The organism is Alkalicoccobacillus plakortidis (assembly GCF_023703085.1).
Taxonomy (GTDB): Bacteria; Bacillota; Bacilli; order Bacillales; family Bacillaceae_D; genus Alkalicoccobacillus; species Alkalicoccobacillus plakortidis.
Map to the genome: position 1 here is coordinate 2,133,603 of NZ_JAMQJY010000001.1, position 115,343 is coordinate 2,248,945.

116 protein-coding genes and 7 pseudogenes (2 of these 123 cut by a window edge) are annotated in these 115,343 nt (G+C 39.7%); 37 read left to right on the plus strand and 86 right to left on the minus strand.

Translation table 11 applies throughout. The features are described from left to right. The 3 genes in view from NDM98_RS11285 to NDM98_RS11295 are tightly spaced (at most 18 nt apart) and all read right to left on the minus strand, a layout consistent with a single transcriptional unit that may run on beyond the window. On the minus strand, positions 1–622 hold the 5' portion of the coding sequence (locus tag NDM98_RS11285; RefSeq protein ID WP_251607575.1) for an ATP-binding cassette domain-containing protein. The gene continues 239 nt to the left of window position 1, outside the view; the window shows 622 of its 861 coding nt (coding positions 1–622); the start codon lies at positions 620–622; its stop codon lies beyond the left edge, outside the window. 9 nt (positions 623–631) lie between these two features. Beyond that, positions 632–1,009, minus strand: a complete 378-nt coding sequence (locus NDM98_RS11290; protein ID WP_251607576.1) for a GntR family transcriptional regulator — start codon at positions 1,007–1,009, stop codon at positions 632–634. A gap of 18 nt (positions 1,010–1,027) precedes the next feature. Beyond that, positions 1,028–1,744 carry a hypothetical protein gene (locus tag NDM98_RS11295; RefSeq protein WP_251607578.1) on the minus strand — a complete coding sequence of 239 codons (717 nt, stop codon included), beginning with the start codon at positions 1,742–1,744 and terminating at the stop codon, positions 1,028–1,030. Positions 1,745–1,908: 164 nt separating this feature from the next. Between NDM98_RS11295 and NDM98_RS11300 the strand changes: the two genes are divergently transcribed. The 3 genes and pseudogenes from NDM98_RS11300 to NDM98_RS24660 all read left to right on the plus strand — a co-directional run. Then, positions 1,909–2,340, plus strand: coding sequence for a cell wall hydrolase (locus NDM98_RS11300; protein WP_251607580.1), 432 nt, complete (start codon positions 1,909–1,911; stop codon positions 2,338–2,340). Positions 2,341–2,361: 21 nt separating this feature from the next. Beyond that, positions 2,362–2,691, plus strand: coding sequence for a spore coat protein GerQ (locus NDM98_RS11305; RefSeq protein ID WP_373370375.1), 330 nt, complete (start codon positions 2,362–2,364; stop codon positions 2,689–2,691). Beyond that, positions 2,672–2,728, plus strand: a pseudogene (locus NDM98_RS24660) (hypothetical protein); the annotation flags it as partial. The gene NDM98_RS11305 and the pseudogene NDM98_RS24660, both read left to right, overlap by 20 nt. A gap of 822 nt (positions 2,729–3,550) precedes the next feature. Here the strand turns inward: NDM98_RS24660 and NDM98_RS11310 are convergent. After that, positions 3,551–3,925 (minus strand): DUF423 domain-containing protein, encoded by a 375-nt coding sequence (locus NDM98_RS11310; protein ID WP_251607582.1) that lies wholly within the window; start codon positions 3,923–3,925, stop codon positions 3,551–3,553. 140 nt (positions 3,926–4,065) lie between these two features. Between NDM98_RS11310 and NDM98_RS11315 the strand changes: the two genes are divergently transcribed. Next, entirely contained in the window at positions 4,066–4,677 is a 612-nt protein-coding gene (locus NDM98_RS11315) for a GNAT family N-acetyltransferase (protein ID WP_251607584.1), read from the plus strand. Here NDM98_RS11315 and NDM98_RS11320 read toward each other — a convergent pair whose 3' ends face one another. The 9 genes from NDM98_RS11320 to NDM98_RS11360 form a co-directional block, all read right to left on the minus strand. Further along, on the minus strand, positions 4,678–5,898 hold the full coding sequence (locus tag NDM98_RS11320) for a PucR family transcriptional regulator (protein ID WP_251607587.1): 1,221 nt from the start codon (positions 5,896–5,898) through the stop codon (positions 4,678–4,680). It abuts the gene before it with no gap. 111 nt (positions 5,899–6,009) lie between these two features. After that, positions 6,010–7,488, minus strand: a complete 1,479-nt coding sequence (gene putP, locus NDM98_RS11325; protein ID WP_308807710.1) for a sodium/proline symporter PutP — start codon at positions 7,486–7,488, stop codon at positions 6,010–6,012. Positions 7,489–7,571: 83 nt separating this feature from the next. After that, positions 7,572–9,122 (minus strand): L-glutamate gamma-semialdehyde dehydrogenase, encoded by a 1,551-nt coding sequence (gene pruA / locus NDM98_RS11330; protein ID WP_251607591.1) that lies wholly within the window; start codon positions 9,120–9,122, stop codon positions 7,572–7,574. 17 nt (positions 9,123–9,139) lie between these two features. Further along, the gene (locus NDM98_RS11335) at positions 9,140–10,057 is read right to left on the minus strand and encodes a proline dehydrogenase family protein (RefSeq protein WP_251607593.1); all 918 of its coding nucleotides are present in this window, start codon (positions 10,055–10,057) and stop codon (positions 9,140–9,142) included. 353 nt (positions 10,058–10,410) lie between these two features. Beyond that, positions 10,411–10,674 (minus strand): DUF5327 family protein, encoded by a 264-nt coding sequence (locus tag NDM98_RS11340; RefSeq protein ID WP_251607595.1) that lies wholly within the window; start codon positions 10,672–10,674, stop codon positions 10,411–10,413. 70 nt (positions 10,675–10,744) lie between these two features. Next, entirely contained in the window at positions 10,745–10,990 is a 246-nt protein-coding gene (locus tag NDM98_RS11345; RefSeq protein WP_308807711.1) for a MerR family transcriptional regulator, read from the minus strand. 47 nt (positions 10,991–11,037) lie between these two features. Next, positions 11,038–11,769, minus strand: coding sequence for a 3'-5' exonuclease (locus NDM98_RS11350; RefSeq protein ID WP_251607597.1), 732 nt, complete (start codon positions 11,767–11,769; stop codon positions 11,038–11,040). A 6-nt stretch (positions 11,770–11,775) separates the two neighbouring features. After that, a complete protein-coding gene (locus tag NDM98_RS11355) occupies positions 11,776–12,786 on the minus strand; it encodes a DUF294 nucleotidyltransferase-like domain-containing protein (protein WP_251607598.1) in 1,011 nt (336 codons plus the stop codon). Positions 12,787–12,796: 10 nt separating this feature from the next. Beyond that, positions 12,797–14,059 carry an ammonium transporter gene (locus tag NDM98_RS11360; protein WP_251609104.1) on the minus strand — a complete coding sequence of 421 codons (1,263 nt, stop codon included), beginning with the start codon at positions 14,057–14,059 and terminating at the stop codon, positions 12,797–12,799. Between the two features lie 299 nt (positions 14,060–14,358). Here NDM98_RS11360 and NDM98_RS11365 point away from each other — a divergent pair, with 299 nt between their 5' ends. Further along, on the plus strand, positions 14,359–15,009 hold the full coding sequence (locus NDM98_RS11365) for a spore coat protein (protein WP_251607600.1): 651 nt from the start codon (positions 14,359–14,361) through the stop codon (positions 15,007–15,009). 669 nt (positions 15,010–15,678) lie between these two features. On the opposite strand, the gene NDM98_RS11370 is transcribed toward NDM98_RS11365, so the two are convergent. From NDM98_RS11370 to NDM98_RS11390, 5 genes are all read right to left on the minus strand, one after another. Further along, positions 15,679–16,728: an AbrB family protein gene (locus tag NDM98_RS11370; RefSeq protein ID WP_251607602.1), complete on the minus strand. Its 1,050-nt coding sequence runs from the start codon at positions 16,726–16,728 to the stop codon at positions 15,679–15,681. Positions 16,729–16,761: 33 nt separating this feature from the next. Beyond that, positions 16,762–17,427 (minus strand): uracil-DNA glycosylase, encoded by a 666-nt coding sequence (locus NDM98_RS11375; protein WP_251607604.1) that lies wholly within the window; start codon positions 17,425–17,427, stop codon positions 16,762–16,764. 112 nt (positions 17,428–17,539) lie between these two features. Further along, on the minus strand, positions 17,540–18,901 hold the full coding sequence (locus tag NDM98_RS11380; RefSeq protein ID WP_251607607.1) for a YjiH family protein: 1,362 nt from the start codon (positions 18,899–18,901) through the stop codon (positions 17,540–17,542). A 130-nt stretch (positions 18,902–19,031) separates the two neighbouring features. Next, complete coding sequence (locus tag NDM98_RS11385) at positions 19,032–20,714, minus strand: methyl-accepting chemotaxis protein (RefSeq protein WP_251607609.1); 1,683 nt, start codon at positions 20,712–20,714, stop codon at positions 19,032–19,034. Positions 20,715–20,864: 150 nt separating this feature from the next. Continuing rightward, entirely contained in the window at positions 20,865–22,733 is a 1,869-nt protein-coding gene (locus tag NDM98_RS11390) for a methyl-accepting chemotaxis protein (protein ID WP_251607610.1), read from the minus strand. 180 nt (positions 22,734–22,913) lie between these two features. On the opposite strand from NDM98_RS11390, the gene pdxK reads away from it, so the two are divergent. Further along, positions 22,914–23,726, plus strand: a complete 813-nt coding sequence (gene pdxK / locus NDM98_RS11395) for a pyridoxine/pyridoxal/pyridoxamine kinase (RefSeq protein ID WP_251607612.1) — start codon at positions 22,914–22,916, stop codon at positions 23,724–23,726. Between the two features lie 86 nt (positions 23,727–23,812). Here pdxK and hxlB read toward each other — a convergent pair whose 3' ends face one another. From hxlB to NDM98_RS11445, 10 genes and pseudogenes are all read right to left on the minus strand, one after another. Then, on the minus strand, positions 23,813–24,370 hold the full coding sequence (gene hxlB / locus NDM98_RS11400) for a 6-phospho-3-hexuloisomerase (RefSeq protein WP_251607614.1): 558 nt from the start codon (positions 24,368–24,370) through the stop codon (positions 23,813–23,815). 3 nt (positions 24,371–24,373) lie between these two features. After that, on the minus strand, positions 24,374–25,006 hold the full coding sequence (hxlA, locus tag NDM98_RS11405) for a 3-hexulose-6-phosphate synthase (RefSeq protein ID WP_251607615.1): 633 nt from the start codon (positions 25,004–25,006) through the stop codon (positions 24,374–24,376). A gap of 224 nt (positions 25,007–25,230) precedes the next feature. After that, on the minus strand, positions 25,231–27,645 hold the full coding sequence (locus tag NDM98_RS11410; RefSeq protein ID WP_251607617.1) for a heavy metal translocating P-type ATPase: 2,415 nt from the start codon (positions 27,643–27,645) through the stop codon (positions 25,231–25,233). A 53-nt stretch (positions 27,646–27,698) separates the two neighbouring features. Continuing rightward, on the minus strand, positions 27,699–27,908 hold the full coding sequence (gene copZ, locus NDM98_RS11415) for a copper chaperone CopZ (protein WP_251607619.1): 210 nt from the start codon (positions 27,906–27,908) through the stop codon (positions 27,699–27,701). A gap of 303 nt (positions 27,909–28,211) precedes the next feature. Continuing rightward, a complete protein-coding gene (glnA, locus tag NDM98_RS11420; RefSeq protein WP_373370376.1) occupies positions 28,212–29,576 on the minus strand; it encodes a type I glutamate--ammonia ligase in 1,365 nt (454 codons plus the stop codon). Between the two features lie 228 nt (positions 29,577–29,804). Continuing rightward, positions 29,805–30,239: a DUF4064 domain-containing protein gene (locus NDM98_RS11425; RefSeq protein ID WP_251607625.1), complete on the minus strand. Its 435-nt coding sequence runs from the start codon at positions 30,237–30,239 to the stop codon at positions 29,805–29,807. Positions 30,240–30,252: 13 nt separating this feature from the next. Further along, positions 30,253–30,699, minus strand: a complete 447-nt coding sequence (locus NDM98_RS11430) for a DUF4064 domain-containing protein (RefSeq protein ID WP_251607628.1) — start codon at positions 30,697–30,699, stop codon at positions 30,253–30,255. A 126-nt stretch (positions 30,700–30,825) separates the two neighbouring features. Next, the gene (gene cshA, locus NDM98_RS11435) at positions 30,826–32,364 is read right to left on the minus strand and encodes a degradosome RNA helicase CshA (RefSeq protein WP_251607631.1); all 1,539 of its coding nucleotides are present in this window, start codon (positions 32,362–32,364) and stop codon (positions 30,826–30,828) included. A gap of 1,049 nt (positions 32,365–33,413) precedes the next feature. Then, positions 33,414–33,893: a thioredoxin family protein gene (locus NDM98_RS11440; RefSeq protein ID WP_251607634.1), complete on the minus strand. Its 480-nt coding sequence runs from the start codon at positions 33,891–33,893 to the stop codon at positions 33,414–33,416. 4 nt (positions 33,894–33,897) lie between these two features. Next, a pseudogene (locus NDM98_RS11445) lies at positions 33,898–34,316 on the minus strand (disulfide oxidoreductase). 180 nt (positions 34,317–34,496) lie between these two features. Between NDM98_RS11445 and NDM98_RS24035 the strand changes: the two are divergent. The 6 genes from NDM98_RS24035 to floT all read left to right on the plus strand — a co-directional run bounded on the left by NDM98_RS24035 (position 34,497) and on the right by floT (position 38,630). After that, positions 34,497–35,411 carry an NAD(P)/FAD-dependent oxidoreductase gene (locus NDM98_RS24035; RefSeq protein WP_307728793.1) on the plus strand — a complete coding sequence of 305 codons (915 nt, stop codon included), beginning with the start codon at positions 34,497–34,499 and terminating at the stop codon, positions 35,409–35,411. Further along, positions 35,380–36,039, plus strand: a complete 660-nt coding sequence (locus tag NDM98_RS24040) for a Rieske 2Fe-2S domain-containing protein (RefSeq protein WP_308807712.1) — start codon at positions 35,380–35,382, stop codon at positions 36,037–36,039. Before NDM98_RS24035 ends, NDM98_RS24040 begins: the two co-directional genes overlap by 32 nt. A 104-nt stretch (positions 36,040–36,143) precedes the next feature. Continuing rightward, positions 36,144–36,338, plus strand: a complete 195-nt coding sequence (locus tag NDM98_RS11455) for a YwbE family protein (protein WP_251607637.1) — start codon at positions 36,144–36,146, stop codon at positions 36,336–36,338. A gap of 163 nt (positions 36,339–36,501) precedes the next feature. Further along, positions 36,502–36,702: an NfeD family membrane protein gene (locus NDM98_RS24045; RefSeq protein WP_307728794.1), complete on the plus strand. Its 201-nt coding sequence runs from the start codon at positions 36,502–36,504 to the stop codon at positions 36,700–36,702. A 16-nt stretch (positions 36,703–36,718) separates the two neighbouring features. Beyond that, positions 36,719–37,030 (plus strand): NfeD C-terminal domain-containing protein, encoded by a 312-nt coding sequence (locus NDM98_RS24905; RefSeq protein ID WP_506324402.1) that lies wholly within the window; start codon positions 36,719–36,721, stop codon positions 37,028–37,030. A 34-nt stretch (positions 37,031–37,064) separates the two neighbouring features. After that, positions 37,065–38,630, plus strand: a complete 1,566-nt coding sequence (gene floT / locus NDM98_RS11465; protein WP_251609106.1) for a flotillin lipid rafts scaffold protein FloT — start codon at positions 37,065–37,067, stop codon at positions 38,628–38,630. A gap of 226 nt (positions 38,631–38,856) precedes the next feature. Here the strand turns inward: floT and NDM98_RS11470 are convergent, their stop codons facing one another. The 3 genes from NDM98_RS11470 to aldA form a co-directional block, all read right to left on the minus strand. Beyond that, complete coding sequence (locus NDM98_RS11470) at positions 38,857–40,056, minus strand: class I SAM-dependent rRNA methyltransferase (RefSeq protein WP_251607640.1); 1,200 nt, start codon at positions 40,054–40,056, stop codon at positions 38,857–38,859. A 61-nt stretch (positions 40,057–40,117) separates the two neighbouring features. Beyond that, positions 40,118–40,591, minus strand: a complete 474-nt coding sequence (locus tag NDM98_RS11475; protein WP_251607642.1) for a GNAT family N-acetyltransferase — start codon at positions 40,589–40,591, stop codon at positions 40,118–40,120. 141 nt (positions 40,592–40,732) lie between these two features. Next, positions 40,733–42,175, minus strand: a complete 1,443-nt coding sequence (gene aldA / locus NDM98_RS11480; protein WP_251607645.1) for an aldehyde dehydrogenase — start codon at positions 42,173–42,175, stop codon at positions 40,733–40,735. 244 nt (positions 42,176–42,419) lie between these two features. Here aldA and NDM98_RS11485 point away from each other — a divergent pair, with 244 nt between their 5' ends. The 3 genes and pseudogenes from NDM98_RS11485 to NDM98_RS11495 all read left to right on the plus strand — a co-directional run bounded on the left by NDM98_RS11485 (position 42,420) and on the right by NDM98_RS11495 (position 45,014). Beyond that, entirely contained in the window at positions 42,420–42,719 is a 300-nt protein-coding gene (locus tag NDM98_RS11485; RefSeq protein WP_251607648.1) for a DUF3817 domain-containing protein, read from the plus strand. Between the two features lie 116 nt (positions 42,720–42,835). Beyond that, positions 42,836–43,180 carry a YflT domain-containing protein gene (locus NDM98_RS11490; RefSeq protein WP_251607651.1) on the plus strand — a complete coding sequence of 115 codons (345 nt, stop codon included), beginning with the start codon at positions 42,836–42,838 and terminating at the stop codon, positions 43,178–43,180. A gap of 179 nt (positions 43,181–43,359) precedes the next feature. Continuing rightward, positions 43,360–45,014 (plus strand): annotated as a pseudogene (locus tag NDM98_RS11495) (IS1182 family transposase). 25 nt (positions 45,015–45,039) lie between these two features. Here the strand turns inward: NDM98_RS11495 and NDM98_RS11500 are convergent. The 3 genes from NDM98_RS11500 to yxzF all read right to left on the minus strand — a co-directional run bounded on the left by NDM98_RS11500 (position 45,040) and on the right by yxzF (position 46,944). Next, positions 45,040–45,372 (minus strand): EAL domain-containing protein, encoded by a 333-nt coding sequence (locus NDM98_RS11500; RefSeq protein WP_308807740.1) that lies wholly within the window; start codon positions 45,370–45,372, stop codon positions 45,040–45,042. Continuing rightward, entirely contained in the window at positions 45,308–46,705 is a 1,398-nt protein-coding gene (locus NDM98_RS11505) for a GGDEF domain-containing phosphodiesterase (protein ID WP_251607654.1), read from the minus strand. Before NDM98_RS11505 ends, NDM98_RS11500 begins: the two co-directional genes overlap by 65 nt. Positions 46,706–46,827: 122 nt before the next feature. Then, positions 46,828–46,944, minus strand: coding sequence for a small protein YxzF (gene yxzF, locus NDM98_RS24910; RefSeq protein ID WP_506324397.1), 117 nt, complete (start codon positions 46,942–46,944; stop codon positions 46,828–46,830). Between the two features lie 132 nt (positions 46,945–47,076). On the opposite strand from yxzF, the gene NDM98_RS24455 reads away from it, so the two are divergent. Beyond that, positions 47,077–47,622, plus strand: a complete 546-nt coding sequence (locus NDM98_RS24455; protein WP_251607657.1) for a YpiB family protein — start codon at positions 47,077–47,079, stop codon at positions 47,620–47,622. Positions 47,623–47,631: 9 nt separating this feature from the next. Here the strand turns inward: NDM98_RS24455 and NDM98_RS11515 are convergent, their stop codons facing one another. Both NDM98_RS11515 and NDM98_RS11520 read right to left on the minus strand, forming a co-directional pair. Continuing rightward, on the minus strand, positions 47,632–47,976 hold the full coding sequence (locus tag NDM98_RS11515; protein WP_251607660.1) for a hypothetical protein: 345 nt from the start codon (positions 47,974–47,976) through the stop codon (positions 47,632–47,634). Positions 47,977–48,218: 242 nt separating this feature from the next. After that, a complete protein-coding gene (locus NDM98_RS11520) occupies positions 48,219–49,304 on the minus strand; it encodes a M20/M25/M40 family metallo-hydrolase (protein ID WP_251607663.1) in 1,086 nt (361 codons plus the stop codon). A gap of 323 nt (positions 49,305–49,627) precedes the next feature. On the opposite strand from NDM98_RS11520, the gene NDM98_RS11525 reads away from it, so the two are divergent. From NDM98_RS11525 to NDM98_RS11540, 4 genes and pseudogenes are all read left to right on the plus strand, one after another. Continuing rightward, positions 49,628–50,557: a metal ABC transporter solute-binding protein, Zn/Mn family gene (locus tag NDM98_RS11525; RefSeq protein WP_251607666.1), complete on the plus strand. Its 930-nt coding sequence runs from the start codon at positions 49,628–49,630 to the stop codon at positions 50,555–50,557. 3 nt (positions 50,558–50,560) lie between these two features. After that, positions 50,561–51,320, plus strand: a pseudogene (locus NDM98_RS11530) (metal ABC transporter ATP-binding protein). Next, a complete protein-coding gene (locus NDM98_RS11535; protein ID WP_251607669.1) occupies positions 51,298–52,194 on the plus strand; it encodes a metal ABC transporter permease in 897 nt (298 codons plus the stop codon). Before NDM98_RS11530 ends, NDM98_RS11535 begins: the two are co-directional and overlap by 23 nt. Next, entirely contained in the window at positions 52,191–53,066 is an 876-nt protein-coding gene (locus NDM98_RS11540) for a metal ABC transporter permease (protein ID WP_251607672.1), read from the plus strand. The genes NDM98_RS11535 and NDM98_RS11540 overlap by 4 nt, the downstream gene beginning before the upstream one ends. Positions 53,067–53,104: 38 nt before the next feature. Here NDM98_RS11540 and NDM98_RS11545 read toward each other — a convergent pair whose 3' ends face one another. The 13 genes from NDM98_RS11545 to NDM98_RS11605 all read right to left on the minus strand — a co-directional run bounded on the left by NDM98_RS11545 (position 53,105) and on the right by NDM98_RS11605 (position 65,251). Beyond that, the gene (locus NDM98_RS11545) at positions 53,105–53,590 is read right to left on the minus strand and encodes a GNAT family N-acetyltransferase (RefSeq protein ID WP_251607675.1); all 486 of its coding nucleotides are present in this window, start codon (positions 53,588–53,590) and stop codon (positions 53,105–53,107) included. Positions 53,591–53,614: 24 nt separating this feature from the next. Next, positions 53,615–54,370 carry a Cof-type HAD-IIB family hydrolase gene (locus NDM98_RS11550; protein WP_251607679.1) on the minus strand — a complete coding sequence of 252 codons (756 nt, stop codon included), beginning with the start codon at positions 54,368–54,370 and terminating at the stop codon, positions 53,615–53,617. Between the two features lie 22 nt (positions 54,371–54,392). Beyond that, complete coding sequence (locus tag NDM98_RS11555; protein ID WP_251607682.1) at positions 54,393–55,763, minus strand: dipeptidase; 1,371 nt, start codon at positions 55,761–55,763, stop codon at positions 54,393–54,395. Between the two features lie 134 nt (positions 55,764–55,897). Then, positions 55,898–57,577, minus strand: a complete 1,680-nt coding sequence (locus NDM98_RS11560; RefSeq protein ID WP_251607685.1) for an SLC13 family permease — start codon at positions 57,575–57,577, stop codon at positions 55,898–55,900. Positions 57,578–57,692: 115 nt separating this feature from the next. Continuing rightward, a complete protein-coding gene (locus tag NDM98_RS11565) occupies positions 57,693–58,412 on the minus strand; it encodes a response regulator (protein WP_251607688.1) in 720 nt (239 codons plus the stop codon). Then, positions 58,390–59,049 carry an ATP-binding protein gene (locus NDM98_RS11570; RefSeq protein WP_251607691.1) on the minus strand — a complete coding sequence of 220 codons (660 nt, stop codon included), beginning with the start codon at positions 59,047–59,049 and terminating at the stop codon, positions 58,390–58,392. Before NDM98_RS11570 ends, NDM98_RS11565 begins: the two co-directional genes overlap by 23 nt. Positions 59,050–59,057: 8 nt before the next feature. Then, positions 59,058–60,029, minus strand: a complete 972-nt coding sequence (locus tag NDM98_RS11575; protein ID WP_251607694.1) for a PAS domain-containing protein — start codon at positions 60,027–60,029, stop codon at positions 59,058–59,060. 149 nt (positions 60,030–60,178) lie between these two features. Beyond that, entirely contained in the window at positions 60,179–61,717 is a 1,539-nt protein-coding gene (locus NDM98_RS11580) for a methyl-accepting chemotaxis protein (RefSeq protein WP_251609109.1), read from the minus strand. Next, on the minus strand, positions 61,623–62,180 hold the full coding sequence (locus NDM98_RS24460; RefSeq protein WP_251607697.1) for a cache domain-containing protein: 558 nt from the start codon (positions 62,178–62,180) through the stop codon (positions 61,623–61,625). The genes NDM98_RS11580 and NDM98_RS24460 overlap by 95 nt, the downstream gene beginning before the upstream one ends. A gap of 196 nt (positions 62,181–62,376) precedes the next feature. Then, on the minus strand, positions 62,377–62,997 hold the full coding sequence (gene nadD, locus NDM98_RS11590) for a nicotinate (nicotinamide) nucleotide adenylyltransferase (protein ID WP_251607700.1): 621 nt from the start codon (positions 62,995–62,997) through the stop codon (positions 62,377–62,379). Then, the gene (locus NDM98_RS11595) at positions 62,998–63,453 is read right to left on the minus strand and encodes a beta/alpha barrel domain-containing protein (protein WP_251607703.1); all 456 of its coding nucleotides are present in this window, start codon (positions 63,451–63,453) and stop codon (positions 62,998–63,000) included. Continuing rightward, positions 63,428–64,684, minus strand: coding sequence for a nicotinate phosphoribosyltransferase (locus NDM98_RS11600; RefSeq protein WP_251607706.1), 1,257 nt, complete (start codon positions 64,682–64,684; stop codon positions 63,428–63,430). Before NDM98_RS11600 ends, NDM98_RS11595 begins: the two co-directional genes overlap by 26 nt. 21 nt (positions 64,685–64,705) lie before the next feature. Next, positions 64,706–65,251 carry a cysteine hydrolase family protein gene (locus NDM98_RS11605; RefSeq protein WP_251607709.1) on the minus strand — a complete coding sequence of 182 codons (546 nt, stop codon included), beginning with the start codon at positions 65,249–65,251 and terminating at the stop codon, positions 64,706–64,708. 220 nt (positions 65,252–65,471) lie between these two features. Here NDM98_RS11605 and NDM98_RS11610 point away from each other — a divergent pair, with 220 nt between their 5' ends. Further along, complete coding sequence (locus NDM98_RS11610; RefSeq protein WP_251607712.1) at positions 65,472–65,669, plus strand: anti-repressor SinI family protein; 198 nt, start codon at positions 65,472–65,474, stop codon at positions 65,667–65,669. A 216-nt stretch (positions 65,670–65,885) separates the two neighbouring features. Continuing rightward, positions 65,886–66,221 (plus strand): helix-turn-helix domain-containing protein, encoded by a 336-nt coding sequence (locus NDM98_RS11615; protein WP_251607715.1) that lies wholly within the window; start codon positions 65,886–65,888, stop codon positions 66,219–66,221. Positions 66,222–66,233: 12 nt separating this feature from the next. Here the strand turns inward: NDM98_RS11615 and NDM98_RS11620 are convergent, their stop codons facing one another. Together NDM98_RS11620 and NDM98_RS11625 are read right to left on the minus strand one after the other, a co-directional pair. Next, complete coding sequence (locus NDM98_RS11620) at positions 66,234–66,440, minus strand: helix-turn-helix domain-containing protein (protein ID WP_251607718.1); 207 nt, start codon at positions 66,438–66,440, stop codon at positions 66,234–66,236. 135 nt (positions 66,441–66,575) lie between these two features. Next, a complete protein-coding gene (locus tag NDM98_RS11625; RefSeq protein ID WP_308807715.1) occupies positions 66,576–67,808 on the minus strand; it encodes an ornithine--oxo-acid transaminase in 1,233 nt (410 codons plus the stop codon). Between the two features lie 125 nt (positions 67,809–67,933). Here NDM98_RS11625 and NDM98_RS11630 point away from each other — a divergent pair, with 125 nt between their 5' ends. Beyond that, on the plus strand, positions 67,934–69,109 hold the full coding sequence (locus tag NDM98_RS11630; protein WP_251607721.1) for an MFS transporter: 1,176 nt from the start codon (positions 67,934–67,936) through the stop codon (positions 69,107–69,109). Between the two features lie 54 nt (positions 69,110–69,163). Here the strand turns inward: NDM98_RS11630 and NDM98_RS11635 are convergent. The 3 genes and pseudogenes from NDM98_RS11635 to NDM98_RS11650 form a co-directional block, all read right to left on the minus strand. Next, positions 69,164–70,581 (minus strand): annotated as a pseudogene (locus NDM98_RS11635) (anion permease). A gap of 191 nt (positions 70,582–70,772) precedes the next feature. Next, positions 70,773–71,417 (minus strand): dihydroxyacetone kinase subunit DhaL, encoded by a 645-nt coding sequence (dhaL, locus tag NDM98_RS11645; protein ID WP_251607726.1) that lies wholly within the window; start codon positions 71,415–71,417, stop codon positions 70,773–70,775. Between the two features lie 120 nt (positions 71,418–71,537). Continuing rightward, on the minus strand, positions 71,538–73,937 hold the full coding sequence (locus tag NDM98_RS11650; RefSeq protein ID WP_251607729.1) for an EAL domain-containing protein: 2,400 nt from the start codon (positions 73,935–73,937) through the stop codon (positions 71,538–71,540). Positions 73,938–74,186: 249 nt separating this feature from the next. Between NDM98_RS11650 and NDM98_RS11655 the strand changes: the two genes are divergently transcribed. Both NDM98_RS11655 and NDM98_RS11660 read left to right on the plus strand, forming a co-directional pair. Continuing rightward, the gene (locus NDM98_RS11655; RefSeq protein ID WP_251607732.1) at positions 74,187–74,339 is read left to right on the plus strand and encodes a hypothetical protein; all 153 of its coding nucleotides are present in this window, start codon (positions 74,187–74,189) and stop codon (positions 74,337–74,339) included. Further along, positions 74,302–75,213 (plus strand): acyltransferase family protein, encoded by a 912-nt coding sequence (locus NDM98_RS11660; protein WP_251609115.1) that lies wholly within the window; start codon positions 74,302–74,304, stop codon positions 75,211–75,213. Before NDM98_RS11655 ends, NDM98_RS11660 begins: the two co-directional genes overlap by 38 nt. 65 nt (positions 75,214–75,278) lie before the next feature. Here NDM98_RS11660 and ltaS read toward each other — a convergent pair whose 3' ends face one another. The 5 genes from ltaS to NDM98_RS11685 form a co-directional block, all read right to left on the minus strand. Further along, positions 75,279–77,198 carry a lipoteichoic acid synthase gene (gene ltaS, locus NDM98_RS11665; protein ID WP_251609117.1) on the minus strand — a complete coding sequence of 640 codons (1,920 nt, stop codon included), beginning with the start codon at positions 77,196–77,198 and terminating at the stop codon, positions 75,279–75,281. A gap of 200 nt (positions 77,199–77,398) precedes the next feature. Continuing rightward, a complete protein-coding gene (locus tag NDM98_RS11670; RefSeq protein WP_251607735.1) occupies positions 77,399–78,022 on the minus strand; it encodes a flavin reductase family protein in 624 nt (207 codons plus the stop codon). A gap of 51 nt (positions 78,023–78,073) precedes the next feature. Further along, positions 78,074–78,421, minus strand: a complete 348-nt coding sequence (locus NDM98_RS11675) for a hypothetical protein (protein WP_251607738.1) — start codon at positions 78,419–78,421, stop codon at positions 78,074–78,076. Next, entirely contained in the window at positions 78,372–78,692 is a 321-nt protein-coding gene (locus NDM98_RS11680) for a hypothetical protein (RefSeq protein WP_251607740.1), read from the minus strand. The genes NDM98_RS11675 and NDM98_RS11680 overlap by 50 nt, the downstream gene beginning before the upstream one ends. Positions 78,693–78,844: 152 nt before the next feature. After that, positions 78,845–79,630 (minus strand): SDR family oxidoreductase, encoded by a 786-nt coding sequence (locus NDM98_RS11685; protein WP_251607743.1) that lies wholly within the window; start codon positions 79,628–79,630, stop codon positions 78,845–78,847. 189 nt (positions 79,631–79,819) lie between these two features. Between NDM98_RS11685 and NDM98_RS24665 the strand changes: the two are divergent. The 4 genes and pseudogenes from NDM98_RS24665 to NDM98_RS11705 all read left to right on the plus strand — a co-directional run. Continuing rightward, positions 79,820–80,155 (plus strand): annotated as a pseudogene (locus NDM98_RS24665) (PAS domain-containing protein); the annotation flags it as partial. Between the two features lie 45 nt (positions 80,156–80,200). Further along, a complete protein-coding gene (locus tag NDM98_RS24670) occupies positions 80,201–80,692 on the plus strand; it encodes a methyl-accepting chemotaxis protein (RefSeq protein WP_251609119.1) in 492 nt (163 codons plus the stop codon). 106 nt (positions 80,693–80,798) lie between these two features. Continuing rightward, positions 80,799–81,920 (plus strand): 5-methyltetrahydropteroyltriglutamate--homocysteine S-methyltransferase, encoded by a 1,122-nt coding sequence (locus NDM98_RS11700; protein ID WP_251607745.1) that lies wholly within the window; start codon positions 80,799–80,801, stop codon positions 81,918–81,920. A gap of 62 nt (positions 81,921–81,982) precedes the next feature. After that, the gene (locus tag NDM98_RS11705; protein WP_251607749.1) at positions 81,983–82,459 is read left to right on the plus strand and encodes a DMP19 family protein; all 477 of its coding nucleotides are present in this window, start codon (positions 81,983–81,985) and stop codon (positions 82,457–82,459) included. Between the two features lie 174 nt (positions 82,460–82,633). On the opposite strand, the gene NDM98_RS11710 is transcribed toward NDM98_RS11705, so the two are convergent. From NDM98_RS11710 to NDM98_RS11720, 3 genes are all read right to left on the minus strand, one after another. After that, positions 82,634–83,128, minus strand: coding sequence for a hypothetical protein (locus NDM98_RS11710; RefSeq protein WP_251607752.1), 495 nt, complete (start codon positions 83,126–83,128; stop codon positions 82,634–82,636). Between the two features lie 22 nt (positions 83,129–83,150). Beyond that, positions 83,151–83,519, minus strand: coding sequence for a MazG nucleotide pyrophosphohydrolase domain-containing protein (locus NDM98_RS11715; protein WP_251607755.1), 369 nt, complete (start codon positions 83,517–83,519; stop codon positions 83,151–83,153). Positions 83,520–83,709: 190 nt separating this feature from the next. Next, positions 83,710–83,955 carry a hypothetical protein gene (locus NDM98_RS11720; protein ID WP_251607758.1) on the minus strand — a complete coding sequence of 82 codons (246 nt, stop codon included), beginning with the start codon at positions 83,953–83,955 and terminating at the stop codon, positions 83,710–83,712. Between the two features lie 95 nt (positions 83,956–84,050). Between NDM98_RS11720 and NDM98_RS11725 the strand changes: the two genes are divergently transcribed. After that, entirely contained in the window at positions 84,051–84,746 is a 696-nt protein-coding gene (locus tag NDM98_RS11725; RefSeq protein ID WP_251607760.1) for a DsbA family oxidoreductase, read from the plus strand. A gap of 45 nt (positions 84,747–84,791) precedes the next feature. Here NDM98_RS11725 and NDM98_RS11730 read toward each other — a convergent pair whose 3' ends face one another. Next, positions 84,792–86,336, minus strand: a complete 1,545-nt coding sequence (locus tag NDM98_RS11730) for a PTS sugar transporter (protein WP_251607763.1) — start codon at positions 86,334–86,336, stop codon at positions 84,792–84,794. A 196-nt stretch (positions 86,337–86,532) separates the two neighbouring features. On the opposite strand from NDM98_RS11730, the gene NDM98_RS11735 reads away from it, so the two are divergent. The 3 genes from NDM98_RS11735 (at position 86,533) to NDM98_RS11745 (ending at position 88,617) form a co-directional block, all read left to right on the plus strand. Then, complete coding sequence (locus tag NDM98_RS11735; protein WP_251607766.1) at positions 86,533–86,709, plus strand: hypothetical protein; 177 nt, start codon at positions 86,533–86,535, stop codon at positions 86,707–86,709. Positions 86,710–86,755: 46 nt separating this feature from the next. Continuing rightward, positions 86,756–87,571, plus strand: a complete 816-nt coding sequence (locus NDM98_RS11740; protein ID WP_251607769.1) for an alpha/beta fold hydrolase — start codon at positions 86,756–86,758, stop codon at positions 87,569–87,571. 104 nt (positions 87,572–87,675) lie between these two features. Beyond that, complete coding sequence (locus NDM98_RS11745; protein ID WP_251607774.1) at positions 87,676–88,617, plus strand: metal ABC transporter solute-binding protein, Zn/Mn family; 942 nt, start codon at positions 87,676–87,678, stop codon at positions 88,615–88,617. A gap of 38 nt (positions 88,618–88,655) precedes the next feature. Here the strand turns inward: NDM98_RS11745 and NDM98_RS11750 are convergent, their stop codons facing one another. From NDM98_RS11750 to NDM98_RS11800, 11 genes are all read right to left on the minus strand, one after another. Next, complete coding sequence (locus tag NDM98_RS11750) at positions 88,656–88,892, minus strand: hypothetical protein (protein ID WP_251607780.1); 237 nt, start codon at positions 88,890–88,892, stop codon at positions 88,656–88,658. A gap of 23 nt (positions 88,893–88,915) precedes the next feature. Then, entirely contained in the window at positions 88,916–89,176 is a 261-nt protein-coding gene (locus tag NDM98_RS11755) for a hypothetical protein (RefSeq protein WP_251607785.1), read from the minus strand. A gap of 82 nt (positions 89,177–89,258) precedes the next feature. Beyond that, positions 89,259–89,540: a hypothetical protein gene (locus tag NDM98_RS11760; RefSeq protein WP_251607787.1), complete on the minus strand. Its 282-nt coding sequence runs from the start codon at positions 89,538–89,540 to the stop codon at positions 89,259–89,261. Continuing rightward, a complete protein-coding gene (locus tag NDM98_RS11765) occupies positions 89,537–90,118 on the minus strand; it encodes a flavin reductase family protein (protein ID WP_251607789.1) in 582 nt (193 codons plus the stop codon). The genes NDM98_RS11760 and NDM98_RS11765 overlap by 4 nt, the downstream gene beginning before the upstream one ends. Positions 90,119–90,260: 142 nt before the next feature. After that, entirely contained in the window at positions 90,261–91,421 is a 1,161-nt protein-coding gene (locus NDM98_RS11770) for a metallophosphoesterase (protein WP_251607793.1), read from the minus strand. 101 nt (positions 91,422–91,522) lie between these two features. After that, positions 91,523–93,019: a UxaA family hydrolase gene (locus tag NDM98_RS11775; RefSeq protein ID WP_251607796.1), complete on the minus strand. Its 1,497-nt coding sequence runs from the start codon at positions 93,017–93,019 to the stop codon at positions 91,523–91,525. 12 nt (positions 93,020–93,031) lie between these two features. Continuing rightward, positions 93,032–93,613 carry a TRAP transporter large permease subunit gene (locus tag NDM98_RS11780; protein WP_251607799.1) on the minus strand — a complete coding sequence of 194 codons (582 nt, stop codon included), beginning with the start codon at positions 93,611–93,613 and terminating at the stop codon, positions 93,032–93,034. Next, positions 93,537–94,313: a TRAP transporter large permease gene (locus NDM98_RS11785; protein WP_251607802.1), complete on the minus strand. Its 777-nt coding sequence runs from the start codon at positions 94,311–94,313 to the stop codon at positions 93,537–93,539. Before NDM98_RS11785 ends, NDM98_RS11780 begins: the two co-directional genes overlap by 77 nt. Positions 94,314–94,315: 2 nt before the next feature. Further along, entirely contained in the window at positions 94,316–94,798 is a 483-nt protein-coding gene (locus NDM98_RS11790; protein WP_251607805.1) for a TRAP transporter small permease, read from the minus strand. A gap of 13 nt (positions 94,799–94,811) precedes the next feature. After that, complete coding sequence (locus tag NDM98_RS11795; protein WP_251607808.1) at positions 94,812–95,825, minus strand: C4-dicarboxylate TRAP transporter substrate-binding protein; 1,014 nt, start codon at positions 95,823–95,825, stop codon at positions 94,812–94,814. A 92-nt stretch (positions 95,826–95,917) separates the two neighbouring features. Next, positions 95,918–96,931, minus strand: coding sequence for a zinc-binding alcohol dehydrogenase family protein (locus NDM98_RS11800; RefSeq protein WP_251607811.1), 1,014 nt, complete (start codon positions 96,929–96,931; stop codon positions 95,918–95,920). Positions 96,932–97,047: 116 nt separating this feature from the next. Between NDM98_RS11800 and NDM98_RS11805 the strand changes: the two genes are divergently transcribed. After that, positions 97,048–97,914 carry an AraC family transcriptional regulator gene (locus NDM98_RS11805; RefSeq protein WP_251607814.1) on the plus strand — a complete coding sequence of 289 codons (867 nt, stop codon included), beginning with the start codon at positions 97,048–97,050 and terminating at the stop codon, positions 97,912–97,914. A gap of 19 nt (positions 97,915–97,933) precedes the next feature. Here NDM98_RS11805 and NDM98_RS11810 read toward each other — a convergent pair whose 3' ends face one another. Genes NDM98_RS11810 through NDM98_RS11825 form a run of 4 tightly spaced genes read right to left on the minus strand, consistent with a single transcriptional unit; the run spans position 97,934 to position 102,152 of the window. After that, entirely contained in the window at positions 97,934–98,695 is a 762-nt protein-coding gene (locus tag NDM98_RS11810; RefSeq protein WP_251607817.1) for a PHP domain-containing protein, read from the minus strand. Positions 98,696–98,715: 20 nt separating this feature from the next. Further along, complete coding sequence (locus NDM98_RS11815; RefSeq protein WP_251607819.1) at positions 98,716–99,540, minus strand: energy-coupling factor transporter transmembrane component T family protein; 825 nt, start codon at positions 99,538–99,540, stop codon at positions 98,716–98,718. Continuing rightward, positions 99,524–101,236 (minus strand): ABC transporter ATP-binding protein, encoded by a 1,713-nt coding sequence (locus tag NDM98_RS11820; RefSeq protein WP_251607821.1) that lies wholly within the window; start codon positions 101,234–101,236, stop codon positions 99,524–99,526. The genes NDM98_RS11815 and NDM98_RS11820 overlap by 17 nt, the downstream gene beginning before the upstream one ends. Before the next feature lie 22 nt (positions 101,237–101,258). Next, positions 101,259–102,152: a DUF8171 family membrane protein gene (locus NDM98_RS11825; protein WP_251607823.1), complete on the minus strand. Its 894-nt coding sequence runs from the start codon at positions 102,150–102,152 to the stop codon at positions 101,259–101,261. A gap of 152 nt (positions 102,153–102,304) precedes the next feature. Here NDM98_RS11825 and NDM98_RS11830 point away from each other — a divergent pair, with 152 nt between their 5' ends. Continuing rightward, the gene (locus NDM98_RS11830) at positions 102,305–103,135 is read left to right on the plus strand and encodes a MurR/RpiR family transcriptional regulator (protein WP_251607825.1); all 831 of its coding nucleotides are present in this window, start codon (positions 102,305–102,307) and stop codon (positions 103,133–103,135) included. A 429-nt stretch (positions 103,136–103,564) separates the two neighbouring features. Here the strand turns inward: NDM98_RS11830 and pdxR are convergent, their stop codons facing one another. After that, positions 103,565–104,977 carry a MocR-like pyridoxine biosynthesis transcription factor PdxR gene (gene pdxR / locus NDM98_RS11835; RefSeq protein WP_251607827.1) on the minus strand — a complete coding sequence of 471 codons (1,413 nt, stop codon included), beginning with the start codon at positions 104,975–104,977 and terminating at the stop codon, positions 103,565–103,567. A gap of 111 nt (positions 104,978–105,088) precedes the next feature. On the opposite strand from pdxR, the gene NDM98_RS11840 reads away from it, so the two are divergent. Both NDM98_RS11840 and NDM98_RS11845 read left to right on the plus strand, forming a co-directional pair. Next, positions 105,089–105,790, plus strand: a complete 702-nt coding sequence (locus tag NDM98_RS11840; RefSeq protein ID WP_251607829.1) for an aspartate/glutamate racemase family protein — start codon at positions 105,089–105,091, stop codon at positions 105,788–105,790. Positions 105,791–106,035: 245 nt separating this feature from the next. Continuing rightward, a pseudogene (locus tag NDM98_RS11845) lies at positions 106,036–106,589 on the plus strand (YdhK family protein). A 56-nt stretch (positions 106,590–106,645) separates the two neighbouring features. Here NDM98_RS11845 and nirD read toward each other — a convergent pair. The 7 genes from nirD to NDM98_RS11880 all read right to left on the minus strand — a co-directional run. Continuing rightward, positions 106,646–106,972, minus strand: a complete 327-nt coding sequence (gene nirD, locus NDM98_RS11850; protein WP_251607832.1) for a nitrite reductase small subunit NirD — start codon at positions 106,970–106,972, stop codon at positions 106,646–106,648. Positions 106,973–106,984: 12 nt separating this feature from the next. Further along, positions 106,985–109,414, minus strand: a complete 2,430-nt coding sequence (gene nirB, locus NDM98_RS11855; protein ID WP_251609120.1) for a nitrite reductase large subunit NirB — start codon at positions 109,412–109,414, stop codon at positions 106,985–106,987. An 11-nt stretch (positions 109,415–109,425) separates the two neighbouring features. Further along, positions 109,426–110,268, minus strand: a complete 843-nt coding sequence (locus tag NDM98_RS11860) for a formate/nitrite transporter family protein (RefSeq protein ID WP_251607834.1) — start codon at positions 110,266–110,268, stop codon at positions 109,426–109,428. A gap of 30 nt (positions 110,269–110,298) precedes the next feature. Beyond that, positions 110,299–111,459 (minus strand): uroporphyrinogen-III C-methyltransferase, encoded by a 1,161-nt coding sequence (gene cobA / locus NDM98_RS11865; protein WP_251607836.1) that lies wholly within the window; start codon positions 111,457–111,459, stop codon positions 110,299–110,301. Between the two features lie 529 nt (positions 111,460–111,988). Continuing rightward, on the minus strand, positions 111,989–113,371 hold the full coding sequence (gene lpdA, locus NDM98_RS11870; RefSeq protein WP_251607838.1) for a dihydrolipoyl dehydrogenase: 1,383 nt from the start codon (positions 113,369–113,371) through the stop codon (positions 111,989–111,991). Positions 113,372–113,383: 12 nt separating this feature from the next. Continuing rightward, positions 113,384–114,706, minus strand: a complete 1,323-nt coding sequence (locus NDM98_RS11875) for a dihydrolipoamide acetyltransferase family protein (protein ID WP_251607840.1) — start codon at positions 114,704–114,706, stop codon at positions 113,384–113,386. Between the two features lie 16 nt (positions 114,707–114,722). Beyond that, a protein-coding gene (locus NDM98_RS11880) for an alpha-ketoacid dehydrogenase subunit beta (protein ID WP_251609122.1) crosses the window boundary here: on the minus strand, positions 114,723–115,343 show its 3' portion. The gene runs 363 nt beyond the window's last position; the window shows 621 of its 984 coding nt (coding positions 364–984); the start codon falls outside the window, past its right edge; the stop codon is at positions 114,723–114,725.

Consider the following 115,343-nt stretch of genomic DNA (forward strand, 5'->3'; position numbering starts at 1 on the left):
CTAATGCTCCTTTTTTTAGAAAATGAATGTAATCAGCCATTTCACCAACCTCACTAGGTGTGTGTGTTGAAAATAAAATCGTACGCTGCTCATCCTGCTCTAAATAGGTGATCCACTCTTTTTTTAACTGCTCCTGGCCACTAATATCAACCCCAGCTAAAGGTTCATCCATTACGAGTAGCTTGGAGGGGCGTGCAAGGGCAAGGGCTGTCATCGCCTTCTTTTTCATACCAACAGAGAATGTATCGAGCTTTTTCTTAAGAGGCAGTTCAAACTCAGATACGAGTCTGTTGAACAATTTTTCGTCCCAATTTGTATATGCTGCCATTTCAAGACGAGCGATCTCTTTTAATGAAAAATACGAGTGAGGTCCTAACTCTTGTGGCATATAGGAAAGCTTTTGTTTCCATCGTTCTTCAGGCTCTAACCCATTAAACCGATTAATTGTTCCAGAATCCGTACGAATCATACCTGCAATCAGATGAAACAGCGTCGTTTTTCCTGATCCATTATTGCCGACAAATACATGAATGCTTCCAGGCTCGATATCCATCGACTCTATTTGAAGAATCTGTTGCGACCCAATGTTCTTTTGTACGTGTGATAATGTTAATGGTTTCATGTGCCCCTCCTATTTTTTTAGTAATTCTTTAAAGAGCTTAACTAGATCCGCATCCGAATAATTATGTTGTCTACCCGTATGGATCGCATGCATTAGTCCTCGCTCCACTGTCTCTACTTTTGCTAACTGCCTCGCTCCTGTATCAATATCTGCAACAAACGTCCCTTTTCCCTGCAAGGTTCGGATCAATCCCTTCTCTTCAAGATTGTGGTATGCACGCTTTGTTGTTATCACACTACAGGCAAGATCCTTCGACAATACTCTAATAGAAGGAAGACTTGAACCCTGCTCCAAATGCCCCGAAACAATTAACGCCTTAATTTGTTCTTCAATCTGATGATAAATCGGAGAACGGCTTGATTCATCAAGCTGTATAGGAAGCTTCATTCGGCTACCTCCTTTTGCTTACACATGGTAATCAGCCTTGCGCATGTAGTGTTTCATATAATAGACAGTCAAAACAATCGTAATAATTAAGATAACTAATGCTATGGATGAGGCAATGACGGGATGAAACACCGTATAATAAAATATCTCAGAGACAATGCCTGGTCCAATAAATTGATTAAAAGCCCATACAACCGTTACAAATACTAAGAAAGAGAGCGTATTAAAAATCCATAGATACTTTTTAGAGTATCTTGCTCCCGCCTCTCCCATCACACTCACACACGCTATTACAATTGTCAGGACATTCCAAACAAATAACCATGCAGGTAATGAAATAAGTTCTTTAAAATCACTTGGTGCTAAAAAATATACGATAAGCATGATGGTCGTTTGAACAATAACATTAATGACTAAAAATAAAATCAATCTCGCTTTAATGATTGTATTCATTGAGAAAGGCATCACCTTAAGTAAGACCTGAATCGGGGCAACGTACAAATCGCCTTTTACGAACGAAAGATAAAATGGTTTACTTCTAACGCCTATATGAAGAAACAAACTGATTGGCAAGATTAAAAAATCCATAACCCACTTTGTTCCCGGTTCAATTAAGACTGAACTTATTATAATGATTGAAAAAAACATAAATAAAATAAACAGAAAACCATTTTGCAATTTCATATTCCTCAACTCAAACATCATCAGCTCTTTCACTTGCTGTTTCTCACTCACTATATACCCTCCTACTGTTTATGTGTGTATATCTTTATATACAGTATAACAGTGTATATAAAAAATGTGCAAGTATTTTTTGCAGATGTACATATTCGATCTGTTGGATTCATACAGTTAAAGGGATGGTGATTGGGTAATACGAAGTTAAACGGAGGTGTACGATGGCCGTTATAAAAGCGTCTTCAAGCGATATTGATGTGTTGGCTCGACTAATGAGGGCAGAGGCAGAGGGTGAAGGGGAACAAGGTATGCTGATGGCCGGAAATGTAATGGTGAACCGCGCAAGAGTTCGGTGTTTAGATTTTTCAAACGTAAATACCATTCCGCAAGTAGCCTTTCAATCTCCTGGTGGGTTTGAAGCTGTTCAAAAAGGTTATTTCTATCAACGTGCTCGTGAACGTGACAAACGTTTGGCTAGGCGATTAATTAACGGTGAGCGGTTTTATCCAGCAGATAATGCCTTGTGGTTTTTTCGACCTGGAGGAGATTGTCCTGCGACTTGGTATGGCCAGGTGAATTCAGGAAGGTATAAGTCGCACTGCTTTTATATTCCAACACAAGAAGATTGTACAGAAGTTTATAATACGTTCTAATCAAAAAAGGAGTGAGCTAACGTGTATCAGCAGCCTTGGAATTATAATTATCAAGCGAATGGTTATTATGATCAGTATTACCGTCAACAGCCTCAGCAAGGTCAAGGGCAAGGACAGCCAGCACCTTACTTCTCGGCTCAGAACTATCAGACTCCTGGATTTGCACAGCAAGCTCAGGCTGGTGCTACACCTGCAGAAGGGGGCTCCTCTCTGCCTATTGAGCAATCGTTTATCGAAAATATTCTTCGGTTAAATCGCGGGAAGAATGTGATTGTTCATCAAACGTTTGAAGGCAATGATGAGTGGGGTGCTCGTGTGTTCCGCGGGCGGCTTGAGGAAGCTTGGACGTGATCATATTATTGTTAGCAACCCGGAGACGGGGGAGAGTTATCTTTTGTTAATGGTTAATTTGGATTGGGTGACATTTGATGAACCGATTACGTATTCATATCCATTCGGACAGCAAGACTCTTCGGATATCGGTACTTATTCGCCACGATAAACAGATAAAAAAATTTGATATTAAAAGAGAAGACTAACGATCCTTTCAATAGGGACGTTAGTCTTTTTGATTTTTGGAATTGATTAGCGTATGGAGATTCTGCAATCTCACCGCTACCAGGATGGGCGGCACGCTTTCCGTGGGCGGGCGTTGAACTAAATCGGCTACGCCGTTTCATTTCAACCCTGCCCGTAAATCCCACCGGAGTCGGCCTGCCCATCCCGTCCGCTAGTACGAGCGTCTAAACTTTTAACAGATTGTTACTGATGTGTTTGTTTAGTTATCTAAATCAAAGTTAGTATTTGGTGTGTAATCTAATATGTTAAAACAACCACAAACTCCACATTCCAAATAAAGCAAGAAAATACTTTTAAAAACATAATGAATAATACAAGAAAACACACTAGATTATCCATTATCTAACGTGATGAGACGAGCATTATTACCTTAGATTAGAAAAGCGAGATCTTTAATATCGTTTATCAAGTCTAGTTTGTACATATGCCTGTAGAGGCTCCATGTCAAAATCGACTTCCTTCTCTACTCCATTTTTAATATTCATTTGCATGGTGTCTTGCAGTTATTGCATTTCTCTGTTTCACCTACAAGACAATATAGTGTCCGAACAAAACAAACGACGAAAAATCCATACAACTGGACCGTTCGTCGTTTTGTTTTTTATGTGAGGCCTGATCTTTTGCCTCTTCCTTATAAGGACCTCACGGCAAATGTGCCTAGTAGGATCCAGCCTATGATAAATGCTAGGCCTCCGATTGGTGTGATGGCACCGAGTTTTGTAATGCCTGTTAGAGCCATGACGTAGAGGCTACCGGAAAAGAAGATGATTCCAATAAGGAAGGCCCATCCTGCTCCTGTTAATAACGATGAGGATGTCATCTTCATACCTGCTAGGGCAACAGCTATTATGCCGAGGCCGTGAATCATGTGGTATTGCACACCTGTTTGGTAATTTTTCATCATACGTTCTGAGATTCTAGGTTCTAATCCATGAGCACCAAATGCCCCAATACCTACTCCTAGAGCCATTACGATGCTTCCGATTAACAAGAATAATTTAACCATATGTACAACTTCCTCTCTTCTCTTACATCGTTTCTTTCTAATAGAGTATCATACCTTCTATAGGCAATAATTCATAACGCGAAACTGTCATCGAATCCTCATTTCTATTAGTATAGAAGAATGGAGGTGTTTACATACATATGAATAACGTGACCGTGCGCCCTTATACACTAGCTGATTATCAGGCCTTATTACAAATACAAAAAGAAGCGTTTCCTCCACCATTCCCTTCAGAGCTTTGGTGGCAAGAAGCGCACATTCAAAGCCATGTCGATACGTTTCCCGAGGGTGCATTACTAGCCGAGGTGAACGGAGTTGCTGCTGGATCTGCCACCTCACTCCTTGTAGATTATGATGGCAAGGACCACACTTGGGATGAAATCTCTGACTTGGGATTTATCCGGCGCAGTCATAAGCCAAGTGGCGATAGCTTATATGGAATTGACCTTTGTGTCAGGCCCAGTATGCGTGGACAAGGGGTCGCTCAAGCTTTATATGAAGCACGTAAACAAACGGTACGCGACTTTAAACTAAAGCGATTTATCGCGGCATGTCGCATTCCAGGCTACCATCACCACGCCGAAGAACTGTCAGTACAAGAGTATGTGCAATCAGTTCAAATGGAAACACTTAAAGATCAGGTCTTAACATTTATGCTTAAGCAAGGCTTAAACCCGATCTCCATTCTTCCTAACTATGTTGAAGATACAGAGTCACTTGACTACGCTGTTTTAGTTGAATGGTTGCGATAGCTAGTTTTGATCACGGCGTAGCTTTTTTAAGACCATAATATCAATGAGGAGCTGACATTTAAGATTAAAGTTATCAAAGCGGATAGCAGTCAGCTCTTGAATTTGTTTCAGACGGTACGACAAGGTATTCGGGTGGATAAACAGCTGTTCTGAAGCTGCTTTTACTCGGCAATTATTAATTAAATAGAGTTCAATTGTTTTAATAAATTCTGTTTGGCTGACTGCGTCTTTTCGTTCAAGAATTAGAAGATCTGGATTTTGATAACCTGTTTCTACTTGAATGTGAGAAAACGTCTCCAAATACCTAAACATGCCAAGCTGCAAAAATTCTCTGCGGTCCATAGGTTGATCCCCAAGCATCTCTGCAACGTTAATAACCTGTAGCGATTCTTGATAACCCCTGGCTAGTTCACCTAAATTTAAACAAGAGCGGCTAATACCCATCCACATCTCGGCATATTCCTCGTCACTGACCTCGTGCCTTAGAGCTTTGAGCATACTTCTAATGGTAAAAGGGGTCGGATACTCACCTGTTAATACAATAATTTGACCTTTATGCGTTAACACATAGCTATTCGGCAAAGCTATTTTACGTAGTGCCTCTGCCCTTTTAGGAAGTGGTGCTTCTTTTGCTTGTGATATCACTGTGACAACAAGATGTCGTGTATAAGGAATGCCTTCTTGCTGCGCTAGTTCCTGCAATTTTTGTTTTGATGAGATGGTGTTACCAAGTGCCGCTTGATACACTCGGTCTGCTGTTTCACTTTTTGCGAGCTTAAGAACATGGCTCTCATACATAATTTGTGCAAGATGATTAACGGACGCTTCAAAAAATTGCAGCTCCGTGTCTGTTAATGCCTGCTGATGCTCCTGAATCCATATGTATCCTTGGATTTCTCCTTTGTATCGAATCGTTTTGACAATCCTAGCGTTAAGACCTATTTCTTCAATCTGTCCTACAGTAAAACGCTCTTCACTCTCTTGTAACTTTTCGATGATTCCGCACTCTAAGAACTTATCATATATGTGTTGTGGACATTTTTTCGAGAATATCGTCTGTTGATTAGCTAGATCGAATTGGTGTATATGGTAGGAATGATAAGCGGCTAATGAAAAATCTGCACTTTCAAGAATAACTGGTCGCTTTAGTTCCCTACTCGTACAATCAATAATTTCTCCAATCTCAGATAAAGATTCAAGCTGTTTTAGAGGCTTGTCCATACCCAACATCCTCCTGCACCGTTTTTACCCCTATCATACTTGTATTATGACTAGTTGTATAGAGATTAGCACAGCAAAACCCCCAAGAATCACTTGAGGGTTTTACACGGTTTACGAAAGTCTTTTTACTTCATCAAATTGCTCAACTGTTTTTGAAGTCGGTGCTGCGGTTAACAAACTCACTGCATAAATCATGATGACACTGACAATAAAACCAGGGATCAGCTCATACAGATTTTCCGATAATCCAATTCTGCTTGAAAAATCAAATTGAGACCAAATGACAACAACGACCGCCCCTGATATGATACCTGCCAATGCTCCCCATGTATTCATTCTGCGCCAGAATAGGCTAAGTAGTACAACAGGGCCAAATGATGCACCAAATCCAACCCAAGCATAACTTACCATGTCTAAAATGGAGCTTGGTTGCACCCACGCAATACTTAGCGCAAAAGCTGTAATGATAAATACCGCTATTCTTCCTACTGCCACCAGCTCTTTTTCCGAAGCTTGGCGTCGGAAAAAGGTTTTGTACAAGTCGTCTGTCAACGAACTAGATGTCACTAATAGTTGTGACGAAACGGTACTCATAACCGCAGCTAAAAGTGCCGCAAGAATAAATCCAGTAATAATTGGATGGAATAAAATATTTCCTAATTGAATAAAAATTGTTTCTGGATCGGCAATTTCCATCCCTTGCTGTGCATAATAAGCAAGGCCAATCATTCCAGTGAAAACTGCGCCTAATAGTGAAATAATCATCCAGCTCATCCCAATGTGCCGTGCTTTTTTAGCTCCTTTAGACGTAGTCAAAGCCATAAAGCGAACAATAATATGCGGCTGACCGAAATAGCCTAATCCCCATCCAAGAAATGAGATAATACCTATTGCACTCATACCGGTAAATAAATTTAACATACTGGGATCAATTGCACGAACTTCACTTACTGCCTCAGTTGGTCCTCCTAATGTAATCAGAGTCACAATTGGTACAAGAACCAAGGCAACCATCATAATCATACCTTGCACAACATCTGTCCAGCTAACAGCCAAAAATCCTCCAACTAGCGTATAGACAAGCGTGACACCAACTAATACTAAAATACCTGTTGTATAGTTCATATTGAGTACATTTTCAAATAGTACTCCACCAGCAACCATACCTGAAGCAATATAAAAGGTAAAAAAGATTAAAATGACAAGACTTGAAAAAATCCGTAATACTCTCGTTCGATCACCAAAGCGATTCTCAAAATAACCAGGGATGGTAATCGAGTTATTCGCAACCTCTGTAAAAGTTCGCAAGCGTGGCGCCACATATAACCAATTTAAGTAGGCACCTAACGATAGTCCAATCGCAATCCAAGCTGCACGAAATCCTTCATCGAATATTGCACCCGGCAGTCCCATAAGCAGCCAACCACTCATGTCTGACGCCCCTGCACTAAGTGCCGCAACACCTGGTGTTAATCCTCTTCCACCCAGCATGTAATCTGAGTGCGATGACGTACGCTTATAGGCATAATAGCCAATCAATAGCATCGCCACCATATACACAACAATCGATCCAGTTAAATATCCGTTCACATAACCCCTCCAATACAAAATTCCCAACTAGTGTAACAAAAAATGAGGCGGAATAAAAACCGCCCCATCATGTATACCCGTATTTAGTATGTTTCACTCACTGTTTTTGCATTCATGTGCAAAGTTAGGTAATCTGGCCCACCTGCTTTTGAATCGGTCCCAGACATTTTGAACCCTCCAAATGGATGATAACCAACAATAGCACCTGTGCAATTACGATTAAAGTATAGATTTCCTACATGGAATTCTTGCTTAGCACGTTCAATGTGAGCACGATTGTTCGTAATAACAGCTCCTGTTAAACCATATTCCGTATTATTTGCCACCTGAAGCGCCTCATCAAAGCTTGAGACCTTAGAGAATGCAAGGACTGGTCCAAAAATTTCTTCCTGCATGATACGTGCTTCAGGATCAACATCAGCAAAGATCGTTGGTTGGATAAAGAAACCTTTGGAGTCATCACCCGTTCCTCCACTGACTAAACGACCCTCGTCTTTGCCAATTTCAATGTAACCCATGATTTTTTCATAAGAAGCAGCATCAATGACAGGACCCATATACGTTGAGTGTTTCTCAGGATTTCCTGTTGTTTGTTCCTCTGTAATCTCAATCACTCGTTTTAACACTTCATCATACACGTCTGCATGTACTACCGCTCTTGATCCTGCCGAGCACTTTTGACCTGCAAATCCAAATGCTGATGCGAAAATAGACTGAGCCGCAAGCTCAACATCTCCGTCTTTATCTACAACTACAGTGTCCTTGCCACCCATTTCAGCAATCACTTGCTTTAGATGCTGCTGTCCAGGATGTACAACGGCCGCGCGTTCAAAAATACGCGTTCCAACTTCACGTGACCCAGTAAAAGTAATAATACTTGTTTTCGGATGATCAACAAGTGTGTCCCCTACCTCAGATCCACTACCAGGAACAAAGTTAATCACTCCGTTTGGCACGCCTGCCTCCTCTAAAACCTCAACAAAACGAGCGGCAATGATAGGAGTTGCACTAGCTGGCTTTAGAACAACCGTGTTCCCCGTTACAAGAGGAGCTACTGTAATACCTGCCATGATCGCAAATAAGAAGTTCCAAGGTGGAATAGACACCGTTACACCAGTTGGCGTGTAGATATATTGATTGTATTCCCCTTCACGGCTAGTAATTGGTTTTCCATTTGCAAGTTCAATCATCTGTCTTGCATAATACTCCAAGAAATCGATTGCTTCCGCTGTATCAGCATCTGCTTCCTTCCAAGGTTTACCCGCTTCCTTCACAAGCAACGCCGAGAACTCATGCTTCTGACGACGAACAATCGCCGCTGCACGGAATAAAATATTTGCACGCTCTTCCGCTTTTGTATATCTCCATGATTCAAAAGCTGTAGCTGCAGACTCAATCGCCTTCTCTGCTAACTCTTTTGTTGCTTTTGATACACTTCCGATCACTTCGTCTTTTTTAGCGGGATTGTAAGAAACAATCTTGTCTTCTGTAATAATTCGCTCCCCATTAATAACAAGCGGATAATCTTTTCCAAGCCATTCCTTGTTTACGGTTTTAAGAGCTTTCTCAAATGCTTGCTGGTTTTCTTTTACACTGAAATCTGTAAATGGCTCATGTCTATAAGGTGTAGTCATTTTATCGTCCCCTTAGCTTATTTTTTGGTTAATCCCTTTAATGCAAAACTAATATTAGAAGGCTTTTCTGCTAACCTTCTCATGAAGTACCCGTACCAATCATCCCCGTAAGGCATATAAATTCGTACATTGTACCCTTCATTCTTTAGGACCTGCTGTGTTTTTGTACGCATCCCATAGAGCATTTGGAATTCAAATTGATCCTTTGCAATTCCGTCTTCCTTCACCAATTGCTTAGTGAATTCAACCATCTCATCATCATGAGTCGCAATCGCTGTATAGTTGCCACCTTCAAGCTGCTTACGGATGAGCTTTTTGAAATTTTCACGAATATCTTCTTTCTCTGTATGAGCGACTTGAGCAGATTCCTTATACGCACCTTTGACTAAGCGGATAAATGGCTGCAGTTCATTTAAATCTTGCAAATCTGCCTCTGAACGGTACAAATATGCTTGAATCACCGTACCAATTTGTTCATATTGCTGCTTTAATTCTCGAAAAAGCTCAAGCGTCGCTTCACATCTTGACTCATTCTCCATATCAATTGTGACTAAGATGTTATGGGCAGAAGCAACTTTCATAATCTCGTGCATATTCTCTCGTACTAGATTCATATCAATATCCAGTCCAAGAGAAGTAAGTTTGACCGACACTTGTGTTTGAAGATTCTTTGCTGCAATCGTTTCAATCGTACGTATACATTCCTGTGTACGTTCACGCGCAACTTGTTCATCCATCACAAACTCACCTAAATGATCCACGGTTACTTGAATGCCATTTTTATTCAATTGTTGAATGTGCTTAATGGATGAATCAAAATCAATTCCTCCAATAATGTTTCCGGTGGCAATTGATTTGCCCCACCTTTTAGCCATAAAATTTAATCCACGATTTTTAGACAAAAATAAGAAAAAGTCTCTGCTCAAAGCGTCCATCCAGAACACCTCATCCTTCACTGTTACTACTCTTATTTTACGTGATTAAAATTTATCTTAGCAATATTCTAACAATACAACGTTTTCATATAAATATTGTGGATTACACACAAAGATTATTTTGTGTGTAAGATCCGATGACATGAGGGATTGATAAAAGAAAAAATAGTAGTGGTTGTTCTATAATAGCTGTTTCGATTTCGCTTTCGAAAGTTGAGGCTACCGCGGACAGACTTTGAACTAAACTGGCTTTGCCAATTCAATTCAATAAGTCTGTTTATCCCGCAGATGTCGGTCCGTAAATTTCGTCCGCTAGCTTTAGGATAGATGATTCATAGTGGGAATAAAGTCAATTAAAAATCAAAGAGGCTACCTGGTTTCTCTTTTTCTTCTTGAACGATTGGGGTAGATGTTGTTGGGACAGTAGGTTTTTCGGAGTTTGTTGGCAACGAAGCTGTAGATACGTGAGTTGGACTAACTTTTAGTAATCGACAATATCCTTCTATCACCGATGTGTACTCTCGAATGGCTTGTTGATCTTGTTGCTTGATTGCCTGCTTTAGTAAGTTAAGCTGTTCTTCCATATTTTTCACTACATGCTCTGCAGAAATATTCATCGTGCTCACCTCTTTCATCATTAGTTTAGCACAAAAAAAGGACTGCCCAAAGATCTGGACACTCCTATGCTCAACCGTCTGAAGACATAATTGCTTTTATTCCTGCGATGTTAATTCCTTTTTCAATATAAGCTTTCACCGTGTTCAACCGCTCAATATCAAATAATGAAAACATACGCTGATTTCCTTCATTACGATCAGGCTTTACAAGCCCCTGCTCCTCATAATAACGGATTTGCCTTGCCGATAAATCCGTCATCTCCATTACTACACGAATAGGGAAACATGCTTGTCTAGGCGGGATGTCATGACTCACAACCCTTTCCTCCTCTGTATATATACTCTGATGTTAACAACCTTTTTCTACTTACCTTTAGCTAAGTGTACATACACATCTCGTAATGAATGGAAGCCCAGTGACTCTGCCTTTACAACATTTTCACGCCATAGCTTAGCAGCAAGAACCGCATCTGACATAGCATGATGTCGATTACTTGTTTTAATGTTGTAATAAGCACAGCATTCATCAAGAGTAACCAACTCTTGATCAGGTGCTACCACTCTTGTTAGAAACGATGTATCCACAAGTCGATGTTGAAAAGTAAGACGTAATGTTTGCCAAGTGGCATGAGCCATAAATCGTTTTTCATGGCTTGCATGATGGGCTACAAGAGTCGCATCTCCAATAAACTGATAAAATGAAGTCAGGACATCAACAAGTTGCGGAGAATCCTGTAATTCCTCATTTGTTAATCCAGTCAATGCAAGGATCTCCTCAGAAGGTTGTTTTTTAGGCTTTACGGTAGAGTAAAAAGTATCTTCTTCTAATATCGTTGAACCCACCATTTTCACGGCGCCTATCGATAAAATACTATCGCCAACATCAGGATTAAAACCACTCGTTTCAAGATCAAAAACCACAAAAGGTAAAGTAGAGAGTGGGTTATCCAACACATCATGCTGCTTAAGTTGTCGTTGAATTTCACGAACATGAGCTAATTGATTCGCTGCCGACTGTTGTTGCGACGACGTATATATGCCAGGGCTTAATTTAGTCGAAAGCTGCTTAACAAGCTGAATCATGTTATTCATCATAACAAACTACTCTCTCCCTACTATTTGTTCTACCTTGTGGTAAAGCTCTCTACCTTCCTTAATCCATTGCTTAAGTTGTCTCTTCTCATCTGAATCAAGACTTGATACCTGTAAATGATGAATGTAATCGTACTGATCAATTGATTGTTGCCACATCAATCGTTTCTCAAGAAGTTTACGATAAGAAGGCTCATATTTTTTAATATCTGATTGAGATTCTGAAAGCTGCTGAAAACGCTCAAGCGTCTCTGAAGCTAACACTTCCTCCTGAATTGCGAGTAATCTTAAGCCATTCACATATGGAAATAATGCAAGCTGTTTTAAATCAAATGTTCCTTTATGTTTGCCTTCCGTCTCTGTAAGAAGCTGACCAAACATGCCAATACCATTACGTAGACGCCCAGTATTATCTTTGAATCGATTAAGTAACTTTGGATTCCTTTGTACCTCTTTAAAAATAGTCTGCTTTAAGTCCGTTAGAAACTCTTCAGATCCTGACACCACTCTGCCATCAAAAAAGGTTAACAAATATCGTAAATTTTCCCACGTGTCCTCTTTTAACCAACGCAATATCTGATCCGTAAAGTCTTGCCTGGATTTGCACCATTTTTTGTTAGATGCCATTACATTTCCATCACAACGTTCATAGCCAACAGCCTCTAGGGCATCAACAATCGTTTCTCCAAGTTCAAGAAAATACGTTTGTAATTCCTCTTTATCTGTTCCTTCTTTTTGTTCAAAAATAATGCCGTGATCTTGGTCACTCCAGAAGAGTTGTTCCGCTCGGCCGGCACTACCCATTACAAAGAAAGTAAAGTGAGCAGGAACACTGCCCCACTCACTTTCAGTCTTTTCAATCGCTACCTGAAGAGTCTCTTTCATTAACTTCTCATGGAGCTCATGAACATTTTGTATCGTTGGCTCAATTTTCTTCAAATCGGATAGTCGCTTTTGATACAGCTCATCTAAACGATTCTGCCAACGATTTTGTTCGTTTTGATTAGGCAGTCCACTCATATGGACCTCCTTATGCACCTGTCTTTTTCTTATCTATTTCCGCTTGCATATTTTCTGGATATCCGTAGCTACCATGCTCACTAATATCAAGTCCCATAATCTCTTCTTCTTCAGTAACACGAAGGCCACCAAGAACAGCTTTGATACCTAGTAGAATGACGTACGATGCGATAAAAGCAAACACTCCACACGCTATAACGCTAATAGCTTGAACTCCAAGCTGAGTCAATCCACCACCGTAAAACAACCCTGGACGTCCTCCGTTCATTTCAGCCAGCTGAGGTGTTGCAAAGAATCCTGTTGAAAGAGTTCCCCAAACACCAGCTACCCCGTGAACAGAAAGGGCAAAAATTGGATCATCAATTCTTGCTTTATCAAAGAATTTCATGCTGAAGTATACAATTAAACCACCAACAATACCGATAATAACCGCTGCCCAAGGAGCAACAAATGCACACGATGCCGTGATTGCCACAAGTCCTGCAAGAGCACCATTTAGCATTGTTGGAACATCTGACTTACCAGATAAAGCATAGACTATGAACAGAGCAGCAATAGCACCAGCACCGGCTGCAAGCTGTGTATTCAACGCTACATAGCCGAAGAACCCATCTGCTACTCCACCTGTACTACCTGCATTAAAACCAAACCAACCAACCCAAAGGATAAGAACACCTAGTGCCGTGAATACTTGGTTATGACCATAAATCTCGTTTGGCGAACCATCTTTATTAAAGCGTCCCAAACGTGGTTTCAGAAGAATCGTTGCAGCAAGAGCACCCATTGCACCAGTTAAGTGAACAACCGTTGATCCCGCAAAATCTTGTTTACCAAGTGATGATAACCAACCAGCGTCACTCCAAATCCAGTGAGCAACAATTGGATATACAACTGCTGAGAAAAGTACAGCGAATAATACGTATGCCGCAAGCTTTCCACGTTCAGCAAATCCACCAAACGCAATCGTTAAAGCAATTGCTGCGAACGTTAACTGGAAGAAGAAATCAACCGATCCAGTTGTACCTTCCGCATCAAAGCTAGTGAAGTCTCCAAAGAAAAAGTTAGATAAGCCAATAAATGCATTTCCTTCACCATATATAAATCCGTAACCTACTGCCCAGAATACTAATGAAGCAATACCTACTGTAAAAATTGTTTTTCCAGCAATATGACCTGCGTTCTTCATTCTCGTCGAACCGGCCTCAAGTAAGATAAATCCACCTTGCATAAATAGTACTAAAATTGCAGCTACCGTTAACCATAAGTTGTTCATTAGAAAAATAGGATCGTTCAAGTTCTTTCGCCCCTTTCAATCTTTTACTTGCGTAAAGATAGTTGACATCTCTTGTCACCCCTAATTATACGTTTCTGTAATGCTTTAGCTACATAAATGGAAGATTACCTGACATTATTTCTATTCTTCTGAAATAACTGATTATTCATCCTACCCCATTACAAAGCATGTTTATGCGCTTTCATTTTTTCTAAAAATAAGCACGTATTTTTCTGATAATTTAAGCCATATTAAAAAATGGACCGCATCGGGTTCCTAACCAAAAGGAGGCGCACACAATGAACAGCTTACCGAATCAGAACCAGGCTAATCAAACGCACTCTGAACAGATTCCACCAAAAATGAATCACGGTGGTCACGAACTTTTTGACAGCCATGAGATCATTGCGGGTATGATTAACGTCCTTGACCAATATATGATCTTCCGTTCGTTCATGAAGGATCAAACTTTAATCGACATCCTCGACCGGCAATATTCATTCATCGAGAGCCAATACAATTTAATTGTAGAAGCCTTTAGCACTGGTCAAAAACCCTCTGGCTCAACAGGTGTCTATAAAATGACTCAAACTCATGACGTCATTTATGGAATTAAACCTTCACAGCCAAAGAAACCAAACCAGTCTCTAAATGACGTGAAAGAAACCGGATTATCTGCTCACATGCTTGGTCTGTTAAAATCGGAAGCGTCCTTAATCGGGATGGCTGCAAGTGAAATCACCAACCCCGTCGTTCGCCGAGTTTTAGCCGATACGATTCCAAACTTCATTGAAATGTCTTATGAAGTGTTCCTTTACCAGAATAAGCACGGGTATTACCAAGTACCTCAACTATCTGCAAAGGATTCCCAGGCCATGACTCAAGCATATGTACCCGCCACACAGCCCGTACAAATGCCAACACCAAAGTCAAGCCAAATGCTTCAATAAAGCTGATTCAACACAAAAAGAAACGGGTGAGTGCCCCGTTTCTTTTTTGTTTTGAATGTGGTGCGGTGGGGGTTCTTGGTGCGGTGCTTTGGTTCATGGTGCGGCGCGGTAGCTCTTGGTGCGGTGCTTTGGTTCTTACTAAAATAGACTTCCTCTTGACTAAAGTGGCGACGCTCTTGGTACGGTCTGCCTCTTTCTTGGTTTTGAGCGTGCGGGCTTGGTGGTTCCTGCGTTTCTCTTGGTTATGAGGCTCCCGTCTTGCTAACCACTTCATCGCTCTTAACGTTGTGAGGTTTTCTCTTGGTATGGCGCTCCACTTCTTGCTAAGCACACTTTCCCTCTTGCCAAAACCTCAAATTCCAATTCAATTAATAAAAATGGACATTTTTATTCCTTTTGTCTCTTGAACTAGTCTTTCTCTTGCTAAACATCGCTTCCTCTTGATAAAAACAGCGTTGCTCTTGCTTCAGTCTGCTTCTTTCTTTGTTTTGAGGGTGCGGGCTTGGTGGTTCCTGCGTTTCTCTTGGTTATGAGGCTCTCATCTTGCTAACCACTGCATAACTCTTGATGTTGCGGAGGTTTCTCTTGTTATAGATCCACACTTCTTGCTTAATCTGCCTTCTTCCTGGGCAACAGAGCATCCCCTCTTGCTACCCCCACCAATCACTCTTACCCCTCTTCCACTTCACTCCTCACTGGCTTTTTCGCAAACCATTTAATGTAAAAAGGAAGGGCTGCAAATAAACAGAGGACTCGAAGCATCTGCAATGTGGCGACCAATGTGGAATCGAGGTTAAGTGAGAGTGCGGTTGCTGCCATCTCGGCTGCACCTGCTGGCACTATGCCCAGCATGGATTCACTAAACGATGTTGATGTAATGGTAAAAAATAAGCTCGCGAGTAAGATACTCGCTCCGAAGTAAATCACCAAAGTAAGTGCGCTGACCTTCCCAATTCGTAATAACTCACTAAGTGTCTCTCGATCAAAGCGCATGCCGAGAATTGCGCCCATTAATGCTTGAGCTAAACCCGGGATAACGGATGGCATGGTTGCGTCCGGTAACACAAAGGTATGCGCGGCGAACCCAAGACCAATGCTTATAAATATAATGGCACCTGGAAAGGGGATGTATCCGCCAATTCGAGCAGATAGGAGCGCGACCACAATAACACATAGGAGAACGGAGATAAAACCAATGGCTGATATATTTGGAGTTTGAATCGGTAAATCATTTCTCCCATCTGAAATAACACCTGCTAAAAAAGGGATGGCCAACACAAATAAGGTGATTCTGGTTGTATGAAAAGCGGCCACTATTCGTTGATCGGCTCCGTATTCTTCACTGACTGCAATAACCTCTGAGGCTCCGCCTGGTAGGCAGCAAAAAAAGGCGGTATTTTCATCAAGTCCAGACCACTTTTGGAACATTCGACCTAAAATTAAGCCGAAAATAATGGTAAGAAGAATTGAGATTAATAATGGAATAATCAGCTCTTTGTAAGTAACAAATCGCTCTAGGACAACTGTAAATCCAATATTGGTTCCGACCACTGCAAGAATAATAGAAAAGTAGCGTTTTGAAAAAACGATTTTCCCACTCGAAAATGACCAAATGATCCCACAAACTAACGCTCCAAGCAACCATCCTGCAGGTACATGTATTGCCTGAAACAACGCCCCCACAAGAATCGCGGAAACGAGGTACACTATCTTATGCAAAACGGACGACTCCCTTCATATACCAGACCTAATTCAAAGCTTCCAATTAATAGGTTCTAGATTCTGTTGCTCGAGCCACTTATTAATAGTCGAAAACGGACGGCTGCCAAAGAATCCTCGACGCGCTGAAAATGGGCTTGGGTGCGGGGAGGTTAGAATTAAATGCTGTGGATTGATGACTCTCTCTCCTTTTAACTCAGCGTGTTTACCCCAAAGTAGAAAACAAACTGGCTGTTCGCGGTCATTTAATGAATCAATGATTGCATTCGTAAAGTACTCCCATCCCTTCCCTCGGTGTGAAGCCGGTTCTCCTTGGCGAACCGTCAGCACGGTGTTTAGAAGTAAGACGCCTTGTTTTGCCCACGGAACAAGGTTTCCATGATCAGGTGGTTCAAACCCAAGGTCACTTTGAAGCTCCTTGTATATATTTTTTAATGAGGGCGGACATTTGACTCCTGATTGCACAGAAAAACTCAGCCCATGTGCTTGTCCTGGACCGTGGTATGGATCTTGTCCGATGATAACCACTTTTACATCTTGGAAATCAGTTAGATGCAACGCATTAAATAAATCTTGCATCGGCGGATAGATGGATTGCGTATTATATTCTTCTTTTAAGAACTCACGTAGTTCAAGATAATAAGGTTTTTCAAACTCTGGTGATAATTGCTCCTGCCATTGATTGTTCAAAATACTCATGTTGTTTTGACACCTCTTTTTATAACGAACTTTTCTATATTGTATCACGAGCAAAAAAACCACTAAAAAAAACGAAATGGACGCCTTACTTGTCCATCCCGCTTTCTCTAACTTAAAAGAATATATGTGCCATGATTACAATCACAGGCAAGGTAATAATCGTTCTGATTAAGAAAATCAGAACAAGATCTAAGAAGTTTACTGGTAATTTTGAAGCTAAAAGTAATCCGCCCGTTTCAGATAGATAAATAAGCTGAGTGACAGATAAACAAGCAATGATAAAACGTGTCATTTCGCTTTCAATGCCACCTGCAAGTAAAGCAGGCAATAGCATATCCGCAAATCCAATAACCATTGTTTGACCAGCTGCTGCAGCTTCAGGAACCTGCATCCATTCTAATACCGGAACAAATGGGGCTCCTAACCATGTGAATACTGGAGTCAACTCAGCAAAAATCAAAGCAAGAGTACCAACAGCCATAACAACTGGCATAACGCCTAACCACATGTCCATAACGTTTTGCAGACCATTTTTAACGTGCTCTTTAGGTTTAGCTGTTCTATCAGCAACCATCATTGCACGGTTAAATCCTAAAGAAAAAAGATTTGTTCCTTTTGGATGAACTTCATTCTTTGCCTCCCGACCATCTATATACGTGTCTGCTTTTCTAGACAAAGGCGGGATACGTGGAGTGATAATAGCTGCTGCAAGACCCGCAACAACGATCGTCAGGTAATATGGCCAAAACATATGCTCAAGTTCAACATAAGACAAAATGACAATCGTAAAGGTAATTGAAACAACTGAGAACGTTGTAGAAACGATTGCAGCTTCACGTCTTGTATAATGTCCTTGCTCATACTGTTGATTACTTAACAAAACACCAACCGTTCCGTCACCCATCCAAGATGCAAGACAGTCCACCGAAGATCGACCAGGCAATCTAAACAGCGGGCGCATCAATTTGTTTAAAAGGGCCCCACACAATTCAAGTAAACCAAAATTCAATAATAGTGGAAGGAGCAAACCCGCAAATAAAAAGACTGCGAATAGTACAGGAAGAAGATCACCATATACAACTAAACCTGTATATTCACCCCATACAGCCTCGGGTCCCCACTGAAAGTAGGTCATGACACCAAAAATGGCACCAAGCACACGAATGATCAACCAAAATGGCCCAACCACAAATAATCTTTTTAAGAATGCATTTTGCATAAAAGATGCTGGCTTTGCGATTGTCACAAAAATCGTCATAATCACTGAAATTAATAACACTGCTAAAATAATCGTTGGTGTTGCACCAGCTAGAAGGTCTAAAAGAGTATTTGCCATGAACGCTACCGGAAGTGTAATATTTTCATCTGAATCTGTAAGTGGAACCATAAACAAGAAAATACCAAGTAAAGATGGAATAAGAAAAATAAATAAATTACGTATTGAGAAATAACTTTTTTCCTTAACTGAGTTCATATATATTACTCCTTATATAATTTATACGGTGGACCGTTAGATAATGTAACTACGTTTCTAATATCCCTAAATAATTATACATATATATTAATATTTAGCCAGTCTTTTTTGCTAAATATTTGGTACAAAGTTATGTTAGTTGGAATTTTATTAATCCTTTTTCCAATCCTCTAGAGTGAGCGGCTAAAAGATTAGCTGCGTTTTTCATCTCTCGAATAATACGAAGCTGTTCTTCTGTCAGTCTTGTTGCTACTTCAGCTTGCTTAACATGTTCAAGAGAGGCATTATTTACACTTCCTATTTGAGTGTGCAGTTCTTTTATATCTGAAGAAATAGAGTCAGTTGAAGCAGAGACACCTTCCATTTGTGTGTATACCTTTCGCACCGTTGCTATGATTTGGTCAAAGGAATCTACCACCTGATTCATCAACATTGTACCTTCTTCAACCTCCGTTCTTCCTGTTTCAATTTCGACTACCGCCTTTTTAGTTTCCTCTTGAATAGAAGTGATTAATTTCTCGATTTTTGAGGCAGATGACTTTGACTGTTCCGAGAGCTTCTGAACTTCTGTCGCAACAACGGCAAATCCATAACCATGCTTCCCTGCTCTGGCTGCCTCTATTGATGCATTTAAAGCAAGTAATCCAGTTTGATCTGATACTTCAGTAAGTACTGATAGAATTTGTCCAATTTCATCCGTACGCTTATCTAGTCGTTCCATTGTCTGTGCTGCATGAAGAACTGTCTCTTCAATTGTAGCGGTTTGATTCATCGCTTGTTGGATCAGCTTTTGACCTGACTTCGCTTGATTATCCATCTGACCCGCTGCAGCTGTTGCAGTCGCTGCAGCTTCATTAATGGTCACAACACTCTCTGCCACACCCTTTGTTTGGGTCAGACTTCTGGTCGTTAACTTTGAATTAAGTTCAGCCATAGCGGTCAAAGCCTGTAAGCTCGCTGTCATTTCATGTGCAGAGTCTTCAGTACTCAGTGAGCTACTAGATAGCTTATCTGCTGTGGTTGAAACATCCTTAGCCATCGAGGCAGTCGATCCAATTAATTTTTTTAGCGCGTGACGCATTTGGTTAAATGAATGTGTGACTACACTAATCTCATCTGCTGAATTGGACCTTAGGGGCTCACCCCTAAGGTCTCCATCCGCAATCAAATTTGCCTCTTTTGCCAGAAGGGTTAATGGGTTCGAAATCATTGCAGATATACGAAAGAATATCCACAAAATGATCAACAAGACAGTACTAGCAATGACTATTGATATCATCTGAAGCCTCTCACCTGAAGCGACAACCACTTCTATACTCTCATTAATCTTTTCTCGTTCATCTGCTGCAAGTGTATGAAAAGTTTCCATAATCTCATTAGCTATTGGTGTAGACCTCTCATCCATAATTCTAGCAGCAAGTTCATATTCACCATCTGTCATTAGTCCAAAGACTTGAAATGTAAGTACATCTTCCCACTCTTTTGCCTGGTCTATCGCTTCAATCAATTTTTCTTCGTAAGAATGTAAAAGAACCGTGTCCTCAAGCTCTTTACTATCGGCACTTATTGCCTTAAACCTTTCTAAATACTTTTCGTCATCGAACAGTAGATATCCTCTAGATAAAGCTAAACGTTCAGCAACATTAAAAGCCATTTGCTCTTTTGCAGAGAGTAATGGCAACTGACTTAATCTAATTTCCTCGATATGTTGATTAGTCTGATATGTATTCCAGATACTATAACTTGTAAAAGCAATAAATAATGTCACGATCGCTGTAAATATCAGTAACAGTTTACCTCGTACACTTTTCATATTCATCTCCCCTTCACCTACTATGTCCCTTCTTTAAGAATAGGTATTTAGACCCTGTTGTTCTAGTGACCCATTATGAAGATTTTGTAAAGGGGATGTAAAGAAACAAAAAATCCTGAGAAAACATATAGTCTCCTCAGGGCTTTGTCATTATGATGTTTTTCTATTAGGGAAATCTTCGTTTTGTTCCTCATCTATCTCATGATCTAACTCTTGTTCCGTTCCAAGATCATCATCAGCTTGATCTTCGTCTAGATCTTCAGCACTCGCGACATGATCTTGCTCTTCATTCACGAAATCTGTGTCATTCTGGCTAGATTTAAAATCAATTTTTGATGATAGTTTAAATTTAGATACTTCATCAAGTAGGTCATTGGCGAGTTCCGTTAGAACTTCTGCAGAGGCTGCGACCTCCTGCATCGCTGCCAGTTGTTGCTCGGTGCTTGCAGCCGCTTCTTCTGTATTTTCTAGGTTCGACTTAGATTGAGCATCCATATTAGAAATATGCTCATTCAATGTCATGGTTTGTTTAGCAATTCCTTGAGTTGCTGTGGATACGGCCATCATCTGATTGTTCACTTCTTTAATCGACTCGGAGATCTGTTCAAAAGAAGAGCCTACTTCCTTCATCATAGCAGTGCCTTCCGATACTTCTTCTGTCCCCTTTTTCATCTCAATGGCTGCTGTTTTTGCATCCGTTTGTATCGCCTTGATCATTCGCTCGATTTCGCTAGCTGAGGATTTTGATTCTTCTGCGAGCTTACGGACTTCATCGGCTACTACAGCGAATCCTCTTCCATGCTCTCCTGCCCGTGCTGCCTCAATGGCAGCATTTAAAGCAAGTAGGTTTGTCTGTTCCGATAAGGAGGTAATTAACTCTAGAATATCACCAATATCCTTTGAACGTGTATCTAGCTGACCCATAACATCTGCTGTTTTTCCAACTGTTTCTTGAATGTCTTCAATCTGTCCAACCGCTTGCTCAATAAGCTGCTTACCTCTTGTAGAGCGCTCCTCCATCTGTACAGACGCTTCAATGGCAGTTGCCGTTGCTAATGTAATATGTTCCACACTCTCTGCCATCGCATTTGACGCTTCCAAGCTATTTTTTGTTGATACAGAGCTTGCCTCTGCTGAACTTGATAATGATTGCACGGTTCCGGCAATTTGGTTCGTTGCGGCTGATGTCTCTTCTGAACTAGCAGACAGCTGCTCAGCTGTAGCTGCTACATTTTCAGACATACTCGCGGTTGTTCCAATTAGACTGCGTAACGAATCTCTCATTTTATTAAAGGATTCAGCTAACTTACCTAATTCATCCTTCGTTTTAACTTTAATCGGTTCTCCCGTTAGATCACCATCACTAATTAGATCTACTTCTTTTACTAATTGCTTTAACGGATTAGATATAGAAGAAGATAGTCGTAAAGCTAAAATAATCATAATCGTTGTAATAATAAGGGTTAAGATAATGACCACTAGTTGTAATTGTGCACTGGCTTCTTGAGTATTTTGTATACTAGCTGCCATAGAATGACGCTCATCCTCTGACATTTCCTGAAACTGAGTTGTTAGATTTCGTGCAATTGGAGTTGAACGAAGATTCATCATGGAACGTGCTAGATCAACACTTCCACTTTTATACATCGGGAACACTTCACCCGTTAATACACCCTCCCAGGCGTGTGTATATTCAAGCGCGGCGCTTAATTCTTCATCATTTGGAGCCAAACGTAATAGTTGTTCTTCCAGAGTAAGCGCTTCCTCACTTAATGTTTCGAAGCGTTCAAAATAATCATCATCACCAAAAAGGACATAACCTCTTGATGCAGCCAAACGATCTGTAATATTAAAAGCCATTTGTTCCTTGGCTAGAAGCAATGGAAATTCACTTTGTTCCATTTCATCCAGACGTTCATTTGAAAGATAGAGCGTTCCTACACTATATATGGAGAACGCTAAAAATAAGACGATAATGACTGAAAAAATGCGTAATAGTTTTCCTCTAACACTTTTCAACAATTTCTCACTCCCTATAACATACACTTTCTATTCTTATCGGTTATCTCTATGTAATTTTTCAGCTTATTCTTACAAATTTTTCATCAGAGATGAGATTCTTAGCCCCATACCTTTTCATTCCCTGTCCCACTTTAGTATAATGAAGATAGTTCTTAGGATAAGGGGAGTTTATGCGATATGAAACGTTACAAAGCACTAACAATTGCCGGCTCTGATACAAGTGGCGGCGCAGGGATTCAGGCTGATTTAAAAACATTTCAGGAATTAGGTGTATACGGAATGAATGCGTTAACGACCATTGTTGCGCAAAATCCGCATTCAGGTTGGGCACATGAAGTATTCCCAATTGATCCAGCTATTACTGAAAAACAAATAGAGACTGTTCTTGCAGGTATCGGAATAGATGCGGCTAAAACTGGAATGCTCGGTTCAATTGATATTATTGAATTAGTCGCTAAAAAGGTAGAACAATACAACATCCATAATCTTGTCGTTGATCCCGTTATGGTATGTAAAGGCGCCGACGAGGCACTAAACCCTGAAACCGATTCATGCTTACGAGATGTACTCGTACCTAAAGCTTTTGTCGTTACACCAAATTTATTTGAAGCATCACAACTAACAGGTAACGGTCCAATTACAACGGTTGATCAAATGAAAGATGCTGCAGCAGCTATTTATGAATTGGGTGCCAAGAATGTAGTCATTAAAGGTGGAAGCAAACTAGATCACCCGAACGCTGTAGATGTTTTTTATGATGGAAAAGAGATGCAACTGCTTGAATCAGATGAAATTAATACAACCTACACACATGGTGCAGGATGTACGTTTGCTGCAGCAATCACTGCAGAGCTTGCAAAAGGAGCATCTGTACAAGAAGCGGTCCTTAAAGCGAAACAATTTATCTCTGCCGCTATCAAACATGGTGTAGAGCTAAACCAATATGTAGGATCAGTTAGTCATGGTGCGTTTAACGGAACGTATACTTGATCAACATTGATTAGTGAGGAACAAAAAACACCCTCGATCTTATCTGCATAAATGCAGGTAGATCGAAGGTGTTTTTTTAGTTCAAGCTATTCAAGATTTGCATGCTTGCCATACATCTGCTTTGAATCAAGACCTTTTTTCTCCATAAAACGCAGGATGACTGCATCATAAAATAGAAGCGATGTTTGTTCAAAGAGTGAACCCATCGGTTGAATTGTTTCATATTGACCTTCTTCTCGATCTTTCGGTGCCCCTGGTAGGATCACCGTAAAATCCGCGATTTCACCAATGGTTGACTGCGGAGATAGTGTGATTGCAGCTACTACCCCACCCAGACTTTTAGCTTTTTCAACGATAGGAATCAATGTTTTGGTTTCACCGGATCCTGTTCCTACAATTAACAGGTCACCCTGTTCAAGGTTAGCAGTAACGGTTTCCCCAACGGCATACGCATCAATACCCATATGCATCATTCTCATAACAAAGGACTTACCCATTAATCCAGAACGACCGGCTCCAGTAACAAAAACTTTCTTTGCTTTTAGAATGGCTTCTACTAATTGGTCCGCCTCACTCTCTGAGATCGCCTGCACAGTACCCTGCAGCTCTTGAATGATCGTTTCAAGATACTCGGTTGTATTCATGAGTTACCCTTGGTTGATAAGAGCTTTGATTTCTTGTGCAGCTGTTTTCTTATCGTCTTTAGAAGTAATTCCGCCACCAACGATCACAAGATCTGGCTGAGCTTTGATTACCTCTGGAAGAGTTTCAAGCTTAATCCCACCAGCGATAGCTGTTTTGGCATTTTTAACAACAGCTTTGATTTTACGTAGATCTTCGAAAGAATCTTTTCCTTCTGCTTGAAGATCATATCCTGTATGAACGCAGATGTAGTCTGCTCCAAGTTGATCTAATTCTTTTGCACGTGTTTCGATATCCTTAACAGCAATCATATCTACAAGGATTTCTTTTCCTTCTTTTTTAGCTGATTCTACTGCTCCACGAATTGAGCTATCTTCTGCTGCACCAAGAATCGTTACAATATCTGCTCCAGCATTAGAAGCTTGTTGCACTTCATATCCTGCAGCATCCATGATTTTCACGTCTGCAAGTACAGTAAGGTTAGGATATGCTTCTTTCATCGCACGTACAGCCTCGTGTCCTAAGCTATTAATAATAGGTGTACCAATTTCCACGATATCGATGGAGTCTTGAACTTCTGCTACAAGCTCGATTGCTTCTGGTATATTAACAAGATCTAATGCTAGTTGTAATTTCATATAAATAATCTCCTTTGATCTTTTCAATTTGACAGTCTGACTTTAGCATCCCTAGAATTCCATTGCTTATTCAGTTGCCTGGATACAACTATACTAAGTACACAACGTAATTAAAAGTACGCACTTTAATCACATATAGTGTGAAAAAGTATACTGTCTGCATGCTATAAAAAAACCTTGACCGTGTAGTCAAGGTTTTTTTAATCGCTAGAAAATCCTACTCGCTAATTCTTAAACTGTATTCGCTGCAGACGTAATGCATTTAACACAACAGATACTGAACTAAATGCCATTGCCGCTCCTGCAACCCACGGGGCCAAGAACCCTGCTGCTGCAATAGGTATTCCAATGCAGTTATACGCAAGCGCCCAGAATAGGTTTTGCTTAATATTACGCATGGTTAAGCGACTGATGCGAATGGTATCAGCAATTCGATTTAAATCACCACGCACAAGTGTCACATCTGCAGCTTCAATTGCTATATCTGTTCCAGTACCAACGGCCATACCTATATCTGCCGTTACTAGTGCCGGTGCATCATTGATTCCATCTCCAACCATTGCCACCCTTTTACCTTGCTGTTGAAGTTTTTTTACTTCCTCAGCTTTCTCTTCCGGTAACACTTCAGCAATCGTTTGTTTAATACCTGCCTCTTTGGCGATGGCATTGGCTGTTTGCTTGTTATCGCCAGTTACCATATAAACATCTAGCCCCATTTGTTCGAGCCTGTTAATCGCCTCAGTTGAAGTCGCTTTGATTGTATCCGCAACAGCAATGATCCCTGCCAATACTCCATCAATTGCAACAAGCATGGCTGTTTTACCCTCTGATTCAAATGTATACATACTCTCACTAGCTACTGATGTGTTCACTTTATGTTTTTCCATTAAGCGACGTGTGCCCACAAGGATTCGCTGTCCTAATAGCTCTGCTTCAATACCAAAACCCGTTACAGCTTTAAAATCCTGCGTCTCAATAAGCTCTATTTCTCGATCTTCTACACCTCTTACAATTGCTCGTGCTAAAGGGTGTTCAGAATTTTTTTCAGCGGAACCAGCAAGCTTAAGAAAGTCCTCTTCATGAACGTGATCCATCGTCCAAACATCTGTCAGTACCGGTTCACCATTTGTTATCGTGCCTGTTTTATCAAGCATAATCGCATCAACAAGGTAGGTAGCTTCCAAGTGCTCTCCACCTCTAAATAAAATTCCATGTTCAGCCGCTCGACCTGAACCTGCCATAATAGATGTAGGGGTTGCAAGACCTAATGCACACGGACACGCAATAACAAGAACAGAGATAAATACTTCAAGTGCTGCACCAAGCTCTCCAGGCATGTAGGCAAAATACCAGATCAAAAAAGTAACAACGGCAATGCCAACAACAATTGGAACAAATACTCCAGAGATGCGATCGGCCATACGCTGAATTGGCGCTTTAGATGTTTGTGCCTGCTCAACAATGTGAACAATCTGAGAGAGAACTGTACCTTTCCCGACTTGTTCTGCACGAACCTGTAATGATCCATTTTGATTCAGCGTTGATCCTAAAACCGTATCACCCACACCTTTATCTACAGGAACACTTTCACCCGTAAGCATGGATTCATCTACTGCTCCTTGACCTTGGACAATGCTTCCATCTACAGGAATTTTTTCGCCCGGTCGTATCTTAAGCAGATCTCCCACTTTCACTTCTTCTGTCGGGATCTCCGTTTCAATACCATCTCTAATGACTCGAGCTGTTTTAGCTTGCAGTCCCATTAATTTTTTTATGGCATCTGAGGAACGTCCCTTAGCTTTAGCCTCAAATAATTTACCTAAAATAATTAAGGTAATTAACACAGCACTTGTTTCAAAATAAAGCTCCACCATATGACTGTGAGCCCCAACCTGAGCAAATGAAAGGTAGACACTGTAGAAATAAGCCGCAGACGTTCCCATTGCTACGAGTACATCCATATTGGCACCTCTGTTACGAAGTGCCTTATACGCTCCTACGTAAAATGGAAAACCAATAATAAATTGAACAGGTGTCGCCAGTGCCATTTGAAACCATGGATTCATAAATAAATCAGGCAACCAGATGAAGGATGTGAATTCAAAATGGCTGACCATCGCCCACAACAATGGGAAAGATAAAATAGCAGAAATCCAAAAACGATAGGTCTGTTTTTTTATTTCCTGTTTACGATAATCCTGTGACTCTTCATTCTCGCTTTTTTGTTTTAATGTATACCCGAGCTTTTGAACAGCCTCTTCCATCTCGTGTGGTGTAATTTGCTCAGATTGGTACTCGACTGTTGCTGTCTCTAAGGCCAGATTAACTGTTGCATTTGTTATTCCGTCTAAACGGTTTAATTTTTTCTCAATTCTACTAGAGCAAGCGGCACAAGTCATTCCGAGCACATCAAACTCCGTAGTATCCTTCACTACCCCATAGCCTAATGAATCAATCTTTGCATAGATCTCATCTGCTTGAGTCTGCGTATCATCATAAGACACGGTAGCACGTTCAAGGGCACTATTCACTTGTACACCTTGAACGCCGTCTATTCTCTTGACTCCTTTTTCTATTCGAGTGGCACAAGCTGCGCAAGTCATTCCACTTATTTGCATCGATAATTCTTTCTTACTCATTCTAACACCCCCGAAAGAAAAGGAGTCGTTAGCAAAACGACTCCTAGGATTTCTTATTTTGCTACATCGTACCCTTGGTCTTCAATTGTTTCTATAATTTCGGCTAACGGAACTTTGCCCTCTTCAAAACGCACATCTACAGTAGATTCTTCCAAATGGACTTTCACAGATTCAACACCATCCAATTGGCTAACATTGCCTTCAACTGCTTGAACGCAATGCTGACAAGACATTCCAGTTACATTTAATGTACTTTCTTTCATATTAACCACTCCTCGTACTATTTATTAATTACAGTGTACTATACCCTATGGGGGTAATCAAGTTATACGCACAAAAATATAGATGCTCCAGGAACAAAGGGGAAGTTTTAGTTCGAAGGTTCCACACAGCGGAGTAATTATAGATCCGTATTCCCTACTATCTTACCTGAAATCAAACGACGAGTTCGTGCATAGAGTCCCCCCTTGGGTATCTTTATATATTTGTATCTAAAACAAAAAAACGAACGACCCTCATCAGGATCGCTCGTCTTTTTAATTTGTTTTGATATGAATCATTTAGAATTAATATTTAGATTGGTAAGCAGAGATTTCCCAGTCATGTACAGTCATACGGAACTGATCCCACTCGCCACGTTTTAACTCAAGGTATTCAGTAAAAGCATGTTCACCTAGTGTAGCTTCCCCAATTTTTCCTGACTCAAAACGCTCTAGCGCTTGCTCAAGGCTTGTTGGAAGATTATCAATCCCACGATCTTCAATTTCTGCTGATGTCATGCTAAAGATATCAGCATCAACAGAAGCTGGAGCCGTTAGCCCACGTTCCACTCCATCAAGACCAGCAGAAGCAATCACAGCAAATGCAAGGTATGGATTAGCAGATGGATCCGGACAGCGAATTTCTACGCGAGTTCCTGGACCACGTGTTGCTGGAATACGAATTAATGCTGAACGGTTAGATGCAGACCATGCGATGTAACATGGTGCTTCGTATCCTGGAACTAGACGCTTATACGAGTTAACCAATGGATTTGTTACTGCAACAAAATCCTTCACATTATCAATTAAGCCACCAATGAAGCTGTAAGCAATCGGCGAAAGGCCAAGCTTATCAGAATCATCATAAAAAGAGTTTTCTTGTTTTTCATCATTAAATAATGAAATGTTGACGTGCATACCATTTCCATTTGCTCCAGCAAGCGGTTTTGGCATAAATGTCGCGTGTAAACCAAATTGCTTAGCAACTGTTTTTACAACCCATTTGTATGTGGTAGCAGCGTCAGCAGAAGCAAGTGCATCTGCATATTTGAAGTTGATTTCATGTTGACCTTCTGCCACTTCATGGTGAGAAGCTTCAATTGTGAAACCAAGCATTTTAAGCGCTTTGTAAATAGCCAAACGTACTTTTTCTCCATCATCCTTTGGAGATGGCTCAAAGTATCCACCTACATCTTGAGTACGCTGTGTTGGTAAACCATACTCATCCGTTTCAAATAAGAAGAATTCAAGCTCAGGTCCGACACTGATAGAGAAACCTTGATCTTTTGCTCTCTTCACTGTCTTTTTTAATACATTTCTAGGATCTCCCTCGAAATCGGACCCATCAGGCTTTTTTACACTACACAGGAAGCGTGCTTCAGAATACCCTTCCTCTTCTGTCCAAGGTAGAACAGCAAAAGTAGTAATATCTGGCACAAGGTACAAGTCAGACTGATTAATAGGCGTGAATCCAGTGATAGAAGAACCATCAAACATTGTTTCTCCATTAACTGCCTGACCAAGTTGCTCAGCTGTAATGGTAACGTGCTTTAATGTACCTTCTAAATCAACAAACTGCATGTGTAATAGCTCTACACTTTTCTTCTCAATCGTTTCTTTAATTGTTTCCAAAATGCTTTCTCTAGTTGGCGCATTTACCGACATCCCCATACACTTCCTTTTCATGTAATCTTATTTAACACAATCTTGATATCTTTTACTTTATGATTCTATGAGTGCCAATGCAATCGATATGTAAGATTATCTAACAAAGAAATCTCCTGGTAAAACTAAGCAATCGCAATAGTGGCGTGCGATAAAGCGCTTTATCCGTTAAATTCGACTTTTCTAAATATTCCTTTGGGAGGTAATTCTCTAGATAATTACCTCCCTCATTTTTTACACTGTTTCAACAGGTTGTTCTACTGGTGGAGCTTTACGCGCAAGAGCCATGATTCCTGCTACTACATAAAGGACAGCCGGAATTATTGAGAGAAGACCAATGACGCCACCAATGATAAACAAGATTCCTGCTACTTTTGTTTTCTTCTTAACAAATATAGTGGCAATAAGTCCTAAAATTGCAGAGATAACAAACGAAATGGTAATACCAAAAGAAAAAGAGGAAACAAGCTCTACAAGTTCTTCTGCATTTTGAACATCTGCCGCACTAAGCGTCGGATCGTTTTGCATTTCCTCCATTATTTCTTGTTGAATCTGTTCATCACTTCCGGCGACATTAAAAATGGATGTTACCCCAATCATCAATAGAATACCAAACGCAATGAAAACAGTGCCTAAAATACCAAGTACTAATTCTGCGGTTCTCTTCATTCTTTTCTCCCCTTTAATTAATTTGTTGTTCTTGTTCTACTGGTGTTCTTCTTACAAGTGCCATGATTCCTGCAATGATAAACAATATGGCTGGAATAAAAATAAAGTACCAAATTGTAATCAAACTAATAATCGCAGCTAATAGCCACATAACCCCAGATAAAACTGGCATTTTTCTAACAAAAACGGTTGCAATAATGCCTAAAACAACGGTGAAAAATAAGACCAATGCCATAAACAATCCATTGTCTGAGATATGAGTGATAAACTCATTCACAACAGCTAAATCCTCACCGGTTAATTGCAATTCCGGATCTTGTGGGTTTTGAAACATTGATTCAATGTCTTCTTGTACGCCTGGAGAACTTAGACCTACTGTGGTTAAAGCTAGTAATAACGTACCAATCGTCATCATCACAATTCCAATGATCCCCAATACCCTTTCTGCCTTTCGCTTCAAAAAAACAACTCCTATCTTTATATAGATCTTTCACACCATCTTTTCTATTGTAATACATGTTTGAATTGCTAGTAAATGCTAATCAAAAAAACCTGATCCGCATAATACGGATCAGGTTCTGTATTTTTACTTATTATAAGCGTGTTTTTTAGGCTTACGGCTTTGCCCTTGGCTACTGCTACTGCTACTGCTGCTGTTATTACTTCCACCACGGTATTCTCCACGACGACCGCCTCCACGGTTGTCGCCTCCGCGTCCACCTTGACGACGACGATCATCTTGACGATAGCGTGAACGTCCACCGCTTCCGCTTCCGCCACCATCGCGACGAGGTTTTTTCGAACGAAGTGGCGCTTCATCTGTCAAACGAACCGGTGTTGCATCAGGTTCTTTTGTTAGAAGCTTTAATGCTGCTGACAAAGCTGTCGTTGCATCTGTATCTTTAAGAAGCTCTTCAGCTGCTCCACGATAAGATTCTGCACCATTTTCAACTTCAGTCAAAGCACGTAATTGTTCAATCGCAAGCTTTTGTTGCCCTTCAAGCGCTTGTTCTAGTGTTGGCGCATTGTGACGAACCATTTTTTTCTTAGAAACGCGTTCAATTGCTTTGATATGATCTCTTTCACGAGGTGTACCAAATGTAACAGCGATCCCAGAACGTCCTGCACGACCTGTACGACCAATACGGTGTACATAGCTTTCAGGATCTTGTGGAAGGTCAAAGTTATAAACGTGAGAGACACCACTGATGTCTAGTCCACGAGCTGCTACGTCTGTGGCTACAAGAACATCGATTAGACCTGTTTTAAATTTACGAAGTACGCTATCACGTTTCGCTTGGTTTAAGTCACCATGAATACCTTCAGCACGGTAACCACGTTTGATTAAAGCTTCCGCAAGCTCATCAACGCGACGTTTTGTACGACCAAAAACAATCGCAAGCTCAGGAACTTGAATATCAATTAAACGAGTTAACGCATCAAACTTCTCGCGCTCATATACCTCAATGTATTGCTGTTCAATGTTTTCCATTGTAACTTCTGAAGACTTCACAGCAATAACTTCTGGTGAATCCATAAATGTAGTAGCTAGCTTTTCAATACGCTTAGGCATTGTTGCTGAGAAAAGAAGCGTCTGACGCTCAGAAGGTGTTTCTTTTAAAATGGTCTCAATATCTTCAATGAACCCCATGTTCAACATTTCATCTGCTTCATCAAGAACAACAGTGTCAACTTGATCAAGAAGAATTGTTTTACGACGCATATGGTCCATCAAACGACCTGGAGTTGCAACCACAATGTGTGGGTTTTGTTTTAAGTCACGAATTTGCTTGCGCATATCTTGACCACCGTAAACAACAACTGTACGTACACCTTTTTTACGGCCAAATTTAATTAATGATTCTGCTACTTGATTAGCAAGTTCTCTTGTTGGTGCAATAACCAACCCTTGAACTTCACGCTTATCAATGTTGATTCTTTCTACTAAAGGAACACCAAATGCTCCTGTTTTCCCTGTTCCGGTTTGAGCTTGACCAATGATATCCTTCCCTTGTAATGCTTTAGGAATCGTTGCTTCTTGGATTGGTGTAGCCTTATCAAACCCCATACCTGTTACTGCCTGAACCACTTGCTCGCTCAGATTAAAATCATAAAATGTTGCCAAATGACAAATCTCCTTTTTGGCACCCTTCAGATGGTGACACGTTAGTCAGCCTTTCATCTCCACTTAGAGACGCGTAATTTATAACGCAGAAAGACCATACCCCCTAACAACCTGGATATGGTCGTCTGCCTGAATTTATGTGTCGCCTACATACTAAGGCGCTTGTAGTTTTTTTTTCCACTGTTAATCATATCATGGCTGCTAAGTTAAATCAATGGGCGGTCATGATTTGCTTGTTAGATCTACTCTCATATGGTGGCATTCAATTATTATGCTGACCAAAAAAATAAAAATCTATTCTTTTTTAAAAAAACTTTTAAAAATAGTGATCCCTTGTCCAATTCTTTTCGTTACCTTTATGAATCAACCAAAAAGGGGGTCAACAACATGTTCACAGATATTCTAGTTCAGTTATTTGAATCTGTAAGCAATGCAATTGGCACACTTGGTTAAAAATCATGTAAAAAGTCGAAATCAATAAAAATAAACAAAGGAGGTCACGCCCATGTTTACAGACATTCTTGTTCAATTATTTGAATCAGTTAGTAATGCAATTGGTACTCTTGGCTAAGCTTCATTTTACTTAATCTAAATAATAAAGGAGGTCACGCCCATGTTTACAGACATTCTTGTTCAATTATTTGAATCAGTTAGTAACGCAATTGGTACTCTTGGCTAAGCTTCATTTTACTTAATCTAAATAATAAAGGAGGTCACGCCCATGTTTACAGACATTCTTGTTCAATTATTTGAATCAGTTAGTAACGCAATTGGTACTCTTGGCTAAACTCTTTTTACTTAAACTAATTAACAAAGGAGGTCACTTCCATGTTCACAGATATTCTTGTTCAATTATTTGAATCAGTTAGTAATGTAATCGGTACTCTTGGTTAAGCTTCATTTTACTTACTCTAATTAACAAAGGAGGTCACTTCCATGTTTACAGATATCCTTGTTCAATTGTTTGAATCAGTTAGTAATGTGATTGGTACTTTAGGTTAATAAAAAAAGGTCTGTGAGAGAGTGAAGTCTCACAGGCCTTTTTCTTGTTATTCAGAAGGATATGCTGTTAGGAATTGTTCATATATTTCATTTTCTGCTGCTCCAACAATTCGTTGTTCCTCTACCCCATTTTTAAAGTGAACCAATGTAGGTGTTGATTGAATATTGTAATCATCCCAGCCCTGCTCAAATTCACGCAGATTATATTGAGGAATATCTTCTCCTAAATCTTCCGCTATTTCCACCAATCTTGGTGTCGCTTCTCGACAATGTGGACATTCTGATGCATAAAAATAAACGGTGAATGTTTCTTGATTGTCTAAACGTTCTTGAAGCTCATCAGGCAGAATCGCGTTCTGATAGTTAGGATCATCAACAATTTCCATCGTTGCAGGCATCAGTTCATCCTTACCAAATTGATTTTCACCCACTAATTCCATCTTCTGCTTATTGCTTGTCATTGTTAATAAGGCGAGTAGTGCAAATACAACGACAATAATGCCACCAAATAATATAATCTTCTTCATGTAATCAACCCCTGGATTTCTTAAGTATAACAATACTAGTAATAAGTATAATTAAAAAGGCCGTTCCCGCAAGAAACGGAATCGTTACAAAACCAAACATATTTATATATTCACCTGTACATGGTACCCGACCACATCCAGGACCTGAACCAACCGTGTCAGGCAACTTTTGAAGCGTATAGTGATAGATCGAGATACAGAGTCCAATTCCAGATAGGACGGCTGCATATATAGCTGAGCTCGCTTCTTTTCTTATAATACCAATTAATAGAATGATAACTAGTGGGTACATTAAAATTCGCTGATACAGCATAGTGTACATGGTTCAAAGTGTCGAATTTCAGAAAAATATAATGAACCTAAAGTTGCTGTAAAAGCTGTGCCCCAGGCAAGCAACAATAAATTTTCAACTATTTTTTTCATAACGTGTCCTTTCTCATATTCAGTTTTTCAAACATAAGGCTATAAAAAACTTTATCAAGATCTTATTTAGTTGTCACTATTTTTGTACTATTTTTCATTTCATTCTTAATCTCATATACATGGTTTTGACACATTCAGACAAAACTATGCCAAGAACTTACATTAGGAGGTTAGAGTAGGATGAGTGACATAAGAGAAAATTCAAATGAACAGACGTATTGGCGCACAGATGTAGAAATGCCTGAATTTGCACCACTTTCAAATAGTGTCGACGTAGATGTTGCGATCATTGGTGGAGGTATTACCGGCTTAACGACCGCATATATTCTTTCTAAAGAAGGTAAAAAAGTTGCTGTACTTGAGGCAGATCGCATTTGTGAGGGCACAACTGGCCATACCACTGCTAAAATTACCGCACAGCACGGCTTCATCTATGATGAACTAGTTAGTCATCTAGGCGTGAGTGGAGCAAAACTGTATTATCAAGCCAATCAACGAGCGATCGATTTTATTCGAGAGTTAGTTTCTACACATCAGATTAAATGTAACTTTGAGGATGAACACTCCTACCTTTATGCAACCACTGAAGAAGGAGTACACAAGCTTGAGAAGGAGAAACAAGCTTATGAACAAGTAGGTATTGCTCATGAATGGCTTGATACACTTCCTCTCAACATTCCGATTAAAGCTGCTCTTTGTATGAAAAACCAAGCTCAGTTTCACCCACTTAAGTTTATGGCTTTTTTGGCGAATGAAATCATTAAAAAAGGTGGAGTCATTTTTGAACAAACGGTTGCTCTTGATATCAATCATGATGCCAAACCAACTGTTCTCACCAAAAATGGATACCCCGTAACAGCCTCTTCTATTGTTGCAGCTTCTCACTTCCCATTTGTTGATAAAGGAGGGCTCTACTTTTCACGAATGAAAGCAGACCGTTCATATATTATTGCTGCCCAAACAGAAGATAACTGGCCAGGAGGTATGTATTTAAATGTTGATAGACCCAGTCGTTCTATCCGTGCTTCTACCACAAGTGACGGGAAAACGATTATTCTCTTAGGTGGAGAGCATCATAAAGCTTGGACAAGGTGAAGATACACGCATTTATTACGAGGAACTGGAAGCATATGGAACCAAATACTTTACGTCGTTTGACGTCAAAAATCGTTGGTCCGCTCAAGACTTAACAACACTAGACAATCTCCCGTACATTGGTCGCTTATCCCCTTTACACACCGATCTATTTGTCGCGACAGGATACCGGAAATGGGGTATGACAGGTGGCACAAATGCCGGGATCATTTTGGCAAATGTCATCGTTCATGGCTCAGATGAGTTTGAAAGTGTATTTCTGCCTAGCCGAGTTCATGCCGATCCAAGTATTCGTCATTTCCTAAAGGAAAACCTCAATGTCGCATCTGAACTCATTAAAGGAAAAGTAAGCCCTGACGAACAAAGCATTAACAGCCTTAAGAACGATGAAGGAGCGGCTGTTCACTACCAAGGGAAAAAGGCTGGAGCCTATCGCGACAATGATGGACAAATTTTTATTGTTGATACAACCTGCACGCATATTGGGTGTGAAGTTGGTTGGAACAAAGGTGATCGTACATGGGATTGTCCTTGCCACGGCTCACGATTTTCTTATTCTGGTGATGTACTTGAAGGTCCTGCTAAAGAGCCACTCCCACTACTTTCACACGAAAAAACAACGACTTAATATGAAAAGCTGTGGAAAAAAGTTCCGCAGCTTTCTTCATTTCATGTAGAATTAGTGGAGGTAATAGGTAAATGATACGTAATGATGAAAGGAGTTGAATACATATGAATGGACAAAAGCGAGCAGATATCAAAGCTGGTTTACGTGTAGAAATTGTATTGAAACAGGACCAACGATCAGGAAAGCGGACGGAAGGAATCGTCAAAGACATTCTTACAAATTCCCCTTCTCATCCCCACGGTATCAAAGTCCGTCTAACTGACGGTCAAGTTGGCCGAGTTCAAGCTATTCTGAATTAATTTGAAAAAAATTCAAAATTACAGAAACCAGATGCCCTTCCATCCGTATATACAACTAAAGCACATTAACTAGTCGCTTATTATTGTAGGAAGGGAGTAGCTAGAAAATTTCATGAGTAGATAGCAAACTAGCGGTCAAAAGGCTTCAAAGGAGGAAATCTACATGGAGAACATAGAACAAATTTATTTATACGGATTAATCGCAGGCGGTGTATTAACACTTGTCTATATTTTAGTAAGTGATATGTTAGATGGCCTGTTTGAATTTATACCAGATGGCTTGTTTAATCCAACACTTATTCTTTCATTTGTAACCTTTTTGAGCGCTTGGAGGTTATCTACTCGAAACGCTTACATCGATTAACAGTATCATTATTCTTATCGTCTCAGCCCTTGTCTCACTGTTACTTGTTTTACTTTTAAATATATTTGTTTTAATACCATTAACAAATGCAGAAGAGTCTAATGCGTATACGGAAGACGACTTAATTGGTCGAGCCGGCCATGTCATAGTATCCATTCCAAAAGATGGTTTTGGTGAAGTGATCTTGCATGACTCAGGAGGCACCGTATCCAAAACAGCAAAAGGATTTGACGAGGAAGAAATTCCATCGGGAAAAGATATTCTTGTGATCGATATTAAAGATGGCGTTGCCTATGTATCTGTGAAAGATGAAGACTTATCATTTTAAATTTATTTTAGGAGGAATTTAATTGGATCAATTAATTACACCAACTATTCTTGTTATCGCAGCAGCCGCTGCTATTGTTCTAGCTTTAATCGGCGTATTTGTAACAAAGTATCGTACAGCCGGTCCTGATGAAGCACTTATTGTTACAGGTAGTTATCTTGGTGGAAAAAATGTAAATATTGATGGAGCAGGTAACCGAATTAAAATTGTACGCGGTGGTGGTACATTTGTTATGCCGGTTTTCCAGCAAGCAAAACCTCTCAGCCTTCTATCAAGTAAGTTAGATGTACAAACACCTGAGGTTTACACTGAGCAAGGTGTACCTGTTATTGCTGATGGTACAGCCATTATTAAAATTGGTGGATCTATTAGCGAAATCGCTACAGCAGCAGAGCAATTCCTTGGAAAAACGCGTGAAGACCGCGAGAACGAAGCAAAAGAAGTTCTTGAAGGTCATCTTCGTTCGATCTTGGGATCAATGACTGTTGAAGAAATCTACAAAAATAGAGAGCGTTTTTCACAGGAAGTACAAAAGGTTGCATCACAAGATTTAGCTAAGATGGGTCTTGTAATCGTATCATTTACAATTAAGGATCTTCGTGACACAAACGGATACTTAGAATCATTAGGTAAACCAAGAATCGCTCAGGTGAAACGTGACGCAGACATCGCTACAGCTGATGCGCAAATGGAAACACGTATTAAGCAAGCAGAAGCTAACAAACTTGCACAACGTTCTGAAATTGAACGTGCAACTGAAATTGCTGAAGCTGAAAAAGATAATCAGTTAAAAGTAGCTGAATATCGTACAGAGCAAGAAAAAGCGAAAGCACTTGCCGATCAATCTTACCACTTACAAGAAGCTCGTTCGAAACAGGAAGTTACAGAGCAGCAAATGCAAATTCAAATTATTGAGCGTCAGAAACAAATTGAGTTAGAAGAAAAAGAGATTGCTAGACGTGAACGTCAATACGATTCAGAAGTGAAGAAAAAAGCAGATGCCGATCGTTATGCTGTTGAGCAAGCAGCCGAAGCATCTAAAAGCAAGCAATTGGCAGAAGCCGATGCTGATAAATACCGTGTTGAAGCAATGGCAAAAGCCGACGCTGAAAAAGTACGCGTAGATGGTTTAGCACACGCTGAAGCGAATCGTGCACAAGGGGAAGCTGAAGCCGAAGTTATCCGTCTAAAAGGTCTTGCAGAAGCAGAAGCAAAAGAGAAAATCGCCGAAGCCTTCGAAAAATACGGTCAGGCTGCAATGCTCGATATGATTGTGAACATGCTTCCTGATTATGCTAAAGAAGTTGCTGCTCCACTAGGTAATATCGACAAAATTACCGTTGTTGATACTGGTGGCAATGGTGAGAATAGCGGCGCTAATAAGGTCACAGGATATGCCACAGACTTAATGAGTACACTGCAACATTCACTAAAAGCCTCTTCAGGAATAGACATGAAAGAATTAATCGAGAACTTCTCAGGAAAAGGCAATGTACGCTCTTCCATTGAAGAATTAACAAATGAAGTGAAGAACTCCGGAAAATCCTCTGAAACAGAAACAGCTGCAACTTCAGAAGATTCAACAGAAGAAGAGAAGTAAAATAAGCAAATAACCTATAAAGACGAGCGAACCTGATCAGGTTCGCTCGTCTTTTGGTTTCAAGATACTTATGAGAGCAAGAGGAATCTGCAGGCTTGCCGCTACCGGGTTAGGGGGCACGCTTTCCGTGGGCGGGTGCGAAATGTATGTCCGGAGCGGTAGCAATACTCTCTTATTAATAGGGCTCGATTTAGTAACTTATAATTTCTATCTCAGCCCTTTTCCCTCAATCTTCCCTTTTTATAAACAAGACTTTGAGATAATTACTTTCCTTATAGTTGCTCAAGTACGGGTAATCATCTGGTACTGTGTGTTCTTCAAGAATTGTATAGTTAAGCTTCTGGCTTTTGAACGCTTGTTCTACAAAAGTCTTAAACTTACGCATTCCTAACACACTATTATTTGTTGATGCTACAATGACACCATTTTTTTCTGTAATAGCAATGGCCTGTTTTAATAATGCCGGGTAATCTTTTGCCACGCTGAACGATTGTTTTTTTGAACGGGCAAAGCTTGGTGGATCAATGACAACAAGATCAAATAGAAGTTGTTTTTTCTGCGCATATTTAAAATACTCAAATACATCCATCACATGAATACGTTGCTGCTCCAAATCCAATCCATTAACTGAAAATTGCTCAATCGTACGTTCCTTACTTCTAGATGCCAAGTCCACACTTGTCGTTTGCACGGCTCCACCATTCGCTGCTGCCACTGAAAATGCACCAGTATAAGAAAAAGTATTTAAAACCGTTTTGTCTTTTGCATAGTCTTCGTTTATTCGTTTACGAACTTCTCGTTGGTCTAAGAATATTCCGGTCATTGGCCCATCATTCAGGTAAACAGCATACTTAATTCCATTTTCCATTATTAATAATGGTTCTGGCGCTTGTTCCCCTTCAACAAAATCATCATCTTCAACGTACGTTCCTTTTTGGGCAAAGCGTTTCTTCTCATAAAGCCCAATAAATGGGTATGTTCTTTTAACAGCTTCAATGACCCATTCCTTCATAGAATAAATACCTTCGCTGTAGTAAGTAATCACTCCATACTCCGCATAAAAATCAATGGTTAACCCACCAATTCCATCCCCTTCGCCATTAAACAATCGAAACGCATTGGTCTTCTCATCAGAGAACAAGCGGCTTCTCATTGCAAACGCCTTCTGGATTCTTTGTATGAATAGCTCAACATCAATGACTTCTTGTTTCTTAGTAGAAAGAATCCAACCTCTTCCTTTGTTTTGTTGCCCATAATAGCCTTTTGCAACAAAGGCTCCACTCTCATCCTCTATCGTTAGGAAATCCCCTTCCAATAAGGGTTCTTCTACTTGTTCCACTATTTCTTGTTCTACAATCGGAAATCCTCGTTTATATAAAGATGCTAATCGACTATCGACTTGAAGAGTTACATTCGCTCTACTCATAATTGCTCATCCTATCCTTCTTCTACTTTGTGCTTGCTCATTATAACATGTCATTTAAAAGCTACAGGGTAAAAGACTGGATTGTACGTTTTTCATGATCTTCCAACTCTTCAAAATGTCCATTTGTATATTCATGAATAACTTTTTTCCAAAATGCCTGAGCAGGTTTGTTTTCCTTTAGCTGCGCAACAACCCAGTTTCCATGCCAACGCTTAAACACTTCAAATGCCGCTTTTCTCCCTACTCCTTTTCTTGTAAATGGTTTTAATACAAAAAACTCATTTACTGCATTTGGAGATGAATCAGAGGTAGCTTCAAGAAGAACAAAGCCAGCTAACTGCTTATCTACCTTTATAAATAACGGTTTTAGATGTGGTTCAATCCAGTAACCATCTAACTTAAATGGTTCAAACCTTCCGTCTTTTTCAAGTTTAATATCTTGTAGATACTCACTAAATTCATAAATATAAAATTGCATAAGATTATGCAGGATAGGAGCCTCTTCACGTTTAATCGGTAAAATTTGCACTTCCATAGGATATCCTCCTCTTTTTCGGCTCATCATCTACATTCTTTTATTATGCAGAATATCCTCTATAAAAAACAAGGAAAGGAAGTGACTTTACCTAAAGAATACCTGCGAGGAACAGATCCTCACAGGTATTTGAGCTACATCTTACTCTTGTTTAAATTGCATATAGACGGCATGTGTCACAAGAAAGTCTTCTACTCCGTGCTTACCATCTGTACCACCAAGACCCGATTGACGCAAGCCTGCATGATAGCCTTGAATTGCTTCAAAATTTTCTCGGTTCACAAATGTTTCACCAAATAAAAGTTCGTTGGCTGCACGCATTGCTTCATGGTAGTTCTCAGTGTAAATAGACGAAGATAATCCATACTTGGAATCGTTGGCCCATTCAATAGCTTCATCGAACTCTTTAAACGTCAAAATTGGTAACACTGGTCCAAAAATTTCTTCCTGAATGATCTCAGATTTTTGATCGACGTTAACAAGAATAGTTGGTTCGTAGAAAAATCCTTTTTCTGTTTTCGCTTGTTGTCCACCAGTCACAAGCTGCGCCCCTTCTTCAATGGCGCGTTGCACCATGTCATGAACCCCATCCAAATGTTCCTTATTAATTAATGGTCCAATATCCGCTTGTTTGTCTTGAAGTGGATTACCATACGTTGTTTCTTTAAATGTCTTTGTTAGTTTATCAATAAATTCTTCCGAGACATCTTCATGAACATATACTCGCTCAGCATTTGTACATGCTTGTCCATTGTTTGTTAACCGAGATGCAGCGATATTCTCAACCGCTAGATTAACATCAGCGTGTTTAGTTACAATGGCTGGAGCCTTGCCGCCTAGCTCTAAATTCACTTTAGTCATATTCTGAGCTGCAGCTTCCATAACCTTTGTTCCAGCTCCAACACTACCTGTCATCGTAATCATGGCAACTTTCGGATGACTAGCCATTACATTACCTACTGAAGATCCCTTACCTGTAATGAGGTTATACACTCCCTCTGGCAGGTCGGATTCATCAACTAACTTTGTAAACTCAACAGCCGTGTTAGGTGTTTGTTGGCTCGGTTTTAATACGATTGAACAACCAGTTATTAACGCCGTTGCCACCTTACGAGCTAAGATAAATACCGGGAAGTTCCAAGGAACAATTCCACCTACAACACCAATTGGCTTTCGCTGCATGAGGATTTGTTCATTCGGCCGATCACTTGGCACAATCTCTCCTTCAATACGTCTAGCCCACTCGGACATATAATAGAAATAGTCGATAGCTGTTTGAACTTCTCCATTTGCCAACTCATAGTCTTTCCCTTGTTCCTCAATTAAAAGTTCAACAAAACGTTCTTTGTTTGCCTCAAGACGTTGCCCAAGATCTCGAACAATTTTGCCTCGTTCTACTTGAGTTTGCTTAGCCCATTTCTTTTGCGCTTCAAAAGCCGTTTCAATTGCTTGGTTTGTCTCTTCTTCTGTTGCGTTCGCTATTCTTGAAATCAATTGCTCAGTAGATGGATTAATCACATCGATGATTTCATCTGATTTTGAGTCAACATACTTTCCGTTTATATATAATTGATGTACATTCATTGATCGCTCACTCCTATTAAAATGAAGACTGTTTACTCTCTTTTATTGATGAATCGCTTGATCGGAAATTAATTAATCTACAGAAAAGTTTATAATTTGTAGATTGTACTGAGTGTGTACCCCTTACAAATACTGATAAACCTTACTGTTGTCATTCACAAAAAATTCATGGGCTAAAACGTATTCTTCTTTTATTAAGTAGTACAATAGAAGGTACAATCATAAATCTAGGAGGATATACTATATGAGGGATCCGATCAAACAATTTAAAGTCATTGGTTATTTAGAGGGGATTTCATTTCTACTCTTACTTGGAATTGCGATGCCACTTAAATACATGATGGGAATGGACATGGCCGTGACTATTGTTGGGGCCGCGCACGGTGCTTTGTTTGTGTTATATGTTGCCGCAATATTTTATATGATGATTCGTGTTCGTTGGTCGCTTTTAACAGCTCTACTAGCTTTCATTGCATCAATTGTCCCCTTTGGTCCCTTTATCTTCGACGCCAAAATATTAAAGCATCAAGAAACTCCCGCATAAGTAATACAATGCAAAAGCCTGAGATAGGCTTTTGTTTTTTTTACATACATATTTATTAACCTTATGTTTTATCCTAAACAAGTCGGGTAAACATTAAGTACAGGAGGCGATTAAAAATGAAACCAGTATATAAAGAATTTCAAAATGACGAAGAAGTGGTAACAGCAGTTAACGCTCTTAAATCACAAGGTGTAGATGAGGATAATATCTACGTTATTACACATGATGATGACCGAACAAACCGTGTGGCAGATAACGCAGATGCCAATACTGTAGGTGTAAGCGAAACCGGTCTAGGTACATCAATTAAAAACGTATTCCGTAAAAAAGGTGACGAGCTTCGTGCAAAATTTGAGGAACTTGGATTTAGTGCTGATGAAGCGAAATTACTAGAGGACAAGCTAGACCAAGGACAAATTATCCTTGCAATTAAGGATGCACCATCAACACTAACACTCTAAAATGCAAAAAGAGGCTGGGACAAAACCCAGTAAAGTGACTAAATGAAATAGACAGGCATCTTCGGATTTTCCGAAGATGCCTGTCTACTTTTTATAGATAAATCATTGGTTTTTAGAAGCAAAATAAGGACCCCTCTGATAGAATTAAGTTACCACACAAAACCCAAAGGGGGATCCTTATGTTTAAACAGTATACCATGCATGATGTCATTTTACCGCTTGATTTAGAAAGAAAATTACCGAAAAATGATATTGCTTTCACCGTGAACACTCTAGTTGAAAGTATCCCAGACGAAGCCTTCGACGCTTTCCTCCGGAAAACGGGACATCCTGCTTATCATCCTCGTATGATGATGAAAATTATTTTGTGCGCCTACACTCAATCGGTCTTTTCAGGTCGTAAGATTGCAGCCCTTCTTCAAGACAGTATTCGTATGATGTGGTTAGCCCAAGAGTATCAACCTAGCTATCGCACCATCAATCGCTTCCGAGTGAACCCCGATGTTCAAGACCTTTTGCGCCAGTGTTTTGTCCAATTCCGCTGTCAGTTGGTCCAGGAAAAGGTCATCGAAGAAGAAGCGATCTTTATTGATGGGACTAAAATCGAAGCGAATGCCAATAAGTTTACCTTCGTGTGGCGGAAGTCTACAGAAAAATATAGTGCTCAGTTGATGGAAAAGTCGAATCGGATGTACGAAGAACTTGTCGAACAGGAGATTATCCCTGCCATTGAAAGAGAAAACCCAGAAGCCCTCACGGACGAGGAGTTAGCACAGGTAGCAGAGAAACTTGACGACACCGTGCAGGGATACGATCGCCGTATTGAGGCAAGTGAAGATGTGGCCGAACGAAAGCAGCTACGCTCAGCACGTAAAGCACCGAAACAGTACCGTAAGCAGTATAACGACTTCATTACACGCAACCAAAAATATAAGAGGGATATGGAAATCTTCGGAGATCGTAAGAGCTATTCGAAGACAGATCCCGATGCCACATTTATGCGCATGAAAGACGATTATATGAAAAATGGACAGCTTAAACCTGGGTACAATGTGCAGTTGGCGACCGAAGGTCAGTATGCCTTGGCTTATGATGTGTTCCCAAATCCTACAGATACGCGAACCTTTATTCCTTTTTTAGATAAGATCGAACAGGATTTCTTTGCGTTACCCAAATATATTGTCGGAGATGCCGGGTATGGCAGTGAGCGAAATTACGACGATGTCGTCAGCCATCGGAAACGTATTCCTTTGATCACGTATAATCAATACCGAAAAGAGAAGAAAAAGAACTATAAACAAGACCCCTTCCAAATGTCTAACTGGCCATATGATGCCGAAGAGGATGCGTTCACTTGTCCAAATAATCGGAAACTAGCTTTTCACTATCATTCCGAAAAGCGTGATAAAGCGGGTTTTATGCGAAAGTACCGTGTGTATGAATGTGAGGATTGTTCGTCTTGTCCCTTCCGAGCTCAATGTACAAAAGCAAAAGAAGGAAATCAGAGAAGGATCTATTACAACGAACGTTGGGAAGAACAAAAAGCCTATACGAGACAGCTGCTTGCCGAAAAAGAAACAGGTGAAATCTATGGCAAACGCAAAATCGATGTGGAACCAGTCTTCGGATTTCTGAAGGCTAATTTGCGTTTCACTCGAGTCTCTGTACGAAGTAAAGAGAAAGTGAAAAATGAATTAGGATTCGCGTCATGGCGGTGAACATAAGGAAGTTCACCGCTAGAGCCGTTAGGTTTTCAAGATATTTTAAGAATCGAGTATCAAAAAAGATCTCCTTCACCAAGAAAATGGTGATGGAGATCTTTTTTTGTATCTGAGACTAGTTATGTCCCAGCCTCTTTTTTAATGTAACAATGTAAATAATTCTTTTTTTAATGATTTTGTAACACCCTCAATTGTATCGTGAGGTACTGGTTTACTGAAATAAAACCCTTGAATTTCATCACAGTTCATCCTCGTTAGCAGCTCTAATTGCTCCTCTGTTTCTACTCCTTCTGCTGTAACTACCAAACCGAGCTTTTGTGCCAGTGAAATGATAGAGGTAACAATATGATAATCCTTTGAACCACTCATTATATTTTGAATAAATACTTTGTCAATTTTAATTTTATCAACAGGCAACACGCGCAGATAGTTTAACGATGCATGACTTACACCAAAATCGTCTATCGCTATTTGAAATCCAAGCGCTCCTTAACCGTTTTAGCTTATCAATTGTCGCTGCTTCATTCTGCAGAATTGAATGTTCTGTAATCTCTAGTACAATTCGGCTTGGATTCACTCCATGTCTTTTGGTTGTGTTTAAAAGAGTGGCTTCCAACCGTTGTGACTCAAGCGTTTTAGTAGATAAATTAACAGATACATGAAAGTGTTTATCTAAACAACTACCGACCTGCTGACAGACCTTATCAATAACCCATTCATCTATCATCTCAATAATTCCGCATGCTTCTGCCACTAGAATAAATTGATCAGGTGCAATAAATCCTAATTTAGGACTAAACCATCGGATAAGTGCTTCGAAGTGAATACGCTGTGTATGAAGGTGAATAATAGGTTGGTAATAGACAGTGAATTCTTGGTTTTCAATTGCCTTGTTCAGCTCTCTTTCAAGCATGTGACTATCTAGCTCTCCATTTGGACGACTCTTACAGTCACTGTACCTTTCAATCCGATTCCCACCTAGCTGCTTCGCTTCAAACATGGCACGATAAGCCTGCATAATCAATCGATCAACGGTCTCTGTTTTTTCTGTTAAGGCTGATATACCAATACTTGCTGTAACAAAAATTTCAAGACTATTCACTATGAACGGTTCCACAAGGGAATTCTGTACATCTCGAGCTAACCTAGGTGCACGTTCACTATCCTCGATTGAAATAATTAATTCATCTCCAGTAATACGAGCAAGAATGGATTGATTATCCAAAATAGAATTCATTCTAGTCGCAATTTGGGTGATGATGTGCTCGATTCGCGCATGTCCAATTTTGTCTATAATATTGTTAAACTTATCTATATTCACATATAAAAGCGCTAAAGATTTATTCTGCTGTTGTTGGTTTTCCAGCTTCTGTTGGACGAATTCTCTAAAATAGTTGAAACTCGGTAAACCCGTTTTCATTTCAAACGTTGCTTCATTACCTACCTTCATATGCTCAGAATAAACTAACAAAAGCTTGTAAGAAACATTATTTGTTTCAATTGGAACGCTAATTATGCGTTCATAATCAGTTGCGTTTATTTTTTCGCTATATTCAACCGCAATATTTTCTCCAAGTGCTTTTAGAAATAATGAATGCATCCGCTCTGACCTATATCTTGGAATAACGTCATCCATAAACTTACCCACTGATTGCTTTGTTAGATAAGTGGTTTCATCAGCTTTTACACTAATATAATCATACCGAAACCGACCGTCCACATACTTTAATATATACACCGTATCATACGTATTACGTAGGGCATCGGCTAGCTTCATTAATTGAATATTAGCTTGTATAGTCAAGGTTGTTTACAGACTCCTTTCTTCTGCGTCCACTCAGAAGTCCCTACTTTTATATCGTAAAACAAAGCGGTTATTTCAAGTATTTCCACTAAATAAGTTTTCAGTTCATGATTGGGAAATGATTATGATGATTTGGTTGCACTATCAGCTTTCTTTTTCTTACGTTCTTTAACTATTTTTAGAATGACTGGATACAAAACGGGACCCCACCTAATTGCTAATCGAATGATTCTTGGCATCTTTGCACACCCCACTATCTATTATGTATGTTTAATATTCCCTTGATTTTCAGAAAAGAAACATTTTCATTGTTTTTACGTTATCATAGTAGGGAAGACATCAAGTATCATTGTTTATAGGTAGGTGATTAGGTGAATAGATGGGTCTCTACTTCAGAGAAAACATCCTTTTTACAATGGTTCCTAAAAAACCATCGCTTAAAAAGCAAAGAAGCTCGCACAATTTTAGACTATTTGATCAACCACTCTCATATTTTAGAAAATACAACTTTTAGCCATACACTTTCTACTGATTCAAAAACGATTGTGATTTCTAGCATGCAATCAGATGAACCTGGCTTTATTTATTATGACCACGGTAAAAAAAGTGAGGACCCTTCAAAAGTGCTTGGTGATTTCATGGCGCATCCAGGGACAAAACGAAACATGATGATTCATTTTTACGGTAGCCACATACATTCTAGTTATCAGAAATTAGTACAAACTCCTATTAAAGAACAGTTCCAAAATTATAAGCGCTTTAAAAAGTATGAACTAGCAACAAACAGCGTATTAAGCCAAGTCCAACAGCAAACAGACAGAGCTAGCCTGCTTGCTGATATTGACCAGGCTCTAGATGAACGAAATGAAGCTCGTTTTAAAGAATTAACGCTCCTACTAAGAGAGTTGGATCAGTAACATTTGTAGTTATTGGTTCATTTGCTCAATCGTTTGTAGGGCTTTTTTAAGCAGAAGTGGTGCTGTTTTGGTCGAGTAAGAGAGTTGCAATCGTTCCGTTCTCTTATGTGCATCTTTTCCAAATGGCCCGATATTTATTGTTGGCATATCAATGTGAGCGATTTGCTTCAGCGGAATGTCATAACCATGCTCAAATAAAGGCATGTGACGTTGCAAGGAATCAACAGCTGTTTCATCATCGCTGACCCGACAATAACTTACATCAGACAGACCGGGGAAAAAAGTTTTAACAGCTACTTGCTCCCCGCACAGCTCGGCTGCATAATGCCTTAGTTCATCAACCATCTGGAGCATATTATGATCCTTTGTACGATCCAAACTCACATGTGGATAATAGGGAGGCTGAAGTAATACTAAATAAAATGGTGCCAGGTCAAGGAAATAACTTGATAGTTTTCTAGCAATCCCTAAAGTTTGTTCGGAATAATCCTCTGATCCAGTACTATTTAATTCAAGCGCTTCCTTGAAAATATGGTCAAATGACTGACCATACTTCTCTATCCCTATTCTATAGAGATCCTGTATTGTATATACTTTCAGTTCAGGAGCCTCACTATTTCCCCCCTGGGAATATGGGTTTGGGCTGAACGAAGTGTAACAAGACGTTCATAGATATTTTTACTTGCCCGATCACACGCTGCTACCACTTTATCTACTACTTCCTCTGGCTGAGTAGACAGCGTCAATACATTGTATAAGAGGTAGGCTTCATTTGGCGTTTGCACATCATAACTATCCTTCAAATCTCTAATTCGCAGACATGTTGGAGAGGGTGATTTTTCACCTTCTGCGTTATCTGCAAAAACCTCTGACCACTCCATTTCAACGGCAATTTGAGCTGCCATAACAGATGCGTTAATGCCCTCAAGAGGCTGGCCTACATGTGTCTCTCTTCCTAGGCAATAAATAAATGGTAATAGTTTACCTGTTGAACCTGTGTAGATATACTTTTGATAATCATTTGGGAATGAAGAGAAGTTCGGCTCACTACAAATACACGCATCAAAAGTCCAACCCTCACGCTTCAATCGATCGAGTTCATCCACTGCCGCAAACATTCCTTTTGAGAGTTTTTCTTCATCGGGGACAGATACTAATAAAAGATTCTGATTTTTCGTTTTAGACTCACTAAAGTCTTGTAAGACAGAGAGCTGCATGGCTAGACCGGCTTTCATATCCATCGTACCTCGACCAAATAAATAATCCCCAGAGTCTAAATCACCTTTAGCATGTGCATCCAAATACCCTTCTTTTTCTTGTTTTAATTCCATTTCTAATTCGTTTGGTAAAAAGGCATATGGTTTATATTGACCAAAATCATCAACACCTACCACATCAAAATGGCTCAACAAAAGAGTAGCATGTTTTGATTCGGGATTTCCTTCCATCAAAGCGATAACGGCCTCCCTTTTTAGTGGGTCTCCATTTATCGGGGTTCTTGTAATGTGATGAGGATTTTTTTTGTAATATTCCATACGGTTAAGAATTGTAACGATTGCATCCGCCATCTCACATTCGCCATGAGTTCCAGAAACACTAGGCTGACTGACTAATTCAAGAGTTAGTTGCTTCACTCTATCTGCATGTTCATATTGCGTTACCTTCTTCTGATCCATCATCATCGCCCCTTCTATCTCTCTTTATTTGAACCTTTCTGATACGTCTATTTTTAAAAATATGCATGTTCAACCTAAATTGCCTCTGATTTGCATATAATACTGAATCAACGTAGGTCGTTTTTCTCATCATAACAATATTGACGAAAAGTGACGAATGATTTTATCAATTTATTCTTCATTTCTTGTCAGGTTATCTCCAAAGATTTATAAGCTTACAATCTTGACATTTTTGCCGTAGACTATTAAAGTTTACTTAGTGCAACTTTTAGTCGCTTGTCATACTTTTTAAAAGTAAGAAGGTTTTTATCAAAGAGGGGAATTTCAGCATGAGAAAACCATTTGTTGCTATATATACGGTAATTATAGCGGTACTTGCCTTATCTGGCTGTCAATCTGCAACTGAACAAGCAGCTGATGGTCAACTATCGGTCGTTACTACAACCGCACAAATTGCTGACCCGCTGCGTATAATTGGAGGCGATCGAATTCACGTTGAGAGCTTAATGGGTTCAGGAGTCGATCCTCATCTATACGAAGCCTCACAAGGTGATATCAGCAAGCTTGAACAAGCTGATGTGCTCTTTTATAACGGTGTTCATTTAGAAGCTAATATGAGTGAAGTGTTTGAACATACATCTGTACCAACTCTTGCATTTGGAAGTGCCGCAGATCCTGCAGAATTACTTGAGGATCCTGCATCAGCAGGCTCTCCTGACCCCCATATCTGGTTTGATATTGATATCTGGGAAGAAGGTATAACGGCCGCTGTTGAAAAGCTAAAGGAAATGTCACCAGAAGATGCTTCATTTTTTGAACAGAATAAACAAGACTATCTAACTCAATTAGAGGATTTAAAGGCTTATTCAAAAGAAAAACTAAGTTCCATCGATGAAGATCAACGAGTACTCGTTACAGCTCACGACGCCTTTCAATATTTTGCACGTATGAATGACCTAGAAGTAGTTGCCTTACAAGGGCTAAGCACAGAATCTGAAATTGGTATATCCGATGTACAGTCAACGGTTAACACGATCGTTGAAAAAGACGTACCTGCCGTATTTGTTGAATCGAGCGTCAACAAATCAGCCATTCAATCTGTTATCGAAGGCGTACAAAGACAAGGCCACCAAATTTCACTTGGTGGGGAGCTGTACTCTGATGCAATGGGAGAAGAAGGCACAGAGGCAGGCACATATATAGGGATGTATCGCTATAATGTAGATACCATATACGATGCTCTTTCAGGAGGGACATAAACGATGTCACATGTATTAGAAGTAAACAATATAAGCGCGGCTTATCGGAAAAATAAAGTATTGGATCAAGTGTCCTTTGCCGTTGAGCAAGGCACACTAACAGGGATTGTTGGCCCCAATGGAGCAGGTAAATCCACTTTAATTAAAACTCTTTTGCAGCTTCATCCATCTCTTAGTGGAGATGTTGCTTTTTTTGGTCATACTCTCAAAGCAGAAAAAACACGAGTCGGCTACGTTCCTCAGAGAGGCTCAGTCGATTGGGATTTCCCCACAAATGCTCTGGATGTTGTGATGATGGGCCTTTATCAGAAAATTGGCTTGGTTCAAATGGCCAATGCGTAGACATAAGGAAAAGGCATTTGAAGCGTTAGATAAGGTTGGCATGGGCGATTATGCTAATCGGCAAATTAGTCAGCTTTCAGGAGGACAACAACAGCGTGTCTTTTTAGCAAGAGCGTTGATTCAGGAGGCCGACCTGTACTTTATGGATGAACCTTTTGCTGGTGTAGATGCCTCAACGGAGAAAGCCATAATGACCATTCTAAAAGAACTTAAAAACACTGGTAAAACAGTGCTTGTTGTTCATCACGATTTGCAAACAGTAACCGATTATTTTGATCAGGTTCTGTTATTAAACAAATCTGTGATTGCACACGGTCCAACACAGACTGTGTTTACTGCAGATACCATTGCAAGTGCATATGGTGGTGCCGTCCGATGGATGAAGGAGGGAATTACGAATGGCCATCCTTCTCTCCAGTAACTTTCAATGGGTTCTGTTAAGCACAACACTTTTAGGTATTGCTGCAGGGATGTTTGGTACATTGGCTTACTGGAGAAAACAAAGCTTGATGAGTGACGCACTCTCTCATGCTGCCTTACCTGGTGTAGTGATTGCTTTTTTGATCATGAACGAAAAAAACCTACCTTTCCTTATTCTTGGAGCAGGTATAAGTGCCTTGCTTGGCGCGTTGTTCATTCAAACGATTAAGAACTCAACTCGCATCAAAGAAGATACAGCAATGGGTATGATTCTCTCCGTCTTTTTTGGTGGTGGAATTATGCTTCTTACCATCGCCAATCGCTCCGGTGGTGGGAATCAGAGTGGCTTAGACAGTTTCATTTTTGGTCAGGCGGCTACAATGGTTCAATCAGATGTCTATATGATGGCGGGATTAGCCGGACTTGTTATTTTCATCATTATTATAGCCTTTAAAGAGTGGAAGCTCTTTTTATTTGATCCAAGTTTTGCTCAAGGCATTGGTTACCCTCTCAAAGGAATGAATGTCATTTACTTACTTGTTCTTGTTATTACCATTGTCATTGGTATTCAAGCAGTTGGAGTCATCTTAATGGCTGCTCTTCTCATTATTCCGGCTGTCAGCGCAAGATACTGGACTCACTCTTTCCGGACAATGATGGGACTTTCAGCAGCATTTGGAGGCGTTTCTGGTGCACTCGGCACATTTATAAGTGCACAAGGAGCAGGTTGGCCAACGGGGCCATTTATCGTGTTATCTGCTTCCTGTTTATTTCTTGTCTCTTTAGTTATCGGAAAAGAAAAAGGGTTACTAATTGAATGGTTGGAATACCGTGCAGTTCGACGAGATAATCAGCCGAAAGGAGGCCAGGCATGACATATGTTGCTTGGATTCTAGTAACGGCTTCTTTAGTAGGGATGTCGTGCGGGATGATCGGTGTTTTTCTCGTATTAAGACGAATGGCTATGATGGCAGATGCAATCAGCCATACTGTACTACTTGGAATTGTGTTAGCTTTTATGATCACACATAGCCTCGAAGGCGTTCACATGCTAATTGGAGCTGCACTCGCAGGTTTATTAACGACCTACTTAGTTCAATGGTTCCAATCAAAAGGAGTTCAATACGATGCTTCTATTGGCGTTGTGTTCACAAGTTTGTTTGCGATTGGCGTGATCTTAGTTTCAACAAGTATCGGGAACGCTCACTTAGACATCAAACACACGCTAATGGGAGAAATTGCATTTATCCCGTGGAATACCGTCACACTTCCGGTAATTGGGTTCGAGGTACCCGTAGCTACATTGACACTATTTTGTGTATTCCTACTTGTGCTAGGTCTAATCTTAGCCTTTTATAAGGAATGGAAAATTACTGCTTTTGATCCTGCTTTAGCTGCAAGCTTAGGGTTTCCTGTCATAGCTCTTCATTACCTATTTATGACGTTAGTCTCTCTAACAACGGTCGCTTCATTTGATGCAGTGGGAGCAATCCTTGTGGTAGCGATGCTTATTACTCCAGCAGCATCTGCTTATTTATGGACAGAGCGATTGTCGATTATGCTAATATTAAGTGCTTTGTTCGGCGTTATTTCTTCTATAACGGGGTATTACATTGCCGTATGGCTTGATACATCCGTTTCGGGTTCAATGGCCTTTTCAACTGGTATCGTGTTTGTCATTAGTTTTATCTTCTCGCCTTCACATGGAATGATTTCTCGCTTGGATTCGTCCACAAAAAACAAATAATGAAAAGGCTGCTCTAATTGAATAGAGGCAGCCTTTTTTTATGTTGTCATGATTGTTGGATGAGTCATAACAATAAAATCAGCATCCTTGGCCGGAAACGTTGCTACACTCTTAAATCCAGTGTTTTCATACAACCGAATCGCTCGAGTATTAAAGGTTGCAACAGACAACCTAACTCCTGCATCTGGAAATTGTTTTTTTAAATAAGAAACGATTATTCGAAAAAAATCCTTACCATTTCCTTGACCAGTATAGGAGGGCGCCATGCCTATTCCAACATCAACATAACTCTCTCGGTATATACCGGCAGCTCTTCCTTCTGGTACTTGAGCAGATGGGCCAATACAGAATATCCCGATTAGCTGATCTCCATGTCGGACGGAGTAATAAGCATTTATCAAAAACTCCTGCATGGCCTCAGCCTGTGATTTAATATTGTAAAAATCATATGGCGACTCGTATTTCCATTGAATGACACGAACAGCATCTTCTGGTGTGATGTCTGCTATCACACAGTCCTTCATTGGACAGCCTCCTTTAGCATGACGTTACGACGAGAGCACCCAAGTACGGATAGCCTTCGCAACACCCGCTTCGTCATTTGTTGAAGTGACCCAGTTTGCTGTATCCTTCACTAACTGTTGAGCATTGCCCATTGCCACTCCTATTCCGGCCTCTTTAATCATAGCTAAGTCATTTAAGCTGTCTCCAACTGCCATAACGTGATCCATTGTGATATTAAGATACCCACAAACTTTCTCTAACCCTCTTGCTTTATTTACTCCAGCAGCATTAATTTCAAGGTTAGTTGGACTTGAGTTACTAATCTCAAGCTCACCATGAGATTGAAGTTCTTTTAAGATTGCAAGACGAATCTCATCATCTTCCACATCAAATCCAAATTTCAACCACTCAGTTTGATGGATATCATCAGGCATCTCATTTCTCCAAACCTGACCAACAGATGTTGCCCACGCATGTGTACCATGCTCATTACGCAGGTCCCACATTCTTTGCACAAGCTTGCTATCTAATTGATTTCGCTCCATTAAATTTAAATTCTTATCCCAAATCTCGCTGCCATTCACTGTCACCAAATAAGAGCTAAGCTTTAGTGTTTCTGCAAACTCGCTACACGTCATTAAAGAACGCCCTGTGCTCAGTACAACATATATACCTTGTTCCTGAGCTTCAGATATTGCCTGTGCATTTTCTTTAGATAACTGATGATTTGAATCAAGTAATGTCCCATCTATATCTAATGCGACTAGTTTAATCTCTTTTTTCTCTCTTTGTATGGTCATTATACTCTCCTATCTCTGATCTTTAATCGAATGTTACTGTTTCCCAGTACGTAATTAATGTCTCAATTCCTTTATCATAATTCTCTAGATGAAAATGCTCATTCGGAGCATGGAAATTCTCACTCGGTAAACCAAATCCCATCAATAGGATAGGAATATTAAGCACCTGGTCAAAGGTTTCAACAACCGGGATAGAACCACCCATCCTAGTAAATAAAGCTGGTTCTCCGTATACTTTCTCATAAGAGTCCGCAGCCGTTTTAAAAGCTGGATGATCGGTAGGTGCTAAAAATGGCTTACCTTTATCAAAACGTTTAGTTGTAACCGTTACGCCCGGTGGGGTATGAGCCTCCAGATGCTTCTCAATGAATTCAGAAATCTGATCTGGATCTTGTCCTGGCACCAATCTGCACGTAATCTTAGCATGAGCCTCAGAAGGAATCACTGTTTTGACACCTTCTCCTTGAAAGCCTCCATAGATTCCATTCACTTCTAACGTTGGGCGGATCCACGTATGTTCACGCGCGGTATACCCTTTTTCCCCAAAGAGTTCTCTTACACCTAACTCGTCCTTTAGCTCCGTTTCATAATCACCTAAGTTCTTATAACTTTCACGTTCTTCTGCTGTTGGCTCAATTACGTTGTCATAGAAGCCTTCTACTTGAATTCTTCCGTTCTCATCTCGTAAGGTATCAAGCAATTGAACTAACGCATGAATGGAGTTTTGAACAGCACCACCGTATAATCCAGAATGCAAGTCACCCTTTGCACCTTTCACATCGACCTGAAGGCTACACATACCTCGTAACCCTGTACATACAGCCGGTCTTCCTTTTCCAAGCATCGGCGTATCAGAGATAAGCAAAACATCCGCTGCAAGTAGCTCTTTATTATCGGCCACAAACGCATCAAGACTTGGGCTGCCAATTTCCTCTTCGCCCTCAATCAAAAACTTTACGTTAAAAGGAAGCTTGCCATTTACTTTAAGTAACGCTTCCACAGCTTTGATATGCATAAATGTTTGTCCTTTATCATCACTTGCACCACGAGCAAAAAGCTTCTCATCGTGAATAACCGGTTCAAAAGGAGGACTATCCCACAGTTCGACTGGATCTACTGGCTGAACATCATAGTGGCCATAGACTAGGATCGTATGAGTATTGTCTGCAGAACTCCACTCACCATACACAACAGGATGACCTGGCGTCTCCATAAGCTCCACTGTGGTTAGTCCGGCTTTTTCAAGTGATTGAACAGCCCACTCTGCTGCTTTGCGCACATCCCCTTTATGATCTGAAAGTGCACTAATGCTCGGAATACGCAGGAACTCAATTAATTCATTTAAGTGATTCTCGCGGTTTTCATGAATGTAAGTCAATACGTTGTTCGACATAAACCTCTTCCCTTCGTTTGTTAAATATGTAGTTAGAATTAGTGTATCACAGCACTGTCCAAATGAAACGGTATGACTCCTAGACAAAAAAATGCCAGGAGCTTTTTAACGCCTCCTGGCTTGGGTATGATTCGTTATCTAAAACTTTCTGGGAATATTGTAAGGTCTATTCCCCATAGAACAGGCAGTAACAAATAGACTGCTGCTATAATGAGGACCGTAGCAATAATATTTACAATGAAACCAACACGAACCATCTCAATAATTTTCAGCTTACCTGTTCCAAATATAATGGCATTTGGTGGCGTCCCAACCGGCAACATAAAGGCACAATTTGCTGCCAGTGCACTTGGTATCATTACAGCATATGGATGAATATTAATAGCTAGAGCAAGTGCTGCAACGATTGGCATAATCATTGTTGCCGTAGCTGTATTAGATGTAATTTCAGTCATGCCCATAATAAGTAATGTAGTAGCTACAATTACTAAGAAAATATGCATACCGTCTAATACTTGAAGTTGCTCTCCCATCCAATCGGATAAACCAGAAGATGTAAATCCTGCCGCAATCGCAAGACCTCCTCCAAATAACAGGAGTACTCCCCATGGAATATCTCTGGAATCCTTCCATTCCAAAATACGTGAGCCAAATTTTTTAGAAGCTGGCATTAAGAAAAGCGCAGCTGTTGCAGCCATAGCAATCATTCCATCTTTTAGATCAAGATCCGTAAAAATCCTTGTCCAAATCAACTCTCTTGTAACCCACATAAAAGCAGTAATAATAAATACGGTTAGTACTGCTTTCTCTTCAAACGACATTTCACCTAATGCTTTGCGCTCTTTCGTAATAACTTCTTGACCACCCGGCAAGCCTTTAATTGTCATCTTAAAAGCAAACCTTCCTAGGTATAGCCAAGTAAACACTAATAAGATTGCTACAACCGGTGCAGCAAAAAGCATCCATAATGCAAAGGAGATCTCTACACCAAATAATTCATTTACCTGAGCGGCTAGAATGATATTTGGAGGTGTTCCAATTAAGGTTCCAAGTCCTCCGATTGTTCCCGCATAACCAATTCCAAAAATTAAGGCTTTCTCAAACTTAGGAAGCTCCTTTTCTTCTGGTTTTCCCTTTAAAGCAGAAGCAACCTGTGCTGTAATTGCAAGTCCCATTGGAATCATCATCATAACGGCTGCAGTGTTTGAAACCCACATGGATAAAAATCCTGTCGCAACCATGAACCCAAGTAGGATACGCTGCGTACTTGTACCAATTAAAGCGATAATCCCTAAGGCTAATCGTTTATGAAGGTTCCATTTTTCCATAGCTGTTGCAATAAAAAATCCGCCTAAGAATAAAAAGATAATATCATTTCCATATGCAGATGTAACTGTTCCAGAATCAAGAGCACCTGTTAAAGGCAATAATATAATTGGCAATAGTGAAGTTGCAGGAATCGGCATGGCCTCTGTGATCCACCATGTCGCAACCCAAAGAGTCACCGCCAGTACAGCTTTCCCTTCAAAAGAAAGACCATCTGGTTGGAAGAAAAACAATGTTAACATAAACAATAATGGACCTAGTATTAAACCAACAAGCTGAGGTGTTTTATATGGTTTTTTTACTTCTTCATCATTATTGGGGTCCTGATTCTTAGAACCGTTTGACCCTGCTTCAGCCTTATTATTTTGACTAGACGCCTTTCTAGCCGCAGCTGCATCTTTTTGATAAGAGAATACATTTATTAATCGTTTAGTCTGTCTATGTGATTGCCATAAACTTTGCCAAACACTTTGAGTAAAAGCTCTCATGTGCAATACCTCCAATTTGTAAGCGTTTTCTTCATTTTGAAGCATTATTTTATATCCGTCCACTATTAAAAACTAATGACAGGACTTATGTAACTTATTAAAGTGAGAAATGTCACTACTTCTCTCCCAAAAATAGTGACATCATGTATTCATTTCCTTTTGCACTAACTTTATATTGCTGAAGCGGTCTTCCTGAACCTTCGTAGGATACCTCCATTTCTAAAAACTCGCTCTCTTCTAAATAACGGAGATACTTTCTAAGGGAAACCCTAGATATGGATGACGCTACTGCCAAATCAGCTGTTGAAAACCAGCTATCAAAATGCTTAATTTCTTTTAGAACTCTTAGAAAAGTATGCTTAGTTATGCCTTTTGGCAGTTCCTCTTGACCCGATTCATCCACTCTGTTTCTGGATAAGAATAAATGATCAAGCTCTTCTTGCTTTAATGCTTCTGTTTGAAGTTGATTAAATTGATGTGCGTATTGACTCAATGCCTCTTTAAAACGCTCAAATTCAAAGGGTTTCATCAAGTAATCAACTGCACCAAATCTAAGCGCCATCTGTATAGATGTTTGGTCATTTGCGGAGCTGACTACGATGACATCTGTCTCCATACTTTTAGATCTTAGCTCTGTCAGCAGCTCTAGTCCATTTTCATGATTGATGTAAATATCTAACAAGATTAAATGCACTTCTTCTTTCTCTAATATCTCCCATGCTGTCTTAATCGTATTAGCTGTACCTACTAATGAAAAGCCAGCAACACGCTCTAAATAAATCCCATTAAATTTTGCAACCATGGGATCGTCTTCAATGATTAATACGTTTATCATATTCTACTCCTTGTAACGGCAACTCTGCCCTTAATGTAACACCTTCATCATTATTAGCTAATAGTTTCAGCTCTCCCCCTACTTCTTCAGTAGAAGTGAGCATTAGATACATGCCATAGCCTCTCTCTGATCCCTTAGTAGAATTCCCTTTATCTAAAAGCTGGTCAAGCTTTTCCTGTGCTATTTTTGCACCGTTGTCTCTGACTTTCCACAGAATATTCTCTCCATCATAATCAATCGTCACAATTATTTTAGGATTTTTTATTGTCGAAAGTGCTTCAGATGCATTATCGAGACTATTGCCAATTACTGTTATAAGAACATTTAATAGTTTAGGCTCTTTCACCACTGGCCATGATGATTCACCAGTAAGACTAATCTCAATTCCATTATTTTTCACCATATTAAGCTTATTTAAAAGATAGCCTACTAACACTGGGTCATTAAGATGCCTTGAAATCCAACCGACATCCTCTTGATAATAAGTTGAGATCGTTTTGATATATGTTTGTAATTCATCGTATGACTCCGTATGAACCATTGCAGATACTACATGAAGCTTATTCATAAACTCATGAGTATGCATACGTAAGGCTTCAGCATATGATTTGATTCCTGATAACTGATCCAAGCGCAAGAGTAAACTCAGTCTTGTCCTGAAATGTTGCCATCGCTCCCATACGTACTCCATTTGAATCTACAGGCACTCGATTTACTACCAAGCTCAAGTTCATTGAGAGTAACCTGTTGATTACGTTCTATCCTGTCTTTCTTCAAGACATCGTGCAAGTTAAATTCAGGTATGAACTCAGCGACATCCTGATAGAGTGGACTTTTGTCTAAACCGGCTTTTTGGAGCATCTTCGTCGCAGCCTCATTCACAAGAATGATCTTACCACTTGAGTCAATGGCAAGAATGCCTTCTTGTACAGAGGATAAAATGGCTTCCCTTGTTTCTAATAGCTGAGCAATTTCAACTGGCTCAAGATTCTGCATCGACTTTTTCACTTTAGAAGCTAAAAATACAGCGCCAATGATTCCAGGAATTAGACCAAAAAAGCCACCTAACAATACCATGAATTGACTCCGATAAACCGCTTCGTTAATGTGAGCAGTCAAAATACCCACGGACACTACACCTATCTGCTCTCTTGTTGTCTCATCAAAAACAGGGATAAATGCTCGTAATGATTCACCAAGCGTACCCTCGGCAGTAGATGTATATGTCTCCCCCTCAAAAGCTAGGCCCTCATCATTTCCAACAAATTTTTTTCCAACTTGATCAAAGGTTGGGTGCGTTAAACGTATACGATCCATATCCATCACAACAATGTATTCTACATTCGTCTCAGATTGTACTTCTAATGTATACTCCTGCAATCGTTCTCTTGTATTCTCATTTGTCAAACCTTCTATAACAACTGGCGATCTCGCAAATGATGTGGCAATGGTCCAGACCTTGTCTTCGAGCGAAATCCTTGTTGTTTTTGCATTGTCATAAGCAACAAGGATACTCGTACAAGAAAGTGCGATTAATACAACCATACACACAAGTAAAATAATGATCGTTTTTAAACTATAGGTTTTCTTAGAATTTTCCCTCTTAAAATCACTCACTTTAATTAACGACCTTTCTTGAGATAACCCTTACATCACTATACTCACTATAACAAAGAAGACTTTAGGATAACAGAGCAGGAACGTTCATCGATTCATAAATAAAAAGCCTAATCATAACGATGTATGATTAGACTTTTTCACTTCTCTCACCATTTAAATACTTGTACCAATTCTTGTAGCTCCTCCGAGAGACTAGATAAGTTTTCGGCTGAACTTGCGATCTCTTCCATAGATGCAAGTTGTTCTTCTGTAGAGGCAGAAACAGTTTGCATTTCGGTTGTAGTCTCTTCGGAATGAGCTGCTAACTCGTTAAATACATGTACAAATTCTTTTGTCCCTGATGAAACTTTATTTGCTTCTGAGGTCACATAGGTGATTTTTTTAACCATGTTCTTTATATGCTGATCAATTGTCGCAAATGATTGGTTTGCCTGACTAGCTACTTTTATTCCATTTTCTACTTCTGTCCCTCCAACTTGCATCGCATCGGATGCCAAACCGGCTTGTTCTTGAATGGCTAGAATCATATCGCGAATTTGTTCGCTGGCTGCTGCAGATTGTTCGGCAAGCTTCCTTACTTCCTCAGCAACAACTGCAAAACCTTTGCCATGTTCTCCTGCTCTTGCCGCTTCAATGGAGGCATTTAATGCCAACAAATTGGTTTGTTCTGCAATTTCTTTAATAACAGCTGTTACTTGATTTATTTCTTTAGAGCTACTTCCAAGTTGTTTGATTCGTTGTGCAACAGTTACGCTTGTTTCTTTTATTGTATTCATTTGATTCATACTCGTCTTCACTGCTTGACTACCAGCGACAACTACTTCTTGCACATCTCTTGCTGTAGAGGATGCAACATTCGTTTCTCGAGCCATTACGTTCACAGATTCTGAGAGTTGACTTGCTTTATTTGTACTGCTCTCCATTCGAGTTCCTTGCTCTTCTGTTGTACTGACAACCTCTTGTACTGCGGTAGTAATTTGTTCTGTAGCCCTGGTATTTTGTTCAGAGCTTGCAAGTAACTGCTCAGATGCGGCTGCTACTTGTGTCGATTTATCTAATACTCCTTGAAGAAGGGCTAGGAAAGAGACTCGCATTTGTTCAAAGGAGTTCGCTAACTCACCAATCTCATCTCGTCGATTTTGTTTTAATTCCTTGTTTTCACTAAGATCTCCTGTTCCAATGCGTGCTGCAGCTTTGGTAAGACTACGTATTGGCTTTGTAATGGAACGAATGACACCAGAAATAATGATAGCTCCAAGTAGTAGAGTGATCCCAATAACCGTAAGTGTTGTCCACAGAATTGGATTCACAGTACTATCTACTTCTTTCGTAAAATAGGTACCTGCAAGCTTCCAACCTGTAAGTTCATTTGTACGAAAGCTCATATATTTCTCTTCCGCTTCAAATGTATATTGAAATGATCCTTCCTCAGATTGATACATTTTTGCAAAGAACTCCTCTTGGGCAACTGTACCAATTTCATTAGAGGGGTGAGAAATAAAGCTTTGATTTTTATCTAAAAGAAATAAATAACCATCCTCTCCTACTTTTATCGCCTCAAGCATACTGGTCAGATTGTTTAATTCTAAATCAATGGCGACAACGCCACTTCCATCTTCTAGAGAACGAGCTAGTGTAACAGATACCTTTTTGGTTGCAAGTGACGTATAAGGTGCTGTAACAATAACCTCTCCACCCGCTCCTTTTGCTTGCTTGGTACCAGGACCTCTCTCGAATATCAAACGTATCTGGGTACTCAATAAAAGTTGGTTGATAGATGAATGTACCAGAATCTGTCCCTATTATTACCTGTCCCACATTTGATTGTGAAACATTAAATTGCTCTAGATAACCTGATACTTCTCTCTCTATACTACTGTCATCTAAAGACACATCTGATAGCTCAGCAGCAAGTAGATTGAGATTCTCTGTTTGTGAGGTAATGTATTGATTAATCATTTGATCGAGTGTATGTGTACTTTCCTGTGCTTCTTGCATCATCAATTCATTTGTATTTTCCTTAGCACTATTATAGGCAAAGTACCCTATAACAAGTGGTGGCAACGTTAGGATGAAAACAAAAGAGACAATAAGCTTCAATCGTATGCTGAATCCTTTTTTCTTCTGTTGCTTCTTTTTCCTTGTCATTCGTCTTCTCTCCTTTTTAGCCGAGGGCAGTCCTTTCTCTTTTATCGGCTTCTTACAATTAAAGGTTAAGAGAAAAAACAGTAAAAAAGGCTTAATTAGCAATTTCATGCAAAAAAACCGAACTGTCGTTCATGCTGGTGGCAGCATGAACGACAGTTCGGACCTCTAATTTCTTATATTGAGTCTTTCAAAAGTGCTAGGAATCAGTATCTAGGTATAATTGATTGTTCAGTATATATTGATAGCAGCTCTCTGGCAGGAGATAGCGTGGCTCTCCTCCCCTACTAAACTCTTCTCGAATATACGTTGAACTTATTTCCATAGCTAATCCCTTATCTACCAAGTGGAATCGACCATCATCAGCATTACGCAGCAAAGGAGATTTTGAGATGGTCTTAAGCATATCAATTCCATCACGGGCCATCACGATGAATTGATGTTCTTCGACAAGCTTTTCACCTTGAACCCAACTGCCTTTTCCGATATTAACTAAGATATCGGCTCCCATCACAAAAAATAACTCATCATTCGAATACTGTTCTTTTAACCTTTGCATGGTGAAATATGTGTATTGCTTACCAATTGGAGCATCGAGTTCTTCTGTAGACAGCTCAAATCTTGAGTCATCCGCTATTGCCAGTTGTATCATCCGGATTCGATGTTCATCATCACTTCTTAAGCTTTTATCTCGTCTCTCTTTAGAAGATGGAAGAAACAACATTTTATCAAGCTTCTTGCGATGAAAAATCGTAGAGGCTGTCCAAAGATGTACATTCGTTATGGGATCAAAAGCTGAGCCGTATACTCCAATTTTCACTTATTCCACCTCGTGGTTTGTATTTTTCCCCGCAATCATCTGTTCTTTTAATTCTCGTAATTCATCTGAAAGGACTACCGGATATACTTCTGGAACTTCAAGTCGTAAGTACTCTTCCCAAAATGTAGATTTGCTTTTTTGATGATACTCTCTGATTTGCGGAAGAGAGGGCTTTTCATAAACTAACCGTCCATTTTCAAAAATCTTCTTATGAAGTTCCTCATATGTAAAGTGACGGATGCTTTTTGATTTTAGTGGATTGGTAGGGTGTTTTAAAATTAATTCTTCTTTGCCCTCAAGTGACTCGTGATCCAAACAAATGTAATCACCCTTCGCCATATGGTTTTGATCATATAACCGATAAACCTTTTTGCGCCCTGGGTTTAACACTTTCTCAATACTCTCAGAAATCTTAATTAATGAGATCCATTCATCCTGCTTGGTACTGACCTCCATCACTTTTTAATTCATGATGAAATGGGCTACGCGCTACTATTTTATGGACTCCACCTAAGGCTGGATTGTCATACGCCGTAATAAATTTAGTTCCTACACCCCAGATATCAATTTTGGCACCTTGTTGCTTCAAAGAGGCAATGGTTGCTTCATCTAAGTCATTTGTGGCAGAGATTTTAACGTAGTCCAACCCTACCTCATCAAGTCGCTTACGAACCTTTTTTGATAAATAAGCTAGGTCACCACTATCTAAACGAACCGCAACAAGTTTTTGCCCTCTTTGTTCCATTTCTTTTGCAATTCGAATCGCATTTGGAAGTCCGCTTTCTAATGTATTCGTTGTATCCAATAAAAGAATGACTTTTTCTGGAAAAGTATCGGCGTATGTTTTAAATGCTTCATATTCACTCTCATGGAACATGATATAGACATGAGCCATCGTTCCGGTTATAGGAATCGCAAACTCTTTACCTGCTTTCACATTACTTGTTGCATCAAAACCTGCTATGTACGCCATTTTAGCTCCGTTTACACTAGAATCTCTTCCTTGCGCACGGCGTTTACCCATCTCAAGTAACACATCTCCGCCAGTGACAGTTATTAAACGAGAACCCTTTGTAAGAAGCAACGACTCTGAATTAATGGTGTTCAGTAGCATCGCTTCAATCCAAATACACTCCCAAACTGGCGCTTCGATACGCAGGGATGGCGTATTGGGAAACACTAAGTTTCCTTCTTCAATTGAATATAGATCACCACTAAAACGCAATGCACGCAAATCATCCAGAAATGCTTCATCAAACGACTCTGGTTGTTGGCGAAGATATTCAATGTCTTGCTCATTAAAATACAAACTAGAAAGCATGGAAATAAGGTGATCTAATCCACCAAATGCTACGTATCCACCTAACTCCCCTCTGTAATCCCCAACCCCACGAACAAAAGGAGGTTTCCGGTAAAAATCATCATAAACAACGTGATTCTTATGGACATTCTGCTTCCATAATGCGTACATCATCGTTATCGCATAATAATCTACATCAAGCGCATAATCCTCAGTTGGATTATAAAACGGAACTACTTGATAACCAGCATTGTCACCACAATTTTTACATTCATGTTCAACATTATCATCTTTTAAAAAATGCGGATGTCCACATGATGAGCAAATATGTACGAATCTATATTCCTTTGGATTAACAAAATCAAATAGCGTTTTTCCTTGTACCATAAAAGTAACTCCTTTTTCTGACTAGCAGATGGTGGCCCCAAGACAGTTTTTGAAATGTTCAAGCGCCCACTCATGACCAGTTTGGTTAAAGCTTGCAACAGCATGTTGATGAACAACAATTTTATATTGAAGAGAATAAGCATAAACAGCTGTATGCAATACACAAATGTCCGTCACATCTCCAATTAGATGGACTTCAGTGATGCCCCGTTCACGCAGCTTAATATCAAGATCGGTTCCAACAAAAGCAGAATATCTTGTTTTATCCATAAAATAAACGTGTGGATACTCTTTTATCTCATTATAATATTCTCCAAGAGATCCATATAAATTCCGCCCTGATGTATGACGAATATTATGAGGAGGGAATAGTTTGTTTTCAGGATGAAATGGATCGGCTTGATCATGCGCATCAACTGCAAATACAACAAAATGACCATCATCAACAAATTCTTTAGTCAGTTTAACGACTTCTGACTCAATCGCTTGACCTGGTGATCCAACTGTTAACGCCCCATCTTGAGCAATAAAATCATTTGTATAATCAATATTAATTAACGCCTTCAACCGAATTCCTCCTCGGTAAACTTTTAGAGAACTCTCTTACCCATTATATTAGCCCTCCCAAAGTTTTGATGCAATGACTTTCTACTCTTATAGAACCTATTGAAAACGAGGACACATTAAGTATTTTTTAGAATTTGTTCTCTTTAAAGATACAAATCGTTCTATATAATGAACTTAAGATCAAACAAAAATTACCTTTTTACACATAGTTTATCTGGAGGTGTTTGGGATTTGTGATAAAAACGATCAAGAGTGGTTACACTTAATACGAGAAGCGAAGAGACTTGGGCTTACAGTTAAAGAAATCAAGCAATTTATATATGAATCGAAAAAAAAGAATCATAACCTCTTTTATCTACGCATTCTTATAATCAGGGCTTCCCCATCTAATTACGCATCTAAAGTTTACTTAATCTAGTGCTTAGTACTAGATTTACTTTTACCCTACTCATAGATCTTTTTACCTGTGTCTTATGTCTTTTTAATCTAATTTTATATTCCATTAACGGAGATTGGGAAAACTGAAAAGCAATTCCCATTGTGTCAAGTTTGGCAGGTAATGTTCTATTTACAGAACAAACAGTGTGCTGTTATAATAGCCACTAGTATATGAAGAATAAGCGAGGTACCTACTATGATTGGAAACCAAGTTAAAAAATGCAGATTAGACAGAGGACTTTCTTTGTCAGAACTAGCAGAGAATGCTGGAGTCGCTAAATCCTACTTAAGTTCTATAGAACGCAATATTCAATCCAACCCTTCCATACATTTTTTAGAGAAAATTTCCCTAATATTAAATGTACCTATTGAAACATTATTATATGGTAAATCGGCCTCAACAAATACATGTGACTTGGATGATGAATGGGTAAACTTGGCCCGCGAAGCTAAAGAATCAGGCATTAGTCAGGAACAATTCCGTGAATTTCTTGAGTTTAATCGTTGGAGAAAAGATCAATCAAAATCATAGTAAAATAGCTGGTTATTGTTCTTCCATCTGTCTAATTAATTCAATAACCGGTAAATTCATCGCTTTGGATAGTTTCGATAAAATATCAATACTAGGATTTTTCTGTATGCCTCGTTCCACATAACTTAGATACGACTTCGACACACCGGAGCAATCTGACAGTTGGTTTAATGTCATTCCTCGTTCTTTCCTTAGAGACCTGATTCTCTTTCCATTCATCCGGCTAGTTCTCCTTACATTTTTGTTCTTTAATAAGAACGTTTGAATATAATTATAAGGTTTAATAAGATTCACCGCAACATTTTTCCTTTATAAAGAACAAAAAGGCCGATTATCCGACCTTTTTGTCCATTGTTAACCTTGATGTAGAACAGCTTGAAGTTGGTTAAATGCCCAGTCAATTTCCTCCTTAGAAATAACAAGTGGCGGAGCTAACCTGATCACCTTTTCATGCGTCTCCTTACAAAGCAGTCCTTTTTCTTTTAACTTTTCACAATATGGTCGGGCTGGTTCTGTCAGTTCCAGTCCTATGAACAATCCCCTTCCCCGTACTTCTTTTATAATTGGATTTTGAATTGTTTTTAACTTCTCCATAAAATAATGACCTAGCTCTAAAGACCTTTCAACTAGTTTCTCTTCTTCTAATACATTTAAGGCAGCAACAGATACCGCACATGCTAGTGGATTCCCACCAAAAGTTGATCCATGCGAACCCGGTTCAAATACACCTAATATATCGTCGTTCCCGGCAACCGCTGAGATTGGCATGACACCCCCACCAAGTGCTTTGCCCAAAATGTACATATCCGGTACAATGTTTGCCCAGTCTATTGCAAATCGTTTCCCTGAACGGCCTAAGCCTGATTGAATTTCGTCTGCTATTAATAATACTTGTTTTGATTGACAAAGCGTAGCAGCTTCCGCCAAATATCCATCTGGTGGAATGATTACTCCTGCTTCTCCTTGAATTGGTTCCACTAAAAAAGCAGCTGTTGAGTCTGTGATGGCATCTTTTAGAGCTTGAATATCACCATAAGGAACGACCTTAATTCCAGGAAGCATCGGTCCAAAACCACGTTTGTATTCAGTATTTGACGATAAGGAAACAGCTGTCATCGTTCTTCCATGAAAGTTGTTTTCACAAACAATGATTTCAGCTTGATTCTCTTGCACACCTTTTATGTCATATGCCCATCTTCTTGCAGCTTTAACTGCTGTTTCTACTGCCTCTGCACCAGTGTTCATAGGTAAAACCATATTCTTTCCTGTTAATGCTGCAACTTTAGAGTAAAAAGCACCTAACTGATCATTGTGGAAAGCTCTTGAGGTTAATGTAATTCGCTCCGCTTGATCTTTTAACGCCTGAATAATATCAGGATGGCAATGTCCTTGATTAACTGCTGAATACGCGCTAAGCATATCCATATATTTTGTCCCTTCAGGATCCCACACCCAAACTCCTTTGCCTTTGGAAATAACGATTGGTAGTGGATGATAATTGTTCGCTCCAAATTGTTCAGTTTGTTTAATAATGTCTTGAGTTCCAAGCCATTTTAAACCCCTCCTTGAACTGATTGGTCTCGCCACTTCATTGTATGTTTAGTAACTGGGATTAAGCAAGCTATTAAAGGCTTGCAAGTACATGTAACTTATATTAGGTTAAGTAGGAACGTATAGAGAGAACGTGCTTATTTCATCTAGGGGGACTTTTCATGAACTCAACTTCCATTCAAAGAAGGGACCATGTCTTATTTTTATCCACTGTTTTTTGTTTTTGGTTTGCTACATATATCTATATTCCGACGTTCAGTCTCTATTTGGAATATAAGAATTTTAGCTATTCAGCAATTGGCATCATCCTTGGAAGCTATGGTGTTACCCAGATTCTGTTACGCTTTCCGTTAGGCATTTTGTCAGACATCCTTCATCGCGCCCGCAAACAGCTTTATATAGGTGGTTTCGCGGTCGCCATTTTAAGTGGGATCCTGCTTGTGTATTTTGATTCTTTTACAGCTATTTTTGCAGCTCGCCTTATGGCGGGAATCACCGCGTCTATGTGGGTAATGGCCACCATTTTGTATGCTCAATACTTTGTTCGTTCAGAGTCCTCTCGAGCCATGGGCACATTGCAATTTCTAACCGTCATGCCGCAATTTGCGAGTATGGCACTTGCTGGCTTAATTGTGCAAAGTTTTGGTTGGACGCTACCATTTTGGGTAGCCGTCGCAGCATCTGTTATTGGTCTTGTTCTGGCTTGTTTCATCAAAGTAATTCCTCAGGAACAGTATGCTGGCCGAACAAAACGTTTGGCTATTAGTGAATATGTTAAACAGACCATTAAGGTGCCTTCTTTGCTACAAATTACTGCTTTATCTATGATTGGTCATGGTATTCTCTTTATTACGATATTTGGTTTTACACCATTGTATGCAGCAAGTATTGGAGTAAATGAGGGCACTCTAGTATGGTTGGTAACAGCCTTCTTCATTCCACATGCCGCCGCATCTTTAGGGCTTGCTTTTATTAAGCTGGAAGAAACGTATGTAAACAGGATACTCCTAATAAGCCTTATTGGTACGGGAGCAGCCATGTTCATCATCCCTTTTACAACCACTTTAATTAGCTTAAGTATTGTGCATGCTGTGATTGGCCTAACCTTAGGACTCTTTCTGCCTCTTTTACTTGGAAAAGTTGCAGGACTACCTGTGGATTCTCTACGGACATCTGTAATGGGCTTTTATCAATCCTTTTATGCATTTGGCATTTTTTTAGGACCGTTAGTAGCCGGTGCAATTGCTGAATGGTTTGGACTTATGGAAATGTTTTGGTTTGGAGGGGTGTTGGCCTTTATCGGACTTCCACTTCTTATATATGCTAAAAAACAATAATAAAATAAGCCGGGATCCTATCTAAAGGATCCCGGCTACTGACATATAATTTTCTTACCACAAGCCTAATAGCTTCCACCATAATCCGCCAATTCCAAGCCAGATAATCATGTGAATAATAGAGATTAAAAACCCTAATGACCACCATTTTTGTTGTGTCACATAACCCGCTCCGAAGAATACAGGTGCTGGTCCACTTCCATAATGTGTTGTACATCCAAACAAATTACTAAAAAATCCAAGGAGTAAGGCAGAGAGTATAGGTGGTGCTCCTGCAGCTACAATAACAGATAAAAAGGCTGCATACATCGCACTGACATGAGCAGTATTGCTCGCGAAAAAGTAATGAGAGTAAAAATAAACAACCGCTAAAATAATTAGCGTATAAGTCCAGCCGAGACCTTGAACTGCCCCTTGCATGATTTCACTAAACCATGGAATCATACCCATGCTATTTAAATACTCAGCCATCATTACTAATACAGAGAACCAAACTAACGTGTCCCATGCTCCTTCTTCCTTTTTTATATCTGACCAGGATAACACTTGAGTCAAAAGCAAAATGACTAGTCCAATAAATGCAGCAACCGTCGCATCAATTCCGATGTACGATCCAGATATCCAGAGCACTAGCAGAATGAAAAAAACAGCGATCATAAACCATTCTTCCCGCTTAATTGCACCCATTTCTTTTAATTTCTCCACAGCCATTGCTGGAGCTTTAGGTGTCTCTTTAACTTCTGGCGGATAAAGCTTATAGATCACCAATGGAATAACGAACAAACTAATTAATCCAGGTACAATAGCGGCAAGCATCCAGCCTGTCCATGTAATTTCTTCACCTGTTATATTACTTGCTATTTGAACCGCTAATGGATTCGCTGCCATTGCTGTCAAGAACATAGCTGATGTGATCATATCACCTTGAAAAGACGCTTTGACAAGAAAAGCTCCTACCTTACGTTCTGTTCCATCCCCAACTCTAGACCCGTATGCTTCTGATAGCGAACGAATAATCGGCATAAGGATTCCACCTGCACGAGCTGTATTAGAAGGCATAGCAGGTGACAGCATAAGATCACTAGCTATTAGAGAATAAGAAAGACCAAGTGTTTTTTTCCCAAATAATCGTACAAAGAGATAAGCGATCCTCGCCCCAAGTCCTGTTTAATAAACCCTCTAGAGATAAAAAAGGCAATGACAATCAACCAGATCGTCTTATTTTGAAAACCACTTAAGGCATCGCCAATCTCAAGTGTGCGTGTCAGCACAACCGCAGTTAAACCAAGTATCGCCACACTGCCCATTGGCATCGGTTTAATAATTAATCCAATAATGGTTGCAACAAAGATAGCAAATAAATGCCATGCTTCTGGCTCCAAACCTGCCGGGACAGGGATAAACCAAATGATGACACCGATGGCTATCGTAATCAATAAATGCACGTATCGTACTTCAGATGTTTTGTTCATATTTTCACTCCATTATGTACGCTTAACTAGTAATACGGACAAACTATATCACTAATTAGTGTGTGATAAAAGATCATCTCCATACATTTACTTCCTTTTTTTAATTAAAAAATTGCAACCAAAAAGGCGAACGATCATATGTATGACCGTTCGCCTTTTTATTCGTAACTTCAATATTGTCCGATGCACAATTATGTGGTTTTTGAAACAGAATCTTTGTTTTCTGCTTTTTCAATTACATTTGTTAAAGCTAAAAAGAGATAGTAGCTGGATACCGTTCCCGGATCCAAAAATCCTACTGACTCAGAACCATACTCTGAGGCTTTTCCTTTTTGTGCCATCAAATGTTTGGATGTTTTTAACACACTTTTCGCTTTGTCTTCAAAGTCAGCCGACCTTAGAGTCTCTTTTTCCTCTGAAAGATCAGCCATTGCTTCCCAAACATCTATTAAGGTCTTGTCTCCTCTTTTTGAATTACCTACTTTTTTCATTTTATTAACGGCCGACCTTAAGGAGTGACTAAATTGCTGAACGGTTGCTTCTTTTCCTTCTAGGGTAATGGCCATCTCATTAAAGGCTATCCCATATAGCTTCACAGCTGTCGAATCAGTATCATTAAGCAAGATCTTACTAGCTTGATTAAACACGTCATGTAAAGAATCAAACTCATCGGTAATATGTTCTTCTACCCGCCGAAAACCCTGAACGACAAGCTTCCCATGGTCTGCATCTCCTACATCCTTATCGAGTTGTGTTAGGTATTCTTCAACTGTTTCAAGCTCCTTAGTACATTCCTTTAACCAAGAAGCTGCCAGTTCTATTGTGAGTAAAGTCATTTAATTATTCCTCCTAGAATTAGCGCTTTTACATGGCTATACCCTTGTTCACTATAAAAAAACCGATCAAAAATAAAAAATCAGAGAGGAATATTCACTCTCCGACTCACTCCTCTTCTTCTAAACAATCGCTTTTTTCATATACAATGACTCTATATCTTTAGAAGGTAGCGGCTTACTGAAGTAGAATCCTTGGATCTCCATTGATTCATTTTGCATTAGATAATCTAATTGATCCTTCGTTTCGATTCCTTCTGCTGTCACATCCATTTTTAAATGCTGAGCCATTGAAATAATGGTAGACACAATTGCTTTATCATGGTCATTGTTAGTGATATCCGAAATAAAAGAACGGTCAATCTTTAGACGATTAATCGGAAATTGTTTCAGATAGCTTAATGAACTATAACCTGTTCCAAAATCGTCCAAACTAATCTTTACTCCTAAATCACTTAACTTCTGAAGGGTTCTTGTTGAGGTCTTAGCATCCATCATCATACTCTCAGTAATCTCTAGCTCTAAGAATTTTGCTTCCAGCCCTGTTTCAATAAGAACGGCATGAATATGTTGATCAAAGTTCATTTGATGAAATTGCTGTGACGATAGATTAACGGAAATAGGGATCTGCAGTCCCCCATCATCCTGCCATTGCTTCATTTGTAGACAGGATTGCTTTAAAACCCATGAACCAATATCAAAAATTAAGCCTGTTTCTTCGGCAATCGGCAAAAATACCCCGGGTGGAACTAATCCTTTTTCGGGATGCTGCCATCTGACGAGCGCCTCTATTCCCAAGACCTTTTCGCCAGTAATTGAAAACTTAGGCTGATAATATAAAACCAGTTCATCATTAGCTAGTCCTTTTCGTAGGTCTGACTCTAATGCAAGTTTTTCATCTAAATGAACGTGTAATGCATTTGTGTAAATTTGATAGCCATTCTTAAAGTTCTTTTTCACCTCATACATTGCTGTATCAGCATTACGCAGCAATTCTTCGGCATTCTGCCCGTGCTCGGGAAAGATGGCTACACCAATACTTGCAGAAATATAAAAGTCATGTTCCTTTAAGTGAAATGGCTTTTGAATAAGATTAAGAATTTGGATAGCAAAGTGGTTTATAGAGGGTTCGTCCATCTCTCCTTTATAAATAAGAACAAATTCATCGCCACCAAGTCTTGATAATATCACACTCTTATCTTGTATATATCTATTTATTCGTTTACTAACCTTCTGCAGAAATAAATCCCCATACATGTGACCCAATGAGTCATTTATCATCTTAAAGCGATCGATATCTATTGCCATCACAGCAAAAGATTGTTTTGAACCCTCACATTGGCGCACAGTGTCTTCTATTAACTCATTAAATCTTCTACGATTCGGCAGGCCTGTTAGTTCATCATGATAAGCCATATGTTTAATTTGTTTTTCTGTCTGCTTTTGTGCTGAGATATCTCTCATCATAATATGGGTTCCAACCACTTTTCGATCGATGATCACAGGTACGTGCATTAACGTAAGATATATCTTCGTTTGGTCTGGTCGTAAATAAGTTGTTTCATACTTGCGTCGTTTAAACTGCTGAAATTCCTTCTCTGTGGTCACATGAATTAAACCGATATCCCAAACGGGCTGTTGAAGAAACTGATGTTGGTCTATTCCTGTAATTTGCTCAACCGCTGGATTAACCTGCTGAATGATTCCGTCATGGCTAACAGAGATGATTCCATTCATATTATGGTCGTATAACGAACGATACCAGCGCTCATGCCGTTCTATATCAGTGTTTTTATCTACAAAACGTTTGTTTAAAAACACTCCTAAAATGGTTATTGCAAGTGACAGTAATGTTCCTACGCCTATCCAATAGGCAAAACGTTCAGGGTTTATAAGACCTGTTGAAGCTTCATCTGTAAGCTGAAAAGAGGCCGCAGCCATACCTGTATAATGCATTCCTGTAATTGCAATCGCCATAATGACTCCACAGCCAAGCTTATACAAGATGGCAAAGCGTGATGTTGTTGCCCTTACTTGTATCAGAAGCCATAGAGCTGCAAAAGAAGCTAAAGCAGCAATTGCAACCGAAAGGATAACAATTCCGAAATCATATGTGATCTCTATTGACATTGCAGCCATGCCAACGTAATGCATACCGGATATTGCTGCTGCCATTAATAAACCACCAGAAAATAGGACTAGCGAGTTATTCCTTCTACCCAATCCAACAATTGATAACGCGATAGCTGAAGCAATAATGGCAAAAACGACTGAAAGGATAACCGGTTCATAATGGTAATACACAGGAACAGGAAATGAATAGGCAAGCATACCAACAAAATGCATAGACCATATTCCAATTCCCATAGATAAAGCTCCACACACTAACCAGATTAATCGTAATTTCCCTTTGCCTTCTCGTATTCTTCCAGCTAAATCTAGCGCAGAATACGATGCAACTGTGGCAATGACAAACGATAATAATACAAGTGACAGGCTGTACGACCCATGAAAGTGCTCCATATATTGCTCTCCTTCACTGTAGACAATCAATGAGATACTTTTCCAATGATACTTAAAATGAGAATTGATAAAAAATTGGTAATTTTAGAACTATATAATCACAACTATATACCTATTTTATCATAAAAAAATGAAACAACATGTATAATTTATCATCATTCTCTTTAGTTGTTTTCATTTAAGTTGAATGAGGGTAGGCTATGTAAGAGTTTCTACTACTAATCACACCAATAGAAGGAGCAACCCATCATGAACAAACGTGTAAAGTGGATTGATGTGGCAAAAGGGCTCGGTATTATTCTTGTTGTCATGAGCCACGCACCAATCAACGATACTCTAAAGAGATTTTTTGTTCGCTTTTCATATGCCATTATTCTTTTACCTATCTGGGATTGTTTATAAGACTTCCAATCTATCCATTGGTTCGTTTTTACTAAAAAAAGCTCGAGGATTGTTATTACCTTATTTCATTTTCTCATTCCTTACGTATATACTTTGGTTCTATGTCACTCGACACTTTCCTTTTACTTCTGGAGACGACGTTGATCCGATTGTGCCTTTCTCAGGCATTTTTATCTCAACACCTGTTGATTACCAGCTCACTTATAATCCAGCTATTTGGTTTTTGACCTGTTTGTTTGTTGTTGAGCTACTATTCTATTTGTATGACCGCATAAGCCATGGTAAATGGTTACCGTTGTTCTTAATTGGATGTGGTGTAGTTGGTTATGCAAGCTCTATTTTTATAGAAGCAAATATTTTACCTTGGAGTGTACTTGTTTCTTTAACCGCCATTGTTTTTTATGGATTAGGTTATTTCACAAAAAAGATCTGGGTAGAACAGCCCTGGTGGCGTGTCATACCGACAGTTGCCATTCTATTTTTCTTAACCTATCTAGCTCAAGGGCTAAATAGCGAGAGAATAGATATGCGTGGGAACGTCTATGGAGATGTCTGGTTCTTCTATCTTGGAGCTATAGCGGGTATGGCAGCTATTATTCTGTTGGCTTTTAAACTTGAACGATTACATTTTCTTGCTTATCTTGGCCAATATTCCATTGTCATTTTATTGTTACACTACCCAACGCTTAATTTGGTCAAAGCCTCTATCTATTATGGATTAGATATGGAGATGTCTGATACATCGACACTACCTTGGACACTGTTTTATTCTGGGGTCACACTCCTGCTCATGATTCCTTGTATCATTATTCTTAAGCGAGTGCCATTTCTACTTGGAAAACCACGAGCAAAGAAACCAACCATTAATGAGTGATATTAAGAAATAAGAAAAACACGTCAAAAATCTATTAGATTTTTGACGTGTTTTCTTATGAAGTATTATTTCAATGAGCCTTCTTCACCATAAAAATAATCTTTAGGATTAACCGGCTCAAACCCATTAACATCATGGAATCGCAATAAGTCCTGATACAACACTTCATCAGATAACTGAAGTTGTTCATCTACCTTTTCTTTTAAGCGATCTGTTTCTTTATTTGCTTCAAGCTCTTCACCTGAAACAGTATCGTATATGGATCCCTGTACATTTGTGTATTCAGGAGTAATATAACTGCCATCACGAAAAGCAACTGTTTCATCGTGCTCATCTGAAAATAGATCTGTACCAAACATCAAGTATTTTTGTGCATCGATACCCTGTAGATGAAGTAACGTTGGCATCACATCAATTTCGCCACCGTACGTATGATCCACTCCACCTTCTTCACCAGGCACTCGAATCATTAATGGCACTCGTTGATTTTGAGCGTTTTGATAAGGTGTAATCTCTGTATCAAGAACTTCTGCCATCGCACGATTATGGTTCTCGGAAATTCCCTGGTGATCACCATAAATCATGATAATTGAATCATCATATAATCCAGATTCCTTTAACTCAGTAAAAAATTCTTCGACAGCCTCATCAAGATAACGAGCTGTTTGGAAATAACCATCTACCGTCTTATCTCCCGTTGTGCCACGTTCAAGTGACGCATCTTCCTCATTCAAAATAAACGGATAGTGATTGGTTAGAGTGATTAAGTGAGAGTAAAATGGTTCATCAAGTGACTCGAGCATTGAAATTGACTCTTCAAAGAATGGCTTATCCTTGAGTCCTAAGTTTACAAGTGATTCATCATCCATGTTATAAGAACTCGCATCAAAGAAGTGATCAATACCAAACTGTTTATAGATTTGATCCCGATTCCAGAATGACTTGTAATCACCATGAAGCACTGCACTTGTGTAGCCTTCTTCTTGATTTAAGATGGCCGGAAGTGATTGATACGTATTCTGTCCTTTTGTAACAAAAGCTGATCCTGTTGGTAAGCCAAAGATACTATTATCAAGTGTTAGCTCTGCATCAGCCGTCTTCCCTTGTCCTGTTTGGTGAAAGAAATTATCGAAATAGGTCATATCTTCTCCACCATGTGCCAAACTATTTAAAAATGGAGTAACTTCCTCCCCATTTAACTCATAATCCAATAAAAACGATTGAAAGCTTTCTAAATGAATTTTAATGATATTTTTCCCTTTACCGGCTCCAAACAATTCTTCATTTGGATCGGCATAATGAGAGCTTGTATAATGCTTTGCATTTGTTAAATCATCACTACTTGCATAAGCTCGTTGTGATTCCATTTGCGCCGTTTGAATCCCATCATAAACAGTGTAATTATATAAACCAAGATACTTCACAATATAATTCCGATCAAACGTACGTGTTAAAAGCTGTGGTCGGTCGATCTCTGCTAATGTTAGATTGACAAAAAAGACTACAAGTCCAGCAATGATTGCTGTTGATGCAAGACTTTTTCTAAAACGAATTTCTTGAACAGCTTTATTACGAATTAACAAGGTAAGCAAAATAGCCAAATCTACAAAATACAGAAAATCATATCCATTCATTGTCGAAAAGATACCATCTGTCATGTTACTGACGTTATCCGTCTGCAATAGATTTGGAAGCGTCAAGAAATCATCGAAAAACCGATAAAACATAATATTTGAGTACAAGACAACCGTCATAAGCGTACTAAAAATCAAAATCCACCAGCAAGCACGTTTTCCTTTGGCAAATAAGGCGATACCAAACAAAATAATAGCTGCACTAAGCGGATTAATAAATAATAGAAGTTCCTGCATTGCCCCCTTTACTCCAAGATTAAATTCAACCTTATAAGAAAGGTAGGTCTTAACCCAAAGAAGAACAACAGCAAGCAGGAAAAAGCCACCTTTACTGCTTATATATTTTTTCATCATACAATCTCTTCTTTCTAATCTTATTCATGAGTTCATAATGTCCCTTATTGTAGGACGAAGCTTACAAAGTTACAAGCATCAAAATAAGGAGAAATTACGCTTTTAGAAGTCTCCACAGTGAATATGTCTGTTATTTTAATCATTCTCTCGGGCCACGCCCTTGTTTCCTCGCAAATGCTACAATGCATATGAATAAATCATGTTGGTCTTTTAATGGAAAAGGTTTTTTCAATCGCTGCATATTCGTTGCCCGCAAGTCGCGCCACAGGCTTTAATGAGCCAATCAATATATATTCAGTAGACGTATCATATACTTCCTCTGAGATATGATAACACACTACTTTGGCAAGTATAAGATCGTTCGTTATGACCCCTTTGTCATTCATAATTGGAATATGCTCGTGAAGTATACACTCGTAGCGGATCTTAGCTTCTAGTATGCCCGGAACTGCAACAATTTCACTTGGTTTTACATGGAATTTCGTCAATTTTAATTCACTTTGATCTGCTTGAAGTGATGCTGCCGTTTCATTAATATCTGCGAGCGTAGCTTCATCTGTTGAATGAATGACTAACTCACGATTGTGCAGGATATTACGAGCGGTATCTTTCATTTCACCGTTTTTTCTTGATACTGATATAGAAAGTAGTGGTGGGTCTGCTGATACCACGTTAAAAAAACTAAAAGGAGCCGCATTTACGACTCCAGCATCAACTGATGATAAGGTTGTGACAAAAGCAATGGGTCTGGGTACAATTGAACCAGAAAGCAGCTTATAATGCTGTCCCGCTGACATTTCCGTTGCTGACAATGTATGCATATTCCTTGCCCCTTTCATATATACCTTTTTGTTACCCCATTTACGAATCAATTAATCCTCACTAGTTACTGAAAGGCTTCCGATATATTTATACACTTTGTCTATCTCTTCTTCTGTTCCAAATGCATAAGTTACATTCCAAATTTTATCAACATTTGTTCCATTTAGCTCTGTATCTATATCATGAAAAATTCGATGCAAATACCGAACAGACATCTCATCTTCATGTTCTTCTGCAACATCCATCAAGGCCTGTGCATTTTTCATATCATTAACTGCTTCTGATGGAGCAAGACCGTTGTTTAGTAACCATTCAATGTCATTTTTCAATTGGCGCCATTCTACTTTTTCAGCAAGACCTGAATGGTCTAGTCTCTCTACGGCACCCCATCCAAGCAAGACTATTCAAATAATCATGTTGCTCCTTAAAGATCTCTTTAACCGCTTCCTCTTCATCACTCTGGAAGACAATTCGTTCTGTAGAAGGTTCATACTCAATGATCCCCTCAGATTCTTCTGTTTCCGTTCCCAGCTCCCTAGTTGAAACAACTTGCTCTTCATCTTCTGATTCTTTATTAAAAAAACTGCTCTGAGTAAGACCAAAATAAATGATTCCAGCACCCGCTAACAGAATTAATAGGGTAATACCAACAGTAATCTTTTTAATCAAAAGAATTCATCCCCCAAGCAAATGTAGAAAGTATTGTATCAAAGGTACCACAAAAATCCAATTCCCCCTACTAAATGTTTTGTATCTTTAGAAATTTTTAATAAAAAAAACGAACAAGAAGCATATCTTCTCATTCGCTAGCAAGCACGTATCTATATCGCTCGAATCATTCCGCCGTCTACTAAAATGGAGCTTCCGGTCATATAACTTGATGCATCTGAGGCTAAGAATGTAACAACATTGGCGAATTCCTCAGGCTTGCCATACCGTTCTAGTGGAATATTTTTTCGAGCTTGCTCGGCGACCTCTGCTTTTGAAAGCCCAAGCTTGTCTGCTCTTAACTGATCGAGATGATCGACTCGATCTGTTGCGATGCGTCCAGGTGACACCGTATGAACAAGTATTCCAAATGGAGCAAGCTCCTCTGCTAAACTTTTTGCAAGTCCTTGAATGCCCATTCTAAACGTATTAGATAAGATTAAACCAGGAATAGGCTGCTTAACAGAAGACGACGCAATGTTTAGAATGCGGCCACCATTTTCTTTCAGATCAGGAAGCACTTCACGAATAAGACGAATATAACTCAACAAATTTAATTGAAAGGCCTCTTCCCATTCGTCATCAGAGAATTTCTCAAAGCCGCCCCCGGGAGGTCCTCCTGCGTTATTAACCAAGATATCAATGGAGCCAAAAGCTGATTTAGTCGTCTCCACCAAATGTTGAATATCCTCTTTTTTTGTAATATCAGCTACACAGTATTCAACCTTTCCTTCTGCAAGCGACTGTAATTCTTCCTTCACACGGGATAATTTCTCTTCATCCCGGCTCGTTATCATGACATGTACGCCTTCTTTAACAAACTGAGTAGCTACAGCTTTTCCCAAACCTTGACTTGATGCAACGACTAATGCCGTTTTTCCTTTAAGATTAAGATCCATTTCATTTTCCTCCTCCACGTTTCTCTTCCTTATTATTCTGACCAAGTTAAATATGAAAGGCAAGAGATAACATTCATACACCAGTTCAGTTTAGATAGCTATTCAACGGGGTATAAAGTACCATTATATGATTACTACTTTTGGGGGAAAATAAATTTGAATCATTCTATAAATGAGGTAGATGATGAATTGGTCGTTAAAGCACTTGAAAAGAATTTAGCCATTATCCGCTTTGATTTAAATCGGCGCGTTGCATATGTAAACCCGGTATTCGCCAGGACTATGGGCTATACAGTTGAACAAATGAGTGGCATGCATCATCAAGAGTTTTGCTTTCCTGAATTTAGAAACAGCATACAGTATGAACATTTCTGGAGAAGTCTACTCTCAGGTGAAAGCTTTCAAGATAAGGTTCTACGAATGCATGCAAATGGTCAAAAAATTTGGCTAGAAGCGACATACATGTCAATTCACAATAGTAACGGCGATGTGATAGGTATTTCAAAAGTGGCAACTAATGTAACGGAACGTCAAGAGAGCATTTCTACTGTTGCCGCTAATCTTCAACTTATGTCATCGCAATTAAATGAACGAGCTGAAACAGGAATTGAACGAAGTAAGGATCTTTTAACGAATATTAATGTCATTGCCAGCCTCTCTACAAAGAATGTAGATACACTGAGCGAGCTACAAAATAAGGCAGAGTCTATCCAAGGAATTGTCAAAACAATTCAAGGCTTTGCCTCTCAAACCAATTTGCTTGCTTTAAACGCCGCGATAGAAGCAGCGCGCGCAGGTGAACACGGCAGAGGTTTTGATGTGGTAGCAAAAGAAGTAAGAAAGCTCTCTAAACAAATAGAAAACTCTGTAATAGAAATTCGTGACAGCATAAAAGCGATTACCAACGAAGTGCACACCATCTCAGCAGGCACAATTCAAGCAAAAGAACACACACTTGAAAACCAAAATCAAGTCCATATTACGTTAAAGGATTTTGAAAGCATGTCCTCAGATGCAGCAACTCTCGATAAAGAAGCAAAGGAATTTAAGCAGATTATCTAAATTCACCCCGACGTATTATCTTATCGATTTAATCGGAAATAAAGATTTTACTTTGTTCTGATAATTTGGTACGATTCATCTTATTATATAGATGAGGTGTTTAGATATGGGAGAAATAGAGTTAAACAATCGCATTCGCACAACGGCTCCTTTTCGCGCAGATCATGTAGGTAGCTTATTACGTACTGATGCGATAAAGACTGCACGATTAAAAAAGGCTGCAGGCGAAATCACAGCCGAACATCTTCGTGAAATTGAGAACGATGAGATCATTCGAATTGTAGAAAAACAAAAAGAAACAGGTATACAAGTTATCACGGATGGAGAATTCCGCCGTGCTTGGTGGCATTTTGATTTCTTAGAAGGACTCGACGGAGTGGAACCATTTTCTGCAGAATCCGGCATTCAATTTAAAGGTGTTACGACAAAAGCAAGAGGTATTAAAGTAACCGGCAAGCTTGATTTTACAGATCATCCCATGCTTCGTGACTATGCTTTTTTAGATAGTATTAAAGGCTCACATACAGCCAAAATGACCATTCCAAGTCCAAATATGCTTCACTTTAGAGGACAAATCGACAAAGACGTCTATCCAGATGACGATGAATTCTTCCACGACCTAGCTCAAGCCTATAAAAAAGCAATCAAAGCGTTTTACGACGCTGGTTGCCGCTACCTTCAGCTAGACGACACAGCATGGGCTGTATTCTTCTCAGAAGCTGGTGAAGAACAAATTCGAGCAAAAGGTACAACACCTGAGAAGTTGCGTGAACGTTTTGCAAGAAGTATTAATGAAGCCATTGCGGACAAGCCAGAAGATTTAGTTGTTACAATGCATATTTGCCGTGGGAACTTCCAATCCTCTTGGACTGCAGAGGGTGGCTATGACGGTGCGTCCGAAACGATTTTTGATGGTTTAAACCTTGATGGACTTTTCCTAGAATACGACGACTCACGCTCTGGTTCATTTGAAGCTCTTCGTTATGTCAAACGTCCAAATATTCAGCTTGTCCTTGGATTAATTACCTCTAAATTTGGTGAGCTTGAAGATCCTGATACAATCAAGCGTCGAATTGACGAAGCAGCAAAGTTTGTCAGCCTAGATCAACTTTGCTTAAGCCCTCAATGTGGATTCGCATCTACAGAAGAAGGCAACCTTCTCACTGAAGACCAGCAGTGGGAAAAACTAAAACACGTTGTTCGCATTGCAGAAGATGTGTGGAAGTAATCATTGCGGAAACGGCTCGCTCTCCATTGATGGTTTGCGAGTCTTTTTTAGGTGGAGGGAACATGATGAAACATGTAATGAAAAGAACTGACTTAATGAGTAAAGAGGATATTTGGAATGCTGTTTTTTCTATACTAAGCGAGTATGACTTTCCTACAGATAACTCAGCTGTTAATGATCTACTTATTATTTCTCAATATTATTCTGAATTAGAAAGTGGAGGTCATGAAAGCTTATTGAATTGGACCTCAGAGTACATTGAAGAAGTGGGGATTTCTAGTTATTTGAACGACCTCATCCGATGTCTTGAAACCATCGGAGCGCACGATTACTCTAAGATCGAGAAAGAATACGGTGAAGAAATATGGAGGTTATTTAAAGCCTCAGAAGAAGACGAACATGTCACAGATGAATTTTATCAAGTTATTGAAGCTGTAGACCTCGCTTATCATAAGCTTAATGGCAAATTAGAAAATTTAGTAGAGACGTATTTTATGAATACATATACTGAATTGATTGAAGTAAATGAGGATGAATGAGACATTCTGAGACAGAGTTTTTTTGTGTTCATTAAAAAGAGTAGAGATATCACTTAGGACATACAAGGAAGCACACCATCCTCCTTGTATGTCCTACACTGGTTTCGGCTGGTCAGTAAGCAGAGCTGTATTACTTACAGGTTAGCGAAATATTACTGTAGCTGTAAGATTCTTTTATCTCTCAACATAACGAATAATAAAAAAATCACGTTTATTCGATTCTTCTTTCATTACGCTAAACGTCTTCTCATCTATATAGAGTTGTATTTGATGACTTTCTACTGTTTGCTTAGGCGTTTCTAGTACAAATCCATCTAATCCTTCGATAGCAGCACATTTTACAAAACGCTGAATGGAATCATTAAACCGATTCAGATTTTCTTGGATGGATTGATCATTATCCCATGGCTTCGCTCCCCATAACCGAAATCCTTGCTTAAATGGGGTATTTTCGAGATTCATAGCGTCGCAATAATGAGATACAGATTTCTCCGTCACTGGGTCTGATGTTAACGCAAACCGATTCTTATCCCTCTGTAAATTCTTCGCGAGAGTACTCCCTACATATTTGAAAAGGTTGGTTTCAAGTGCCGCAGCAAACTGAAATAAATGCTGATGAAAAAGCGCCAGCTGTTTACCAACAGAAATTTGTTCCTCACTTACCTTCATTGGTTTGTCCCCATCATAATGATTAATGATACGAGCTACACTGCCAAGCCGTCTGAGATAATTGAAGAAAATGAAATGATGCAGATCCCACTTCACCCGACAAATCTAACTCATTAATCAAAGCAGGCAAACCAAGCTCCGCGTATTCCTTTGTTAGATCCGTTGCAAACTGATTCGCTAAACATGTAGAAATAATAAACACATCCGCAAGCTCGCCACCTACCGTATCTGGGTCCTTCTCCTCCGTGAGCAGTAACTCTGCCAGTTCTCCAAGCTCTTCCGTTACCCTAGCAAGCCCAGAAAGTGTTCGCCAGTACCCACCCAAATGTCTAATTGATTGATCAATAAGCTTTTGATAATCTTCTATCGTATGTAACGTCAGATCTGTCATTATGTCCCCCTACTATGTATGAATGTATGATTAGTATACTAGAAGAAGGATGATAATTTGTAGTGGAAGCTTGGTAGGAGTTGGGGGATTGATTTGATTCGGTGGCTATCGTTTTGATTCTGCGTTCTATCGTTTCATTTACTGGTCCATAGTTCAATTTAGACTTCTATCGTTTCACTTTGCCCTTCTATCACTCCAAATAGGCGGCTATCGCTCCACTTTTACCTTCCATCGCTCCAACCCGAGGTCCATCGCTTTCTTTTCCACTCCATTGCTCCAATCCAAGGTCCATTGCTCCACTTTTCCACTCCATCGCTCCAACCCAAGGTCCATCGCTCCACTTTTCCACTCCATTGCTCCAACCCAAGGTCCATTGCTCCACTTTTCCACTCCATCGCTCCAACCCAAGGTCCATCGCTCCACTTTTCACCTCCATCGCTCCCCTCCCCCTACCCGAGCGTACTTCCTTGCTAATTACCCCATTCCGACATACACTACTTTTACAGAAACAGTTTTTAGGAGGAAAAAGGAATGAATATTGAAATTTGGTCAGATTTTGCTTGCCCGTTTTGTTATATTGGTAAACGGAAACTAGAGAAGGCTCTTGATCAATTTGAACATAAAAATGAAGTGACAACAGAGTTTAAAAGCTTTGAGCTTGATCCTAATGCTCCTAAGCAGACGGATAAAAGTATGGCTGAAATTCTTGCTGGTAAATATAGAATGCCGATTCAACAAGCTGAGGCGACAACAGCTAATGTTGCTGCTCAGGCTGCTGATGTTGGTTTGACTTATCATTTTGATACGATGCAACCGACTAACATGTTGGATGCGCATCGCTTAACTCATTACGCAAAAACAAAAGGCAAAGCGAATGAACTTGCTGAGCGTCTGCTTCATGCGTATTTTACAGAGTCGAAACATCTTTCCACACCTGCTACATTGATCGAGCTTGCTGGTGAGGTTGGCTTGGATCAACAGGAGGCTAAACAGGTATTAGAAAGTAATCAATATGCAGATGCGGTTAAAAACGATCACAATCACGGCATTCAGCTTGGTTTACAGGGAGTACCGTTTTTTGTGATTAATCAAAAATACGTTATATCTGGTGCACAGCAACCGGCTACGTTTCTTGAGACATTAAACAACGCTTGGGAAGAAGAAGTTGCCACAAAACAAGATCAACCTGCAAATGATGCTTGTTCTGATGGCCTATGCAAAATGTAAAATAAAAAATCACCTGCCCTCCTTTAGGGGTCAGGTGATTTTTTATTATGTTGACTTGCTCATTTTATTTGCAACGACGGTAAATACAAAAGCACTCACAAGTGAAGCTAGCATAGCTAGGATGAAGCCTGCCACATGATCTGAGAGGCCAGGTGCTGCAAAGGATGGTACGTAGGCTGTTCCCCTCAGGTTAAAGATTCCTACCACTGCTCCACCTATTCCGGCAGATATAAGTGCTCCAATAAAAACAAGTCTGCTAGCAAACATAAATGGATATGCTGACTCAACAAATGTACCAAAAATCATATTAATACCAAAGGATGGACCAGCTGCTGCTGCCTCTCCGCGTCTTCTCGGAAAAATTATATTAGCTAGGTTAATACCCGCTGCAACCATCACAAGCCCTACCATATCTATTGCACCGAGAAAGCTATTGCCCGTGTTCTCCATCTCGAGCAATACAATTGGTAAAATAGCCGCGTGATAGATCCCACCAATGATTGCCGGCCAGATTAGTAGACCGGCTACAATACCCGCGAGAATCGGATTAAATGAGATGGTTGTATCGATCGCTAAACGAATCCAATCTCCTACCTGAAGCGCAATTGGTCCTAAAACAAAGAAAACAACTAAACCAGGAATCAAGCCACCAAAACCACCGGCTACTATATTTACGGTTGTTGCCGGAAAATTTAGTCTTAAGCATTTTGTAAATAGATAAGGAACGAGATAACCTGCACCTATCCCGGCAAGTAGTCCACCAATTATTCCCCCGTCTACCGAAAGCAGACCGGCTACAATACCCGCTACGATTGATACTTCGTCTAAGTCCGCAATTTGTCTTGCAGCCACAACAGCTACAACAACTGGTAAGGCACCGATTAAAAGATCAAAAACACCACCGAGCGCCTCGAGTCCAGGGATTTTACTTAATGCCAAGACAATGGCAAGAGCTATAAAAGCCGGGAGTGAGGAGGTCATGATGCCTCGTAAATTTACTTTTTTCACTTTCGAACGGCCGTCTGACTCAGTGGTGTTAAGCCTTGGTCGATATTTGATGCCCCAATGCTTAGACAGCGCGGTCATAAACCCGATAGCACGTGTTTTGTTTGACGTTCCGGTTGTTCCAGATTGAGCAATAATCGCAGCACCCATTGAACCAATCTCTGCCATGGATGTACCACCTGTTCCAACAACGGGGATCTTTGCTTTTGCCGCGGCGTCCACCGTTTTTTGATTTGCTCCATTTGGGTCGGCACTCATAGCAATGAGTCCATCAATTTCTCCGGCTGCAATCAAGTCTGCATGCAACTGATCTAGCTGAGCGGCTTCGCGATTCACTTCTTCTAATGACCCTGAATAGATTTGCTCTAACTCTTGTGATTGCTCATTCCACCCGAATAGCGTTGCTCTTGAGGTTAGTTTGACTGAATCCATTGATTGCTCTGTTGCGATAAATTGAATGCCTTTAATTTCTATATTCGCTGCAACAGCCTGGATGGCTAGCTCCCGAATTAAACGATCAGGCTGACTGCCTCCAAGACTATATAGATTTCCTCCACTACTAGCAATGATGACTACTCGTTTCATTTACATTCGCTCCGTCCTTCTTGGTGTAAACATTTTATCACTCTAATAGTTTAACAGAGTAAAGGATTACTTGAAAAGGACTTAGTGAAAAATTCCTACTGGCATTTTTGAACAGCACTCAAAGAAATAATAGTGCCCATTTTTTGAGCTACTGCATATGATAAGAAACAACATATAGGTATTAGGAGGGGTCGAAATGAGGGAATTTATCCTCCTTCGCATAAGTGTGTTTGTATTTCTAGGGCTGTTAGCGTTTGTTCAAGTGAAACAATATCTTTCTCCGGTTGCCATAATTATCGTGTTATTTGCTAGCTCAGCTACCTACTTCTTAATCTGTTACTACCTAGCTATGAAAAGAATTCCACCTTCTTAATGACTCAACTGGATTTCTTACATAGCCTTAGAAAGGATGATTTATAGTGGGATTCAAAATTCCTGTTGAATCAGGCGTTGGTCTGTACGTTGAGGATATTGGACCAAGTGATGGCCAACCGATTCTTTTTATTCACGGTTGGCCACTTAATCATGAGTGCTTTGAATATCAATACAATCAACTCCCTAAGCTAGGTTATCGCTGTATCGGAGTAGACCTGCGAGGTTTTGGTAAGTCTGATAAGCCATGGTTTGGTTACACCTACGATCAGCTTTCAGACGACATTCGTGTGGTTATTGATACATTAGGACTAAACAATGTTACTCTAGCTGGTCATTCAATGGGTGGAGCCATCGCAATCCGTTATATGGCAAGACATCAAGAGCATCACATTGCACGTTTAGCTTTACTCGCTGCTGCTGCACCAAGTTTCACAAAAGGACCTAATTATCCATACGGCATGACTAAGGCCGAAGTGGATGATCTCATTCAGCAAACGTATACGGATCGTCCAGCTTTATTAGGAACATTTGCTGATTTATTTTTTGAAAAACCCATTTCAGACCCATTTAAACAATGGTTTATTAATATTGGTTTAACTGCCGCTGGTTACTCTACTGCCTATACGGCTGTTTCTTTGCGAGACGAGAAATTGTGGGAAGACCTTGCAAGCATACAGGTTCCCACAGGGATTTTTCACGGAAAGCAGGATAAAGTTTGTCCTTTTGAATTTGGAGAGATTTTACATGCTATGATTTACAGTTCCTCGTTCTATGTATATGAAGATAGCGGTCATGGCTTGTTTTATTGTGATCAGGATCAATTCAATTATGATCTATCTTCTTTTATTGAAAAAAGCTAAAAAATATCTTGACATTATTGCGCGAGCTCATTAAAGTTTCATTAGGGAAACTTTTTAATGCGAGGGCATATTTTTTAGTTGAGGTTATAAAAGGAGGATTTTTGATGAAAAGATATTACACAGTAACAGGCGGCGCCCTACTGAGCTCAGTCTTACTTCTTGGCGCTTGCGAGTCTAATAACAAACCCACAGCTACGACAGACACAGACGATACCATTAATGTTGTTGCAACGATTGCACAGATTGCAGACCCACTTGAGGTTATTGGAGGAGAACATATTTCTGTAAAGGCTCTGATGGGGCCAGGGGTTGATCCCCATTTGTATGAAGCAACTCAAAGTGATATAGGTATGCTCCAAGAAGCAGATCTCATCTTTTATAGCGGATTACACTTAGAAGCGAATATGATGGATGTCTTCTCAAACACGAGTGTTCCTGCACTAGCCGTTGCTGAAGCGATCCCATCTGCTGACCTATTAGAGGACGAGGAAGAAGAAGGGGCTATTGATCCTCACGTCTGGTTTGATCCCGAATTATGGACCATCGCACTTGATGCAGCTGTTGAAGAATTAAAATCTTATGCACCAGAGCACGCTGATGAGTTTGAACAGAACAAAGTGGCCTACTTTGCTGAATTAGAAACTCTTCACCAAGAATCAAAAGACACATTAGCAACCATTCCTGCTGAGCAAAGGGTTTTGGTTACCGCACATGATGCCTTTCAATATTTCGGTAGAGCGAATGATTTAGAGGTTGTTGCGTTGCAAGGATTAAGTACAGAATCTGAAATTGGCTTATCCGATGTCCAATCGACCATTGATATCATTATCGAGAAAGAAGTCCCGGCTGTTTTTATTGAAACAAGTATCAATGACAGCTCGATTCGGTCTGTCATTGACGGAGCTTCAAATGCCGGAGTAGAGGTTGAACTAGGTGGAGAGCTATATTCCGATGCAATGGGAGAAGCAGGTACAGAGACCGGCACGTATATTGGCATGTATCAGCATAATGTATCGACTATTCTAGAAGCTCTATCCGCTGAATAGAACAAAGCACACCAGCAATTGGTGTGCTTTGTTCAACGTTATACAACAATTCTTGCTATGATAAGAAGAAGAAATATAATATACCCAGCTAATGTAATCCATGAAATGACCTTCGTTGCTACGATTAAGCCACGTTGTTCTTGTGACGTTACTTTTGAAATCATCACTAAAGCAATGATCGCTAAAATGATTCCGATAAATGGAGCAAAAAAACCAATGATGGCTACTACTAAAGCTCCTATTGCTGAATTTTGTTGAGTTGTCGTTTCAGTCATTTACAAAACTCCTCTTTTCTTTTTTAATCCGTAATCATAAACACAGACAATACACCGGCAAACATTAAGAAGATGTACAACAATTGTAAACCAATCGAGATCCAAGCAATAATCTTTGTTGCTGTCTTTAATCCACTTTGCTCTGGAGCGCTTACTTTTGCAATCATCACTAAACCAATGATGGCTGTCACGATACCTAGTATTGGAATGAACAAACCTAAAATCGCTAAAATGATTGCACCTACCGCTGTTCCTTGCTGGTTTGTTGTGGATTGAATTGTCATTTTGTTTCCTCCTCAATTTATACTTTTCAAATCATAAAAAAGCTTAGAACTCCAAGCAATAATCTGCCGTTTGAGTTGTCATTTAAATCTCCTCTACTGTTACTGTTTCAACAAACATGTAGTAACTAAGAAACCCACCTACTATTAGTACGGTATACACAAGCTGCAAAACGATCGAGATCCAAGCAATAACCTTTGTGGCTGTCTTTAATCCACTTTGCTCTGGAGCAGTTACTTTTGCAATCATCACTAATCCAATGATAGCCGTAACAATACCTAATACGGGAATGAACAGACCTAAAATCGCTAAGATCAATGCACCTACTGCTGTGCCTTGCTGGTTTGTTGTGGATTGAGTTGTCATTGGGGTCCCTCCTCTTTTAATTGTTGAATACGGTGGACCTGACCTTCTGTTGTTTCATCAATGACCCGGTATTCAGAGCGCCCCATATACGTTGGAATGCTTAACTTAGAAAGATTAGGAAGTCCATTTTCCATGAACAGACTCTCATCCTTGTACGTGAGTAGAACTTCGCCTACAATCCATTCATGATCGCCGTAAGCCGTGATATCTACAACCTTGCATTCATAAGCAAAGTAGGCATCCAAAAGTATCGGTACATCTACTTTTATTCCTTGTTCATATGGAATATTCAGTGCTTGAAACTTATCTGTAGTAGATCCACTGTATGTGCCAGCTGCTTGAATCCAATTGGATCGGTTGCCTGGAAGGAACTGAACACCAAACACACCACTTTCTTTAATAAGCTTATAGGAGTGTGTTTCTTTCCTTAATGAAATTCCATAATGTCCTGGATCTTGACCGATGTATGTATGCCAGCCTGCTGCCATAATGTTGCTCTGATTGTTATGCGTCGAGGTCACCATTGCAACCATACCCGGATACGTATGCCAACCAGGATTTTTTGTTGGTTTTCTCACATTCTCACCTCCCATCTTCCACTTATATGGTTATTTTTCATATACCCCATATCCAAACATTTACACACTAACCAATAAAATAAACTTCACTTTCATTATAAAGTAAAGATTTGTAGATTATTATCTATTCCGAAAAAAATGTCTAGTTGCCCTTTTCTCCATTTCCAGTAAAGGTCAAATCGATCTGCAACACTTCTGAACGGCTGCCTATGCGAATGGGTGGACCCCAGGAGCCATAACCAGAGGAAACAAGGGCATGCATTTTGCCTTTTTGTTTATAACCATAATCAAGCTCAAACAAACGGGAAGTAATCCAATGATTTGGCGCCATTTGCCCACGGTGTGTATGACCAGATAACATCAAATCAGCGCCTGCCTCTTCCGCTTTATCAAGGTGATACGGTTGGTGATCCAAAAGCAGAATTGGTTTCTTGTGATTTAGCGTTTCTAGAAGATCCGTTACGCTTTTACGTCCCCCATACTGAGATGCTTCCGCTGTTTTATCTTTACGTCCTACGACATAAAAGGATTCATTTATTTCAATTGCTTCATCTTGGAGCATCTTGATTCCAGCTTCTTCAACAAGCTGAATAAATTCCTCAACTGCACCACCATAATATTCATGATTTCCCAATACTGCATACACACCGAGTGGCGCTTGTAAGGATTTTAGTGTTTCATTCATTTGATTTCGTTTAAATGGTTCAATGTCTCCGTCTAATAAATCTCCAGGAATTAAGATCATATCTGGTTTTACATCCTTAGATATTTTGCTTAACTTTTTTAGAAATCGATTGCCTTTAATATTCCCAAGGTGGATATCAGATGCAACCAAAATGCGGAGCTTCTTTCGCTCACCGGCATCTTTATTAATTGTAAGTGAATGTTGCCTAACAACCGTACTCCAGTTATTTCGTGATCCCCATAGTAAAAGCAGCGCAAAGACTATTAAAACAACTGTACCAATAACCGTAGTATGTGAGCGAACACTCCATCCTGCTAAGCTTGCGATCCATAACCCCAAATCAAGAATTGGCAGAAATAAAATCGCATACTGAAGAATCGCAAAATAAAATGAACCAATCACTTTTAAAAAGCGACCAAGTGGACCCTTTATTACGAGTGCGAGAATGTAACCAAACACCGTCACTGCGAAACTCGTCCAATAAATGCTTAGTCCCATCACACCTGTTACTCCTAATGATTTCAACCATACTGCTCCATGCCAGCCAATGTAAAAATTCAGTCCTCCGTATAAAAGCAGAGCCAGAACCACTCCAAGAATTCTATTTACTAATTTCAATGTATATTGACCCCTTTTCTTCTCAATTCATCTATTCATTTAGTTTACATGAAGAATGGAAAAAACAGCTAATGGGAGCTCCATAAGCTGTTTTTTTGACCCTATAACATGACACCATCTTTGAAAATAGCTATCTCTCTAAATCCATTCTTCTCATTATTAGTACGCTTCTCTCCAGAGGCTACATCTAACAGATAATGAAAGAACTCATCTCGTGTATCTTCCATACTCTTACCTTCTACAAGTACACCTGCGTTGTAATCAATCCAGTTTTTCTTTTTATTATATAGGGTTGAGTTCGTTGAAATTTTAACAGTCGGTACCGGTCCACCAAAAGGAGTCCCTCGTCCGGTTGTGAAGAGCACAATATGGGCTCCCGCAGCAGCTAACGCGGTAACCGAAACAAGATCATTTCCTGGTCCTTGTACTAGATTTAATCCTGTTTCTGATACCTTCTCACCATAATCTAACACATCGACAATTGTTGCAAAGCCGCCTTTTTGAACACAACCAAGTGATTTTTCTTCTAGGGTAGTAATTCCACCCTGCTTGTTGCCTGGTGAAGGGTTCTCATAGACGGGCTGTTCATGTCGGATAAAATACTCTTTGAAATCATTGATCAGATCAACCATTTGATCAAAAACCACACGATCTTTGGCACGATCCATTAAGATGGTTTCTGCTCCAAACATCTCAGGAACCTCTGTTAATATCGTTGTCCCTCCGTTACTAATCAAAAGGTCTGAGAATGCCCCAACCATCGGATTAGCCGTTATGCCTGATAAACCATCTGATCCCCCACATTTTAAGCCTACCTTCAGCTTAGAAATAGGAACCGGCTGTTGTTCAAAACTAGTTGCATAGTCTACTAGTTCATCCAATAACGCTAATCCCTCTTCCAGCTCATCTTCTGATTCTTGGGCTGCCAAAAACCGAATACGCTCTGGATCAAAATTAGGCATCGCTTGTTTAAAGGATTCAATAAAATTATTCTCACAGCCTAAACCAAGCACTAGAACTCCAGCTGCATTTGGGTGCTCTACAAGTCTAGCCAAAAGTTTTTGTGTGTTTTCCAGGTCGTCACCTAACTGCGAACAGCCAAACGGGTGCGGAAAATGATGCACACCATCAAATTCACGATCGCCGTTTGTGTTGTTCGCGAGCCTTGCTAAGCTTTCAGCTACCTTATTAATACAGCCAACTGTATTAATAATCCAAACCTCGTTTCTAATCCCCACCTCCCCATTTTTCCGTACATATCCTTGGAAGGTGTGCTCAGAAGCATGAATGTCTACGTTTGTTTCGTTAATTTCCTGATAATCATACTCTAACGCTCCTGATAGATTTGTCTTGACGTTATCAGTGTGAACCCAAGAACCACGTTTGATCTCCTTAGTGGCATGTCCAATAGGAAAACCATACTTGATAATATCTTCTCCCGGCGAGAGATCATGTACAGCAATCTTGTGACCAGATGGAATATCCTCTAACAGTTCAAATTCACGATCCTTATATGCAATGGCTGTACCTTTTGCTAGGTCCTTTAAAGTAATCAAAACAGAATCCTGTTCATGGACTTGTGTGAATTCTTTTTGCATAAGCTCCTCCTATTAAAGAATTGATGGTAGCCATAATGAAATAGCTGGAACAAAAGCTATAAGTAAAATTGCAACTATCAACGCTAACCAAAAAGGCCAGACTTCTTTGATAAATGCTTCAATTTTAACTTTTGTAATGGCAGCAGTGGTAAACATAATCGTTCCAACTGGTGGTGTGATCGTTCCGACACTTAGACATAGAATGAAGAATATTCCAAAATGAACAGGATCAATACCAAACGAATTGACCATCGGTAGGAGAATAGGAGTTAAAATAATGAGTAACACATTTCCTTCAATTAACGTACCAACAGCAATAAGGAAAACCATTACAATAACTAAGAAAAGGACTGGGCTTCCTACAAAGCTTGTTACTTTTTCTGTTAAGAATTGTGGAATTTGTTCTAGTGTCAGAATCCAGCCAAAAGCTGTTCCTGCAGCAATAATAACCATAATTGTTGCTGTGAGATTAACAGACTCTTTAATAGCGGCGTATAAATCTCGACCCGTCATTTTTCTATAGATTAAGAAACCAAGTAACAAGGCATAGATCACGGCAATGGCTCCAAGCTTCTGTTGGGCTAAACACCCCAAAGCGAATTCCACCTATAATGATAATCGGTAATAAAATAGCTAGTATGGCATCCTTGGAAGCAAATAAGATCTCCTTTGGTTTTGCTGCAGGTTTCTTTTCTACCTCGAACCCGCGTTTTTTAGCTAGAAAATGAACAAGGACTAAGAAAATGACACTTAGCATAAGACCTGGTACAATTCCGGCCATAAATAATTTTCCGATCGAAACGTTTCCAATATATCCATACATGATAAGGGCAATACCAGGTGGGATAATTGGTGTAATAAGTGATGTTGCAGCGGTTAGCGCTGTTGAGAATGCCGGTGGATAGTTACGTTTTGTCATCTCTGGTACTAAAACCTTAGACTGCATCGCAGCATCAGCAATGTTCGAACCAGAAAGTCCACCCATTAATACACTTAAGAGTACGTTTACTTTCGCTAAACCACCTGTCATATGCCCTGTCAGAACTTGTGCAAATCGTAGCATACGTTCTGTAATTCCTGTATAGTTCATCAAAATACCTGCCGTAACAAAAAACACAATTGCTAGAAGCGGAAACGATTCAATTCCACTCATCATTCTCTGAATTAAGATTTCATTTGCAAAACTATCATTAAAAATAAAATAAAAAGCACAGGCCGCAATCATTGCATAGGCAACCGGAATATTCATTATCATTAGGACAAGCATTAAAATTAGTGTAATGGCTAGTATCATAGCTACTCGATTCCTCTCTCTTGATTCACATAGTCTCTATCTTTTCTAATAAAAACTCGAATAAGATGATATAAGACAAGTGCAGAACCAACAGGGACTGCCAGTGTGATAAATGTATAGCTGACCCCAAGAACTGGTGTTACCTTGGCTACCCCATGAATGGCAAACGTCGCTCCCCAACAAACAAATACGATTAGAGTTACCGCAAAGATAAAGACTAAGCGAAATACCTGAAATCGAAAACGCCAATGCTCTGGAAGCTTTCGTACAAAATAATCAATCCCGACATGAGAGTTGGTTTTCATTGCTGAACTCAGTCCTATAAATACAAGCCAGATGAATAGAGCGAGACTAATTTCTTCTGTCCATGTAATCGGATTATTTAAGACAAATCGAAAAAATACATTTGTACTAATTAATAGAATAATTCCTGCTAATGCTATAGCTGACAAAAAGTCATCTAGATTATTCACTACCTTTTTCATGTTGCGCCCTCCTTTATTCAGTTGTGCTTCTCTGCTCGAGCAATTCATCAATCGTTTCTTTAAGATCAGGGCTCCATTCAGGCGTCACATCAAAAATCCGTTCAGCTTTCTCTTTAAAAGCCTCTTGATCTACTTCATTTATGATAATTCCTTGTTCTTCAAATAACTCTAAAACATCCTCTTCTTGCTGATAAACAATCTCTTTCCCATACTCCCCAGCTTCATCACCCGTTGTGCGTAGAATTTCTAATAAGTCCTCAGGCAAATCTTCCAAAAATTCTGTTCCACTCACCCACGGACTCATGATTTTGGTATGACCTGTAAGAGCCAAATATTTGGCTACCTCATTTGTCTTAGACGCTTCAAGTACTGGGATAGGATTTTCTGCTCCATCAATCACACCTTGCTGCAGGGATGCGTACATATCCCCTAGAGGAAGTGGTGTTGGTGAAGCACCTAGTACACTAAAAGTGTTAATGTACATCTGATTATTAGGAACTCGTATCTTCATCCCTCTTAGATCATCCGGAGTTAGGACTTCTCTTGTGGTCATGAGATGTCTCTCTCCATACAAAGTGTTTGTTGAAACCACATCAAATCCAATCTCTTTAAGTTCCTGTCGCTGCTCATCAAACCATTCTGTTTCAGCTAGATAAAATAAGTCATTAACGTCATCTACAATATAAGGAGCCGTCAGCACCCCTAGATCTGGAACAAAGTTCATTAGGAAATCATAACCTGTGAAGATAATGACATTACTTCCGAACAACGCTTGCTCGACTACATCCGCTTCCGATCCAAGCTGCGAACTAGGATAGAGATGAAAGTCCAAACGACCGCCACTTCTTTCCTCAGCAAGCTCCTTCCATTTATGTGCAACCTGATCTATAGGCTCACCTGGCTGATTTCCATACGCTAGATTTACGGTATACACATCTTTCTCTGCTGATGCATTTGTTGTTGATTGACAGGCGTTTAGCGTGAACAGAAGTGCAATCAACACGATGGGCATTAGTAGCTTTCTCATAACGTTCAACTCCCCTAATAGTTAGCGCTTACATAGTAAGATAGAATAGAAATCCTAGCGGATACTTTACATACTAGGATCCTGTCCTTTTCTTATACTGTTACCACTGCTTTTATCACCTTTGATTCAGGCTTTAACCAGGTTTCAAATGTTTCAATTAATTGATCAAATTCACATCTATGACTAATATAATGATCCATGTTGTATTGTCCTGAAGATAATAACTCAGCAACGTCTTCAAAATCTTGAATAGCTGCGTTTCGGCTGCCAAGTAGTGTTAACTCTTTTTTATGGAAGTCTGGATCATGAAATGAAATATCCTGTTTTACTAACCCTACATAAACCAGTTTGCCACCAAAGCCGACATAATCAAAAGCCTGTTTCATCGAATGGATATTGCCTGTTGCATCAAAAACGATCGAGGGCATCTTCCCAATAACGTCTTTTAATTCAGCCTCAGACGGTTTACTTGAGCAAATGGTCTTCCCAATACCTGCCCATTCCTTACAGAAGGATAATCGACCTTCATTGACATCAAGTACCGTTACATCTGCTCCCTTACGTTTAGCAAATGCCATCACTCCAAGGCCAATTGGTCCAGCTCCTATGACTAATACATGCTCCCCTTCTTTTACCTCTGCTCGATTGACAGCATGCGCCCCTATCGCTAAAGGCTCGATTAAAGCAGCGTGATCAAGTGAAAGATGGTTCGTTTGAATAAGATGCTCCCTAGGGACTACAATTTGCTCACGCATGCCTCCATCAGAATGAACACCCAATACCTTTAAGGATTCACAGCAATTGGTTTTACCCGCCTTACACGCATCACACTGACCACAATGCATATACGGAACAACTGCAACACGATCCCCTTTTTTTAGATCTGTTACTTCGTTACTTACTTCTGCAACCTCTCCAGATAATTCATGTCCTAGTACTCTCGGATATTGAAAAAAAGGCTGATTCCCCATATATGCATGTAGATCCGTTCCACAAATTCCAACCCTTTTTATTTGAATAAGGACTTCTCCTTTATTAACTGTAGGCGCTTTCATATCATCTCTAAAAATAAACTCTTTTGGTTGATTACAAACAATTCCTCTCATGTTCGTCCTCCTGTTATTCTTCTTAGACAGATCATAACAACAAAATTAAGCTATAGATATTGCTTAATTTGACTTATTTATACCTTTTATTGATATAATAATAAAGAGGTGATGATATGAAGCGAATTCAAAAAGCCATTACACCTGGTCAAAATTTACCTATCTCTATTACCTATAAGGATACCAAATCTCAACGAAATGAACTTCCACATCACACTCATGATTGGAATGAAATCATTTATGTTTACAAAGGCAAAGGCACATTACTTATTGATCAAAACCTGTACCAAGTAGCTCCAGGTGATTTGTTTGTTATACCAGGCAATGTGATACATCGTGCCCTACCATCATCTGAGCATTTAATTACCTCAACAGCTATTTTTTTCAGTTCATCTCTCACTCAATTACCTGATTTTTTGTATGCGCATTCAAAACATTCAATTGTTAATTTAGCTCGCTTAGAGAAAACCTATCGTTTCCAAATTCAGCAATCAAGTATAGAAGAATTAGAACATTATTTAGATAAAATTCACCTTGAGATAAGTGAAGCCACTGCGGATTCTGAACGGGCATTATTTTTGTGGCTTCAAATGCTTCTTGCTTATCTTGACCGGCATTGTGTCATTAACTCCACCTCATTTAAATCAACTAGTGAACCTGAATGGATACGTAATTTGCTGCTTTATATTGAAAGTCATCTTGATCAAAAACTTGAATTGGATGAGCTTGCTAGAAGAGCGTCCATTTCATCCGCTCATCTTAGTCGAGTCTTTAAAAAGTACCTGGGCATTGGGTTATCTGAATATATTACATCAAAGCGAATGGCAAAGGCTAAGCAACAATTATTGCATTCAAACGAGAACATCGAAACAATAGCTGAAGCTTGCGGATTTGCCAGTATGCCTCACTTTTACCGAACATTCAAGAAGCATAATGAAATGACCCCAACTATATACAGAAAAGCAGGAGCCTTTGGTGAGTAGGCTCCTGCTTAGAATGTGATTACATGCCAGCAACTAGTTCTTGCTTGATTTGTTTTTTTACTATTTTTGCGGCCCCTATCTTTGTTCGTAATACTGGGGATATCGTTCTCGTATAGTTTGACGAAGTAATCTCAGCTTTTAAATCGATTGCAGTTTCACAATCGTTTGAGAATTGATTCCACACAGCGCCTAAGTGTATTGGATGATGCGAATCACTTCCACATACAACTGGTAGATTTACTAATTCTGCAAATGCTAAGACATCACGCTCCATTTCCTTAACACCATGTTCATATAGGTCTTTACCATTTAAATCAAAAGCATCAAGCCTTTTTAATAAATCCGTTGAATGCTGTGTTAAAGGTGTAGTTGATCTTAGTGGATGGGCACCAATTTTCAAGAAATTAAACCGCTCACCAATCTCTAATAACTCTTCGAGTGCAATAAAGTCTGCTTCTGATGTATGAGCTTCAAGCAAATCTCTCGTTTGAAGAATCTCTTTCTTATGACCAATAAATAAAATATGCCCCGTCTCTTTCACATCTATTTCCATACCCGTGAATACCTTAAAACCATCCACAAGATAATAGTTCCCCTTATATTCATATCTCTTATCCAATTCTTCGTAGATATCATAAAACCGACTCGTATTAAAATGTTCGGTCATAGCAAGTGCCTGTAATCCTGCTTCCTTTGCATTTAAAATAACCTCATGAAAAAAATCAGGATCAAAATTAACTCGTTTAGCTAACTTAACATGTGTGTGAAAATCAATATTCATAGATACCAAACCCTCTCAAATTATAATGGTGAAATGGTCCCAACTGTATAAACCGCACCTGTCACCATAATTGTTATCGCAATGAAATAAGCGTCAAATCTAGTCATTTTTAAATGAGCTAACTTTAATTCCTTAGAAGCCGAGCTTTCCATTGTGTAACTGAATCCTCGCACCTCAAGTGCTTCAACGGTTGTCCGTGTTCTTTTTGCTGTATTTAGCATCATTGGGTAAAAGGCAACAACCGCCATTTTTGCATAATAAATGAGATAATAAACATAAAATATACCCTTTTTTGCTGGTTTCTTTCCACGAAGTCGAAATGAGTGAATCAAATTCTCATACTCCTCTAATAAAATCGGAAGCATGCGATACCCGTATGAAACCCCAAAACCAAATTTAGCCGGAACACCAAAGCTAAGTAGAGAATCACTGAATTTTTCAGGATCTATACTAGTAAAAACAGCCATAGTAGCAAGAGAAATAACAAGTAATTTTAAAGTCAATGGAACAATTGCCAAGGCAGCACCGAAGCTCCCACCAAGGAACACTGCAAGCGTCACAATATAAAAGAACTGCGAAAAGATACCGGCGGCTAATAGTATGATCAGTAACGGACTAACCCTTGCATGGTAGGCAAGGATGCCCATAAATACAGATAAGCCTAGTAAAATCGTTAAATTATGAGTGAACCACGGAAGAATCGTAAAAATCGTGCACCATATAATAAGCATACGTGGATCCAACTTAGAAAAGTACGTTTCACCATGACCAAATGCTGTTCTCATTAGCTCAATCTTCACATTTTCAACGGTTATTTTACTTAAGAAATTATGAGATCCACTCACACTTTTCTCCTCTTTCTTTAAAAGGACGTGCCTTCGTAATAAATTCATCAATTGAAAGAGCGACCGGTGAAATTTCTAATTCATGACAAAGCGAAACAATTTGAGGCTCAACAAGTGATGCTTGTTGAAGTAACTCCGGACTTGAAAATAATATTCTCGGAGGCAAATCAGCTAAAACCTTTCCTTCATTCATAACAATTACTCGTGTCGCCCACTCTGCTACCAGTTGCATATCATGTGTTGCCACTACGGTTGTTTTGACATCTTCATCTAAATGCCCAAGTAATTTCATCATTTCTTTTCTTGTTGCCATGTCCAAACTTGAGGTAGGCTCATCCATTAACATGATGCGCGGTTTCATTGCCATACCAATAGCTAATGAGGTTCTCCGTTGCTGTCCCCCACTTAAAAGTCTGCCATCACGCGTAGAGAGATCACTCAGATTAAATTGCTCCATAACTTCATCAATAAATGTTTGGCGGTTCTCTGCTTTTCTAGCATCCAGATAGTGAGAAACATCCTTTTTTATCGAATCTTCAATGAACATTTCCTCAGGTTTTTGATAAATAAAAGCTACCTTTTCGGCAATAATCTCTGGCGACGTTTTTTTAGTTAGTAAGCCATCTGTTGTAACACTTCCTCGAAAGGGTTTAATGATGCCCGATATTAATTTAAGAAGCGTTGACTTTCCTGCTCCATTACTACCAACTAAAGCAATCCGTTCTCCTTCATGCAGATTTATTGTTAATCCGTTTAAGACATTTTTCATTTTTCTTGTTAAGGATTTATAACCGTACTCTACGTCTTCCAGCTTCACAATCACTTCACCTTTAGGATTCAATGATTGTATGGCTTGTGAGTGTGTAGTAAGTCCTTTTAAATAAGTAAATTCTTTTTTTGCTTCCTCAATTGTAATGGGAAGCCGGACATTTAGTTCACCAATCAAGTGATGAGCGGCTACCGTAACCTGCGGCGGGAAGATGTCCCTTTCGGACAGCTCTTCTACTGAATTTAATGCTTCTGTCACAGGTTTTTTCCACTTGACTGACCCTTGTTCTAACAGGATAACTTCGTTGCAATAATTCGCAACAAATTCTGTGTGATGCTCTATAACAATGATTGTTTTTCCATGCTTTTCATTTAACATCTTTAACTTGTCATACAAAGATATGGCATGCGCAGGATCCAACTGAGCGACTGGTTCATCGATAATAATAATGTCTGGATTCAAAGATAATGCTCCAGCTAAGGCAACTAAATGCTTTTGTCCCCCACTCAGTTGCCAAATATATTCATTAGCCAGGTCTGATAATCCTAAGATCTCAAGTGCCTCTAAACCTCTTTCCTTGTAATCTGCGTGACCATAATTTAAGGGTGAGAAAATGACTTCATCCATTACCGTTGGACGAACAAGTTGATTCTCAAAATCCTGATACACATATGCAACATGTTTGGATAATTGACCAACATTTGCTTCTACGGTATTCATTCCGTTGATTGTTATTTCCCCTTCTAAATCACCCACATAATAGAATGGAATCAAACCATTCATTCCTTTACAAAAGGTTGATTTGCCTGCCCCATTACCACCAATGATTCCAACAAATTCACCCTGAGTAATCGTGACAGAAACATCTTTTAATACCCAGCTATCTGAACCTGGATACTTAAATGAAACATTTTTAAAAGAAATCATTTAGAATCTCCCTCAGTCGTTTTTATGCTGCTTGTTTGGAATTTTTTTTAGTAGCCCCTCTTCGTTTCACTAGTCTAAAAGCTACAAATACTATAAGGACTATAGCAATTCCAATGGCAGAATAACCAATCCATTGATAACCATCTTCAAACTGAGCAAGGAAATCAGTTGACCAAAAGGCAAGACTAATTTCTAGTTCTGCAAGAAATTCTCCAATCATGGCAACAAATAATAAGAAGACTGACAAAGCTATAAGGCCCGGTGTTACAAACTGACTCATTTTTGCTTCTACTCGTTTTTCTCTCGGTTTCATTCCAAGTAATGGTTCAATTTTCCCGTATAATTTAGGCACTAAATACAATGTTGGAATAAGACCAAATAATACACCTGTGATCACCATTTCATTAATGAAGCTGATACCTTCTAACATAACAATACTTTGAGGAAGTCCCGGTACAGCTTCCAACTCTTCAACACCAAACCAAACTTTTCCTATATCAACTACGGAACTTAACACTTGATCTATACCCACACCAACAATTGAAGCAATTCCAAGCTGCCATTTGCTTAATGGATTTCTAATGAGTAAGCCCGCAATATACATCGCTAGAGACAATTGGATAAACGATTCAAGTGCTCCAATACCATCAAAATTTCCAAGTAATAGATCTGCAAAGACGATTTTTCCGACAGAGGCTCCAATTGCCACCTGAAGTGGATGAAACAACGCAACAAGGACAAGCGGAATAAAAGCAAAATAAGAAACAGATAAATCAATTGGTCCAAATTCTAATGAAGGAATAATTTTTGCAATTAACTTCGAAACACCAAACAGGGACATCGATAGGACAAACACCATCATTTTCTGAGATTGAGTTAATTTCCTTTCGTTATTCAGCTCATTTAACGCACTCACTTAATCCGCCTCCTTGTTATTCGTATTACAACGTTAGTATAGACAAGGTATATGAAGTGGATATTAATGAATTGTAAATTTATTTCTTTTTTATAAAAATGATATTTTTATTACAAAAATGATGTACACTAAGTCTGAAAAGGAGGGGTAATATGGTCCCATTTGATGCTTATACCCTAACAAAAAGCCAGCAAATGATAGCTGACTACATTAGTAAAAACAATCATTTAGTTCCCTACCTTACAGAACTCGATATTGCTCGAGCCTGCTCTGTGAGTATCGCTACTGTTTCTCGTTTTTGGAGTGCAGTTGGACATCAAAATCTAAAATCGTTTAAACATTCCTTCAAGGATTATGACGGTACGATTACCCCAGCCAAAAAAATGGAATCAGCCGTAGAGAAATATGAACATACGTATCTCAACCATATGTTCCAATCCTCCATTGGTTTTATCGAAGAAACCTTAAAACACCTGTCCATGCACAACTTTGAACAAAGTGTTGAAACAATCAGCCAGTCTGCCACGATCCATATCTATAGCAGTGGTCCTGCAAATGGGTTAGCCTCTTTACTTCAATTTAGATTACGAAGATTTAATGTACAGGTCACCACACTCGCTCAAAGTGGACACGAAATCTACGAAGATCTGATTCATATTGGATCAAAGGATACGATCGTACTCTTTGGATTTGTGCACTTTTCACCAGAAATTCAAGTATTGCTTGATTATGCATCAAAACGAATGATCAAAACCATCTTATTAACAGACCTACTTGTTTCACCAATGGTTAATCAGGCAACCTACGTCCTATACACAGAAAGAGGAGAAATGGGAGAATTCCACTCTATGGTAGCTCCCACTGCCCTAATTGAAAGCTTAGTCGTTGCTGTCGGAAAAAACATTGGTCCATCCGCTCTTGATAAATTACATGAGCTACACACCTTACGAAAAACCTATTCGAATAAGTTGCCAAAAAAATAGTGAATTTTAACGTTTAGTAGATAGGTAGTGGAGGGGGAGTTAGGATAGGTTTGGGGACGGAGGCAAGAGAGATTGGGGTTTTAGCAAGATGTAGGGGTGAGGGGCAAGAGACATCTGAGCTTTAGCAGGAAATAGGGGGGCTCTCCAAGACGGATCAGAGCCTTTACCAAGATGCTGCGCTCCCCTCCAAGACAGTTCCAGCCTCTACCAAGAACTAGCGCTCCTCTCCAAGACAGTCCCTGCCTCTACCAAGAACCAACGCTCCTCTCCAAGACAGTTCCTGCCTCTACCAAGAACTAGCGCTCCTCTCCAAGACGGTTCCTGCCTCTACCAAGAACCAACGCTCCTCTCCAAGACAGTTCGAGCTTTTCCAACAATCCAAGCACGATACCAAGAAGAGCCCTCTCATCAAGACGGGCTCTTAGATTTTCAACTTAGGTGATACGTTTCTACTGCTTTGTGCAGTCTACTTACGCCGTCTTGGATTTCAGACTCAGTTAAGCTACCGTAACCGAGCACCATCTGCTTGGTGTGGTAGCCTTTTTTTAATGCATAGTACTCGACTGGGTAGACTACTACTCCGTGCTTTTTGCAATGAGAAACAAATGATTGGTTAACCTCAAGTTCCCTCCATTCAACTACAGCATGCATGCCTGCTGCTTGACCAATGATGTCTAGTCCTGGAAAGGTGTTCCGCAGGGCAGCAACTAGTGCTTTTCTTCGCTTCTCATAGATTCTTTTCATTCTTCGTACGTGTTGGTCTAAGTAACCTTCTTCAATAAAACGCGCCATTACTTGTTGTTCGAGGGTCGCTGTGTGGCGATCAGAAAACCATTTTAAGTCTTTAAATGGTTCTACTAAATGTCTTGGGAGTATGACATAGCCAATGCGCAGAGCTGGTGAGAGAATTTTACTAAATGTACCGACATAAATTACCCGCTCTGGTTCCAGTCCCTGCATGGAAAAAACGGCTGTTCCTTCATAGGTAAATTCACTGTCGTAATCATCTTCAACGATATAAGAGTCCATTTTACGAACGTACTCTACAAGCTGGATTCTGCGTTGGATGGGTAATACTGCACCTAACGGGAATTGGTGTGAGGGTATAACAAATACAAAGCTCGGTTTTTTATTTCGAGGCAACTGGTCAGGCTTTATACCAAGCCGGTCTGCTTTAATGGGCTCAACGGCCGCTCCTGCCTTTGTAAAAATTTGACGCATTTCGTCAGTGACAGGGTCCTCTACAGCTACACACTCTCCTTCTTTCATTAATAGTTGTGTAATTAATGAAAGACCTTGAGTGGCTCCAGCAGTAATGACAATTTGCTCCGGGTGGCAGGAGACACCTCTAGTACGTGCTAAATAAGTGGTTAATACGCGGCGTAACGTCTCATCACCGAGTGGAGAACGATAACCAAATAACTCATCAGATGAGTCGTAGCACACTTCCTTCGCCAGACGCCCCCATACTTTCCGCGGAAAATGATCCATGGCGGGGTGACTGGCACGAAAATCAATGAGCTGTTCATCATACTGCTCGGTTTGAAGCCAATTTGATAAATCGACCTCTCTTTGTTCTTTCTCTGCTGCTTTTAACACGACACCTTCAGCAACATACGTCCCTGAACGAGGTTTTACAATAAGATAACCCTCAATGATTAGCTGATCATAGGCGTCGGTTACCGTATTACGAGAAACGCCTATCGAATCTGCTAATTCTCTTGTTGAAGGGAGTCTATCATGCTCTTTTAATTGTTCACTTAAGATCAGTGTTCTAATTTGTGTATAAACCTGCTGTACGAGAGATATAGATGTGTCTCGATCAATTGGAAACCACAGCACATTTCATTCTCCTTTCTATCTGGCACCCTAAAAGTTGCTCATTCCTGGATCTTTTTCATACCAGTATAGCATGCTACGATATAGAAAATGAATGAACGGAGGAGTTCGAACATGAAAACAATTGGTTTTATTGGCGGACTTAGTTGGGAATCGACAGCTGATTACTACAAATATGTGAATGAATATGTAAAGTGTGAACTAGGAGGTCTTCATTCTGCTAAATGTGTACTCCATTCCTTTGATTTTCAAGAGATTGTAGATTTACAAAAGCTTGGTGAGTGGGAGTTAGCAACAGCTAAGATGATTGAGGCTGCTCAAAATTTAGAGAAAGCCGGAGCGGATCTTATTGTGATTTGTACAAATACAATGCACCTAATGGCAGAAGAGGTTGAAAAAGCAATTTCAATTCCACTTATCCACATAGCTGATGCTGTGGCGTCATCAATCAAAAAAGCAAATATGACTCGCGTCGGTCTGCTAGGAACAGCTTTTACGATGGAGAAATCGTTTTATAAGGATCGCCTTGCTACACATGGGATTGAATGTATTATTCCCTGCGAGATAGGTCGACAAGATGCGCATGAGATTATCTTTTCAGAGCTGTGTCTGGGAGACATACGCCCTGAATCAAAAATAAGATATCAACAGCTTATTAACCAATTATCTGAAAACGGTGCAGAAGGTGTTATCTTAGGTTGTACTGAGATTCCATTACTTATTAAACAAGGGGATTCAAGTTTACCTGTATTTGATTCAACGAAGCTACATGCTGAAGCAGCTGTTACTTTTGCACTTGAACGAGTATTAGTGTGATTTATCAACGCAAACATCAAAATGTTTGCGTTTTTTCGTGGATAAAATGAAGTTATCCTCAGGTTTATCCACATATCCACCATTCACGGTTCCAATAATACCGATTATTTTTTAAAGTTATTCACAATATCACCAATTCACCTTAGGAAGATATCCACATGAATCATTCGATGTTTATGAAAGCGCTCATTTGTAAAGTCTATATATAAGACATAATAAAAGTATCCCCAAGAGGTGACCTACAAATGAAAAAAATATCTTTTTTGATACTTGCTTTAGGATTTGTTGTTTTAGGTGCTTGTAACGATGATGGAACGATTGCGGACCCAGATGCAGAAATGAATGAATCTTCCATGCATGAGGATATGGACCACTCGAGCTCTGGCGAAGTTCCAAAAGGAATAGTGAACGCTGATTCACCAACATTTCCACCTGGAAGTGACGCTGTCATTCGAACAAATCATATGAAAGATATGGATGGTGCTGAAGCAGTTGTTTCAGGTGCATATGATACAACTGTCTACTCAGTATCTTACAGCCAACGACTGATGGAGATGAGGTTTGGAATCACAAATGGGTTGTTCATGAGGAACTAGAAGGTGTTGGAGATGAACCTCTTGAGCCTGGTTCAACTGTCACTCTCAATGCAGGCCATATGAAAGGTATGGAAGGCGCTGAAGCCACAATTGAAACGGCTAAGCAAACAACTGTATATATGGTGGATTTTAGACCTACAATTGGAGGAGAAATGGTTCTAAACCATAAATGGGTAACAGAGGACGAACTGGATAAACCTTAAGCTTATTAAAAAAAGAAGTGGACATCATGATATTGTCCACTTCTTTTTATTACTTATTAGTCCATTAAAAGATACACGCCATCATCAATGATAGAAACATCATAGGTTTTTACACACCCTACATCTGGCGCTACGGCTTCACCTTTCCTCAAATCAATTTTCCAGTCATGCATCGGACAGAAAACATGCTCACCACTTACAATTCCATCAGATAAAACGCCACCTTTGTGAGGACAACGATTTTCTACAGCTAATACTTCGTCATTATCTTGACGAAATAATGCTAACTCTAATCCGGCAATGGTTAGCTTCTTGCCGATACCGACAGATAGTTCTCTCAATTGAGCGACATAAATATGTTGTTCATTCAATACTTGTGTCATTTTTCATCCTCCTTAGTTAGTTACTTCTACTTCTTTCTTTTCATAAAGGGATTCCTGCTTATCTTTGCTTTCCAGAACATCACTCCAAGGATCCTGTTGTTTTGTTAATGCAAGTTCTACACGCTCAATAAGCTGCGCACGTTTCTCTTCATTTTCAAGTGCTTTTTTGATGTGATCTAATCCAACACGTTCTACCCAGTGAGAAGTACGCTCTAGATATCTAGCATCTTCACGATAGAATTGCAGAAATGAACTAATTGTATCCAATACTTCCTGGTCTGTATGAACCTTCGCAAACAGTTCTGCACTTCGAAGGTCTACACCACCATTACCACCAACATAAATTTCCCAGGCTCCTTCAACACCAACAATTCCTATATCTTTGATTCCAGACTCTGCACAATTACGTGGGCAGGCAGATACAGCCATCTTCACCTTATGCGGCGTACTTAATCCTTCATATTTTTTCTCGATTTGTATACCTAAACCGATTGAATCCTGAGTTCCAAAGCGGCAGAAATTCTCTCCTACACATGTTTTTACGGTTCTTATTGATTTCCCGTATGCATAACCAGAACGCATGCCTAGATCCGTCCATACCTTAGGAAGATCTTCCTTAGCAATACCAAGCAAGTCGATCCGTTGTCCACCCGTTACCTTAAGTAGAGGCACTTGATATTTATCTGCTACATCTGCAATTTTTCGTAGTTGTTCAGAATTTGTTACGCCACCATACATTCTTGGTACAACAGAGAATGTTCCGTCATTCTGGATATTAGCGTGTAATCGTTCGTTCACAAATTTAGATGTTGAATCGTCCTCATATTCAATTGGATTATTTAAACCTAAGTAGTAGTTCACGGCAGGACGGCATTTAGAGCACCCATTTTCTGTGGTCCACCCTAGTACATTCATCACTTCTCTGACATAGTTTAATCCCTTATCACGAATCTCAGCTGCCACTTCTTCATGAGAAAGATCGGAACATCCACAGATTGGCTCTTTCTGAGACGAAGCCTCTTCTCCAGTGGTGACAGAGAGTAGTTCAGCAACAAGTGGTTTACATCCACCACATGAACGAGAAGCATTTGTACAAGCCTTGACTTGATCTACAGTTGTTAAGCCCTGCTCATTTATCGCTTTTACAATGTCACCTTTTGATACTCCATTACATCCACAGATGGTCTCACTATCAGCCATCGCAACAACAACACTTTCCTTTTCATCTGATTCGTTTTCAGATGGAAGAATGGCTACCTTACTCATTTTTGAAATATCTTGCCCGTTTCTCATCATTGTTAGCAATCTTGGTGAATCAGATGTATCTCCAAATAATACAGCTCCAATGACCTTGTTATCTTCTACTACTACCTTTTTAAAGATTCCTTCAAATTCATCGTGAACACGAATGGACTTTGTCTTCTCGCCATCTTGGAATCGTCCAGCAGAGAATACATCTACTCCTGATACCTTCAGTTGCGTATAAACAATAGATCCTTGATATCCCGGCTCTATTAATGTGTCATTGGCACAGATATGTTCAGCCAAAGCTTTGCCTTGCTCATATAACGGCGCAACAAGACCATAAACAATTCCACTATGTTCAGCGCACTCACCGACAGCATAAACGTTTTGAACGGATGTCTGCATATAATCATTAACGACTATAGCGCGATTAGTCTCTAATCCTGCTTCCTTAGCAAGTGCTACATTTGGTTTAATCCCTACAGCCATCACAACTAAGTCTGCGTCAAGCTTTGATCCATCCTTAAAGAGCACACCATCTACTCGCTTTTTCCCCGTTAGTCGTTCGGTGTGAGCATTGAGTCGGAACTTCATACCCTGCTCTTCTAATTCTTCTTTCAACATTCTTCCTGCTTGATCATCTAGTTGTCTTTCCATTAGATAATCAGCGATATGAATGACTTCCACTTCCATATCTAAATTTAATAAACCTCGAGCTGCTTCTAAACCAAGTAATCCACCGCCAATAACAGCAGCTTTTTTATAATTTTTGGCTGTGTCTATCATTGTTTCGCAGTCTTTTATATTACGGAAGGCGATGACACCCTCTTTATCTGCTCCTGGAAGCGGAAGCATAAATGGATTCGACCCTGTTGCAAAAATCAATTGATCATAGTGACGACTTATTCCATTTTGGCTTATCACCGTTTGAGACTTAGTATCAACCTTTACGACTGTGTCTCCTGTAAAGAGTTCAATTTGATTTTCTTCATACCATTCGTAGCTGTTTAGAACAATACTGTCTATGCTTGCATCTCCTTGCAAGACAGATGATAAAAGAATTCGATTATAGTTTGGATGTGGTTCTTCACCAAAAACAGTAATCTCAAATTTATTTGGATCTTTTTTGATGATTTCCTCTAAAGTTCGAACGCCTGCCATTCCATTCCCAATTAAGATGATCTTTTGCTTCAAGATGTCTCTCTCCTTTATAATGATTTAGCTGACCGAATCGGTGATGCTCGAAATGATTCATTACTCTGTTTTTCACTTTGTTTGTTTCGTTTACTTGTATTAAGTAACCAGTAAATACTTCCTACAAAAAGTCCCCCACCCACAATATTCCCAAGCGTGACCGGAATGATATTATGTAGGTAGCCTCCAAGTGTTACAACCTCTCCACCAGAGTAAAACATGGCCAGCCCAAGTACCGTCATGTTAGCAATGGAATGCTCGTAGCCTGAAGCTATAAATGTAAACAGCATCCAAAATATTAGAATTAGCTTCGCCACATCATTTTTGGTACGAATCGCTGTCCAAATGGCTAAACAGACTAACCAATTACAAAGAATACCTCTAAAAAACAGCTCACTGCTTCCAAGTGATGTCTTCTTTTCAGCTAGAGTAAACAACAAATGTCCAGATGAAATCCCATTCAGAACCCCTGCCCCGATGATTAACCCACATAATGCAGCTGTCCCCACAAAATTTCCCGCATAACACCAGATCCAGTTTTGCACCAGGTCTTTCCATGTTGTTTTTCCAGAAAGAGTGCTAACTGTAAAAACCATATTATTACCTGTAAATAGTTCTGAACCTGCAAAAATGACAAGAGTCAGAGCGATACCAAAAGATAATCCCATAACAAGTGTTGTAACGGCTGAAGACTGAGCTGCTAAAGGCGCTCCAATCGACAAAATTAGGATAATGCCGATTCCAACATAGGCACCTGCTAAACACGCTGATAAAAAATACCGTAATTTACTTGTTTCAAGCTGTTTTTTCTTTGAAACTGCCATATTGTTTAATGTGTCGATACTATCTTTAAACAACAATCTTCACCTTTTTTCTATATGAAGTTTTCAGGCTTCATGCTCTACTACGTGATCTACTCCCGGTATAAAGGCTTTAACGAAAGACTGTTCCGTTTCCGTTTCATCAATGATTCGATCTGCTGTATATCCATGTGCCGCCAAACTAATGCTCGTTTCTAGACCTTTACAAATCCACCTATAGTCAAATAACTGACTTCTTTGAATTCCAGATAAATCTATATATTCGAAAAATTCAACGCAGTCTTGAACACTATTCAGTAAAATCGTATTGATATGCTGATCTTCAACTAGTCTCGTTAACACAATCTGATCGCGTTTATTATTATTGACTCTATTCAAAAAAGGATATTGATAGATATCTGCTCCATTTTGTTTCAAATAGTCAACGTCATTATTTAACTCGTTAGTTGGATTAAGTATGCCCAAACCAGCTAGCGGCTTATCTTCAAACCACTTAAGCTTACTTCTCATCTTGATTACATTACCCACTATGATCACTGCTGGATTTTCAATGCCTATCAATTCTGCTTGATTAGCTATCGTTACAAGAGTTCCCTCGACCGACCTTTGCTTACTGTACGTTCCCCACTGTACAATTAACATCGGAGTCTCTTTATCCATACCATGCCTAATTAATTCTTCCGTTATTGTTCGAAGATGTCGAATTCCCATATAAAACACGATTGTATCAACAGCATTCGCAAGTGACTCCCAGTTAACAGTTGGCTTACCTTCCTTTGTACAGGTATGACCAGTGACAGTCGCATAGGATCCAGATAGACTTCGATGTGTTAATGGGACCCCAGAGTAGATGCTTGCTGCACTACCAGATGTAATACCGGGTATAATTTCATACTTTATATGATGCCGGGCACATTGCTCAGCCTCTTCACCAACCCTACCAAAAATCGAAGGATCGCCTCCCTTTAACCGAACAACATTTAAACCCCTTTTTGCGTGAATTAACAATTCTTTTTGAATATCTTCCTGTCGCAGTGTATGCTTACAGGGCTGCTTCCCACAATAGATTAACTTTGCGTTCTTATTTGTTTCTGTAAGTAAAAAAGGGTTAACAAGCCGATCGAAAATAATAACATCCGCTTTTTGAATTAATCGTAAGCCCTTAACAGTGATTAGTTCTAGATCTCCAGGTCCCGCGCCGACAAAATACACACAGCCTTGTTTCATCTCTACACTCCTCTCTATATATTCAGTCATTCTAATAGACATATTTCATTTACAAGTATTAATTGTTAGTATTTCTAACAAGGTTTTTTCAACAACATTAGTGTCAGATATCTTCACTAATAGCGTTTTGAAATTGCGAATTACGCAGAGTTGCGCTCGTAACAGTATCTAGAACCAGTTTAATAAATGTAGATAAATGCTAAAAATCCACAAAAAATAATTGCAGTATAATAAACGTACATATTTCGATAATCGCAAATGGTCAAATACGAACTCACATCATCTCATTTCTATATACACATCTTATTCATTCTAAAGACTTGACAAATTTCACTTTGTGAATTAAATCACTATTAAAAACTATCTACTAGAACAAAGTCACATTCAGAAAAGACGTTATTTCAAGGAGGATTATTTCCATTTTATATTCTTTCTATTGTTTCACCCGCAGCTCCATCATTTCAATTCCATCTTCACTTTCAACAAAAAAAACAGCCAGCATCCTTAGATACTCGCTGCTCTCCTCTATTTAACTATGAACTCCCATGCCAAGCCAAGATCCTGCGGCTTCGTACAATGCTTCAGATATGGTTGGGTGGGCATGGACCATTGAAACAAGCTCCTCGACCGTTCCTTCAAGATGCATAAAGGCAGTTGGTTCTGATATCATTTCTGTGACATGAGACCCAACCATGGTCACTCCAATTATTTCCCCATGCTTTTTATCAGCAATTAACTTAACAAACCCTTCAGTTTCACCCATAGCCAATGCTTTTCCGTTAGGCGCAAGATCTGTTTTTACTACTTTTACATTCAACCCCCGTGCCAGTGCTTCTGCTTCAGACAAACCAACACTTGCTACCTCAGGGCTTGTGTACACGCAGCGCGGAATAATTTTCCCTTGTATTGATTCGGGTACTCCGGCTGCATTAGATGCTGCAACGAGACCTTCTGCACTCGCCGCATGAGCTAGTTGCCAGCCTCCTATTAGATCGCCCACAGCATACACATTCGTTTGACTTGTTTGCATCCTCTCATCCACTTTCACAAAAGGCCCATTCATCGCTAAATTTAGCTGAGATATGGCTTGAAGGTTTGGTTTCCTACCTACACAAACCAAAATATCTTCTGTATCGAGAGTCTCGGTTTTACCTTTAGCAGACTCAATCTGCACATATTGTCCTGTCTCATGTTGCTTCAGCTCGGTAACCTTTGTACTGTTAAGGATGCGCACTCCTTTTTTCTTTAAGGTTTTCGCTAGAAGCTTAGATGCTTCGGCATCTTCACTTGGAATGATTCGATCACCCATCTCAACAATGGTTACCTGGACCTTAAGGCTTGCGAAGATACACGCAAATTCCACACCTATTATGCCTCCACCTATGATGACAATCGATTCAGGTATTTTTGCTATGTCAAATATAGTATCGCTTGTAAAATAACGAGCTGAATCCATACCGGGAATAGGAGGTGGAACTGGACTTGATCCAGTTGCCACAATTATCTTGCTTGCAGAAATGGTTGTTTGATCTGCACCTGATTGGATCTGTATGTGCCCATTTTCCTGAACCTCACCTAATCCTGAATAAACATCTATATTTCCTTGATTCATTAAATAGTCAATTCCAGAACGGAGTTTATCGATGACTTGATCCTTCCTTGCAAGCATCTTGTCCAAAGACAGAGTAATTGGACCTGTTTCTATTCCCCAGTCCTTTGCTTTTTCAATTTGTTCAATAATCTCAGCATGCCTAAGCAGTGTTTTGGATGGGATACATCCTCGGTTCAGACACGTTCCACCTAGCTGTTTACTTTCAACGATTGCGACCTTTTTTCCAAGCTTTGCTGCTCGGATAGCGGCCACATAGCCACCCGGTCCTCCACCTATTATCGCAATTTCATATGTCGACACCTAATCACTCCCCTACGTTAACAAATGGTACGGATTCTCAAGAACATGTTTTAACTCGGTCAAAAATGCCGCAGCAGGTGCCCCATCAATGACACGATGATCAAAGGAAAGACTGATGCTCATCATTGGACGAAGCTCGATTTGACCATTTACACCAACAGCCTTTTCTTGTATTCTTCCTACTCCAAGAATAGCTGATTCGGGTTGGTTAATAATTGGTGTAAAGGCGTCCACTGCATACATCCCTAGATTACTGATGGTAAATGTTCCACCTTTCATTGAATCCGGACTAAGCTTTCCATCCCTAGCCGCAGTTGCTAATTGCTTAGCCTCTTCTGTTAGTGACGTGAGACCCTTTTGATTGGTGCTTTTAATAACAGGAACAACGAGCCCACCTGGTATAGATACAGCGAGTCCAATGTGAACATCGTTATGATATACGACTTCATCCCGCTCAAGAGAAACATTCATTTCCGGGTGACGAGTTAATGTATTCGCCGTTGCTTTTGCAATAATCTCTGTATAAGATAGGCGTTTGCCCGTTTGCTGTTCAATTGATGCAAGTAGCTGCTGCCTGAGATCCATTGCTGCCGACATATCCACTTCACTTGTTAATGTAACGTGAGGAGCTGTAAATGCACTCTCCACCATTCGTTTGGCTATCATTTTTCGCGTCCCGCTAAGCTTCATTCGTTTGGCTTCTGTAATTGGTTTCGTTACATTTGTCGATGCCTTTGCTTCTACATCTGATTTATATACCTTGCCATTTGGTCCTGTACCTTCAATCTCACCTAGATCTATACCTATTTCATCTGAGATCTTACGAGCAAGCGGGGTTGCTTTTATTTGAGGCTGTTCAAGATGTGCATAAACATCTGCTTCCTGCACTCGTCCTCTTGGACCACTGCCATCTACTTCACTCAATGTTACACTCTCTTGTTTAGCGACTCTTCTGGCTGCAGGAGTAGCTCTTACTTTTTCATCATGGTTTCTGTCTCTATCATTTGCTTCAACTTGAGCTGGATGCTCTTTTGCAACCGCCCCTGCTTGTGAATCTGAGTCTGAGACACCGGGTGATGTGTCGGGAACAGGTTCATCAGAACGACCAATATAGCCTATGACGTAATTAACAGGTACTTCGTCGTCTTCGCCTACATAACGCTTAAGCAGTGTTCCTTCTTCGTATGCCTCAACCTCGATATTAATTTTGTCCGTCATAATCTCAAATAAAGGCTCTCCAATCTCAACAGAATCGCCTTCTTCTTTAAACCACTCAAGCAATGTCCCTACCTGCATGGTACTACTCAGCTTTGGCATAAAAATCTCTTTAGGCATTCGTTATCCCCCCTTCTTACACACCTTTTAGCGTTTCTTTAACTGCCTCAATAATGTCGTTCACTTGCGGAATTGCGGCTTTTTCAAGCTCTGGATTATAAGGGATCGGAACAGCCTTACCGCCTAATCTCTTGATAGGTGCGTCAAGATAATCAAATGCCTCACTTTCAGCAATGATACTAGCAATCTCTCCACCAAACCCCCCACGCTTAACCGCTTCATGAGCGACAATAAGTCTACCTGTCTTTTTAACTGATTTAATAATGGTTTCTTCATCCAAAGGAACCAGGGTACGAGGGTCAACTACTTCCACACTAATTCCCTCTTTTGCTAATTCAACTGCAGCTTCAAGAGATTTATGCACCATCAATGCTGTTGCAACAATAGTAAGATCGCTTCCTTCCCTTTTTATATCTGCCTTGCCGAGCGGAATCGAGTACACTTCTTCTGGAACATCACTTTTTGTACGGTAACACAACTTATGTTCATAAAAGACAACCGGGTTATCATCATCGATTGCAGCTTTCAAAAGTCCTTTGGCATCATAGGCAGTAGACGGCTGTACTACTTTTAACCCAGGTACGTGAGTCATCCACGCCTCAAGACTTTGTGAATGTTGTGCCGCCGCACCCGTTCC

Bases quoted from the DNA above. Each gene is read 5' to 3' on its own strand.
- NDM98_RS11290 (WP_251607576.1), bottom strand. From the start codon at position 1,009: ATGAAGCTTCCTATACAGCTTGATGAATCAAGCCGTTCTCCGATTTAT.
- NDM98_RS11300 (WP_251607580.1), top strand. From the start codon at position 1,909: ATGGCCGTTATAAAAGCGTCTTCAAGCGATATTGATGTGTTGGCTCGA.
- NDM98_RS11310 (WP_251607582.1), bottom strand. From the start codon at position 3,925: ATGGTTAAATTATTCTTGTTAATCGGAAGCATCGTAATGGCTCTAGGA.
- NDM98_RS11315 (WP_251607584.1), top strand. From the start codon at position 4,066: ATGAATAACGTGACCGTGCGCCCTTATACACTAGCTGATTATCAGGCC.
- NDM98_RS11320 (WP_251607587.1), bottom strand. From the start codon at position 5,898: ATGGACAAGCCTCTAAAACAGCTTGAATCTTTATCTGAGATTGGAGAA.
- pruA (WP_251607591.1), bottom strand. From the start codon at position 9,122: ATGACTACACCTTATAGACATGAGCCATTTACAGATTTCAGTGTAAAA.
- NDM98_RS11335 (WP_251607593.1), bottom strand. From the start codon at position 10,057: ATGGACGCTTTGAGCAGAGACTTTTTCTTATTTTTGTCTAAAAATCGT.
- NDM98_RS11340 (WP_251607595.1), bottom strand. From the start codon at position 10,674: ATGAATATTTCTGCAGAGCATGTAGTGAAAAATATGGAAGAACAGCTT.
- NDM98_RS11350 (WP_251607597.1), bottom strand. From the start codon at position 11,769: ATGATGAATAACATGATTCAGCTTGTTAAGCAGCTTTCGACTAAATTA.
- NDM98_RS11355 (WP_251607598.1), bottom strand. From the start codon at position 12,786: ATGAGTGGACTGCCTAATCAAAACGAACAAAATCGTTGGCAGAATCGT.
- NDM98_RS11360 (WP_251609104.1), bottom strand. From the start codon at position 14,059: ATGAACAACTTATGGTTAACGGTAGCTGCAATTTTAGTACTATTTATG.
- NDM98_RS11365 (WP_251607600.1), top strand. From the start codon at position 14,359: ATGAACAGCTTACCGAATCAGAACCAGGCTAATCAAACGCACTCTGAA.
- NDM98_RS11375 (WP_251607604.1), bottom strand. From the start codon at position 17,427: ATGAGTATTTTGAACAATCAATGGCAGGAGCAATTATCACCAGAGTTT.
- NDM98_RS11380 (WP_251607607.1), bottom strand. From the start codon at position 18,901: ATGAACTCAGTTAAGGAAAAAAGTTATTTCTCAATACGTAATTTATTT.
- NDM98_RS11385 (WP_251607609.1), bottom strand. From the start codon at position 20,714: ATGAAAAGTGTACGAGGTAAACTGTTACTGATATTTACAGCGATCGTG.
- pdxK (WP_251607612.1), top strand. From the start codon at position 22,914: ATGAAACGTTACAAAGCACTAACAATTGCCGGCTCTGATACAAGTGGC.
- hxlB (WP_251607614.1), bottom strand. From the start codon at position 24,370: ATGAATACAACCGAGTATCTTGAAACGATCATTCAAGAGCTGCAGGGT.
- hxlA (WP_251607615.1), bottom strand. From the start codon at position 25,006: ATGAAATTACAACTAGCATTAGATCTTGTTAATATACCAGAAGCAATC.
- NDM98_RS11410 (WP_251607617.1), bottom strand. From the start codon at position 27,645: ATGAGTAAGAAAGAATTATCGATGCAAATAAGTGGAATGACTTGCGCA.
- copZ (WP_251607619.1), bottom strand. From the start codon at position 27,908: ATGAAAGAAAGTACATTAAATGTAACTGGAATGTCTTGTCAGCATTGC.
- glnA (WP_373370376.1), bottom strand. From the start codon at position 29,576: ATGGGGATGTCGGTAAATGCGCCAACTAGAGAAAGCATTTTGGAAACA.
- NDM98_RS11425 (WP_251607625.1), bottom strand. From the start codon at position 30,239: ATGAAGAGAACCGCAGAATTAGTACTTGGTATTTTAGGCACTGTTTTC.
- NDM98_RS11440 (WP_251607634.1), bottom strand. From the start codon at position 33,893: ATGAAGAAGATTATATTATTTGGTGGCATTATTGTCGTTGTATTTGCA.
- NDM98_RS24035 (WP_307728793.1), top strand. From the start codon at position 34,497: ATGAGTGACATAAGAGAAAATTCAAATGAACAGACGTATTGGCGCACA.
- NDM98_RS11455 (WP_251607637.1), top strand. From the start codon at position 36,144: ATGAATGGACAAAAGCGAGCAGATATCAAAGCTGGTTTACGTGTAGAA.
- NDM98_RS24045 (WP_307728794.1), top strand. From the start codon at position 36,502: ATGGAGAACATAGAACAAATTTATTTATACGGATTAATCGCAGGCGGT.
- NDM98_RS11470 (WP_251607640.1), bottom strand. From the start codon at position 40,056: ATGAGTAGAGCGAATGTAACTCTTCAAGTCGATAGTCGATTAGCATCT.
- NDM98_RS11475 (WP_251607642.1), bottom strand. From the start codon at position 40,591: ATGGAAGTGCAAATTTTACCGATTAAACGTGAAGAGGCTCCTATCCTG.
- aldA (WP_251607645.1), bottom strand. From the start codon at position 42,175: ATGAATGTACATCAATTATATATAAACGGAAAGTATGTTGACTCAAAA.
- NDM98_RS11485 (WP_251607648.1), top strand. From the start codon at position 42,420: ATGAGGGATCCGATCAAACAATTTAAAGTCATTGGTTATTTAGAGGGG.
- NDM98_RS11490 (WP_251607651.1), top strand. From the start codon at position 42,836: ATGAAACCAGTATATAAAGAATTTCAAAATGACGAAGAAGTGGTAACA.
- yxzF (WP_506324397.1), bottom strand. From the start codon at position 46,944: ATGCCAAGAATCATTCGATTAGCAATTAGGTGGGGTCCCGTTTTGTAT.
- NDM98_RS11515 (WP_251607660.1), bottom strand. From the start codon at position 47,976: ATGCTCCAGATGGTTGATGAACTAAGGCATTATGCAGCCGAGCTGTGC.
- NDM98_RS11520 (WP_251607663.1), bottom strand. From the start codon at position 49,304: ATGATGATGGATCAGAAGAAGGTAACGCAATATGAACATGCAGATAGA.
- NDM98_RS11525 (WP_251607666.1), top strand. From the start codon at position 49,628: ATGAGAAAACCATTTGTTGCTATATATACGGTAATTATAGCGGTACTT.
- NDM98_RS11535 (WP_251607669.1), top strand. From the start codon at position 51,298: ATGGCCATCCTTCTCTCCAGTAACTTTCAATGGGTTCTGTTAAGCACA.
- NDM98_RS11540 (WP_251607672.1), top strand. From the start codon at position 52,191: ATGACATATGTTGCTTGGATTCTAGTAACGGCTTCTTTAGTAGGGATG.
- NDM98_RS11545 (WP_251607675.1), bottom strand. From the start codon at position 53,590: ATGAAGGACTGTGTGATAGCAGACATCACACCAGAAGATGCTGTTCGT.
- NDM98_RS11550 (WP_251607679.1), bottom strand. From the start codon at position 54,370: ATGACCATACAAAGAGAGAAAAAAGAGATTAAACTAGTCGCATTAGAT.
- NDM98_RS11555 (WP_251607682.1), bottom strand. From the start codon at position 55,763: ATGTCGAACAACGTATTGACTTACATTCATGAAAACCGCGAGAATCAC.
- NDM98_RS11560 (WP_251607685.1), bottom strand. From the start codon at position 57,577: ATGAGAGCTTTTACTCAAAGTGTTTGGCAAAGTTTATGGCAATCACAT.
- NDM98_RS11565 (WP_251607688.1), bottom strand. From the start codon at position 58,412: ATGATAAACGTATTAATCATTGAAGACGATCCCATGGTTGCAAAATTT.
- NDM98_RS24460 (WP_251607697.1), bottom strand. From the start codon at position 62,180: ATGACAAGGAAAAAGAAGCAACAGAAGAAAAAAGGATTCAGCATACGA.
- NDM98_RS11595 (WP_251607703.1), bottom strand. From the start codon at position 63,453: ATGGAGGTCAGTACCAAGCAGGATGAATGGATCTCATTAATTAAGATT.
- NDM98_RS11600 (WP_251607706.1), bottom strand. From the start codon at position 64,684: ATGGTACAAGGAAAAACGCTATTTGATTTTGTTAATCCAAAGGAATAT.
- NDM98_RS11615 (WP_251607715.1), top strand. From the start codon at position 65,886: ATGATTGGAAACCAAGTTAAAAAATGCAGATTAGACAGAGGACTTTCT.
- NDM98_RS11620 (WP_251607718.1), bottom strand. From the start codon at position 66,440: ATGAATGGAAAGAGAATCAGGTCTCTAAGGAAAGAACGAGGAATGACA.
- NDM98_RS11630 (WP_251607721.1), top strand. From the start codon at position 67,934: ATGAACTCAACTTCCATTCAAAGAAGGGACCATGTCTTATTTTTATCC.
- dhaL (WP_251607726.1), bottom strand. From the start codon at position 71,417: ATGACTTTACTCACAATAGAACTGGCAGCTTCTTGGTTAAAGGAATGT.
- NDM98_RS11650 (WP_251607729.1), bottom strand. From the start codon at position 73,937: ATGGAGCACTTTCATGGGTCGTACAGCCTGTCACTTGTATTATTATCG.
- NDM98_RS11655 (WP_251607732.1), top strand. From the start codon at position 74,187: ATGAACAAACGTGTAAAGTGGATTGATGTGGCAAAAGGGCTCGGTATT.
- NDM98_RS11660 (WP_251609115.1), top strand. From the start codon at position 74,302: ATGCCATTATTCTTTTACCTATCTGGGATTGTTTATAAGACTTCCAAT.
- ltaS (WP_251609117.1), bottom strand. From the start codon at position 77,198: ATGAAAAAATATATAAGCAGTAAAGGTGGCTTTTTCCTGCTTGCTGTT.
- NDM98_RS11670 (WP_251607735.1), bottom strand. From the start codon at position 78,022: ATGCATACATTGTCAGCAACGGAAATGTCAGCGGGACAGCATTATAAG.
- NDM98_RS11685 (WP_251607743.1), bottom strand. From the start codon at position 79,630: ATGGATCTTAATCTTAAAGGAAAAACGGCATTAGTCGTTGCATCAAGT.
- NDM98_RS24670 (WP_251609119.1), top strand. From the start codon at position 80,201: ATGTCATCGCAATTAAATGAACGAGCTGAAACAGGAATTGAACGAAGT.
- NDM98_RS11700 (WP_251607745.1), top strand. From the start codon at position 80,799: ATGGGAGAAATAGAGTTAAACAATCGCATTCGCACAACGGCTCCTTTT.
- NDM98_RS11705 (WP_251607749.1), top strand. From the start codon at position 81,983: ATGATGAAACATGTAATGAAAAGAACTGACTTAATGAGTAAAGAGGAT.
- NDM98_RS11710 (WP_251607752.1), bottom strand. From the start codon at position 83,128: ATGAAGGTAAGTGAGGAACAAATTTCTGTTGGTAAACAGCTGGCGCTT.
- NDM98_RS11715 (WP_251607755.1), bottom strand. From the start codon at position 83,519: ATGACAGATCTGACGTTACATACGATAGAAGATTATCAAAAGCTTATT.
- NDM98_RS11720 (WP_251607758.1), bottom strand. From the start codon at position 83,955: ATGGAGGTGAAAAGTGGAGCGATGGACCTTGGGTTGGAGCGATGGAGT.
- NDM98_RS11725 (WP_251607760.1), top strand. From the start codon at position 84,051: ATGAATATTGAAATTTGGTCAGATTTTGCTTGCCCGTTTTGTTATATT.
- NDM98_RS11730 (WP_251607763.1), bottom strand. From the start codon at position 86,336: ATGAAACGAGTAGTCATCATTGCTAGTAGTGGAGGAAATCTATATAGT.
- NDM98_RS11735 (WP_251607766.1), top strand. From the start codon at position 86,533: ATGAGGGAATTTATCCTCCTTCGCATAAGTGTGTTTGTATTTCTAGGG.
- NDM98_RS11745 (WP_251607774.1), top strand. From the start codon at position 87,676: ATGAAAAGATATTACACAGTAACAGGCGGCGCCCTACTGAGCTCAGTC.
- NDM98_RS11750 (WP_251607780.1), bottom strand. From the start codon at position 88,892: ATGACTGAAACGACAACTCAACAAAATTCAGCAATAGGAGCTTTAGTA.
- NDM98_RS11755 (WP_251607785.1), bottom strand. From the start codon at position 89,176: ATGACAATTCAATCCACAACAAACCAGCAAGGAACAGCGGTAGGTGCA.
- NDM98_RS11760 (WP_251607787.1), bottom strand. From the start codon at position 89,540: ATGACAACTCAATCCACAACAAACCAGCAAGGCACAGCAGTAGGTGCA.
- NDM98_RS11775 (WP_251607796.1), bottom strand. From the start codon at position 93,019: ATGCAAAAAGAATTCACACAAGTCCATGAACAGGATTCTGTTTTGATT.
- NDM98_RS11785 (WP_251607802.1), bottom strand. From the start codon at position 94,313: ATGATACTAGCCATTACACTAATTTTAATGCTTGTCCTAATGATAATG.
- NDM98_RS11790 (WP_251607805.1), bottom strand. From the start codon at position 94,798: ATGAAAAAGGTAGTGAATAATCTAGATGACTTTTTGTCAGCTATAGCA.
- NDM98_RS11795 (WP_251607808.1), bottom strand. From the start codon at position 95,825: ATGAGAAAGCTACTAATGCCCATCGTGTTGATTGCACTTCTGTTCACG.
- NDM98_RS11800 (WP_251607811.1), bottom strand. From the start codon at position 96,931: ATGAGAGGAATTGTTTGTAATCAACCAAAAGAGTTTATTTTTAGAGAT.
- NDM98_RS11805 (WP_251607814.1), top strand. From the start codon at position 97,048: ATGAAGCGAATTCAAAAAGCCATTACACCTGGTCAAAATTTACCTATC.
- NDM98_RS11810 (WP_251607817.1), bottom strand. From the start codon at position 98,695: ATGAATATTGATTTTCACACACATGTTAAGTTAGCTAAACGAGTTAAT.
- NDM98_RS11820 (WP_251607821.1), bottom strand. From the start codon at position 101,236: ATGATTTCTTTTAAAAATGTTTCATTTAAGTATCCAGGTTCAGATAGC.
- NDM98_RS11830 (WP_251607825.1), top strand. From the start codon at position 102,305: ATGGTCCCATTTGATGCTTATACCCTAACAAAAAGCCAGCAAATGATA.
- NDM98_RS11840 (WP_251607829.1), top strand. From the start codon at position 105,089: ATGAAAACAATTGGTTTTATTGGCGGACTTAGTTGGGAATCGACAGCT.
- nirD (WP_251607832.1), bottom strand. From the start codon at position 106,972: ATGACACAAGTATTGAATGAACAACATATTTATGTCGCTCAATTGAGA.
- cobA (WP_251607836.1), bottom strand. From the start codon at position 111,459: ATGAAACAAGGCTGTGTGTATTTTGTCGGCGCGGGACCTGGAGATCTA.
- NDM98_RS11875 (WP_251607840.1), bottom strand. From the start codon at position 114,706: ATGCCTAAAGAGATTTTTATGCCAAAGCTGAGTAGTACCATGCAGGTA.